We start from the raw sequence: 115,343 nt of genomic DNA on the forward strand, positions 1-115,343 counted from the left end.
GCAGTTCATCTTCCGTGGTACTGGCTTTGGACACGGACTTGGTGTTTCGCAATACGGAGCACGTGCGATGGCAGAGGAAGGGTATGACTACAAGGATATCTTGCAACACTACTACCAGGATGTGACAATCGAAAAGTAAGTCGTTTGCCACAAGATCTACCGCAAAAAGGAGTAACGATTTCGTGGACGTGCAACAATTTGATTTTGATTTACCAGAGCATTTGATCGCCCAGCACCCGCTAGAAGACCGAACTTCATCGAGATTGCTCGTGTTAGAGAAACAAACAGGCAATATCGTTCATCAGAAATTTACCAATTTAATCGATCATCTCCAAGCAGGGGACGTACTCGTCATGAATGACAGCCGCGTTTTGCCTGCCAGATTGATTGGTGAAAAGGCTGAGACTGGTGCGAAAATAGAAATCCTTTTGTTAAAATCACTTGGTGACGATCGCTGGGAGACGCTGGTGAAGCCCGGTAAGCGGATGAAGCAGGGGACAGAAGTGGTTTTTGGTAACGGTCTTTTGCGTTGTGTTTGTGAAGACGTGACAGAGACAGGTGGACGAATCGTGCGCTTTGTGTACGAGGGTATTTTTTACGAGATTCTCGACCAATTAGGCTCGATGCCTTTGCCACCGTATATTCACGCGCAACTGGAGGACAGTGAACGTTACCAGACAGTCTATGCGAAGGAGCGCGGTTCAGCAGCAGCTCCGACAGCCGGGCTTCATTTCACGAAGCCGTACTTGGAGCAAATCGCTGCCAAAGGAGTACAGCTGGCTTATGTAACACTGCATGTTGGACTTGGGACTTTTCGCCCTGTATCAGCGGATTCCGTGGAAGAGCATGTTATGCATGCGGAGTACTATCAGATTCCCGAGGACACAGTAGAGCTGGTGAACCAGGCAAAAGTAGAAGGTAGAAGAGTAATCGCTGTCGGGACGACCTCCTGCCGAACATTGGAGACAGTAGGGCGCGCGAATGGAGGAAAGCTGGTGGCAACCTCTGGTTGGACGGATATTTTCATTTATCCGGGTTACACGTTTTCCATCCTGGACGGGCTACTGACAAACTTCCACTTGCCGAAGTCTACGCTCGTTATGCTAGTGAGTGCTTTGGCTGGAAAAGAGAATGTGATGCGTGCTTACAAAACCGCTGTGGAAGAGGAGTATCGTTTCTTCAGTTTTGGCGATGCGATGCTAATTTTATAAAAATGTGAACAACCCACCTGTATAAGTGTATACTTATTAGTCAGGTGGGTTTACTTCACCCAGAAGTTTTTCTATAATAGGTAAGACTTACATACATAGCTTGAGGAGTGCAAAGATTTGGCTGTACGCTACGAGTTAATCAAAACATGCAAGCAAACTGGTGCACGTCTCGGTAAGCTACATACACCTCATGGGACGATTGACACCCCTGTCTTTATGCCTGTCGGTACACAAGCGACAGTAAAGACGATGAGCCCCGAGGAGTTAAAAGCGATTGGTGCGGGCATCATCCTCAGTAATACGTACCATTTGTTTCTTCGTCCAGGGCATGAAATTGTTCGCGAGGCAGGCGGACTGCACGGCTTTATGAATTGGGACCGTGCCATTCTGACTGATTCCGGCGGTTTTCAAGTATTTAGCCTTAGTAACCTCCGCAAGATCACGGAGGAAGGAGTATCCTTCCGTTCCCACCTAAACGGAGAGAAGCTGTTTATTGGTCCTGAAGAGGCTACACAGATTCAAAACGCGTTGGGTGCCGATATTTTCATGGCATTCGATGAGTGTGCTCCTTATCCTGCGGAGTACGATTACGTAAAAAAATCAATGGAGCGAACAACCCGCTGGGCAGAGCGTTGTCTGAAGGCGCATACTCGTCCAAACGAACAAGCGCTGTTTGGTATCGTTCAAGGTGGAATGTTCAACGATTTGCGCGCACAAAGTGCACGAGATCTCGTTTCCATGGATTTCCCAGGATACGCGATTGGCGGTTTGAGCGTGGGAGAACCGTTTCCTTTGATGTACGAAGTGCTGGAGCATACTGTTCCACTGCTTCCAACAAGCAAAGCCCGCTATTTGATGGGGGTTGGTTCACCAGATGCTCTTATCGAAGGAGCGATCCGAGGCATCGACATGTTTGATTGTGTGTTGCCGACAAGAATCGCCCGCAATGGGACATGCATGACAAGCCAGGGAAGACTGGTCATCCGCAATGCAAAATACGCGCGCGACTTTACCCCGCTTGATCCAAATTGCGATTGCTACACCTGCAAAAATTACACACGTGCTTACATCCGACACCTGGTCAAGTCGGAGGAAACCTTTGGCATCCGATTAACTACCTACCACAACCTGCACTTCTTGGTGAAGTTAATGGAGCAGGTGCGTCAGGCGATTGCCGAAGACCGCTTGCAAGATTTCCGCGACCAGTTTTTCGCTCAATATGGATTGGGTGAAGATAGATCTTTTTAATCGAGGGGGATTTTTTTCATGGATGGCTTGACTCAGTTTTTACCGATTATCATCATGTTTGCGATTTTTTACTTCTTGCTGATTCGTCCGCAACAAAAGAAGGCAAAACAACGCAACGCTATGCTTGCTGCTCTGAAAAAAGGCGACAAGATCGTAACAATCGGTGGAGTGCATGGAACGATCCAAGAACTGTCTGATGATACAGTTACGTTGCGTATTGCTCACAACGTAAACGTTACTTTTGATCGTGGAGCGATCAACAATGTAGTTTCTTCCAGCAACGAACCTGCGAAGAGTGAACCAGCGAAGAGCGAAGAGACAAAAGAAGAATCCAAATAATACATGCGAAAAGCAGGTGGGTGATCCACCTGCTTTTTTCTGTCTTGTTTTAGCGGCGAGGCTTGATAATTTTAGGTTTACTGCCTTTGTGCTTGTTGTTGGAATTGGCCGAATTCACGCCGAGAATCCCACCTAACGCGGCCACTCCAAAAGCGCCGAACAAGAACAGGAAGATCCCCCATTGCATTGGTGCGTCAAAGCCGAGGAAGCCGATCAAGAGGATGAAGAGGAAGTATGTGAGTCCGGTAAGTCCGCCGTAATACCAGCCCTTGCCGCCACAACGTCGTCCTGTAACGAATCCCCCAATCAAGAGGGCGATGGCATTGATCACGTACGTAAAATAGGGCAGCGTGCCTTCCCGTATCGAGGTAAAGCTAAGAAGCAGGGTCGCGAGCAACGCTCCAATTAAAACTAGACATGTCGTATACAAGAGACCGGTCAGTACAGATGTGGATGCACTTCGCACGGTATGTACCCCCTTATTGGAAGTGTTTGTACATCTATATGAGAGGCTTGGCTCACGTATTCATCTTCGCGTTGAACATTGATAGGAATTTTCGTATGATGGATGGGGAACGAGACGGGGGTGAGGAAGATTGATCAAAACGTACTTTTATAACCACTCTGAACAGAAGATGTTTCACGACGTTGATCTGGCAACGAAAGATCAATGGCTGAAATCACCAGAGGATTTGCTCTGGATCGATCTGTATGATGTGGGAAACAATGAACTGCCCTATATTGCCAAGATTTTCGACTTTCACCCGCTGGCAATTGAGGACTGCCTGCACGTCAGTCCACGTGCCAAGGTAGACAAGTACGATGACTACTATTTCTTCGTTTTTCACGCCCTGCGTTACAATGAAGAAAGCGATGACGAGATTACAACGGTAGAACTGAACGTTTTTCTCGGCCCTAACTACATCGTTACGATCCACAAGTCTCCGATGAATACCATCGGTCGGATCGCTGCCATGTGTCACCGCAACATTTCTTACTTGAACAGAGGTCCCGACTATTTGCTGTATGCCATAGTAGACGGGATTACCGATGAATACTTTCCCATTATTGATCGGATTAGTGTGCGGATTGACGAGCTGGAGGACGAGATTTATGAACATCAGATGGAGGAAATTACCGAAGAGTTCCTGGCGCTGAAGCGAACAATTATTTTAATCAGGCGTGTGATTATGCCGCAAAAAAGAATTTTCGCGAACGTCAATGGCCGTTACTCCTTCGATATTTCCGAGGAAAACGTTCCGTTCTACACCGACCTAACAGACCACTTGGAGCGGATTTCGGATTCAACGGAAACCTTCCGTGATCTGGTAAACGGTGCGTTGGATACGTACTACACCATCATTAGCGCCAAAACAACGGAGACGATGCGAGTTCTTACCATCATCTCCACGATCATCCTACCGTTGACATTTATCACCGGACTGTTCGGGATGAATACTTTCGCATGGCTGGGAGAAGAAGCAGAACCTTATATGCTGATCGTGGCACTCGTGATTATGCTAGCCATGACGTTTGCCATGCTTCACATTTTCCGCAAGCGAAAGTGGCTGTAATTGGTGCTAATACTTTCCCTGCCCCCTGTTGAACACTACTATCAAATGTTCTTTGGGGGGCAGCGTAAGTGGATAATATTACTATGGTGTTACTTCGCACCCTTTTCTCGTATTTTTTCCTCCTGATTTTAGTGCGGTTAATGGGAAAGCGGGAATTGGGAAAGCTGTCCGTTTTTGATGTGGTCATCTCGATCATGCTTGCAGAAATGGCTGCACTGGCGATTGAGGATGTCGATAAGCCTGCTCTTCGGTTTTATTTGCCGATGCTGTTGATTGCCTTGTTGGAAGTCGCCTTCGCTTATCTGTCATTAAAGAGCAAGAAATTCCGCGATACAGTGGACGGCTCTGCCGATTTGATTATAGAAAATGGGCAAATCAGGGAACATGCGATGCGTCGCAATCGCTTGAACATGGATGATTTGATGGTACATCTGCGGCAAAAAGACGTAAAAAACATTGCGGATGTTGAATTTGCGCTGTTGGAGCCAACTGGACAGATGAGTGTGTTTTTAAAGGAGCAAAAAGAAAAGGTCTCGAGGGAAGATCTCGCGTTGATGGAGAAGCCACAGGTCGGTCTTGTCTCGTACAAAGGTCTGCCCATCCCGCTGATTCTCGATGGAAAGGTGAGAACGGAGGCCTTGAACAAGATCGGACAAAACGAGCTTTGGCTCAAACGAGAAATCCGGAAATACGGAATCAAAGACATTCGAGAGGTGTCTTTTTGCAGCATTGACGAGCGTGGCATCATGTATTTGGACAAAAAAGACAAGCCGCAGCAATAAGTGCTAGCGGCGAGGGAAGAACACGGCGAGTTGTTCGCCAATCCACGGAATGCGACGTACGTCTTGCTTGCCCAAGACGCGCATGGCGACGAGCAGGACAATGTACAGCAAGGTGCTAATGAAGGTGCTTGCAGTCAATAGCTGTCCAATCGAAATGTCCATAAACCAGTGCCTGGCAATGTAGGAACCGGAATAACCCATGAGAAGCATGGCGATCGCAATTTTGCCGAATTCCCGAAGGTCGATCGTAAAACCGATTTTTTTGATCAGGCTAGCAAAATGCAATAACGTCCCAAGCGTAATGCCGATATTAAGAGCAATGACAGCGCCGTGAATGCCGAATGCTGGATGAGCCGTGAAAAAAAACATAGCGACAGTTTTGACAATGGCACTGATCAGCGTATTTCGAAAGACGACCTGAGCGTAATCGAGACCTTGCAAGGCGGCGGCAAGCGGTGCTTGGAAAAACAGGAAGACGGAGAACGGTGCCAGCTCTTTTAACAGCACGCCAACCTCCCGATATTCATTGCCGTAGAGCAGGACACATAAAGGTTCTGCAAAGATAGTGAGCAAGACGGTACAAGGTGCTCCGATGACGAGTGTAATCCGCATGGCTTGATAAATGCGGCGATGCACGAGTGGAGCATTTTTTTGATAGGCAGCTTCAGCAACGGCAGGAACGAGGGAAACGGACAAGGAATACGTTAAAAAAGTAGGAAAAAGCAGCAAAGGAACGGCCATCCCGGCAAACTGTCCGTACAAACCAGTAGCAGTCGAGGTGGTAAAGCCTGCAATGACCAGTGCGTATGGCACAAGCAACGGCTCTAGCACGTAAGCAATGGAGCCGATGACGCGGCTAAGCGTGACAGGGAGAGCGACATGGATGAGTTGCGACAAGCTCTTTTTGCTTGCTGAAACCGTCATCAGAAGAGGCTTATCCAAAAGCTGAGTTGCTGCTTTTTTGCTGCCTTTGCGATACTGCCAGAGAATGTACAAGAGTCCGGCGGCTTCTCCAAAAATAATGCTGGCGACAGCCCCTGCTGTGGCGTACTCAATGCCTGCCGAAAGAAACGACATCGTCATGACAACGACCAGTGCCATTCGGACGACTTGCTCCACGAGTTGGGAGACGGCAGTAGGGATCATGTTTTGCTTGCCTTGGAAGTATCCTCGCAGGACAAGGGAAATGCCGGAAATCGGGATGACCGGAATGGCTGCAAGCAGAACGATGTGTGCACGAGGGTCTGTGAATAGCATTTCGGAAATCCATTGAGAGAACAAGAGGAGCAGGACGCAAATGAACAGGCTAATCCCGCCAGCGACCGACAAGGCTAGTAACAAAAACCGGCGAGTCTGCTGCGGATTATTAGCTGCTTCCGTCTCTGCCACTTGCTTTGCAATGGCAACCGGAAGTCCGAATGTCGTCACAGTAATCAGAAAGTATAAAAGGGGCACAACCATCTGATAAAGCCCCATTCCTTCCGCTCCGATAATGCGCGACAACACGATCCTGTGAGCAAAGCCAAACACTTTGGTGATGCCACCAGCAATAATGAGGATGACCGTTCCGTAAAAGAAGGATTGTTTCATGGAAGGCTCCTTTGCAAGGATAAATTCACTCAGTAAAGAATATGGACGTGCCGCTGTCGGCATGACTACTTTGAGGGGGAAATTGGATGGACCAAGCGCAAAAACAGGAATGGTATGGGCAAGTGGCAAGCCTTTGTGTAAGCAAGGCAGAGGAATTTGCTCTTTTGGGGTACGACAACGTGGCGCCTGAAGATGTTTGGGAATGCGTCACGAACGGCTATAAAGAAATGCCACCGATCCACCAGCTTGTCAACGACATATTGTCTCTAAAGCCAAACAAGTACATGAATTACCTCATGATACAAATGTATAAAAATTCTTAGTAATTTTATAGAAACTTCTGGTCGCCCTCTTCGTATACGTACATGTCGCGAAAAACGCAAGGGGTTGGTTACCATGGTTCACCTTTCCAGCAATAATTGACACGTTTTTTTGTACTTCGTTATAATGGGCATATTGGTTTCTCGTCTAGGACGGGACCCTGTTAGGAAAGAGGGGTATTACTACTATGATTAAATGGGGAAGATTCCTCCTGTTTCTGGTCGTTGTAGGGCTTTTGGCTACGCTCGTAGCAACAACGACCAAGCAGGTGGCAGGAAACATCACACTCGGTCTGGACCTGCAGGGCGGGTTTGAGATTCTGTATGAGGTAGAGCCTCTCGAGGCTGGGCACAAAGTTGATATCGAGCTTTTGAAATCAACAGCACACATGATTGAAAGACGGATTAACATCGGTGGCGTGGCTGAGCCAGTCACCACTACCGAATTGCCAAACCGGATTCGCGTTCAAATCGCATCACAATCAGCGGATCAGGACAAGCTTCGCGAGTTGATCGGGAAGCCTGCTCATCTGACATTCCGTGATGAACATGGCAAGATTATATTGCAAGGAAGTGACTTGGCTCCAAACGGGGCAGCAGTTGGTTATGACGACCTGAAACGCCCGCTCGTAACCCTGAAATTCTCTGACCCGAAGAAGCTAGAAGACGCCACACGTGCAAACCTGCACAAGCCAATGGCGATCTTTTTGGATGAGACGATGCAAACTAATCCGACCATTCAATCGGTCATTTCTGGTGGTAGCGCGCAAATTACTGGAAATTACACACAGGAATCGGCACAGGAATTGGCTGATCTACTGAATTCCGGTGCGATGCCAGCCAAATTGATTGAGAAGCAAGTAACCTCCGTGGGTGCTTCCTTGGGAACTCTGGCTCTGGAGAAAACCTTGTATGCAGGATATATCGGGGCTGCGCTGATCTTTATTTTCATGCTAGTTGTATACCGTATGCCAGGTATGATTGCAAACATTACCTTGGCTGGATTTACTTATTTTTGTATGGTCGTACTCGACTGGATGCATGCAACGCTGACGCTGCCAGGTATTGCTGGATTTATTTTGGCGGTAGGGATTGCCGTGGATGCCAACATTATTACCTATGAGCGCATCCAGGAAGAAATTCGTTCTGGCAAGACGGTTCTCTCTGCCTTCCGTGCAGGTGAACGCCGTTCCTTGATTACGATTATCGATGCTCATGTGACGACACTGATTGCAACGGGCGTTCTGTTTTTCTTCGGGACGAGCTCCGTACAAGGCTTCGCTGTTGTATTGGCGATGACGATTATCGTAAGTATCATTACCAACGTGTTTGGGTCCCGCTTCCTCCTCTGGCTGGTTGTCCGTTCCAACATGTTTAAAAAGCCGTTTTGGTTCGGGGTAAAGGAGAGTGAGATCCGTGAGCTATGATAAAGACCATACAGTAATCAGATTTGACATCGTGAAAAATCGCAGGAAGTTTTTCATCGCTTCCTCTGTGATTATTATCATCGGCCTTCTGTTTACGCTATTTCAAGGACTTCACCTTGGCGTTGACTTCAAGGCAGGAACTCGCTTGGATCTTTACATTGGAAAACAATTCAATCCGACAGATATAGAAGCAGTGATCAAGAAAGAGGTTCCTAATGTGAATTTCAGCGCGGTCACTCCGTACGGGGAAAATCATGGTCAGGCCTATACACGTTTTGACCAAACCATTTCATCTGACACACTGATGAAAGTGGAAATGGCTCTCAAAGCAAAATATGGTGAGCAGGTCTCGAAACAGGTTTCGTCGGTTGATCCGAGTATTGCGCAAGAGATGGTGAAAAAAGCAGGGATTGCGGTTGCGATTGCTGCTGTGGGTATTGCCATCTACATCGCGATCCGATTCCAATGGCTGTTCGGTATTGCATGTGTCGTGGGGCTTGCCCATGACGTGTTTATCCCGATTGCATTGTTCTCTATCCTCGGGTTGGAGGTAGACATTACCTTTATCGCCGCGCTTCTGACGATCTTGGGTTACTCGATTAACGATAAAATCGTTATTTTCGACCGGATTCGGGAAAACTTGAGAACGATGAAATCCAAGACAATTCCTGAACTGGAACATCTGGTAAACGTGTCACTGTGGCAAACGATGCGCCGTTCTGTATACACGGTAGCGACTGTATTCTTCACAGCTCTTGCACTGGCTGTTTTGGGAAGCGAGAGCATCCAGAACTTCTCCTTGGCCCTGCTGTTCGGTCTGGTGAGTGGTACGTATTCCTCTATCTTTATTGCAGCCCAAGTATGGGTGAATTTGAAAGAACGGAATATGAAAAAGAAAAAAGAAGGAATGTAAAGGTGGATGAAACCGCAGGGAACCCTGCGGTTTTTCTATTCTCTGTTTCTGTATTTGCTGCAGTTTGAAGCCGTATGAGAGTTTTGCATAAAACGGTATGTTTTATGCAGTTGTCAGCTTCCTGCTCCATCCTCTATAATGAATGAGGATTGGAGGAAAGCCCATGCTGAAAGCGAAAACACGCTGGAAACTGGCCACCTATGATGAGCAGCTTGCTGCTAGTATTGCCGCAGATTGCCAGCTTACTCCGCTCGTATCAAAGCTACTGGTGATACGTGGCATTGACACATCACAAAAGGCTCGTGATTTTTTGCAAGCCGGTCCAGAATTGTTTCATGACCCTTTCTTGCTGGATGGAATGGAACAAAGCGTGCATCGCATTCAACAAGCCATTCAGAGGCAAGAACCGATTTGCATATACGGCGATTACGACGCCGATGGGGTTAGCTCCACATCGCTAATGGTACATCTACTGCGCCAACTCGGCGCTGTTTTTGACTACTACATTCCCAACCGTTTTACAGAAGGGTATGGGTTACATAAAGACGCCTTGGCGCATCTGCATCAAAGTGGCTATAAACTGATCATCACTGTCGATACAGGGATCAGTGCAGTCGAACAGGTAGCGTACGCGAACCAGTTGGGTCTTGACGTCATTGTAACCGACCATCACGAACCTCCGGCAATCATCCCGGAGGCATTTGCTGTGATTAACCCCAAGAAGCCTGGTTGTTCGTACCCGTTTGATATGTTGGCGGGAGTGGGGGTCGCCTTTAAAGTGGGACATGCCTTGCTGAAGGAGCCGCCTCTGCATTTGGCAGATTTGGCTGCCTTGGGGACGATAGCGGATCTGGTTCCGTTGGTAGATGAAAATCGCATTCTGGCTCGAGCAGGATTAAAGCGCTTAAATCATACAAGGAACCTTGGTCTGCAGGCCTTAATCCGAGTATGTGGGTTAGCCGATACCGAGCTGTCTGCGGGACATGTAGGCTTTGCGCTTGGACCGCGTCTGAATGCAAGTGGAAGGCTGGAGACGGCTGAATCCGCTGTGAAACTGCTGACGACTTCGGATATGGACGAAGCAGAGAAATGTGCCCAGGCGCTGGACGACTTAAACCGTGAACGTCAGGAAATCGTCGCAGCGATGACCGAGGAAGCTGTACAGATGGTGAATGAGCTGTATCCGCCAGACCAGAACAATGTTCTCGTTTTGGCTAAAGAAGGCTGGAACGTGGGCGTGGTAGGGATTGTAGCTTCCCGATTGGTTGAGCTTTTTTACCGTCCCACGATTGTGCTTGGCATCGATCCGGAAAAAGGAACAGCAAAAGGCTCGGCGAGGAGCATTGCAGGTTTTGATATGTATGAAGGTCTGACTGCTTGCAAGGATTGGCTACCGCACTATGGCGGTCATACGATGGCAGCGGGGATGACCTTGCCTGTAGAAAATCTCGACTTATTACGCCAAAAATTAAACGAGCTCGCTGGAGAGTGGTTGTCCGCTGAAGACTTCACGCCGATGACCAAAGTGGACGTTGCGATGAACATGGAAGAGATTAGTTTGACCGCAGCGGAGCAACTCGAACAGCTCGCCCCATATGGCATGGGGAATCCAACTCCGCTCGTTTTGTTAGAAGAAGTAGAGACACAAGGTATGCGCATCATTGGGCGAGATGACAATCATTTAAAGTGTACATTGAGCAAAGCGGGGACCTCTTTGGATGCAATTGGCTTCAACTGGGCACATGTAACAAAGAGAGTAACGCCCAAGGCACGTTTTCACGTATTGGGAGAATTGTCTGTAAACGAATGGAACGGAAATCGAAAGCCTCAGCTGACGATCCGTGATTTGTCTGTTGGACATCAGCAAGTATTTGACTGGCGAGGCAGCCGTGACAAGATAGAGAAATGGCAGCAAGTGATGGCGGAGTCTAATTCGGTGACTGTTCTGTTTCGCGAGGAAAGTTATGAGCCATTGGCAGCGAAAGCAACAAGCGAACAGGTGAATTCCTTGTTCGTGGTTGGTCGAGAAGGGAATATTACAGCCTCATCCAATGTGATTTTGTATGATTTGCCGACGCGCCGTTCTGACTTGGAAGTGGTTCGTGTCTTGCTCAAACAAGCGGAGCGCATTTACTGTTTGTTTGGTGATCCGGATTTAGGAATGGAGCGGCTTTCCTGTCCGGGCCGAGATCATTTTAAACAGTTGTACCAGTTTTTCGTTCAGGTGCCAACTGTTAAAAAAATCCATATCGATGCATTGGCCAGAAAGCTGCAATGGAAAAGAAATCTATTAGACGGCATGATCGCCATCTTTATGGAGCTGGAGTTTTTAGTAGAGGAGGCCGAGCAGTATACGCTGCAGGCAAACACTGCCAAAAGGCCGCTCGAGAGCTCTGTGCTCTATGCGAATTGGAAGGAAGAGGCACAGCTTGCTACGGATTTATTACTATCTTCTTCCGATGCAATGATTCAAGCGCTTCATCAATTGGTGGAACCAACCACCGTTTAGGAGGAATTTTTCATGGATTTTAAACAATACATTCGTGTTATCCCAGATTTTCCACAGCCAGGTATTCGTTTCAAGGACATCACTACTCTGTTGAAAGATGGCCCTGCTTACAAAGCTGCGATTCAAGATTTGGCGGTCTTCGCTCGTGAAGTACAAGCAGACGTGATTGCGGGTCCAGAAGCTCGTGGATTCGTAGTAGGTGCGCCATTGTCGTACGAAATGGGAATTGGCTTTGTACCAATCCGCAAGTCTGGCAAGCTGCCATATGAATCCATCAAGGCGGATTACGACCTGGAGTATGGAAAAGATGCACTGGCCGTACACGTAGATGCGATCCAACCAGGTCAGCGTGTTCTGATTGCAGACGATTTGCTGGCGACAGGTGGAACCATTGAGACAACAATCAATTTGATTGAGCAACTCGGAGGAAAAGTAGTAGGAGCTGCCTTCTTTATCGAACTGTCCTACTTGGATGGACGTAGCAAAATAGGTGAAATTCCTGTCAAATCGCTCGTTCAATATTAATTGATGCAACAAGGAAAAACGGGTCAAATGCCCGTTTTTTTCTTTTTTCTACGACTGTACATACTTTACAGGGGAATTCAGCTTTACAAGACGAACGACATACAAGATAATAGTATGAAATAGACAGACATGATACGTGCAAGTAAGCCTTCGCCTGCGCCAAAAGACTTGGCAACGCCCAAGTTTTCTAGTCGTATAGGAAAGTTCAAGTGCTTCACAGTGCGAAATGCGTCCAGGCTTAAACTTTCCGGAGCGCATCACGAAGTGCCTCAGCTTCTGCTTCCGGCAATACTTCGGTGAAACTTTCCGCTATAATGCGGTCGCTCCTCCGTGAGAAGGCCTCGATCGAGGTTATTTTACTGAGAGGATAAGGGAAGGGAACTATGATTACCGGCATTGATGAGATAGTAAAAAAAGCAAGCACCTATTTATCACAATCGGATATGGACCTGATTACACGTGCCTATCAGCTTGCCGAAAAAGCGCATGAAGGGCAAATACGCAAATCAGGCGTTCCTTACATTATGCATCCAATCGCCGTGGCGGGAATTCTCGCAAACCTGCACATGGATGCGGTTACGATTGCGGCTGGATTTTTGCATGATGTCGTAGAGGATACCGAGATTACGCTTGATCACCTCCGTGAGCAGTTCGGACCAGATGTTGCTCTTCTGGTAGATGGTGTGACCAAGCTGGAAAAAATTAAATACAAGTCCAAAGAAGAACAACTCGCCGAAAACCACCGCAAGATGCTGGTTGCCATGGCACAGGACATCCGCGTCATCATGATCAAGCTGGCAGACCGTCTGCACAACATGAGAACACTTCGGCACATGTCCGAGGAGAAGCAACGAGAGATCTCCGATGAAACGCTGGAAATCTTTGCGCCACTCGCTCATCGCTTGGGGATCGCTTCCGTCAAATGGGAACTGGAAGATACAGCGCTTCGGTATTTGAATCCGCAACAGTACTATCGGATTGTGAATTTGATGCAAAAGAAACGGGTGGAGCGAGAAGCCTACCTGAATGAAGCTTCGGATACGATCAGAGAAAAGCTGGGCGAGTTAAACATTGAGGCAGAAATTTCGGGACGTCCGAAGCATATCTACAGTATTTTTAAAAAGATGACGAGACAAAACAAGCAGTTCAACGAGATTTATGACCTGCTTGCATTGCGGATCATCGTGAATGACATCCGCGACTGTTATGCGGTTCTCGGTATCGTGCATACCCTGTGGAAGCCGATGCCAGGTCGATTCAAAGATTACATTGCCATGCCAAAGACGAACATGTACCAATCCCTTCATACGACAGTGATTGGGCCAAAAGGTGAGCCATTGGAAGTGCAAATCCGCACGTGGGATATGCACCAGACAGCAGAGATCGGGATCGCGGCTCACTGGGCGTACAAGGAAGGCAAAAGCATCGTGCAAGGCTCGTTTGCAGAGAAGCTGGGCAGCCTGCGGGAGATTATCGAAGGTGGGTCAGAAGAAGCTCCGAACGCGCAAGAATTCATGGAGAGCCTCAAGCAGGATCTTTTCTCCGATACGGTTTTCGTCTTCACGCCAAAAGGTGATGTCGTTGAGCTGCCAAAAGGCTCTGTACCGCTGGACTTCTCCTATCGGATTCACTCTGCGGTAGGAAACAGAACGATTGGCGCCAAAGTGAACGGCAAGATTGTACCGCTCGACTACGCGATGAAAACAGGCGATATCGTCGAAATCCTAACCTCCAAGCACTCGTACGGTCCTAGTCAGGACTGGCTCAAGATGGCCAAATCCGCGCATGCCCGAAATAAAATTAAACAGTGGTTTAAAAAAGAGAAGCGGGAAGAGAACGTCGCCAAAGGTCAGCAGATGGTGGAAGCGGAGATCAAATCGCGCAGCTTTGATGTAAAAGAAGCGATGACGGAAACGAACCTGAAGGAAGCGGCAGCCCGTTTTAATTTCCAAGGTGCAGAAGACATGTTTGCCGCAGTCGGCTATGGAGGCATTACGGCTTCGCAAATTGCGACTCGTCTCCTGGACAAACTCCGTCGGGAGCGCGAAGAACAAAACCCGACCATTCCTGAGGTCAAACCGAATCCAGCAAATCGTTCTGCCAAGAGTGAGTCTGGCGTCAAAGTCCGTGGCTTGGATAATTTGCTCGTCCGTATATCTCGTTGTTGTACACCTGTCCCAGGAGACCAGATTATCGGTTTCATTACGAGAGGTCGTGGGGTATCGGTGCATCGACTGGACTGTCCGAACGTACTGACTGACGAATGTACAGAGCGTCTGATTGATGTCGAATGGGATACCGATTTCAAACATAATTTCCATGTGGAGATCGAGATCACAGGCAATGATCGGAGCGGACTGTTAAACGATGTATTGCAGGTTGTCGCTGAGACAAAGACAAATATTGCGGCTGTCAGTGGCAAGTCCGATAAAAACCGAGTGGCAACGATTCATATGACCATCTCGATTAGCAATGTGGATCATTTGTTGAAAGTAGTAGAGCGCATTAAGCGCATCAAAGATATATATTCGGTTCGCCGGATACTGAGCACCTGATCCCTCGTGGATTAGGTGTTCTTGTTTAGCGAAGAGGAAGGATGAGTCAGTGTGAGAGTTGTCGTACAAAGAACGAGAGAAGCGAGTGTTACCGTAGCAGGAGAGATCGTCGGACAAATTGATTACGGCTTAATGCTGCTGGTAGGAATTACGCATGATGACACAGAAAAAGAAGTCGAATTTGTCACAGACAAAATTGCGAACTTGCGTATTTTTGAAGATGAGGAGGGCAAAATGAACTTCTCTGTTTTAGACAAGGGTGGTCAAATTTTGTCCGTATCACAATTTACGCTGTATGGGGATTGCAGAAAGGGCAGAAGACCCAACTTCATGGCTGCCGCACGACCTGAGCAGGCTGAACCGTTGTACGAGCTGTTTAACGCCAAGCTGCGGGAAAAAGGGCTCCATGTGGAAACGGGACGCTTTGGTGCAATGATGGACGTGCGTCTGTTAAATGATGGCCCTGTCACATTGATTGTGGAATCATAAACACAACCAAGGGGATGAAATCATGGCGCTAGAAGCATTGGTTATCGGTGCGAGTGGCATGCTTGCAGAGGTCTCCCGATGGCTGGCTCGCCAAGGTTATCAAGTAACTGTACTTGGTCGGGATCCAGTCAAATTAAGTCGTATCAGAGACGGTTCCATTCATCCAGAGTCGATTCATTTACTGCCACAGGACTATCATCAAACAGACAGCTTGCGTCAGGCTATGGCCGAGCTCGTAGAGAAGAGAGGGCCGATGGATGTGGTTGTCGCGTGGATTCATTCGACTGCACCGCATGCACTCTCGGTGATCGTGGAAGAACTGTCGCGTCCTGAGAAGCACTGGCAATTGCTGCATGTGTGTGGGAGCGGTGCTTGGAAAAATTCACCGAAAGAACCTACATCAGAAGTTTGCCATTATCGACGGGTCATCCTCGGGTTTACATGTTCAGGTGAGCATTCACGCTGGCTGACGAATGATGAAATTGCGGCTGGGGTGATTAACGCTCTGCAAACAAATGAACAACAGATAATCGTTGGTCAGGTCGAGCCATGGGAAAAACGCCCGGCTTATTCATCCATATAGCGAAGTCAAATACAAAAAACGATTGCCGAATGCAATCGTTTTTGTCGTTTCAGTACGAAATCGGGTCAGTGAATGTAAGTGGCTGTTGGGAGGATTAGATTTTTGCCGATCAGGTTTGCAGAAATCGGCTTTTTCCCGATTTCTCGTGCCCATATCGAAAGTTGTCCGACATGGTGGATTTCATGAGCAATCATGTGCCGCATAATTTCACCCCATGTGTACGTAGCGATGCTACCGTCTGGTTTCGTATCCTGAAAGGCTCTTGTTTCCATACTTTCATCCCAATTGCGCAAAAATTGAAGCACATCAGGACGGAAAGTCGCCTCCAGCTCACGAACCTTTTCCAACCGTTTGTAAAGGTTGAAGCTTTCTTGAAAATCAGGCCTTCCCAACATGACTTGAATCCAGCTCCACTCTACATCAATGACATGGAACAGTGTATGCAAAATACCCCCGACACCTCCGAGGCGCGGACGAAGCAATTCTTCCAGCGGAACATCCTCACACCATTTCAGCCATTCTTCACGAACCATCCAATTGTACTCAAACATGGTCTTAATAGAAATCACTCCATTTTCAAAGGTTAACTTGTGATCACCTGCGTCCATACCGTGCGATTACTGATATTGTGATTGTTTTTCATCCGTCATCACTCCTTTCGATGCCTTATGATATTCGCAAATAATTTGGGAATTCCTGCCAGTCCTGCCTTAATGCGATTGGATAGGCCATAAAAGAACCTCCATACGAGTGAGCTTGAGCCAGCTTTTTTCGCATGGAGGTTTTAGTAAGAGAGGGATCAGCCTCCCTGATTGCTTTGTGTATTAAAGTACTGGACAATCCCTTTGAACAAACCTTCTGCCGCAAGATCCTGCTGTTTCTCAGAACGTGCGCGAATCTCATCGTTGTAGTTGGATAGGAAGGAGATCTCGGCCAAAATGGATGGCACCGGGTTTTCGCGTAGAACGAAATAGTTTCCGTACCGATAATTCATGTCCTTGTAGTTCGTCGCTTTGACCAGTTCCGTTTGAACCAGGGAGGCGAGCTTGCTAGAGTTACCTTGGCTGTAGTAGAAAATAATCGAGCCATTCGTTGCAGAGTTTGGATGCGTATTATGATGGACGCTGACAAAAATATCAGCCTGATTTTGAATCGCGATGTCGACGCGCTGTTGCAGGGTCAGCTTGCGATCATCAGCCCGTGTCATGATGACTTTGGCACCTGCCGATTCCAACTTGTTGCGCAGGAGCAGAGATACTTGCAGATTGACTGTTTTCTCTAAAGTAGAGAAGCTGGAACCCGTCGAACCGCCATCTGTGCCACCATGTCCAGCATCGACGACGATGACTTTACCGGCAAGATCATTACTGCGCACCACTGCTGGCGCACCATTCGCAGAAACGAGCCAGCCTGCAATGTAGCCTGTGGAGCCGTCAGGGAAGTTTACTTGGAACCACTCGCCTGATTTATTGGCAATCCCGTATTTCTCGCCAGGCTGTACCTGTTTGATAACATCGTGATCGGTGCTCGGACCAGAACGAACATTGGTATCTGGATTCATGATCGTCACGTATGGGCCAGTGGGAGTAGGCATGCTTGGTTGGTTCACCGTAATATGCCAGCCTGCCACCCAGCCAGTTTTTCCGTCCGCCGTGTTGATGCGGTACCAATCTTCTTGTTTTTCCAAAACAGTCAGCTTGCTTCCGACTGATAGTGTAGCTTGAATGGCACTGGTTGTGTTCGGTTCACTTCGCAGATTCAATCCGTCCGTTTTTACTGTGGCGGTTTGACTGGAAGAGGATGGTTGCCCAGTCTGAGGTTGTTTGTTTCCATTTCCATTTTCGGGTAGAGTCGGTTGACCTGTATTCGGGTTGGTTTGATCGGTGGAGAGCCAAGCATTGACTCCATCGTAAGGGAATTGAATCCAACCATTTTGTTTGTTCAAGACCGTGATTTTCTCGCCCGCATGTAGTTGACCGATAGCAGGTGTACTGGCATCCGGCGTAGCGTATACGTACGGAGCGAAATCCAAGGTTAGGCTGGCTCCTTGTACAGCAGGAGGCTTCTGTTGTGAGCCTGTTCCCGCTGGATTGGTCGTTGGGGGAGTACTACCTGTAGAGGGAGGGGAAACTGCTTGTCCCGTACCTACTTCTTTTACAAGCCAGTTTGCTACCCAGCCTTTTGTTCCTGCGTTGAGTTGAATTTGGAGCCATTCGCCACTCGTTTGCACGATAGGGTAGCGCGTACCTGGATTGATCGTTTGTACGACTGCATATGTCTGACCGGGTCCAGAACGAACATTGAGATTCGTTGTGGTGCTCTCCACTTGCTTGGCAGATACAGCTGGTGGTTTCTGTTGCTGCTGCTGTGCGCTGACGAGCCAGTTCGCTACCCAACCGCTTTGACCGTTCGGAAGCTTTACTTGAATCCAGTCATTTTTGGTGGAGATGACAGGCAGCACAGTTTTGTTCGGCAGTGTAGTGACGATAGCGTCTTGGAGGCTGGGACCTGAACGGACATTGAGCTTGTCCACTGTGACCTGAACAGAACCGGCGGCCCAGGCTGCAGAAACGGGGAGGGAAATGGCACAGACGACAGTCAGGAGACTCCTCAGGATCTTTTGACGAACAAACACGATAGACATCCTTTCCGATATACGTAGCTTTTTGAATTCATAGCGTTCTTGCATGTTTTTACCAAAATAATCACTTCGCTCTTTCTCCTGCCTTTTCCTGCAAAAAACGACAAAGTTCTGCATGACTTCCCTGATTGCTTTTCTGTAGCCAAGGCAATACTAGATTTTAGTAGACGCTAGCGAACGTAGCTTATCAGGAGGAATTCATCGTGAGACAGTCAAAGAAGGAAACATTCGCGCAAGGATTGAATCGGCAGTTTTTATCTGTCGATTTTCAAGACGATTTAGAGAAAGAAACGTCACTACAAAATGCAGAAATGGCCCAAGATTTTCATCCGGGCTTGCGGGATATCCAACACCCCAGGCAAAAACGGAAATGACCGCTTTTGCCACCTTGCACATGATGCCACAACTTGTCTAGTTGACCCGAGTAATTCTCGTCGGCTATGATGAGGAGTGGCATTTTTGAAAAAAGCAGGTGAACTCCATGATACAGATCATATGTGAGGGACACGCATTCGAGCGGGAACTCTCCTTAATTCTCGCATTATTTTATGAAGATCCAGCGCTCACTTTTGTACCTGAGTGGACAGATGGGGCAGATTTGAAAATCAAGCTGGCATTGACCGTGCATGAAAATGGAGTCGTAGCATCGGGAGAGTTATACGATGGCAAGCGAAGCATCTCCCATCAGGTGGAGCGAAACTATGTAGCACGTGATGAGAAAGCGATGAAAAAGACAGCCAAGCAAGCTCTTTGTTATGCGCTGTTATTGATGCTGGAAGAATATACAGGCATGGAGCAAGGCTGGGGAATCTTGACCGGGATACGTCCGACGAAATTGCTGCATCAGTTGAACGCCGCTGGTGTAGACAGACAGGAAGCACATAAGAGATTGCAGCAGGATGTAATTTTGCGACCATACAAGCTAAAGCTTTTGCAAGAAATCGTAGACAAGCAGCTTAGCGTCGTGCCTGATTTGTATCAGATTGACCGCGAGCTATCGGTATATATCGGCATCCCATTTTGTCCGACGAAGTGTGCGTACTGTACGTTTCCAGCATACGCGATTCGCAGTCATACGGCTTCGGTTAATCCGTTTCTCGAAGGTCTCCATTACGAGATGGAGCGGATGGGAGAGTGGCTTCGCGCGAATGACCAACGGATCACGTCCATTTATTTCGGCGGTGGAACCCCAACGAGTATTACCGCAGATGACATTAACCAGCTATTTGAGACGATGCATCGTTCGTTTCCACACATGGGAGATGTGCGTGAGTTGACAGTTGAAGCGGGAAGACCCGACACGATCACTCGCGAAAAGCTCGATGTGATGAAGCAGTGGGAAGTGGATCGGATCAGCATTAATCCACAGTCGTTCACGCAGGAGACGCTACAGGCAATTGGCCGTCATCACACGGTCGAAGAGACAATTGAAAAATACCATCTGGCTATGGAGATGGGCTTGACGAACATCAATATGGATTTGATCATCGGACTGCCAAACGAAGGCGTAGCCGAGCTGGCGCACAGCCTCCAAGAGGTAGAAAAGCTGATGCCCGCCTCTTTGACGGTCCATACGCTGTCTTTCAAAAGAGCATCTGAGATGACGCAGAACAAAGACCGCTACAAGGTCGCCAGTCGCGAAGAAATTAGCAAGATGATGGAGATGGCCTCCGAGTGGACAGCAGCGAACGGTTATGATCCGTACTATTTGTATCGTCAGAAAAACATTTTGGGAAATCTGGAGAATGTCGGGTATGCCAAGCCAGGGCAGGAGAGCATCTACAATATCATGATCATGGAAGAGGTACAAACGATCCTTGGTCTCGGCTGTGGTGCGGTATCCAAGCTGATGGCCCCAGGAAGCGGCAAGCTGACGCGCTTTCCGAATCCGAAGGACCCGAAAACGTACAACGACACGTACAAGGTTCTGGTGGATAACAAGCTCCGTGATTTGGATGAAATCTATTCGGGCGCGAGAACAGCTGGACAGGTATCTGGCAAGTAAGTGATGGATATACTTGTTCTTAATAAAAAAAGTTTTATTCGAGCGCCTGTTGACGGCTGTTGGCGGGTTTGCTATGATTCACATTAAGCTTTTTTATTGAATAAGAAATGATCTGATGACGGGAACAAGTATCCAGGAACCGGATGCCCAGAGAGAAAGCGCCGTGGCTGAGAGTGCTTTCGTATAACGGCTTGGTGAATGACATCCCTGAAGACCGCAGTGAACGGCTGAAAGAAATCTCTTTCCCCAGTAACTGGCAGGCGTGTGCCGGCGTTAACGGCTAATAAGTGGGATAGCCTTTTGTAATTGTAGGCTATTCAAACAGGGTGGCACCACGGGAGTATAACCAGTCTCTCGTCCCTGACATGCGGCGATTTGCTAAATGTCAGGAGACGAGGGGCTTTTTTATTTGGTCATAAAGAAAAGTTCCTTGATCCTGAAGGTTTGGCTTTAGCCCGAGTTTTTGAAAAGACATGGAGGTTCGAGAGGAATGACAAGAATCCAGATCCCACGCGGTACGCAGGATATCATGCCTGGTACTGTAGAGCTGTGGCACTACGTGGAGGCCAAGGCCCGCGATCTGTGTCGCCGCTCCAATTACGCGGAAATTCGTACACCGCTGTTTGAGAGCACAGAGTTGTTCCAACGGGGTGTAGGCGAGACCACGGATATCGTGGAAAAAGAAATGTACAGTGTAGCCAATCCGCGCAGTACGGATGCCCTCACGCTGCGCCCAGAAGGGACAGCGGGTGTTGTGCGCTCCTACGTGGAAAACAAGCTGTACGGTGTGCCTAATCAGCCGACCAAGCTGTACTACTTAGGACCGATGTTCCGTCACGAGCGTCCGCAAGCAGGCCGCTATCGCCAATTCGTGCAGTTCGGTGCAGAAGCGATCGGTTCAAGCGATCCAGCGATCGATGCAGAAGTCATTGGCCTTGCGATACGTCTGTATCAGGAGCTCGGATTGACAGGACTTTCTGTGGAATTGAACAGCGTAGGTACAGTAGAAGACCGGGCGCGTCACCGTGAGCATTTACTCGCACATTTGAACGGTGTTCGCTCCGAGCTGTGCGAGGATTGCCAGTCTCGTATCGATCGCAATCCGTTGCGCGTGCTCGATTGCAAAAATGAAAAATGCAAAAGACTGACGATGGATGCTCCGTCCATTTTGGACTACTTGAGCGAGGAATCCGCGGCACACTTCGAAGCCGTACAAAACTATTTGACCGCGCTTGATATTCCGTTTCATGTAAATCCGCGCCTGGTGCGCGGCTTGGATTACTACACACTGACCGCATTTGAAATCAAAATGGCGGAGATCGGTGCGGTAGAAACGCTATGTGGCGGTGGGCGCTACAACGGACTGGTTGCAGAGCTGGGCGGCGACGATATGCCGGGCATCGGATTCGCACTCAGTATCGAGCGTCTGCTATTGGCTCTGGAAAAGCAAGGCGTTCAACTGCCAATCTCGGGTGGCATCGACTGCTTCGTAGTGGTGCAGACACCAGAAGCGAAAACAACAGCCTTCGTACTCGTCGACCAATTGCGCCAGGCGGGGATTGCGGCTGAGCTGGATTATCTGGATCGGAAAATGAAAGCACAGCTGAAGCAAGCAGATCGTTTACAGGCTCGCTTTACTGCGATCATCGGTGAGTCTGAATTAGCGAATGGCACGGTTGTTCTAAAGGAAATGGCAACAGGCGAGCAACAAGAAGTGAAACGCGAGGAACTCATTGCTGTACTCGCTGCAAAAGTAAATCAATAAAACAAATCATTGGGGGAAATGATCATGTCTTGGCAATATCGCACCGTACATGGTGGAGAAGTAACAAAAGCACACGTTGGACAGGAAGTCGTACTGAACGGATGGGTACAAAAGCGCCGCGACCTCGGAGGCGTCATCTTCATCGACTTCCGTGACCGCACTGGCATCGTCCAAATCGTATTCAACCCGGAGTACAACAAAGAAGCTTGGGAAGCGGCTGACAAGGTTCGCAGCGAATACGTACTGGTTGTAAAAGGGAAAGTAGTAAACCGTGCACCAGAAGCAGTCAATCCAAAGCTGAAAACAGGCGAAGTAGAAGTGCACATCTCCGAAATTGAAATCCTGAACGATGCAAAAACGCCTCCGTTCCTGATTGAAGATGAGATCGATGTAGATGAACAAGTTCGTCTGAAATACCGCTACCTCGACTTGCGCCGTCCGGAAATGCAGCGCTCCCTGCTTTTGCGTAGTAAAGCAGCAAAAGCTTTCCGTGACTACCTGGATGAGAACAACTTCCTGGAAATCGAAACACCAATTCTCCAGAAGAGCACGCCTGAGGGCGCACGTGACTACCTCGTGCCTTCCCGTGTACATCCAGGCGAGTTCTACGCCCTGCCGCAATCGCCACAGCTGTTCAAACAGCTTTTGATGGTATCCGGTTTGGAGCGCTATTACCAAATCGCACGTTGCTTCCGTGACGAAGACCTGCGTGCTGACCGTCAGCCTGAATTTACCCAGGTGGACATTGAAACCTCTTTCCTGTCTATGGAAGAAATCCTGCCAATGATGGAAAAGATGGTCGCTCACGTATTCAAGCAAACGATTGGCGTAGACGTACCGACTCCATTCCCTCGTCTCACGTATGCGGATGCCATGGCGCGTTACGGTTCTGACAAACCAGACGTACGCTTCGGCATGGAGCTGACGGACGTATCTGATCTGGTTGCGACAAGCGACTTCAAGGTGTTTGCAGCAGCAGTAGCTGGCGGCGGACAAGTAAAAGCGATCAATGCAAAAGGTTGCGGACACTACTCCCGTAAAGAAGCAGACGACTTGGGCAAATTCGCTTCCCGTTATGGCGCGAAGGGCTTGGCTTGGATCGGCTTCAAAGACGGAGAGGTCAAAGGGCCAATTGCGAAATTCTTTAAAGAAGAAGAGCTTAACGAGATGAAAGCACGCTTGGCGGTAGAAGAAGGCGACTTGCTCCTGTTCGTTGCTGACAAACCAAAAGTAGTAGCAGATGCGCTGGGTGCTCTTCGCTCCAAGCTGGGTGCTGAACTTGGTCTGATTGACCAAAGCCAGTTTGCATTCCTCTGGGTAGTAGACTTCCCGCTGGTTGAGTGGGATGAGGATGCAAAACGTTACGTTGCCCTGCACCATCCGTTCACACGTCCAAAAGACGAAGACCTGCACCTGTTCGACACCGATCCAGGTCAAATGCGCGCACAAGCGTACGACATGGTTCTCAACGGATACGAGCTCGGCGGAGGTTCCATGCGAATCTTCAAGCGCGAAGTCCAAGAAAAAATGTTTACCGCCCTTGGCTTTACACCAGAAGAGGCGCGGAAACAATTCGGCTTCCTCATGGATGCATTCGAGTACGGTACACCTCCACACGGTGGAATTGCTCTTGGATTGGACCGTCTGATCATGCTCTTGGCTGGCCGCACCAACCTGCGCGAAGTCATCGCATTCCCGAAAACAGCAAGTGCGAGCGACCTGATGGTAAACGCACCAGATGTCGTAGACGGAAAACAATTGAAAGAGCTGTCCATTGCAACAATTGTCACAGAAGAAGAAAAGGTAGAAGCGTAATCGACTTGCGCAACTGCATTGCTCTTTGATACATTGGTAATACTATGATGAAAGCCCTGCGATGCCCGTGACATCCGATAGTTTTGAGCCACAAAGTTTGTTTAGGGAGTTTTTCGTCCGTGATTGTAAAGGCATGCCTCCTTAGAGTGGACGTCTGTAACAGTTCGGCAAGACACCCACCTGCGATGAGCAGGTTCAAAACTAAGGAGCAACACGGCATAATGGGGCTCCTTTTTTCTACTTCAATCCTACTTTTCCGATTGACTATAAACTCGCTTGTGAAAGGTGACACGAAATATGCTTCATCAATTTTCTCGTTGTGAATTGGCCTTCGGTCCCGAAGGTTTGGAAAAAATGAAAAATAGTCGCGTTGCTGTATTAGGGATTGGCGGAGTCGGTTCCTTTACAGTAGAAGCACTCGCGCGTACAGGTGTAGGCAAGCTCATTTTGGTAGATAAGGATGTAGTAGACATCACAAACATCAACCGCCAAATCCACGCGACGCTGAACACAGTCGGTCAAAAAAAGGCTGAGCTCATGAAGGAACGTATTGCGACGATCAATCCAGAGTGCGAGGTCGTTACACTGAATATGTTCTACAATGAAGAAACAGCGCATGAGCTGTTTGAGCATGAACTGGATTACATCGTGGATGCGATGGATACCATGTCCGCAAAGCTACATGTAATTAAGGAAGCGAAGCGTCGCAATATCCCTATTATTTCTAGCATGGGTGCGGCGAACAAAATGGACCCGACCCGTTTTGAGGTTGCCGATATTTCCCAAACGAGTTATGATCCGATTGCAAAGGTCATTCGTCGTGAGCTGCGGAAAAGCGGTATCTACAAAGGGGTAAAAGTGGTATATTCCCGTGAGATTCCCGTAACCGTACGTGTAGATGTACGCGAACAGATCGTTTCCAACCCGGACTCACCGATTAGTAAAGTGCGGATGCCTCCAGCAAGTAATGCTTTCGTGCCTTCTGTAGCTGGTTTAATTTTGGCCAGTGTAGTGGCAAGAGATATTTTGGAGTGGCAGCCTGTAAAAGGATAGTGGAACATGGATGATTTATTCACGTTTGCCTATGACCAGCAGGGTGGCGGCAAACAGAAGCCATTGGCTGCGCGGATGCGGCCGAAAACGATTCAGGATGTAATCGGGCAATCGCATATTTTAGCTCCTGGAAAGCTGCTCCGACGCGCGATTGAAGCAGATCAAGTGTCCTCTGTCATTTTTTACGGACCTCCAGGAACAGGGAAAACAACACTGGCAAAAGTCATTGCCCGAACCACACGTACGCATTTCTCCGAGTTAAATGCCGTTACGGCTGGTGTCGCTGACATTCGCAAAGTGGTAGATGCGGCAAAGGAACGGCTCGTCATGGATAGTCAGCGGACAACCTTGTTCGTAGACGAGATACACCGCTTCAATAAATCGCAACAGGACGCCCTTCTTCCTTATGTGGAGGAAGGCACGATTATTTTGATCGGCGCTACGACGGAGAATCCTTTTTTCGAGGTGAATCCGGCGCTTTTGTCGCGTTCACAAGTATTTTCCCTTCAATCGCTTTCTCATGAGGAATTGAAGCAGGTCATGGATCGGGCCCTTACTGATGAAGAAAATGGATTGGCAGAGCTATTTGTCACCGTAGAACCGGAAGCGGCTGAGCATTTGATTCAATACGCTGAAGGGGATGCCAGGCGATTGCTCAATGCATTGGAACTGGCGGTGACAACGACGCAACCAGGAGCGGATGGAAGAATTACGGTGACATTGGACGTCGCCGTAGAATCCATTCAGCGCAGGGCTGTACGCTACGATAAGAGTGGGGACAACCATTACGATACGATCTCTGCTTTTATTAAATCCATTCGTGGATCTGATCCCGATGCAGCTCTTTACTGGTTGGCAAGGATGATTGATGCTGGAGAAGATCCGCGGTTTATTTCTCGCCGTTTGGTCATTTCGGCTTCAGAGGACATCGGAAATGCTGACCCGCAAGCGATCACAGTTGCGATTTCCTGCTTTCAGGCGGTAGAATTGGTGGGGATGCCTGAAGGGCGTATCCCTTTAGCACAAGCGACGACGTACCTGGCAACCGCCCCCAAAAGCAATGCCGCTTACAACGGAATTAATTCCGCGTTGGATCGTATCCGAACGGATGGTCACAAGCAAGTGCCGATTCATCTGCGAGATTCTGCTTACAAGGGAGCTGCGAAGCTGGGACACGGTCAGGGATATCTGTACCCTCATAACTATCCATATGGATATGTACCTCAACAGTATCTGCCTGACGGTGTAAACTACTCGTTCTACCAGCCAAAGGATCACGGCTATGAGCGTCACATTCGCCGCTTCCAGGAAGAAAGACAGAAGATGGATGAGCGTGGATTGCCAAGGAAAAACTCCCCCGAATAACGGGGGAGCTAACATGTTAAGTGCGGACATTTCCGCCTGGTTTATTGGGCAAATCACCGTTTTCATTCGGCTGTTTGCTCTGCTCACTCGCACCATAACGGGCTTTGTGAGCAATCGTGCCTGCGGGTTGGTCGTACAAGGTATCGGACGGGTGGTTGCGACCTCGTTCCGAGCGTTTGTTCGTTGTCATTTGCATATCACCCCCTAAGATGTTAGTGTGTCCCGCGATACTGAAGACATGTAGGGGGCGGGCGCGTATTACCGATACAAAGAGGAGAGTTGTTAACGTGAAGATTTCAACGAAAGGACGTTACGGGCTGACGATCATGATGGAATTGGCCAACCGTTGCGGTGAAGGGCCGACTTCCCTGCGGAGCATCGCCCAAAAACACGATTTGTCCGAGCATTATTTGGAGCAATTGATTGCACCTCTGCGTAACGCGGGTTTGGTAAAAAGCATTCGTGGCGCATATGGAGGTTACGTTCTGGCAAAGCAGCCGGATGAGATTTCTGCTGGAGATGTGATTCGCGTGCTGGAAGGACCGATCAGCCCTGTGGAATTTGCAGAGGAAGAAGATCCGGCTAAGCGTTTTTTATGGCTGCGTATTCGGGATAGTATTTCTTCTGTTCTGGATTCGACCTCTCTTCAAGACTTGATCAGCTTTGAAGACGATGGTCCTGCCGATAATTATATGTTTTACATCTAGAATATAAGAGGTTGTTCAAAAAGTCGTCTTTTGATCACGAAGTAGCTCAGAAAGCTAATTCGACATCGAATATGGCGTTCACCTCCGAAGTCCGGTGCTCGCCATCTTCTCGGTGCTAAAAAGCCGACTTTTTGAACACGTACTATAAGTTGGTAGAAGGTGACAGCAGTGTCAGATCGAATGTATTTTGACCATGCAGCTACTACGCCCGTTCATCCGCGGGTAGTTGCTGCTATGACTCCCTATTTGACGCAAGTATACGGGAATCCATCCAGTGTCCATGGTGCTGGTCGCGAAGCGCGAAAAGCGTTGGAGCATGCGAGAGATACGATTGCAGACTTTATGGATGCTGATCCGCAATCGCTTATCTTTACGAGTGGCGGGACAGAAGCCGACAATATGGCAATCATTGGCGCTGCAATGGCACAGCGCGAACGTGGTCGTCACGTCATTACTTCGCAGATCGAGCATCATGCGGTCTTGCATGCTTGTGAGTTTTTGGAGCAGGCAGGATTTGAAGTGACATACTTGCCTGTTGACCAGACAGGCATGGTTCATTTGGAAGACCTGAAACAAGCGGTTCGCCCGGATACGGTCCTAGTGTCCATTATGTACGGCAACAATGAAGTAGGAACGATCCAGCCAATCGAGGAAATCGGCACCTTTCTGCGAGAAAAAGGGATTGTTTTTCATACGGATGCCGTACAGGCTTTTGGTGTACTGCCTGTCCATGCACGAAAGCTGCCTGTAGATATGCTCTCGGTATCCGCCCATAAAATTAATGGGCCAAAAGGAGTCGGCGCTTTGTATTTAGCGCGTAAGGTTCCGTTTTCCCCGATTTTGCACGGCGGCTCACAAGAGCGTAAACGCAGAGCGGGAACGGAAAATCTGGCTGGGATTGTTGGGTTTGCCGAAGCGACAAAGGTCGCTCGCGAGGAAATGGCGGAGCGGGTTGAAAAGTATGAGCAGATGAAAGCAGCGATGATCGCAGTCTGGCAGGAAGCGGGAATTACGTTCTGCCTGAATGGACATCGCGAGCAGACTTTGCCACATATTTTAAATGTGTCATTCCCTGGCGCCCATACAGAAACCATGCTGATGAATCTGGACATCGCCAAGATTGCAGCTGCGAGCGGCTCAGCTTGTACATCCGGATCATTAGAGCTGTCACATGTGCTGAAAGCGATGCACTTGGACGATAAAATTGCTCTTTCAGCTATTCGTTTTAGCTTTGGGATTACGAATACGGTGGAAGAGGCGAAACAGGCTGCTACAGCGGTTGCTGCGATTGTAAAGCGCTTGGTTCGTGAATAGCGAAGGATGAAAGCCGTTTGGATGAAGCCAAGCGGTTTTTTCTTTGAGCTAAAGCGGTTTTTTCTTTGAGCTAAAGCGGGTTTCTTATTGGAGTTTGTGGTGAATAGTGGAAGAGGATGGTAAAATGATGCTGTAGTACTAATCCTGAAGAACTATACAATTCGGATCATCCGATAAGGAGAGGACTTTCATGTTGGCCAGACGATACTCCATTCGCTACAAACTGGTGTTTACGATACTCATCCTAACCATGCTCCCATTAATGGTCGTCGGCTATATCCAATTTGAAAATGCGCGCAGCGCGCTTTACAAGCTGGCTGTATCTGACTTGCAATACATAACGGAAATGAAGGCGCGTGAGCTGGCTGCTTACGCTCAAGATACAACGATTCGTGAGGGAAGCAGACAGAAAATTAACGAAATAACACGCGAGGTGGCCGAACAATATTACAAGCCAAATGGCATGGTTGGCTACGCCTATATCTTGGATGCGAGTGGAATCGCCGTCTTTCATCCAGATCCGAAAGTGGAGAGTACCTCTTTGGCGAATGAGGAATTCACGCAAGTCATGCTCGCTCAAAAAAACGGCTGGATCGAATATGAATTCGGAGGCTCTACCAAAGTGGCGGCGTATAAGCAGTTGCCGAACGGGTGGATTCTTGTCATTGGCAGCTACGAGAATGATTTGCTGACGACGATTGAAAGCAGTCGTCCGATGATGTTTCTCCTCAGTCTCATAAGTGCCAGCCTAGCGCTGGTCACGGGTATTTTTATTGTCAACAAGCTGGTACGACCGTTAAAAGAACTGGTATCAGCAATGAAGCGTGCCGAGACTGGAGATTTGACCACGCAAGTGACTGTTCGTTCCCGGGACGAGCTTGGGGAATTATCATCGATGTACAATGAGATGATGGGGGTATTTCGCAGCATGGTCAACGAGGTGCAGCGAGTAGCCCAACAAGTCGCGGCAGCTTCGGAAGAATTAACTGCGAGTGCGACAGAAAGTGCACGTGCTTCCGAACAGATTTCCATGGCTTCTTCGGAAATCGCGACGGGTTCCGAACAACAAAAACAAACGGTGACGGATACAGTGCGCTTTTTGTCTCGTATCGGTGGAGATATTCAACTTATTGCGGCCTCGACTTCACAAGTCAATGTCGATGCGACAGACGCGAATCAATTGGCACAGGTTGGTGAAGGCAAGCTGAAAGAGCTCGTACAAGAGATGGATCAAATCACGGATCATGCCCGTCGAACAGAGCAGGTTATCCGCGAGCTTGGCTCTCAATCCGAGCAAATCATCGGAATCATCACGACCATTCGTCAAATATCCAACCAAACGAATCTATTGGCTTTGAATGCCGCCATCGAGGCTGCCCGGGCGGGGGAACAGGGACGCGGATTTGCGGTTGTGGCCCAAGAGGTACGCAAGCTGGCTGAGCAATCGGGTGAGGCAGCAGAAGAGATAGCAGGCTTGATTCATACGATCCATACAGATATTCTCGCGGCTGTATCGGAAATGGGAACGACTGCTGTCGCTATCCAGGATGGACGCGAAGGAGTGGCCCAGGCAGGGGACAGCTTTAAGCAAATCTTGGCGGCCGTTCAAGACGTCAGCCAGCAAGTACATCGCATGAACGATGCTGCCCAAGCGATTCATCGCGATACAGTCCAATTGGTGAGTCACTCCGAAAAAATTGCTGGGCTTGCGGAAATAGCGGCAAGAGATACACAGGAAGTGGCAGGAGCGTCCGAAGAACAGTCAGCAACGTCCGAGGAAATGACAGCGGCATCCGAAACGTTGGCGAAAATGGCCGAGCAGTTGTCAGAACAAGTAAAACGATTTACAATTTAAGACGAGCATATGAGAAATCCACTTTCAAGAGAAGTGGATTTTTCCTTTCTGGAACGGTTTTTATGTAAGGAGGCGTTTAGATGGACGAGCAGCAGTCAATCTCGCTGTTTGCAGAAACCTACATTCGAGGATTTGTTTCTCAAGAAATTTTTTACAATGATGAAACCTGGTACGGAGTTATCCGTCTAAAGATAGAAGAGACTACCGAATCGACCAAAGAATCGGAGGTCATTATTGTCGGTAATTTTCCTCGTCCACATCCAGATGAGCTGTACACCTTTTACGGTGAATGGAAAACACATCCTCGATTTGGGCAGCAGTATGTAGCAAAGCGCTATGAACGTGAAACACCGAAGACATTGGCCGGGGTTGAGCGATACTTAGCCAGTGGCTTATTTCAAGGGATCGGAAAGAAGATGGCCAAACGAATTGTAGAGCAGCTCGGGGTAGATGCGCTGTCCATTATCGCGGACTTCCCGGAGCGATTGGCTGAGGTACCAGGCATTTCTGAACAACGTGCCAAAACGATCTATGATTCTGTAGTCGAGCATCGTTCTTTGGAAAGTGCCATGGTTTTCTTGTACGACTTCGGCATTGGTGTAAACATGGCGCTGCGTATTTATCAGACCTACAAGCTGGAAACGATGACAGTGCTGAAGGAAGAGCCATACCGTTTGATTGAGGATGTCGTAGGAATCGGCTTTAAGCGGGCGGATGACATTGCACGAGCAACTGGTATCGCGGCTTCCTCGGAAGAACGTGTGAAGGCAGCGGCACTCTTTGGGCTGCAAGAGGCTTCGTATTCAGAAGGACACGTTTATTTGCCTGTGGAGGAGCTTTGTGAAAAAACGCTGCGCCTTCTCGAAGAGTGCGGGGGACACGTCTTTTCTGGTGACGATATTCGACTGGCAGTGGAAGCCCTGTTTGTGTCGAGCAAAATTGCCTGGGAAGATGAGCGGGTGTATTTGCCCTCTCTGTTTTTTGCTGAGCTCGGTCTAGCCAAAAGACTGCGTCACTTCGCTGCGCGTGATGAATTCGGTACGTTCCCGACATCGGAATTTTACCGTGCGTTAGGGGCTGTCGAGGATGAACTGGGGATTACGTATGCCCAGACGCAGCGTGATGCCATTGAACAGGCGATCAAAGCAGGTCTGATGCTGTTGACAGGGGGACCTGGTACGGGGAAAACGACAGTGATTCGTGGGATATGTCGTGTCTTTTCCCAGCTTCATGGATTGTCGCTGGACTTGAAAAAATACAACGAAGAAAATCCGTTCCCGATTGTTCTTGTGGCTCCTACTGGACGTGCAGCAAAACGTATGACAGAGACTACGGGTTTACCTGCTATGACCATCCATCGTTTGCTCGGTTACAAAGGGGAGAGCTTCGAGCATGATGCGGAGCACCCAATCCGTGGTCGGCTATTAATTGTGGATGAAATGTCCATGGTCGATATCTGGCTCGCAAATCAATTGTTTCGTGCGGTCCCAGACGACATGCAGATCATCATGGTAGGTGACCCTGACCAGCTGCCTTCTGTAGGACCGGGCAACGTCCTGTTGGATATGATCCGATCTGGATTGCTACCGTTAGTGCAGCTAACAGAAATTTATCGGCAAGCGGAAGAGTCTACCATTATTCGGTTGGCCCATGATGTACGCAAGGGGAATGTACCGGCAGATTTGCTTCACACCACCCCGGATCGGCGATTCTTCACAAGTTTGCCACAAGAAGTTCCGGAAGCAGTGAAACAAATTTGTTTCGGAGCCGTAAAAAAAGGATATACGGCAAAAGATGTTCAGGTATTAGCCCCTATCTATAAAGGTAATGCCGGTGTGAACCGGTTGAATGAAGAATTGCAGGAGCTGTTTAATCCGAAAACGCCGCAAAAGCGTGAAGTTACTTTTGGAGAGACGACTTTCCGTACAGGAGACAAGGTTCTGCAATTGGTAAACAATGCTGAAGAACAGGTGTTTAACGGTGACATGGGTGAGATCGTCGCCATCTTTTTCCCGAATGAAAATGCGGAGAACCAGGAGATGCTGGTCGCTGCTTTTGATAACAGGGAAGTGGTGTACAAGCGTTCGGACTATCATCAGCTGACGCTTGCCTACTGCTGCTCGGTTCATAAGTCTCAAGGCAGCGAATTTCCGATTGTGATCATGCCGTTTGTCAAAAGTTACTACCGTATGCTCAGACGCAAGTTGGTCTATACCGGGATTACCCGGAGCAAATCATTCCTCATCATGTGTGGAGAGCCGGATGCGTTCCGTGCTGCTGTAGAGTCTGATGAGGAGGGGGTACGGTACAGTTACCTGGAGGAACGGCTAAAGCAAGAGTGAATTTGGAACCATTTGCGCCGAATGGACGTATCCATTTCGCCTGATACTAACAAGGCGGAAGGGGGATGTCCCACATGCGCAAGGCAATGGATGCAGTCGGATTACCAGTTGTTTGCCTCCAAACAGGAGAGACGATGGGAACCGTGCGTGACATTCTTTGCGACTCCACTTGGCATGTACGAGGAGTCTTGCTGAGCGAACAGGGCTGGTTCCAATCAGGTACCTATATTCCTGCCGAACATATTCATGCGGTCGGGGAGTCCTGCCTTACCGTATCGGGAAAAGACGCGATCACGCCCTTACCTCATCTCGCCGGACTAGAGCCTGTCGGCATTGTGACGGGAAAGACGAAGTTAAAAGGAAAAGCGGTGATTACCGCTTCCGGAGAGTGTTTGGGGAGGCTGGAAGATGTTTACTTTTCAGCCAACTGGGAGAAACTTGTAGGGTACGAACTATCGAATGGCTGGCTTGCAGATATTACGGAAGGTCGAAAGCGCCTCCCTGCACCAGCATCCGTGATCATCGGGGAAGAAAACCTGATCGTGCCGGACTAGTTCGTGGCCAGGCGTGAAAGGGAGGAAAAGCGTGATGCGTGTCATATGCCCGAATTGCAGTTCCAAAGACGTAGGGAAGATTGGAACCAATCAATACTATTGCTGGAACTGCTTTATAGAAATGAGCGTTTCCAATGAGCAGATCGCTTCTGTCTACCAAGTTGAGGAAGATGGATCTTTGCATTCGCTCAACGATCTGTTTATTGAGGATCAGACAGTAACCGCTCACTTGAATATGTAGTGGATTTGAGCGGCAAAACCAATGGAGGTGGCACGCTTGTTCACTCGAAGCCTGTTGCGGGTTCTGGCCACAAGCGGAATTGTGGCGATCATTGGCTATTGGTTGGCTCCGCGACGTCGCAGTCGGTTTTCATTGAATTGGAATCAGTTGCCCTTTTCCATGCGTGATGTAACACGTATGTGGAAATCAGGTCGCAAGCTGATGCGTGCCGTCACTCGTTAACACAAAATGTGAATTGGAACGTAAATAAACACCCGAACATACACTGTGTTCGGGTGCTTTTTTTCGACCGGCATGAAAAAGCTCCGTCGCAGAAACGACGGAGCCTTGCTTTGTATTAAGATTGTTCTGCCAAGCGTTTTTGCTGTTGGCTTTTCATGCGTCCGATCAACAGGACACCAACCACAACAGCTACGATGAATACCCATTTTACCCAAGGGTAAGCGGCAAAGAATGGTGTGAGGAACTTCTCGCTTGTTACCATGCTCGCAGCAGTATACGCCAATACTGCAGAACCGATATATATAACGACCGGATATTTCTCGATCAGCTTCAAGATCAATGTGCTACCCCATACCATGATCGGAACACTGATGATCAAACCGATAACTACCAGAAGAAAATCACCATGTGCTGCACCAGCAACCGCGATCACGTTATCCAAGCCCATTACCGTGTCGGCTACGATAATCGTCCAGATCGCTGCTCCAAGCGTTCCGCTTGCCTTCATATTCTCATGACCATTATCTTGAATCAGCAATTTGAGAGCGATCCAAATGAGAATCAAACCACCTACAAGCAGCAGACCAGGAATTTTCAACAACCAAACAACAGCAAGTGTCGCCAATGCACGAATGACAATTGCACCAACCGTTCCCCAGATGATGGCTTGCTTTTGCTGATGAGCAGGCAGGTTACGAGCTGCCATCCCGATGACGAGGGCATTGTCCCCGGCCAGCACGAGGTCGATGATAACGATAGAAAGTAATGCGGTCCAAAACTCAGGGCTTAACAATAAATCCATTTCTCTTCCTCCTCCTAATCCATTTTGGAAGCGAATAATCCGCTGGCCGTTTTCTTGATACCTCCCATAGTGTGTGTAAAGGGGCGAAAAAGAAAACGACCTTTCCCGATGCAGGAAAAGGTCGTTTAAAAAACAAAAATAGACCTTTTACCTGGTCGGCAAAGGTCTTGCTTACAACATTTACGAAAATGTTGCCAACATAGCCGGGGAAAAATCCCGTAATGACGACTATGTTGCGAAAAAGCTACTCCCCTTTGGAGATATCCTCTTGTAATTACATACTACTGAACACGAAATTGTGTGTCAATAGGTTACATGAAATTAATGTGAATGAGACAAGCTAAAAAAGATGTAGGCAAATAGGGAGGAGTTGGGGAACGTGGATGAACTTCGGCGAAGTCGTCTATTTGCTGCTGCTGTTTGGGTCATCACACTTTTGGTCATCGGCAATCTGCTTTGGCTGCTCCGCCCAGTCCTGTCCCAGTTGTTTTCGCTCGTAAAGGAAGTGCTCGTTCCCGTCATATTGGGACTCGTCATTGCGTACTTGCTCCATCCGATCGTGCAATTGCTGGAAAAAAGAAGGGTTCCGCGCTTGATGGCAGTCCTGCTCATTTATGGATCATTTGTATTGGTGATTACCATTGCGATTATAAACGCCATCCCAGTTTTCACGAAACAATTGGTGGAGCTGTCAGACGATATTCCCCGCCTGATGGATTGGTACCATACATGGATGAGTGAGTGGGAGGCACGAAAATATTTCTTGCCGGATAGCATCTCCAAGGGTGTGGACCGGGTGATCATCCAGTCGAATGAGGGAATGTCTCATTCTGTATCGAAAATCGTGGATAATGCCAGGCATTCGATGGGAAAGCTGTTTGCATTTGCTATCGTGCCGTTTATCGCTTTTTACTTTTTGAAGGATATGAAGCAATTGCACGAGACAGGGATGTCGATTGTTCCAAAGGCTTATCGGAAGCAAGTGCTGATCGTCCTGCGGGATATAAACGAATCCTTGGGCAAATACATACATGGACAAATGATGGTCGCCTTGATCGTAGGCGTTTTCGCATACGTGGGCTACTGGTGGATCGGCATGCCGTATCCTTTTGTACTGGCTGCATTCGTATGTCTCACCAACATTATTCCGTACATCGGACCATTGATTGGGGCGGCACCAGCAGTTGTGATCGCGATTACGATTTCCACCAAGACACTGCTACTCGTGGTCGTTGTCAATCTCATCATTCAAATCGTAGAAGGGAACATTTTGTCTCCCAACATCGTTGGTCGTTCCTTGCATTTGCATCCGCTTCTCATTATCCTGGCACTGCTTGTAGGGGAGACGGTAGGGGGGATCATCGGGTTGATCGTTGCTGTCCCGATTCTTGCCGTTTGCAAAGTGATCGTTAGCCGAATCGCTGTCATGATGCATGAAAGTTGACAGTGATCAGGTAAAATATTTATAATATGGACAAAGTGATTTATGTGAAATCAATGAGGGAACGAGTATGTTGCAGACCTTTTACAGAGAGGACGCTCCATGGTTGAGAGGGCGACCAAAAGAAGAGCAGCAGAAGGCTACTCCTAAGACCGGGCAAAACCCGGCGGCTTGGCACCGTTAGACGCCACTTAAGCGACAGGCCTTGGCTCAGAAACGTGTAGCGAGCCTGTAAGCAGGGTGGTACCGCGAGAAATCAGTTCTCGTCCCTGAGGGGATGGGGACTTTTTTTATTTTTAGATGAGGAGAATGTTAGATGAAGAAACTGACAGGCAATCAAATCCGCCAGATGTTCCTCGACTTTTTTGTAGAAAAAGGACATCGCATTGAGCCTAGCGCTCCATTGGTTCCAATCGACGATCCTTCCCTTCTGTGGATCAACAGTGGTGTGGCGACTCTCAAGAAATACTTTGACGGCCGCATCATTCCAGACAACCCGCGTATTACGAACTCGCAAAAGTCTATTCGTACGAACGATATTGAAAATGTGGGACGTACTGCTCGCCACCATACTTTCTTTGAAATGCTGGGTAACTTCTCTATTGGTGAGTACTTCAAGGAAGAAGCGATTGAATGGGCATGGGAGTTTTTGACAAGCCCAAAATGGATCGGCTTTGATCCAGAGTTGCTCTCCGTTACCATTCACCCGGAGGACGAAGAAGCATTTGAGCTGTGGAGCAAGAAAATCGGTGTTCCAGAAGAGCGAATCATCCGACTGGAGGGCAACTTCTGGGATATTGGAGAAGGCCCGAGCGGACCAAACACAGAGATTTTCTATGACCGTGGAGAAGCATTCGGAAACGACCCGAGCGACCCTGAGCTGTACCCAGGTGGAGAGAACGAGCGTTACTTGGAAGTGTGGAATCTGGTATTCTCCCAGTTCAACCACAATCCAGACGGTACCTACACGCCGTTGCCTAAGAAGAACATTGATACAGGGATGGGTCTTGAGCGCATGGCCTCTGTCATCCAAGGCGTAGACAACAACTTTGAGACGGACTTGCTGTTCCCGCTGATCGAAAAGACCACGGAAATCTCCGGTGTGAAGTATAAAACAAGCCCTGAGATGGATGTAGCCCTGAAGGTTATCGCTGACCATGCGCGTACGGTTGTGTTTGCGATCGGTGACGGTGCGCTTCCATCCAATGAAGGGCGTGGCTATGTCATTCGCCGTCTGCTTCGCCGTGCCGTACGTATGGGGAAAAAGCTGGGCGTGGAGAAGCCATTCCTGTACAGCTTGACTGAAACAGTAGGCACGATGATGGGCGAATTCTATCCAGAGGTTGTCCAAAAGCGTGCGTTTATCGAAAAAGTCATTCGTGCCGAGGAAGAGCGCTTCCACGAGACACTGAACGACGGTCTGGCGATCCTGTCCGACATGGTAAAAGCAGCAAAAGAAAGCGGAAAGACGCAACTGTCTGGGCAAGATGTGTTCAAAATGTACGATACGTATGGATTCCCTGTTGACTTGACAGAAGACTTCGCAGACGAGCAAGGGCTGACTGTCGATCGCGATGGCTTTGATCAAGCGATGGAAGAACAGCGTGAGCGCGCACGTGCAGCACGTCAAGATGTAGACAGCATGCAAATCCAAGGCGGTCCATTGTCTGATTTGACGGTTACGAGCCAATTTGTTGGTTATACTGAACTGGTAGCAACAGGTAAAGTGGAAGCGATTATTTTGGACAACCAGCTGGTAGAAGAAGCAGAAGAGGGGCAAACCGTACAAGTCGTTCTGAGCCAAACTCCTTTCTATGCAGAAAGCGGTGGTCAGATCAATGACGAAGGTTTCCTGATTTCTGATATCGTGAAAGCACGCGTGACAGATGTACAAAAAGGACCAATGGGACAAAATGTGCATTCTGTTATCGTCGATGCAGGTACCCTGCGCAAAGGTGACGAGATTCGCGCGGAAGTGAATCGTGAAGCACGTCTGGCTATCACGCAAAACCATACAGCGACTCACTTGCTGCATCAAGCACTCAAGGATGTCCTGGGAACGCATGTCAATCAGGCAGGTTCCTTGGTAGCACCAGAGCGTCTCCGCTTTGACTTCACTCACATTAGCTCCATTACTCCAGAAGAACTGGAGCGTATCGAAGCGATCGTGAATGAAAAAGTGTGGGCAAACCTGAGTGTCGAGATCTCCAACAAACCATTGGCTGAGGCAAAAGCGATGGGCGCAATGGCGTTGTTCGGTGAAAAATACGGCGACGTTGTACGCGTTGTAAAAGTGGGCGAATACAGCCTGGAGCTGTGCGGTGGATGCCATGTAAACAATACCGCGGAAATCGGTCTGTTCAAGCTGGTTAGCGAGAGCGGTATCGGCGCAGGCACACGCCGGATCGAAGCAGTAACAGGGCGCGGCGCTTATCAGTTCTTGAACCAGCAGTTCACTACGCTCAAAGAAGTGGCGCAAGCACTCAAGGCACCAGTTCTGGCAGAAGCACCTGCACGTGTAGAAGGTCTGCAACAACAATTGAAAGAAGTACAGCGCGAAAACGAGTCCCTGCGTGCAAAACTGGGGAACATCGAGGCAGCGTCGTTGACGGATAAACTCCAACAAGTAGACGGTATGAACGTACTCGCTGCACGTGTTTCCGCTGTCGATATGGACAACCTGCGCGGCATGGTAGATGAGCTGAAAAACAAACTCGGCTCCGCTGTCATTGTGTTGGGTGCGGTCGATGGCGACAAGGTGAACCTCGTTGCAGGTGTAACCAAAGATCTCATGGATCAAGGCATTCACGCTGGCAAGATCATCAAGGAAGTCGCAACTCGTTGCGGTGGCGGCGGTGGTGGACGTCCTGATATGGCACAAGCCGGTGGTAAGGACCCATCCAAGCTGCAAGAAGCTCTGGACGCTGTGGTTGACTTCGTGAAGAGTCAAGTAGTAGCGAAATAGTGCGATTGCAAGAGAAATTTGTATAATCGACAGGAGTAAACGAAATCCGAGTCGAATACAAAAAAGAGTATGTAACCAAAAGAGTCTCAAAAGGAAATCGAGGTGTTGATTGTGAGTTCGTTGGATAATACCATGAAATTCACGGTGCCCAAGGAAGCGAATGCGGCGGATGTGCAAGAAACATTGACAGAGGTGTACAAAGCCCTGCAGGAAAAAGGATACAACCCGATCACCCAGATCGTAGGTTACTTGCTTTCTGGCGACCCGGCGTTTATCCCACGCCACAACAACGCGCGGAGCCTGATCGGCAAATTGGAACGGGACAAAATTATAGAAGAGTTGGTGACCGTTTACTTGTCAGAGCGCAAGTAGACCTTAACGATGACACGATTGATGGGGTTGGATGTAGGCGACAAGACGATTGGAGTGGCTGTCAGCGATGAGCTGGGATGGACTGCGCAAGGAGTAGAGACCATCAAGCGACAATCCAAGGAAAAGGATCTTGCCCGCCTGAGCGAATTAGTTTCGCAGTATCAAATTGGGGCTTTCGTCGTTGGTTTGCCCAAAAACATGAACGGAACCATAGGCCCGCGTGCTGAAATGTGTCAAGCATTTGGCAAGCTTTTGGAGGAACGCACGTCTCTTCCTGTCCACATGTGGGACGAACGCTTGACGACAATGGCGGCAGAGCGTATGCTGATCTCTGCTGATGTTAGCCGTCAAAAGCGAAAGACAGTGATAGATAAAATGGCGGCCACTTTAATCCTCCAAGGATATTTGGACGCGAAATCGAGGTGACCACAATGAGTGAAGAGATGATGGAAGAGTTCGAAGTGGGCGATGTGATCGCGCTGACGGAAGAAGGTACCGAGGAACCGCGAGATTTTCGTATCATGTACATTTTTGACATTGAAGACCGCAGCTATTTGGTGCTCGTACCAGTAGATCAGGAAGAGGAAGAAGAGTACGAGGTTCACTTCCTGCGTTATGATGGTACAGACATGCTCCAGCCAATCGAGGATGACGAAGAGTGGGAGCAAGTAGAAGCTACCTTCGAAACATTGATTGCTGATTTGGAGAAAGACGGAATTTAATAGACGAGTGGAAAGAGAGTCCGCAACTGGCGGGCTCTTTTTTTGTCTTTTTTCGCCAAAATCACCCATGAAGTGACAGGTAGATAAGCCTCTAGTATAATGAATGGGATGGAGATAAAGAGACCCTAAAGGGAGGATTTCTAGCTTGAAACCAATGTCAGCGAAGCCTGATTTTAACCCCGGCCGCCCTGTGACGCATCGACGCAGACGCGGCGGACGAATTGTGATGTGGCTGGTTACCTTTTTGTTATTGATCATTTTGGCTGCAGGGGGAGCAGCGTGGTACGTGTACCAGCAATTGCAGCCCGTTGCAGGTGAACAGACGGTGAAGAACGTAGCGATTCCGTCCGGTTCCTCCGTACAAAAAATCGGTCGACTACTGGAAGAACAAGGTCTGATCCGAAATGCCGATGTATTTAATTACTACGTGAAGTATAAAGGCATGGCTCCTGATCTTAAGGCGGGAGAATACCAATTTACGACTGGCCAAGCCATTGACGAGATCCTAACCGCCATGGTGGAAGGAAACACGGTGATCAATGCGAACCGATTTACGATCCCGGAAGGCTGGAATGTCGAACAGATCGCAGATCATCTCGATAAAGAAGGCATTGTAGAGAAAGCGGCATTTTTAAAAGAAGTAAATGAAGGAGCATTCCCGGACTATCCTTTTGTCGCAGCCATACCGAAGCATGCAGACCGAAAACACCGTCTGGAAGGGTATTTGTTCCCGGAAACGTATGAGGTGGGCAAAGACGCTACGGCACATGATGTCGTCTCGCGTATGCTGGCTCAATTCCAAAAGGAATGGAAGCCAGAGTGGACAGAGCAGTTGAAGCAGCGCGACTTAACACTGGATGAAGCAGTGAATCTCGCATCGATTGTCGAGCGTGAAGTAACAGTAGACAAGGAGCGTCCGCTTGTAGCAGGCGTGTACTACAATCGGATTCGTGACAAGTGGCCATTGCAGGCTGATGCTACCGTCCAATTTATTCTCGGCAAACAACGAGACCGTCTGACCTTTGAGGACCTAAAAGTAAAAAGCCCGTACAACACGTACACAAATCCTGGATTGCCACCAGGGCCGATTGCCAACCCAGGTAGAGCTTCGCTTGAAGCCGTCGTCAATCCGGCGAAGCACGATTACTTTTTCTACGTGACGAAAAAAGACGGAACGTCCGAGCATTACTTTTCCAAAACACTGCAAGAGCATGAAGCAAATGATAAGAAAAGCAGGGGAAACTAACCGGGTTTCCTCTTTTTTTTTGCATACGGTCAACAGTGCTTGACGTAGCCAAGTTTTCCTAAGGTGTGCTATAATAATTCGGTTGTAACGAAAGAGGAGTGAAATCATGATTACCAATCCGGCAATTGACGACTACGTGTCAAGCCTGGTTCCCGAGCGTTCTTTGCTGCTCAAGCGACTGGAGCAGGAGGCGGCAGAGGAAAACATTCCGATTGTGCAGCTCCCGTCCGCTCAAGTCATGCGGATGTTGTTATTGCTGCATCGTCCCAAAGCGATTCTTGAAGTGGGTACGGCAATTGGCTATTCCACTATTTGGCTTGCAGAAGCTGCACCGGAAGCGCGAATTGTCACGATGGACATAGATGAAGATCGATTGGTGAGAGCACGGGAAAATATAAAAGAAGCAGGCTGTGCAGATCGTGTGGAAATACTCTCACGTGACGCTACTTTAGGGCTGTCGGAGTCGTATCAATTTGACTGCTTGTTTATCGATGCGGCCAAAGGTCAGTATCGAGTATTCCTCGATTTGTATCTACCGCTACTTCGCGAAGGCGGTTTGGTAATCAGCGACAATGTCCTGTTCCGAGGACTGGTGGCGACCCCAGAAGAAGCGGGCAAGCGCCAGCGTCCGATGGTGGACAAGCTGCTTTCTTATAATTCACATCTGATGGAGCGTCCTGATTTAGAAACGACATTTATTCCAGTGGGAGACGGGCTGGCTATCAGTATGAAAAAGAGGTAAAAACTTAGGGTCGTATAGGTGTTAAGCATCATGAGGAAGGGGACATGAAGCATGGGTAACCCCGTATTGATTGGGGTAGCGGGAGGCAGTGGTTCCGGAAAAACGACTGTAGCAAAGGAGCTGTACCGCCAGTTCCAAAATGATAGTGTAACGATGATTGAGCAGGATTCCTACTACAAGGATCAAAGCCATTTGAGCCCAGAAGAGCGGGCGTTGACAAACTACGACCATCCCTTCGCTTTTGACAATGATTTGTTGCTTGCGCATTTGCAGGAGCTGATGCAAGGAAAAGCGATCCAAAAACCGATCTACGACTTCAAGGTGCATAACCGCAAGCCGGAGCAAATCCAGGTCGACCCGAAGGATGTCATCATTCTGGAAGGAATGCTGATTCTGGAGGATGAGCGGATTCGTAATTTAATGGATATCAAGGTGTTCGTCGATACCGATGCGGATGTGCGTATTGCACGCCGAATCGTACGTGACATCGAAGAGCGCGGTCGTTCCCTCGATTCAGTGGTGACGCAATACTTAAACGTCGTTCGACCGATGCATTTGCAGTTTATTGAGCCGACGAAGCGATATGCAGACGTCATCATTCCAGAGGGCGGCTACAACCGTGTAGCATTGGATCTGTTATCCACGAAAATCAGCAATATTTTATTGGAGAAGCAACAATTCTCCAATCAATCATAAACACTTACAAGTGCACCGTGACGTACGGTGTGCTTTTTTCTTTGTTCGTTGTTTCTGTCGCGTACATTCCGGCAATACTGGTGAAAAAAGCCAGGGAGGGAATTCGATGCAGCTGGATCGACGAATCAAAAGACGTCACTTTCTTGTATTGCTATCCATGTCGTTGTTATGGCTCGGTTTGATCGTGCGCTTGTGGTGGATTCAACTCGGATCGCCCCATCGGTTTTCTCGGCATGGCGTTGATTTGGTAAAGGCAGCAGTAAAGCAAAGACAGCAAAGCATTGTACTGCATAGCGGTCGTGGCGATATCGTGGATCGGAATGGGTACGCCTTTACCGGAGAAGAGCATCTCGCCTTGATTTTGTTCCCGTTGGCGCGTGGGAGCCTGCAAGGAACAGATGGCTTGCAGCGGGTGGCACAAATAACCGGAGAATCCAAGGAACGGTTGTCGGAGACCATGGAAAAGGCGAAAGCACCGCTGCTCATGCGAGAGGCGTCCGGCAAGCTGGTGATGCTCACCGAGCGGCAGGCCGAGGAAATCAATGCCCTTGCCATCCCGGGAGTTGTGGCATTGGCGGTGACAGAGAGATACCGAGCTGATGAGGTAGCCAAGCATTTGATTGGTTTTATCCATAAAAATCCCGATATGGTGCAAAAGCTGTATCCAGATGAATGGACCAGCGGCAAAATGAATGCCGAGAGCACGCTGGGGGCATCGGGTCTGGAGCGAAGCTTTGATCGGTTCTTACAGGGGGTAGAGCCGTCTGTCTTGTCCTATTACGTAGATGGGCACGGACAACCGCTCCGAGGACTGGATATTCGCTATACAAAACAGTCGAATCAATACTATCCGCTTTCATTAACGACGACCTTGGATGCAGCAATCCAGAGAAGCATGGAAGCAGCAGCCGATCAAGTAGGTCTCAAAGAGGGCAGTATCGTCGTTTTGGACGTACAAACAGCCGACGTTCTTGCAGCTGTGAGTCGCCCTACCTATGATCAAACAAATGTCACGGGAAACACGAGCGATTGGAAGAATCGCGCGTTCAAACAACTCCCGCCTGGTTCTGTCTATAAAACAGTGGTTGCGGCAGCAGCCCTGGCGGAAGGAATCGTTTCGCCCATTGACCGTTTTACATGTACAGGGGAGTACGGGAAGTATCAATTCTCCTGCTGGAAAAAAGAAGGTCACGGCAGTGTGACATTGGAAGAAGCGTATGCCCAATCCTGCAACATTGCGATTGCCCATATCGCCAAGATGGTAGGCGGAGAAAAGTTGGAGGAATATGCAAAAAAGCTGGGCTTGACCACTCAAGTGGGGCATGTTACTCCCAATCTGTATAAACTCAAAAACTTCAAGCAGTTGGATGGTGAAGAGCCGGGTAGAGTCTTTGCAGAGGGGATATCCCGCGACGATGAAGGCGTCCTGATTCAAAGCGCCATCGGTCAGCGGGATGTACGCATTACCCCCTTGCAAGCAGCCAATATGATGGTAACGATTTTGCGTGGCGGGCAAAGCTCTCAAGTACGACTGGTAAAGGAGATCGCATACCGAAATGGTCAGTCGTTCCATACATTTCCCCAGCAGGAGCTCTCTTTGGACGGAATTGACTACGTCACAGCCAACAAATTGCGAAAAATGATGCGTAAAGTTGTCACAGAGGGAACAGGACAGATGCTCATGAATTCCGCTTGGCAGGTGGCAGGCAAAAGCGGGACTGCGCAAATCGGGGATGCGAATGGAAACAATCATCTGTGGTTTCTCGGGTATGCTCCGTTAGAAGAGCCGCGCTACGCCATTTGTGTCGTGGCAGAAAATCAGCCGAGTTGGGGAAAAAACCAGGCTATGGAGCTTTTTCACCGGGTTGTCGCTGAGCTTGCCGATCATACAGCTCAATCTTCCCAACCTCGCGAAGAGTATTTCCGAGGATGAATCCTCTTGCGTTAATTTGATTGTTTTTACCTAGTCCAACGATCAGCATGAGGGGAGAGGAGGACATGTACATGGATTGTGACGCTTTTGACCAAATGGTTCTCTTATCACCTTTGCTGGGAGATAGGCGCTTTACCGTATGGCTATGCCAATCACCAATGTATTTCCATTGTCGATGCCTGCTTAATTTGCGGACGAGCTTTTTGAGATGTATGTCATCGAAAAATATAGAATGTGGCTGGTGAATCGCATTTGGGCCTGGTTCACTTGCATACGTTACGACCCATCTATCCTCTCCAAGTGGGTATCCCATCATGATCCCTCCTGTTTCCAGCGAGGGTTTTTTTCGTACGGCCTGCTCAATTTGTTTCCACGCTTTTGGTGTGATGTACAGCGTCGTCATGAGACATTCGTCCCTCCTTGATAAAACCACTGACATTTGCTTGATATCATATGTACGCGAATAGTGAAATGTCCCGGCGCCAGCAAAGTTAGGAATTGTCGAAAAAAGGATTGTAACTCACCTTCTTCCTTTCTATAATTTGAGTAAAAGTGTGAGTTCAAAAAGTCGGCTTTTTGAACAACCTCTAAAAAGACGGAGACTGGAAAGGTTGATTGTATGCCTTTGGCACCTGTTGATCTCTCACTGATTGGGCAAGTATTAGCGGTTGATTTGTACACCGAACAAGGAATATTGCTGCTGGGACAAAACACGACGATTACGCCTGCCCATGTGATCCTATTGCAAAAGCAACGAGTCCGTGAGGTTGATATCATACAGAGTCTTACAGAGGGAACTGGTGAGGAAGTTACTTCTCAACTATTCCAACTAGAGGCAGATTCTGAGACCGTTGCAGCTTATGTACAAGCCCTCGACAAAACGAGACTACTCTTCGATGAACTGACAGTTGGCGGGGCACCAAGTCTTGATCATTTTTCCAACATCTTTTTTGATGTAGCAGAAAAATCGAGGAAGCATTTGGGGTTGTTCCGGAACTTGTACGTACTGGAAGGAGCAGACAGCTATACATACCGCCATTCATTAAATGTAGGCATTCTCTGCTCGCTCATTGCTCGCTTGATGAAATGGGATGAAGAGCGAGTAGCATTCATGGGGACAGCCGGATTTTTGCATGACATTGGGAAAATGAGGGTACCTAAGGAAATATTGCTGAAGCCAGGCAAGCTAAGTGAAGAGGAATTTGCGATCATGAAGAAGCATACCGTTTTCGGCTATGAGATGATCCGTGAGATGAAGGGTGGATCTGAGCTGTTGGCCTTGTGTGCCTTGCTGCATCACGAGCGACTCGACGGGTCTGGCTATCCGGAGCAAAGAAAAGGCGATAGCATACCAATCGAATGTCAGGTGCTCGCCGTTGCCGACATGTTTGATGCGATCTGTTCTGATCGTGTGTACAAAGGAAGGTCGTCCCCATTCGAGGCGGCACAGCTCCTCTGGAAGGAAGCATGTAACGGAACGTTGAACGTGGAGATCGTTGCGCAGTTTGTCCGCTACATTGCTTTGCTGTACGTAGGGGCAAAGGCGAGATTGAGTAGCGGGGAAGAAGTCGAAGTAATTCTTATTCATCAAGATGAACCGATGCGTCCATTGGTAAGAAGAATGGGTGAATTCCTCGATTTGCGGCATGATCGCAAGCTGACGATTGAAAAAATGATTGGATAGAAAATCGATGCGAAAAAGATGAAACCGCTCTTGAAAAATGAGAGCGGTTTCATTGTTGCTGATCTGTGAACGATCGTCGGGAAAGCTCGATCAGCCTGGCAGATTGTGACACAATGATAGAGTATCTGGTAGTCTAAGAAACGAAAAGAAACGTGTCGTGCGAATGCTCGAAACGCAAGGAGGAAACACATGATACGCAAAGCGGAACCCACAGATGCAGCTTTTGCTGCGCCCTTAATTTATGATGCCATTGGAGATATCGCGCATACGTTGACAGGTGCGACGGAGGCAGGGGAAGCGATTCGCATGATGGAGGAGTTTTTTGCGAAGGAAAATAACCGACTGAGCTACGAAAACGCGGTGATTGCCATGGATGGAGATGTACCGGTAGGCCTGGCGCTCTTTTATCATGGGAGCCAAACAGAGGTGCTTGATCGTCCCTTCGTTGAGCATGTCCAACGTTTGACTGGCGAGACGATTACGCTTGTAAAAGAAGCAAAGGATGACGAATTTTATTTGGATTCTGTCGCGGTTGATTCCTCATGCAGAGGGAAGGGGATCGGATCACTTCTATTGGATGCTTTTGAAAAAGAAGCAATTCAGCGCGGGCATGACCGAATCGCTTTGCTCGTTGACGAGGAAAAACCGCGTGCGCGCAAGCTGTATGAATCGCTCGGCTATCGTGAGGATGGGACAGTGATCGTAAGCGGCCATAAATTGAGCCATATGGTGAAGGACATTTCGGAAAAGGCGTAAGAAGACCTCTATCGAGGCTTGATACAAGAACCAAAAACGTTTCCCATTGGACATAGAGCTTAAAGTCCGAGGGAAACGTTTTTCGTAAGCTTAACTGCTAAAAGAAGGCACGCTTTGTACTTGGGGTGAGGGCAGGTAAGGTGTGAGATCAAACTTCCAGTCAAATTCACGGATGGGACTGTACTTACCCGTCAGGAGCTTCAAAATATGAGCTTCGGTTGCTTTACTCGTGTTTTTAGACGCGCCTGCTTCATCGTATAGATTGCCACATGCATAGGCAAATAAATACTCTTCCCAACTTGAATAAGCGAGTTGGATTCGCTTGGCTACGTCCAGCATGCCTTCTACGGCATCTGCCTTGGGAAGGTAGGACTGTTGGGCGCCTGCTTTGCAAATAATGAGATACCAGGCATAATCAAACGCGGCAATGCCGGCATGTGGGAGTCTGTTCATGTACGCGTACACGATCAACTGCCGGGCTGACTCCATATCCCCTTTTTTTAAGGACGCGATGTAGTTGGAGCGATTGGCAGCGCTTAGTGCAGATAATACGTGGCGATGCCGATCAAATTCAATTCTTCGCCCATGCTCTAAAAACCAAGTTAAGCGCTCTTTCGTTTTCACGGCGTCCCCCGTATCCCATCTGTTATCAATACGAAGCCGCAAAAACGTATCGCGCAGGCGGTTGTATTCGTGGATGGCCAAATAATAGGCGAGCCGCTTCTGATTTAGGCAAACAGAGGAGAGAGCATGCAAGTAGCGGCTTAACTTTGGGTCGATCTCTTTTTCGTTTTCTGCTTCTTTTGTCATGGAAGTCGTCTCTGCCTCCTTTAGTGGAATGTCAATGCTTTGCGAGTTTTGGGAATCTCACGAATGATGCGGATGTAATACAACATGGAAATCATCGCGAGAATGCCCAGAAGCCATGATCCCGTCCATCCTTTTTCCTCCAAGTCAGGCTTGGCATTGATATACATATCAGTCAAAAGAATCGACTGGTAGGGGTGCTTTCGTTTTTCCAAAGCATTCACAATGACAGGCAACATCTCCCCATCCGGTATCGCCTTCAGCGTGCCTCGTATCGTTATGGATTGCTTGTCATGAATTTCCTTGGCATGGTCGTAGTCCGTAATGACAATGATCGCTTGTTGATCCAGATAACCTATATTTACATAGCCTGTCTCAGAATTTAACAGATCTCGCTCTTCGGCTTTGGCGGCAGGAATGAACTCAGCTTTTGGCTCGGGATGCTTCTCTGTGTCATAGACGCGGAGCAAATTGATATAAGATGCTTTGGTCAATGTAAACTCCACCTGGTAGCCAAGGGGAGTTTGTTTCAACTCATCCATCGTCTTCAATTGGACAGGATTATATTTATTGACTAAGGAGTCAAACATCTGCTCTGAAGTCATCTCCAGCTTCATGGATACGACAGCAAACATAGCGTAATGGAGCAGAAGGAGAAAAATAATCGTCCAAATGTTACGTCTCGTGTAGAGGGCAAAAAATTGCTTGAACCTTGCTACCTTGCCAGGAAGCCCGAGGGCTTTCAACGTTTTTCTTCTAGCGGCTTTGGCTTGCTTGTTCACAGCCGGTTCGGACCTCTTGTTAAACGGAGAATGTATTTGCGTCAGGCATATCTTTGCGTCGATATCGGAGGGATTATGCGAAAGCATCTCCTGAAAAACCACTTGAGCCTTCTCCCATTCGCCCAGCTGAAGATAACCTTTCCCTAGCAAGCTGCGAGCGTCCCAAAGTTCTGGCATGCGAGTGAGGATTTCCTCGCAATCTTTGATCGCATCGGCGGCGTCTCCCTTTTCGAGGAAAAGTCGGGCTCGGCACAAATACGCATCGATGTTATTTGGGTCAAGACGTATCAATTGATCAAAGGTATGAAAGGCTCGATTCTTATTTCCGGTTCGCAAAAAATATTCGCCCTGTAAACGGATCAAATCGGGGTCAAGCGCGTACAGAGCATGTGCTTTTGCCAAATAGTTCTGAGCCGATTCGCAATCATTCTCCATGAGGGCAAATAACGCATCGCTGCGCCATTCTAGAAACGCTTCAATATCCAAATCATCGCGATTCTCAAAAGAGTGGTAACGCAGCGTAAAGGTCTGATTGAGCTGGCCGTTCAGGTATGCGACAAAACGTCCTGAGAGCTGACTTGCGAGCTTTTCCGATTTCTCCCGCCATTGGAAATGGGAATCAAGCAACTTCCACACCTCATGAGGCAAGTGATAGTGTTCTTCTAAAAAGTGGAGAAATCGCGTATCGATGAGTTGATGGCAGCCGACATTCCACATCGCTTCGTCATTCAGCAACTCACGCCAGTTTTCAAGCTGGATACGTTCGTGATAGTTGTCGTACAACATTTGCGTACGGCGGAAAAAACGCTCCACCATATCATAGGGGTTCATGGAGCGTTCGGAATGATCGTAGCTCTCCGTGAAATCGTACCGCTTGGGAATAGGAGTTTCTTCTACAGAGACTACTTCTTGCGTTGTTTCCTCTAAAAACCTGTCAAACAGTGTGAGCCGCTGCGGTGGATCGTAGGTAGGCTGCTCTTCTTCTGCTGGTTTCGAATGCAACAGCTCATATTGTCGTCTCGGCGGCTGGAGGTGAATCGTCTCTTCTTGCGATTCATGATTTTCCTCACTATCCAGCTGTCTTTTTTCAGGTAGGGGCGTTTCTTCGATCCTGCGATTCCGCTTGTCATTGCCCGTGAACTTCAGGGCGAGGTCGTATGCCTCTCGCAATCGCTGAAATCCTTCAGGATCAACTTCCGGATTGTGCACCTTCAACTTTTTGGCATAAGCCTTTTTTATCTGGGCAGGATTGTCCGTCGGTTCAATCCCGAGAATCTCCCAAATCCCCATTAATACTCATTCCACCCTTCAAACATGTCCAGCTGTTGCTTCAATTCTTCTGCTGCTTTGGCAATGTCTCTATCATTTTGGGTGGACAGGACACTTTCAAATCGGCGTAAGCAATTCGCAATGATCATACGGTTTTCGCCCAACGCTTCTTCATACATACGCTCGCCTTTTGCCAGAAGCAATCGATTTTCGGTTCGTTCCCTGGGGTGGATCTTAATGTTTTGGAGGGCTTGAAAACGCTCCTCAATTTCTTTTGGTGAAAGGCTGCCCGGGTTTTTTTCGATGACGGCCTTGGTTTTGACCCCTGTAGATACGACAGTCACTTCGACTTCGAGAATCCCGTTGATATCATATGTATAACGAACATCGATAGACTCCTCGCCCTTTTTGGCAGGGGGAACTTTTACATCCAGTTCGCCAAGTTTGAGGTTATGTTCGACCCGTCGGCTTTCGCCTTGATACACGTCAACGAGAATGGAGCGTTGATAATCGAGAACGGTGTATAACCGTTCTACCCGGCTGACCGGGATTGGCGTATTGCGCTCGATGATCGGAAAGAAGTAGCCATCCTCGTGTTTGCCGTTTGCCATGGTTTGTACAATACCCGTACCGAGTGTGTATGGGCAAACATCTGTTAAAACTAGCTCGTTTAACGCCTCGTTGCGTTCCTTGAGTGCTGCTTGAATCGCTGTTCCCAATGCAACAGCCTCATCGGGATTAATATGGGAATAGGGCAGTCGCCCAAATATTTTGCTTACGATGGACTTGATAAGCGGCATCCGCGTCGCACCACCAATAAGCACGATTGCGTCCAATTCCCGAGGTGAGATGGAGGCGTCTCTCAAAGCGCGCTCGATTGGCTGACGCAGTCGTTGCAGCAGGGGAAACGCGAGATCTTCCAGCTGATTCCGGCTGAGAGTCGATTCAACCAGCTCTCCCTGGATATTGACACTCATTTTCCCTTCTTGGTCCACAAACAAGGCACGCTTGCACAACTCAGCTTGTTTGTGAATGGACGAACGCGCTTTACTGTCCAGCGTGTTGATATCGAGTCGATGGGCTTCTATGAAATAAGAGGCGATCAGATCGGTAAAGTCTTCGCCGCCCAAAAAGTTGTCTCCAGCGATTGATTTTACTTCCATCACACCTTCGAACATTTCCAAAATAGAAACGTCAAACGTTCCGCCACCTAAATCGAATACGAGGAATTGTGTCTCCGATTCCTCCTGATGGAGCCCATATGAGATCGCGGCAGCAGTCGGTTCGCTGATTAAGCGCTCCACTTTTAGTCCAGCAAGCTCTGCTGCTCGCTTGGTTGCTTTGCGTTGTGTGTCGTTGAAATAGGCAGGCACACTGATAACCGCTTCGTGAACGGGATGCCCTAAATGAGCCTCTGCATCCGCCTTCAAAGATTTAATCACAAAGGAGGAAAGATCTTCGGCAGAAAAGGAATATCTCCCCAGTTGGTATCTTTTTTCTGTCCCCATAAACCGTTTGAAGGTAGAAGCTGTTCGATCTGGGTGAGTCAAGAGACGCTCTCTGGCGATTTTTCCAATCAAGATCTCGCCATTCTCATCGACGCTGACAACAGAAGGAGTCAGTGTTTCTCCGAGCGCGTTTGGAATGAGCACGGGTCCATTTTCAGTCCAGTAGGCCACCAGACTGTTCGTCGTGCCCAAATCAATTCCTATGGTGGTCATCAGCTAGGTCCTCATTTCCGAGTTTTTTCTACTAATATCGGCAAAAATAGTTACTTTGTAGATAATTTTACCATGAAAAAAATGGATATAATTGGTGCTTTAGTAGGATATGAAATCGAATTTTAGATAACGAAAATAGATATAGAATTCCTAAGATAGAAAACGACAGACGAGAGAGGTCGTTATGCCAATGCAGCAGCGAATGGAAAAGTGGTTTGAAACGTGGAAGTTACTTATGCATGATATGGAGCGACAAGGTGCTCAGGTTTGGCCGCTCACTATAGAACCACCAGCAAGGCTGGAAGAAATCGAGAGTAGAGAGGAAAGTCTCGGGATCAGATTTCCCGCGACGATCCGGACTATTTTGCTTGCGGGCAGTAGTCAGGTTCAAATAAATTGGTCGTTGCCATCTCGAGCGTTAGACCCTTTTTCGCTGAGTGGGGATTTGGGATGGTCATTGGATGCGTTTGAGTGGCCGTACTTTGGTGGGGACGAAGAGAGTGAGGACGAGAAAAGGTATCTCTGTTTTCACGTCGGCGGGAATGGCGACATGCTGCTCATCGATTTGTCGACAGGCGTGGATGACCCGCCCGTTTATTCCTGGGGGCATGAGACAGACGAATTCCTATTGCTCGGCAAAAGCTTCACAGAGTTCATAGAGCGGGTCACGGAGTTGGGCTGTATTGGGGCAGAGTGCTGGAATTATGAAGCACTCGCCGGTGCAGATGGACTCGATGTCGAGGGACAAGTCGCACAAGAGTGGAAAGAATGGCTGCAAATCTATCGGACGCTAACCTTTGAAGAGGCAGCACAAGATTTCGAAAAGCTAGTCTTGTTTGCCAAAATGCATGGTGCAGGAGATTCGCGTATCCAAGAGGCATTTACTCAGTACGATTGGGAGCCAGTTTTACAAAAATGGGTAACGCAAATCGAGCAGGAAACCTCATCAAGCAATCTGTTACTTTGGTGCCAGCTCATTGTCGAGACAGTAGGCAAGAAGGCAGAGGGCTGGGTGCGCTCGCTATGGAAGTCCGGGCCACATTATGAACGTATAGGCTCAACCTTGCGTGCATATGTAACGGCAGCTTGTTTGCCCGAAGAAGAGGGGTTACAGCGAGTTTTGGCTGAAATGGATGAAGTCGTTGCCAGAAAAGAATGTTTGGTAGGATATGCTGCCAACAGTCATTTGCATCACTTTCGCTCCCGAGAAGTCATTTTATGGATGGAACCGCATGTGGCGTACCCGATTGAAGGCTGGGATGAGCTTTTCGCGGTGTCACGTCCACAATGGGATGATCTGATTCGTTGGCTGGACGGAAATGAAGCACAGCGGCAGATTGCATTAAGTGCTTGGGGCAAAATGCTGACAAGCGGTGAATCGCCTTCCGGTGAGGCGAATTGGGAAGAAATTAATCGGTTGTTGGATGTAGCGTACGAGAAAGCCATTCTGCGCAAGGAAAAGGAGCGTGTAGATCGCATTCGCTCTTCCTTGGAAACAGTAAAGCAGTAGACGAGGGGGGAAATTACAATGAGAAATGTGGTAACGGTATGGGGAACAACCTTGCAGTCTTCTGATGAGCTAGCGGATTTTCTGACTCCGGTTTACGACGAGGACGGGGAAGTGATACCGTCTGGCTTTTTAACAGCATCGGGTCTTGAATGGGTAGACGAGGATTTTTTTGAAGTGCATGAGGTACAGGATGCAGAGGCCAGAGCGGACTTTTTGACGTATTTGGAAAACGAATATGCGATGAATGCAACACTCGACAGAAAAGAATGGCCGAAAAAGCTAACAGAGGAGATTGGCAAGTACCCACATGTCATTTTGCTGTACGGCAATGAATCGAGGTACGGTCCGATTAACGAAAAACTGTTCGAACTCACTGAGGATGGGCAAGAAAAAGACTCACCGCTGGTCCTGCTCGCCAAACTTGTCTTTGAAACAGAGGAGCGGTAAGGAACAGGGAGGAATACATAAGTTAGGGGAGGCAGACATGGCTTACAAATTCGCAGATTTATACGATGCGGCTGAACTGGGAGATATTGAGCTCGTAAAGAAGATCGTCACGCAACAGCCGGAATTGCTGCATGAAAAGGATGAGTATGAGTTTTCCGTACTGCATGGAGCTGTGATGACAGACGATGTCGACCTTATTGCGTACTTGGTGGCACAGGGAGCAGATGTTCATGCGAAAAACGATGAGGGCATTACCCCGTTGCATATTGCACTCTATCCAGAGGTTGCAGAGGCGCTCATCGCCCACGGTGCAGACATACATGCCAGCGCTCATGATGGAAGTACCCCGCTGCACACACAGGTAGCGGATGGAGAGGAGCGTGTGGATGTGGTAGAGTTGCTGCTGGCTAAAGGTGCGAATCCTAACAAAAAGGACATAGAGGGGCAAACACCATACGATATAGCGCGCGAGAGAGAAGACGAAGAGATGATGGCATTATTTGAATAGGGGAAAGGTAAGCGTCCGTTATAATTTCGGACGCTTTCTTTCTTGTTCGAGTGCTGCGACGCGTTTTTCCAGCTCGTCGAAGGCTTTTTGCTTGGTTCCTGTGCGTTTTACGATGAAAATGCAGCAAGCAATGAAAAGGGCTAAAGGCATGAGGAAGACAAAGAGCTGAATGAGTAACGTACCCCATTCGAGCGACACAGCGCCAAAATCTAGCATGGGTGACCACTCCAATAACTTTGGTTTAGATATGCCAATTCGTTTGGATCATTGTACCAAAAAATATAATTTTTAAAAAATATTGTAACGAAAACGATAGGGAGGCTCATATGCCCGACAACATAAAAAACTTAGTTGAATACACAGAGGTGTTCGCCGAAAAATGGTTACATTTTCAACTAAGCCAGAGGGAGATTTACGTCATTTATCTCCCATTGGATAGCGTTTTAATTGTCGATGGTAGACTTAATCAATATGTTAAGCAAGGCGGCTTCACGGGTACCTTGGTATTTGCTCCCAGAAAACAATTCATGTCATGGGAAGATGCCTTTGTAGGTGTTTTTAAAAAGTATGTCCATCATTGGGAGAGTTGGTCTGATTTTTATGGAGATGATTTCTCAAAAGAGGAGATCGTTCATATTTTACATACACATATTTTTCCTCAGTATATAAATCCGAATCAAATGAGACGCATGAACAGTACAGCGTACATGGAAAACTTGAATAAGGAACTGAGAGAAGATGGTGTGTCTGAGGAGTTTATTCAATTTTTACAACCGCAATTAAGTAATCTTGAAATTATTTCGATAAAAGACGATTGGGATGACCATGCGGTTTTTGGAATATCTGACTCGCTCGTGTTCATTTACCTTCGTTTAATCAGCCACTAACCGAGTACGTCTTTGTACAAAGAAGGATTCGCTTATTCACTCGGTTATTTTAGCGTACATGCACATATAGGCGACCGCCCACATAAGGATAGAAGTAAGCTATTCCAGACGTGGAGGTGGCAGCCATGTCCAGCATTATCGCGGCGCTTTCCCTTGTTTTTAAAGAACTTCTTGTTTTTGTGGCTTATGTCAAGAACAATGCCTTCCCGCAACCGCTTCAGGACACCGAAGAAGAAAAGTACCTCCGACTCATGGCCAAAGGCGACCCTTACGCCCGCAACAAGCTGATTGAGCACAATTTGCGTTTGGTGGCGCATATTGTGAAGAAATTCGAGAACACGGGTGAGGACAGTGAAGATCTGATTTCCATCGGTACCATCGGCCTGATCAAAGCAATCGAGAGTTATCAGGTGGATAAGGGCACCAAGCTGGCTACGTATGCTGCGCGTTGTATTGAGAATGAGATAGTAATGTCAAAAGGGTGCATCAAGAGCTTAGCGCAAGAAAAGGGAACCATTAAGATTCCCCAAAAATTGAAAGATATAACGAAGCCCTTCTTCCTACATAGGACGAGCCCCAGGTCCTGATACACCACCAACAACTGGCGCTACTCGAGACATTCCTGTCCAAAGCAAGGTACTGCTTAAAAACGTATTTCTCATACCGATTCTTAACTTCGTTAGACGAAAAGAGACCTATAAAAGCTTTATCAGGGGCATTCCGTTTTAGATAGGATATGAGATTGTCCATAATTCTTGTCCCTATAGGGAAATGTGCATCAGAAAACATTCAATTGAGCTTGAAATTTCACAACCTAGCAATGATTCCAGAAACGCAATTGTCGCTAATTCTTTAACATAGTCGTCACCGTTGATATGGAGCATTTCTAAAACCTCAAATATCATTGGCAACTCAGTTAACATTTGCTGTTGGTAAAGCTCATCTACATGTTGGGCGAAATCTGAGACATCAATATACGGGAGATGCTCTTCGCTATCGTCGTAAGTTTCACTAACAAAATGGAGCCATCTTTCTTTATAGGAAGGACAAGCAGATAAGAATAAATCGATAACCTCATGCTTTTGTATCATTTCAAAAAGTTCACCCCATAAAAGGTATATCGAAATTTTATCACATGGAAAAATCGTTATTTAACATTTTGTTATTAAGTAAAATGGAGGCGGTTATGATGAATTTCAAGATTTTCGGAGTTGGCGAGGACTACACGACATACATCGTTGCACAATCGAAAGAAGAGGCTTTGGAAATGCATAACTCCTACGTCGATGCGGAATGGCACGAAACTATTGATGGTGTGTCAGAGGTTCCTTTCGAAAGAGAAGGATGGTTTGAAGCGGAAGAGGGTTACCAAAACATGACTTTCGGTGAGTTCTTGGGCAAAGATTTTGTTTACACAGAACCAAAGGTCATTTGCTGGAACGAGTAATCAACACAACAGTAATTTAGTAAAAAGAGACCCCTAGGATTTCCTAAGGGTTCGTCGATGGAAACTACTCAATAACTTTAAAAATGAAGCTATAAGATACTTCACCACTTATTCCATCACTTGCTGTAATAGTACCAGTAGTTTGGCCTGCTTTTAATGCGGTGAAGTTAGCATTACCAGTTGAACTGTCAATGGATACTTGAGCAATACTACTGTCACTTAGAGTAATGGAATAAGTTAGAGGATCATCTTCGGGGTCCCTAATATAATCCGAAAACTCGAGTAGTCCATTCGGGAATCTCAAAGTTAATTGGAAAACATCTAGTTGCTTGATAATTATAGGTTTGTGATTGCTATTCTCGACTTATACCCTTCTCTTTCTGAGGGTTTTCGTTCGAGCCTACACCGTGCGGGCGACTTTCATCGCACACGGCGTTCCATCAACGGAAAAAGGTGAAAAATTACAACGGGCTTTATCAGTATATAACATTACTGAACAAAAGTTTAACAAATTTACAAAACACACGATTTGATAAAAAAGAGATTCTAAATGCCGTAGTCCCGACACAAAAAATACCCCCGGGATATCCCGAGGGCCGTTGATGGCTGTCTAAAATTCGCTACTGAATGGCGTTTCATAAGTAATATTTCCACTCATATCTTTTACAGCACCTGAAACAAATTTGACTTTATAAGTAAATCCAGTGTGCCATGTTTCAGGGTTATAACCCATGTAAATTTTAAGAACAGGGTTTTCGGGGTTGCTAGTATCCCATTCAATACTTTGATTAATCGCAGGATTTCTGAGATTCGCTCCATTTTGATTGCTAATGTGGGTGATTAACTGATTGATATCATTGATCGTTAAAGTATCATCTGATAATTCTTCATTGAAGCTAATCAGTAAAATGCTCGCATTCAAAAGAGTAATTGTCCCAACTGCTGGCGTTTCATCAATGCTATTCTCGACTTATACCCTTCTATTTTTGTGGGATTTCGTTCGAGCCTACACCGTACAGGCGCCTTTCAGCGCATACGGCGTTCCATCAACAGATAAGAAAGCGTGTTTTACAACGGGCACATATAACATACGCCATTCTATCTATATCTGTCTGCTAACTAAAGTTATAACTTTTGGTGGATTTGTTATAAACGAGCTGAGCTTAACAAAACATTAATTGTGAGAAGGACGGTCAATATGAATCCTGAGGCTTTCGCTAATGAAACAGTCAAGATGAGAAAAGAAATAACCATCTATATGCAAGCTTATAGACAGTTATTTCATAAATTGGAGGACCTTAATTTATCTGAAAGGCAGTTAGTTTAGGACGTTACATCTTATTTAATATGATGTGTATCCATTTACATTAACGTTTCTAGACTCGGAGACTGCGTTTTCAATGTATAAGAAGATGGGCTCATCTTTTGTTCCTTTTGGAACATCGGTAAATGTGATTGTATAATTCTCATCTTCATATCTTTCAGGAACATGATGCTTTGTAGACGCTTTTGTGCCACTGTGATTTCTAAATTGATAAGTGAGTTTAGGTTTATCGGAGGAAAATGGATAGTACTGGACAACAGTGAGAGGTACAGTTCCATAAGTACTAATTGGGAGAGGACCAGCGATAAGCCTAGTATGAAAAGAACCATGGTAGCTAATATTTCTGCCATCTGTATCCGATGGTTTTATTAATGCCTTATTTGCAGGCACCTCTTGGGGGGTGGCTGGAGACACTGCAGAAGCTCCACTAACAATAGAAAATGCAGATACAATTGAAGTTAAAGCCAAGCTAAAAGCGATTCGTTTAAAAGCTTTCATCAATAACACTCCTATCTTGAAATATTTGGAAATAAACACAAGGACAGCATAATGCAAGTCGAAGAAAATATCAACAAAAATTACTTATATTGGTAATTTTTAGATAAGAAACCTTTGTGTGACTCTTTTTCATCGAGGGGAAGTTTAAAAACCAAGAGGAGGGAATCGAAATATCGATACAGGCTGTTGCTACATGGGACAAGGCATCATTTAACAAAAGAGAAAAAGTGATTCCATTCAGAATCACTCGGCAAACACTAATGGGACATTCATCTGAGTAGCAAGCTGCATGAACTTCCCCAATTCAACTGGGTTACGAGAGATTCGCTCAGCACTGTGACAGATTACCTTGTTTACCACCCCAGCCTCTATGTCCGTAAGCAATTGAGACAGGCCAGGACGATCAGAGTCAATGGTTTTAACGTCGATTTCTATGTAAACCTTATGAGCTACATTTTTGACATGTGGCATGCAGGACTCCATTTGTTTTTCGGTCTTTCTATAATCGTTGAAGGCAGTGCGGATAAAAACAGCAACCATTATGATCACCTCAAAAAATAAAATCATATAGCAAATCTATCATGAGAGTGTTGGGGTTTACAAACCATTCCAAGGCGAAAGCAGGTGTGTGATGAGCAAAGGTTTTGATCTTATATCAGATGTACATCTTGATTTTTGGGTTAAAGTTGAAAATCCGCCGCACAAGATGATTCCACAAATTAAGAATTTCATAAAAGCAATTTTGCCTGAAACGAATCATAATGTGCTTGTTATTGCTGGTGACCTGGGTCATTACAATTGGCAAAACAAAATACTGATTGAAGAGTTGAAACAGATATATGAGCACATTCTGATAGTTGCAGGAAACCATGATTACTATTTGGTTAGTGCAAATCAAGAAAAGCAGTACCGAGGAAAATCTCTTAATCGTGTTATCGAGATGAAAGAAACATGCAGCTCGCTTACCAATGTGCACTTTCTTGATGGCGACATAGTAGAAATCGATGGCATTAACTATGGTGGAGTTGGAATGTGGTATGACTTCTCATATGGGATTAAAGAGCTTGGATATTCAAAGGAGGCCCTGTATTCAAAATGGTGGGAAATAATGAACGATTCCAGACTGATCAAGGGTTTGTTGGACAAGCCATTTACATTCGCTGACGAAGAGAAGAAGAAACTTGACGGTATCATTGAGTCATCAGATGTAATCATTACACATGTTGGTGGCGATTGGAGCAAGGCCGACCATGATCTGGTCAATTCATTTTATTACTTTGACGGAAGTTCTTATTTTTCTAAACTCAAAGGCAAGGTATGGTGCTTTGGGCATACTCACCAACGGTATGATTATGAATCGAATGGATGTCGTTTTGTAAATGCTGCACTTGGTTATCCCGGTGAAGGTAAAAGACGTAGCGCCGTGCATATTCAAGTGTAAAGATAGAAGTGCGTGCTATATAGAAAAATGACAAAAAAATAGCCCCCAGCAGGGAGCCCGTATATATGTTCGGCAAAAACATTATAACATGGGCTGCCACGAGGGGGAATTGGAAAGATGAACGCACAATTAGATTTGTTCGTTAATGCTGAAGACAAAGAGAAAGCACGTGAGATATTAAAAGCCTACCCATCGATGAAAGCTGCCGTGGAGATTTACACTGTTGAGAAGTATTTCCCTGAGCAATACGACTTCACGGAAATAGATATAGCAAATATCGAGGGAAATGGTACATGGTACGAGAGGGGATATTCACGGCCGTGGTGCTCGACGAGATGTTGTCGGTAACACGATAGCGTTTAGAAAGGTACCTCCAGAAAAACGAATTCAGGAGGAACTTTTAAAGGATATATCACCTCTTGGTGGCAGCATATCAACTTTTTGGGTGAATACCAATATTATACGTTGCATTATGCTACATTATGATGGAGCTGACCTTAGAGGATTTACTCTTATGGAGCGTAAAGCTGTCTTGGACCGTGCGGTTGCGGACACTCTAACCATAAGAAAATGGCGTACATTGACGGCCGAGGCAAAGACTTATGGGACGCAATTGTTGCAAAATCAATCATCACAGGCGAGGATCGGGAGAATGTTTACATTCAGCCGCAGATAAAACGAGTGTTAAAATGCGAAACTGGACAAAGAGTGGCATGCTACGAAGAGCGTCAATAAATGTAAGAGGCACCTACCTGTTATATAGGAGGTGCCTCTTCGTGTTATTTACTATATTCCATAACTTCAAAGGATTGAATTTTGCTGAATGCTACATAATCTTTGCGAGCGGTAAATGGTCCTTTGTTAAAGTCCTTATCGAACATATATGTTTCTTTGCCACGTCCATCTGCACGGCCATTGTACCAGTCGATGAAGTCCTGTACTTCGGATGCAGTTAGCTCATATTCTTTCTCAAGACCACTGATCATTTTAATTACAAGTAGTGCATTATCACCAGTTGGAGTTGGTTCTGGATCAGGATCTGGATCAGGCGTATTTTCTATTTTATCGAGTAACTCAATCTCTTGAATATCGAGTGAATTATTCTCTCGACTAGACGTTACATTCAATCTGTAGTAACGATACGATGAAGAGTTGGAAAATGCAAAACTCTTTTTTTGTGATGATGCAAATACTACGTCTGTTTGAGTGTCTAAGATAACCCAATCTGTATCATTATTACTTCCTTCAATAGTCCATGCCTTTGGAGCTGTAGTGTGACCAAAAGCAGTTATAGTGTACGCCTGAACCCGTTTCTCATTATTTTCACCAAAATCTACAGATATCCAACCAGCTCCACCAGTTCCCATGGGGCCATTTGCCCAATATGTTGTTGATCCAAATTTGGTTTGATCATCAAATACTTTATAAGGTGGCCGAAGTTCATGATCTTGAGAAGATGCATTAATTACTAACGGAGAAGGACTAGTGTTAGAAGTCATTGTTGGAACTAAATCATTGGTAAACTGATCTTCTGCTAAACTAATATTTTGCCCAGAAAATAAAATGGTGGTGATTAGACCAATACTTACAAAAAGCTTACTGTACTTCTTCTTTACAAAAATCATAAAAACCTCCTTGAACTGTTAAAAATGGATAATTCCACATAGAAATATATTACATATCGATGATTCGAGCAAAACAGTAAAAGGAATAAATTCAAATCAAAGGAACAGTAAGCAGAATTGTTCATATAGAGTTCAAAAAATAGCTAACCCGTCCCTTTTTTAAGGAGACGGGTTTTTCACGTTTCCTCACTACTTTTGACAAGCCGTTCGCGCATATCTTCTCGACAGGAGGGGATGAACGGTGCATGTAAAGATTATACCGGGAAGTTCTACTGACAGTATACGTTCCGCCTGTTACCACTATTTATTAGGAAAATACAGGAGGGAGAAGCCGTATGATCGGAATATATGCCAGGGTGAGTACAGAGGAGCAGGCCAAGAGCGGATTCAGCCTCGACGATCAGTTAAGAGAATGCAGGAAGAAGGCAGCGACGAGTGAAGTTGCCGAGTACATAGATGATGTATCAGGCGAGTTCCTAGATCGTCCGGCTCTCTCAAGGCTTAGACAAGATGTGAAGGACGGGGTCATTACAAAAATTGTCTGCCTGGACCCTGACCGTTTATCGCGTAAGCTAATGAACCAGTTGCTTATAACAGATGAATTTGATAAACGTGGTGTAGAGCTTGTGTTCGTAAATGGCGAATATGCAAAAACGCCTGAAGGTCAACTCTTTTACAGCATGCGTGGAGCGATTGCTGAATTTGAGAAGGCAAAAATTAATGAGCGTATGAGTCGTGGAAGAAGAGAAAAGGCAAGACAGGGCCGCGTTCTACGTGACTTTCAAATATATGGGTACAGTTATGATTCAGAGAAGGAACAGATAGTCATAAATGAAGCTGAGGCAGCAGTAGTGCGACTTGTATTTGATCTGTTTACTCAGCCAAATGATCTTGTTGAAGGGATAAATGGAATAGCCGTTTACTTGACCAGCAAGGGGGTTCCTACAAAGCGTGGGGCGAGTGTATGGCATCGACAAGTGGTACGTCAGATGCTCATGAATGAGGCATATGTGGGGAGATTTTATCAGAATAAATGGAATACAGAAGGGATGCTCGGCAACCAGTTTCGGCAACCGGATGAGAAAGTCCGTATGAAAATGCGTCCAAAAGAAGAATGGATATTACTGCCCTGCCCATCCATTATTGATGAAATGAAGTTTGAACATGCTCAACGACTACTAAAGGAATCCAGAAGAAGATGGGCGGGCCGGAGCTTTAACGAGTACCTCTTAAGCGGCCTAGTACGTTGCGGGACTTGTGGAAATACGATGCCAGGAAGAAAAGCGAAAAACTGGAGCCAGCATGTATTTGAGTATACCGACGTTAAGAATACAGCAGGAGCAAAAAATAAGGGATGCGGTCGCCGTGTCAGATGTGAGCAATTGGACAATCAGGTTTGGGAAACAGTTGCGTCTTGGTTGAATAATCCTGATGAGATTGCCGTGGCAGTGGAAGATAAAGTGGAAACTCCATTCGAGCAAGTGGAGATGGAACGCTTGCAAAAGGAACTCGAAAAAACAAAAGCGGGTCGCAAGAGATTGCTTAAACTGTTTGCTTCCGGCGAAGAAGATATTGGTGAAGAAGATATTCGCCAAGAGTTGAAAGAACTGAAGGAGAAAGAAGATAAACTGAATCAGCGTTTAAGTGAGTTGAAGGAACAAACGAAGCTGCAAACTAATTATGAGTATAGCCGCAACTTGATCCAGGAAGCTGCTGAATATTATTTATCGAAGGCACAGGATGAGCTAACCTTTGAGGATAAAAAAGAGCTAATCCGTCACGTGGTGAGGGAAGTACGAGTTTTTGAAGAGAGCGTGGAGATATACACGTTCTAAGTCCGTTTATGCTCCTCTTTTGACATTTAGATTGAAATCCTCATGCATCTGAGAAGTTTGAAAAAAACCAAAAAAGATGTTTCCTTGCACGACCCAATCGGGACGGATAAAGAAGGCAATGAAATCACCTTAATCGACGTCCTTGGCACAGAAACCGACGAAGTGGTCGACGCTGTGCAGCTCAAGTTAGAGTCCAGTAAAATTTATCAGCACATACACATCCTCGATGAGCGCGAAAAAGAGGTGATCATCGGCAGGTTTGGGCTGGATCAGGACAAAGAAAAGACACAGCGTGAAATTGCACGTGAGCTGGGCATATCTCGTTCGTATGTATCCCGTATCGAAAAGCGAGCGTTGATGAAGTTGTTTAATGAGTTTTATCGAACGAAACAGCCGCAGGGAAGATAAAAGGTAAGGGAATAAAGGAGAATCATTTGGGGAAATCACCCGTAAGAGAGGCATTCTTTCAGCCAGCCATCTTACGGGTGATTGCTGTGCGAATAGCTCAAGTATGATTGTATCCGCATAGAGTTTTTCAAGAGGAACGATAGCTATCCTTCCCATTTATGGTTTTTTGTCCGATGTAAAGAGCTTGATATCTAATACATTTGCATGAAGGAACGAAATGAAATAACTGTAAGGCAAGACAGCTCCCAAAATTGCCAGTAACAAATATAGGTTTTTCATTCTTTACTTCCCCCTTTTTGGGAGATACCGTCTATTCCTTATCAATGGCGTACCTGAGCAAATCTGTGACCTTAACGAGAGGGGGACATTTTGAGCCTGAAGGCACAAGTTGCGACGAGCGTAGCAGGGAACCATGCAATTATTTCTTTTTTGCATTGTCTTACAGTGGTTTTCAATTTTCGGGAATCTCTCTCGGAACTTGGAACTTGGAAAATCGCGAATTAATCTGCTGGGATTTACCGGACAAGGAACTACATGCGAGGCCTACGGCTCCGGCCACTCGCCCCTTCTTCAGTATCTCTCATATTCGTATACGTCAATTCTGTCTCAAGTGTGCCGAATTACCTGCTGCATCACCTCTACAGCCTGTGACCGCAGTAGGCGTAAGGATTATCTTGCGGCGGAGGCCTCTGCCGCAAGAGTGGAGTTTTTGATATAGACAAGCGCCTGCCATTACCTCAGAATGGAAGTATAGGGGGTGATATTTTGCCAGAAGTTTATCTTGGAATGTCAATACCTGAAATTGTTGTTAGTTCGAAAATTATTCTTCCAAGTATCGCAGGGGTTTTTGTCACAGCGATACTAATAAGAAATAGTTTAAATTAAGCACCTACGCGGTGCTTTTTCTTTTGAAAACCAAGTTCAATATGGTGGGCTTACTAGGTTGACATTTAATTACATAAGTTTACAGTGCAGTATGATTCTGCAAGCTAACAAGACTCTTTGATAAAATGGGGATAAGCAAATAAGAAATACGCCACTCGGGAACACTGGGTGGCTTTTCTTTTTGCTATCTGATCAGAAAATTCACAAATCAAAGGAGAGAAAATTTATGAAGAAAAAAATTTACTTGGTCTCTTTTAAGGAGAAACCGTTCAAGAGAACGACATTAAAAGAAGTACATGAAAGTAACATGCAAAAGTTAATTAAGCACGGAGCCAAAGTACAAAAAGAACTCAAGAATTTACCTCGTACCTTTATTATCAGTGATCCAGATGAAAGTTTACTTGTTTCGTTAAGAAATGACCCGGACATTCTCGCGGTGGAGGAGAATATTGAAGACCAGCACTTAATGGCACAGAACCCACCAGAATGGCCATCTGCATTAATTGGTTTACCAGAATTCGTTTCTAAAGGATACACGGGTGCAGGTGTAAAAGTGGGTATTATTGACTCAGGTTTCGCAAATCATGAGGACATTGTATATGCAGGCCGTTATAACGCTTATGCAGCAGTCTATGGATATACAACGCCACCAGAGTCTGATTACCTGGGTCACGGTACATCAGTTGCAGGAATTATTGGCGCGCGTAACAATGATAAAGGTTATGTGGGAATTGCTCCAGGAGCGTCTCTTTATTGTGCAAAAATTACCCACGAAACTGGAAATGGTTTGGACGTAGCAGCTCAAATCGAAGCAATAGAGTGGTTGGTTAGCCAAGGAGTAAAAATTATTAATTGCAGCTTTGGTGGAATTGTAGATGTGGAAAACCGTAAGATCGCCTTTCGAGATGCTGCATTGTTTCATGACATTCTAATAATTTGTGGTGCGGGTAATGAAGGAAATGTAGGCGGGGCAATGAATGACAATATGATTTATCCAGCAAGATACGATTTTGTATTATCTGTAGGGTGTCTAAAGGCTAATAAAGAACCTGCCGTATATTCAAGTCGTGGTCCGGAAATGGATGTGTCTGCTCCTGGTCATAATGTGATGACAACCATTCCTTCAAGCGCCAATAGAAATGGGATTAATCATTATGATATTTCTAAGGAGTACGGATTATTTCATGGTACTTCTTGTGCAACTCCTCACGTAACAGGACTAGCTGCCTTGTATTGGCAAATGAATCCTTCTTATACGGCTAGTCAAATTAAAAATTTGATTTTGTCAAATGTAGAAGAGTTGGGGAAAGATGGCATGGATGTCGTCTTTGGAAAGGGAATGGTTATTTCCCCGTGGACCTCACGAAATGCATATACAGGGAAATTAACGTCTAGCGCTACTACCATTACAGGTTCTCATACTAATAGCAATTTAGTTAATGGTGGTGTAAAACATTTTAAATATGTGGCTCCAATATCCGCCAGATACTTGTTTAAAATAACTAATCAAATGAAAACTCATATTCGTGTTTATGATGAAAGTTATAAATTGCTAGGGTTTAGTCCGTATGGAACAGTGACAGGAGTAACGAATGCAGCTGTATTTCTTGATGCTGGAAAAACTGTTTTCATTAGCGTTTCTGGAGAAGATGACTCTCAAACAGGTCCTTTTACATTAGAACTGTATAGCTCAACTCCAACTGTAGTTAAGGAGGACTTTGAAGATGCACAACATGCATTTGACTTCTCGGGCGACTGGGTACGTACCAATTTAGATCGATATGATGGCACATACAGTTTTACCAATAAAGATATTTCCGACGGACAAGAATCCAGAGTTAGTTTTAATTTAAGTATTCCTACAACTGTCTCTAGTGCAATTTTGTCTATGGATTATAAAGTTAGCTCAGAAAGTAACTACGATTTTTTTGAAATTTTGATTGGAGGAATGAAAGTTCTGAGTGTATCTGGTAACGTTTCTTGGTCAAAGTTCGAGACTCCGATTCAATTCGGACTCCATACAATTACTTTAAGGTATGTAAAAGATGGTAGTGGGAGTAGTGGATCTGATTCAGCTTTTGTCGATAATATTACACTAAAATGGTAACGTGCGAGTTTTATCATGACATTTCAAAGAAAGGGAGCTATATTTGAATCCCTAAAAGCTTCCTTATTTAATCAGAAAGGAATTTCATCTACACTCTGACCCGTCTCTGGACGGGGCTTTTTTATTGGGAGGCTTTCGACAGAATCACGACCGTGAGCTGGGTATATCTCGTTCGTATGTATCCCATATCGAAAAGCGAGCGTTGATGAAGTTGTTGAAGATAAAAGGCAAGGGAATAAAGGAAAATCACTTGGAAAAATCACCCGTGAGAGAGGCATTCTTTCAGCCAGCCGTCTTACGGGTGATTGCTGTGCGAATAACTCAAGTATGATTGTATCCGCACAGAGTTTTTCAAGAGGAACGATAACTATCCTTCCCATCTATGGTTTTTTGTCTGAAGTAAAGAAACAGAGGAAAAGCAAATGATAGCCCAATAGTTAAAGTTGCGACTATGTAAATCCACCAATGCTTAATGTGATGCTTTCGAACTTCTTGAAAAAGGAATACCCAGAAAATTAGGCATGAGATAAGAAAATCGGTTGCAAAAAACGAAGAAATGTCGTTTGCAAAAAGTTCCGATGTAAAGAGCTTGATATCTAATCCATTTGCACGAAGGAACGGAATGAAATAACTGTAAGGCAAGACAGCTCCCAAAATTGCCAGTAATAAATATAGGTTTTTCATTCTTTACCTCCCCCTTTATTTTTGGGGATATTATACAGTCAATAAAGAGTCAACTTCAATTCGTTTTAGAGTTATTTTTTGCAATTTAAAGAATGTTCGCATTGCTCAAAATACTAAATACCATGGTGAACAATTATGTAGTTAACATGAAAAGCTTGAAGGGATCCAACGAAGAGAGTATGAACAAAATGTGTACTTAGTCAATAACGAAGAAATCATCAGGGAAATAGAGAGCGGCAAAACTATCTTGCAGCCCTGGTAGAATGCGAATGCATGCTTGCTGGAGATTGGTTGGGTGTGGATTTTGATGTCCATATTTAATCTCTGAAAAAATGTTATTGGGTACAAAGGGTTCTGTATGTGGAATTCGGTTCTCAAGAACATCAATTAACCTTTGGATGTCTTCTTTCGTAGCAAGTTGCTTTTCCAATTTAAGTTGATATCCTAAGTTCCCACTAACTTCAATTGTAGCCCACTCAACATCAGAGATACGTGAGATTCCAGCTTGCCGTAGTCTCATTTCAAGCTTATCAGCTGTTAGCCTGAGTTTGCGCATGTTACTTTCAACCAATTGCCCATTTTCAATTACATGAACTGCCTTGCCCGTAATAAAAGTTTCGAATCCGTTAGACTTAATCTCCAGGTATTCCATCAACATCATGACCACGACCAAAACTGCTGCTAATAGAAAAGTTTAATACCTCCGCATTCATGATGGTATAGGTTGCCCAATTGGCAGGAAGAATTTTTAAACCACACGATTTACTAAAAGGGGGGAAGACGATGAAAGTATGTAGCAAGGAGACGAGTAGGCAACAAAACAATCGAAACGATAACGGCAGGCAATGAAAGAGGCGCTAAGCTTTTATACGCTTAGCGCCACTAGGGTTAGTTATTTCAGTACATTCAAAGCACGTCGTAGCTTCTTTGCAAACTCTATGGGGGGTTCAACGGATTCAATATGCAAATACATGAGACGTGGCTTATCAAAGAGCCAGTGATTGTGCAGGGCAGAAACGATAAACCCTTCCTTACGAACAGCGTCAATAAATTTTTGGACTTCGTTTTGCAGGAGTGTAAATTCCCCCGTATTCAAGGTATTTCCTTCTTTATCGAGGGATTCAATGGTAATTTCATGCTCAGTATCATATGGTTTGCCCAAGATTGTTGCATGGAGATTACGCTGAATCGTGATAGAACAAGTATCATTTGACATGCCTGTCCCACCCAGAATTTTGGCTATACGATCGCATAAACTTTTCGGTATCTTCAAGTGTGATCCTCCTTTTCTTGATTTAATGCATTCTATGTAGAAGAGAATAAGAGGTTCTGGACAGAGGTAAAAAAGGGTGCATGTACAAGTGAAATGATAATAGCAATGGGATTACTACATTAATTGCTATTGGAGAAAAGGAATTTGAGACGCGTAGCTGGGGAAGAAGGTATCGAGGAGAAATATCTTAGCTAATCAGGGGTAAAAGATATCAATCCTTTATCTTGAAATGGGTTTGACCAAGGACAGGTATTACGAAAGAAAAAAGATGCTATACGTCAAATTGCTCTGGCACTCGGGATGATCTGAGTGTTTTTTTTATGGCAGAAAGACCGAAAAAAACCTAGATAAAACCCTGAGAAAATCGGGGATAAAAGGCAGGGCGATTTAAAATGGTGCAATCGGTAATTTTGAGTCAAGAGCAAGCGAAAGTAGTATTTCGGAGATACCGTCTATCCCTTACAATAGCGTACCTGAGCGAATTCATGGGTGATGAAGAATGTGAACTTACGAACGGGGGACATTCTGAGCAGAGTAAGTTCTTGGCTCGAGTCGGAGACCTTTGCCGAAAAAAATCCTGGAATAATTTTAAAAAATACACTTGTACTATTTAAGGGCGCGTGTTACGATGTTTTTGTAAAAAATGGTAGGAGATGGAAAAAGAAAAAGTTCTCTGTAACATTTGAATGTCGGCAACCAAGTCCACTCCCCCGTTAACTTGCTTCTCTTCTGAGGGCGGGTAAAAATAAGAAATAGAAGGAGTGTTTTTCGATGAAAAAGTTTCTGACTAGTTTAGCAACATTGGCACTATTGACTTCAGCTGTACCTGCATTTGCACAGGAGGGACAGCAATCACCTGCACTTTCTGCAAGCGCTAAATATTCACCATCAAAAATATCTTCTAACGAAGATGAAAAGTATGAAGATATGTTTCAAGACATTGGGGTGAAGTTTAATTATATTCCAGGTGCAGATAGATATAAGTGGGTTCGGTACAATGTAACCGATGGATACGAGGATATGACTGGTACTTCTTACACTACTAGCTCAAAAATTTATAGTTTGAGAATTGGAAAACTATACAGAATACATGCTTATGCTGTAGACGAAAACAATAGAGTACTCGCAGTATCAGCTCCGGTGGAAATTAGAGGGGAAAAAGGTTGGGATACGGTTATTAATTTTTGGTTAAAATAATTGCTAACTGAATATATAGACATAAAAGCACCCACGCGGTGCTTTTTTTTTGCAAAATTAGCTCATTAGGCAAAGGTTCCAGTCCTAGCCTCTTGTTCTGTACTTCTCATATTTCGAATACGCCGATCCTGTCACAATGTGCAGATTTATCTTCTGCACCACTTCTTATAACCTGTGGCCGCAATAGGTATAAGGATTGGCTTGCGGCGGAGACTTCTGCCCGGAGGTTGGATATCTTCGGGGAATTATGGGTGCGATGTAACTTTATTCAAGAAAGGTGCGTCTAACAGATGTATTTTACAAACACCCTTGAAGCAAATTCCGATACCCTTGCCCCAATGAGGAGGAACAAATACATGAAAAAGGTTGTGTTCATCGCTGCAATCGCAGCCGTTCTGTCTGTCGGACAGATCGCCTATCCAATTCAAGAGGCAGCAGCGGCAACGGTGGCCTCTTATCGCATTGCCTACAAAATGCCAACGGTCAATACACTGGAAGAAAAAGAAGTTTTTCATTATCTCCTAAAAGGAGCGCTCAAGATCAAAAATCCGCATCCGGCCAGCATCCTGGACAAAAACAGAAGAGACCTCACGGAAATCGTCGGCGATCTAAACGGTACAGACACGCCGCGCGGTTTCATGATCGATGAATTCAGCGTCTCTAAAGATGGGTATTTACTTGCCCTGTACAATGAGATCGGGATATTGGATCCCGTCTATCCCCAAGGATATGATCCGGCCGCCATCAGCAAGCAAATATTGGACCAGCAAGCATCTGGTCAATGGGGAGGCGAGTTGCGGCAAAAGCGGGGGGAAATAGAATTAAAAGCGCGGATAAACGCACTTGTCCAGGCGGGGTACGTACAGCCTGAGGAACTGAAAGATCAGCGGCTTACGAAGCAATTTGTTGCGGAGACGTTGTACCGCATGTACAAGAAAGCGAGGCCTTATAAGGGGAGTGTAGCTCCCAAGGACAGCCAAAGTGAAGCGGTTCGCTGGGCAGTAGAGGTGGGAGTGCCGGGATTCCAGGTCGATGCAAAAGGGTATGTGTATCCGCAATCACAGCCGTACTACACAAATATGCTCGACTTCATCCATCTGTTTTTGCCTAGTAAAAAAACGGCGACTGGATGGGAGTATTTTCAATACGAAGTCAATCAAGACTTATTGCTAGAGGCTGTGCACAACTCTTCAGGCGAATTGTTGCATATAAACAACAAGCCGTTGTCTTCCCTACCCAACTATGTGATGCTATCTGATCTTCCAGAGAAGAAAAAAGCCGAAGCACAGCTCAGCGCCTCTCTTGCACCAAAAGTAATAGAGATGGTGGAACAGGTCCGGCGAGAAGTCCAAAAACCGCGCGTGTGGGACTGGCGAACAGACGTAATCCGGCATCCTTCCTTCACCAAACTTGTGAGTGAGTACCGGAAAACGAAGAGCCAAAAAGCGCTGAATCAGGTATATCAAACAGTCAAGGCCCGCTACAATTTATTCGACCGGCAGGACTCGCCGCAGGTCATGAAAAGCGTCCTGGACCATATTCGGTGAGCTTACGACGCATCTATAAACTTTATGTAAAACATTATGATCTGTACCATTATCAAACAAAAGCACCCGTGTGGTGCTTTTTTTATGTTTCCTTCCTACTTTTTACAAGCCGTATGAGCGGAGGAGGATGGACAAAAAAAGACCCACCCTATAGCACATTCACTATGGGTGGGAGTGGGAAGTGTTACCCTGCCTATGGCTCACTCTTTAGGGATTCGATCCAGTCAGCATGACAGGTATCGCATAATAGTTCATCGCGATCCTGCTTACCTTGGAAAAACGTGATTTGGCGAACGCTGTCGGTTTCACGTTCACAGTAATAACAGCGATATTTCCCCAATTCGTTCCCTCCTTGAAGAGTTTTTCAAGAGTAACGATAGTTATCTTCTCCATCTATGGTGTAATCTAACACACTTGGGATTTTTCAAATGATCACAAACTCACGGTTTAACGACGCTTTTTAATTTTCTCGGGAGTCTTGTAGAACTGAATCAATGATGAAATGTTTGGCTACTCGTTACCTGCTCAGTATGGGGTGTGATATTTTGTCTAAAAAACTATTGCAGTTACTGAATTGTATAAATAAACTAAAAATGTAATTAAATGTAAAATAGAGAGAGGGATAAGATGTTGAGAGGCAAATTTAAAAATACTCTGTTATGTGCTGTTGCTGCTTCCGCTTTAACGATTGGTACTCAAGCTGCATTTGCGAGTGATAGCACACAGAATTCGATCCAGAAACTCAATCAAGAGAAAGTCCAAGCCAATGCCCAAGGTCAGGTTCTTATTTCTTTTGATATTTCTAGAGTAGATCGTTGGCACAACTCAGAAACATTTACGGTAGACTCTACAAAATCAGTAAAGTTGAAAGTCAATACAGCTAATATCATTTGGGCTCCGGTTTATCCAGATTCAAAGGTAAGTATTATTAGACTCGGTGACAGAAAAAGTGTGTCTATGTCGATAGTGGCAAGAGATTATAAGGAGGAGGACTTTATTCTGGAGCCCGGGACATATTACCTGGAATTTGCTAATTATGCAAGTGTTCCGGTTTATATGAGGGGTTCTGTAGTTGAAAATTAATTTTGGGTGACATGGAGTATGCCAGCATGTTCACTCAGCGACAGGGGAAATTTACTACACTGATGAAGTGCTTCGTCGGTCGAGTGAGCGACTGGGCTGCATATTGGATCAATGTAGAGGACCTCGTGAGTGTAGTGAAGTAATTGCAAATAAATGAGCTTAAAAAACAAAGGAGGCATGTTGTTTGGACACGTCCCCTTTGTTTTTTAATTGTTTTGAAGTTGTTTTTTTCTAAATGTAAGTACTAAGTCAATCAATAGTCCAAACAAGAAGTAAGTAATGACATGCAGTAGATACCCAGTAGGAAGAATGGTACTATTAGCATCCTGATGCACTTCCATTATCCAATGTTTGAACGATTCCATATAAACGATTTCATTGAGGATGGGGTTTGTCACCATAAATAAGATGTGTTTCGTATCATTTGCTAAAAAATCGAATAGGCAAATCAAAATACTGACCAAAGTTAGCCAAAGACTGAACTTTTTAAGCAGGATCATTTTGTTCTCACTCCTAAATATGGATTCGGATCTTTCGGACTATGGTCATGGACATATCACTTCCGTGCGTGTACCAGCATCTTATTACACCGACATGTTAGAAAGCAGGTTTTAAACAAGTAAGTGCAGACGATGTCTTAAAAATGAACGAAATAGTTTTGGATATTTTGATACGTTCATTGATTTGTTGCCGAATACAGGAAACTGGACGAAAGGTAAAAAGCTACTTCAGACTGACTATGTGAGCCAATAACGATCTTGAATCATGAGTCGGTTTTTTAAAATTGGCACGTTCTTCTCATGTTCACAGGCTAAGACATGCTATTTAATTATCAGCAAAAAAGAAGCGACTTCCAAGAAGAAATTGGGGACTAGTCGTGAAACAAAAGAGAGAATCATTCGTCAAAGTAAGTGGGGGAATTACATATATTTACATGTAGAAATGCTGTAGTGTTCTACCTTTTTAACAAAATAGAAACGGAGGAAGTCTCCGTACGCTGGATCCAAACTCTTATTACATGGATGATATGAGTTCATGTAAAAAAGAAATGGGAAGGACGAAAAATGAAATGAAGAATAATAGACAATTTATATTATCAACACTAATAGTAGGTTTTCTTTTTGGAGGGGGCTATCTATTTTTAGATTCTTATAAAATCCAAACGATTCGTGCTTACGACCAAACATCTCATAAACCAGCAAAAAGTGATAAGCAGACTATAAAAAAAGTAGATGTATCGGGAGAGGTCGTAGAGGACTTCGACAGTATCCAAAAGCTTAATGAAAGCGCTGAAGTGATTGCCAAGGTTGAAATCAATGTATCGGAGAGCTTCCAGTATAAAAACGTCGTATTTACCCTTAGTGATGCAAAAGTCAAACAAGTGTATAAGGGTGATGTAGAGCCGGAAAATGTGATCAAAATACTAGAGACCGGTGGATATAAAGATGGAACAGAGTATACTTTTGAAGGTAATGAGGTATTCGAAACAGGTGAAAAAGCGTACGTATACTTAGAAAAATATGAAGGTCCCGTTGCCAAAGATGCGTACGTAATTAAAGGGGTTTATCAAGGGAAATTCCTCGAAGAAGAAGGTGAATTGCAGTCTCCTAATGGAGTGGCCAAAGGATTGCAGGTAAATAACGAAAGTCAATTACAACTTGATTAAAATTAATGACATTAGACACGTTCCCCCCAAAAAATCGAGAGGGAAAGTGTTTTAATCGTGCAAACCTACTTAATCTTTCCGTATATGATTGCAGCAATTGTAACAGACAATTTAACAGTCGTGCATATAGGAGGACACCGTGACCTGCACAAACATCACAACAAAGCCAGTAATGGTTGGCAGTCCAAAAACGATATGTTCAAATGAAATCTAAAAATAGCTAACCCGTCTCTGTTTTAAGGAGACGGGTATTTTACTGTGAAGTGTTTATTCGTATCAATGCAAGTTCACAAAATAGAGACCTTATTTGACCAAGATTTCAACCTTGGTTCCGTCTGGAAAATCCTCTAGTTGATTGGAAATCCACGATCCAGCACCGCGATTATCTGAGGGAGATATGTATTCGATATGTGCCCCTGTTCCACCCTCAGCACACATTGCCATCGGCCATTCGTCTCGATCGAACCCCTTTTTTGTAGGAATGCCTTTGAGCGATTCTTCGCGATTTTCATGTGCTCCACCGCGGTCAATTGTGCATACAGCTGACTTCCCAGAGGCAACCGCTTCTTTAATATGCTTTGCAGTCTGAGGGTATCGATCAGACGGAAAAACAATCGTATGGTTTACATTCCCGTTGCTGACTGTTTTGTTTTCTATTGGCACAAGTCCAAAGAAATAGGCGGCACCGATCAGTAACGCCACAATCAACACCAGCATTTTTTTCTGTGTCATGCTTTTGTCCTCCAATGTAAGTTCTTTTTCAATAATAACACCGCCAAACATTATATCGAAGCGTTGTGAATGCTTAAAACCCTCTGTTAACCTTTATCAGAGGTGGGAAGTGTTATGGTTACTTGAGTTATCGTGTGTACTTTTCATTAAGGAAAAAGCTTATTCAAAAAACAGATAAAGACGTATGGTGAATGAAATCACCTTAATCGACGTCCTTGGCACAGAAAACCACGAAGTGGTAGACGCAGTACAGCTCAAACTGGGGTCCAATAAAAGTGCGCAGAACTCCATCGTCAACGTGGAGTTATTTAAAGGGGGTCCGATCACCGTGGGGATTACAAAAACAGGAGCAGCAGATTTTACGAAAGAAGTTAACACGGGGAATCGATCAAAGAATCGATAAATACAAAAGAAGGCATAGATTACACGAAGTATATTCGCTTGTTGTATCGTTTCGAAGAGGATATGGCAGAAGATGTCGCGCGTTTTTTGGAGCGAGGAAAGTTAGCACCCGAACAATATGTGGGGATTACCGGTGAAGGATACGAAGCATCCGTAGTTGATCAGCAGGTTGTCGGATAGTCAAACGGATGCTTGAAATAAACTTTGTAATCGATCAAATCCCAAGGAACAATACTTGAAACATCTTGCTGAATAAAAGGAAATGGCGCTCCCATAAGTACATGGTCAAGTTGCTTAACGTCAGTAATGGTGACTGGAAAACTAAGTGGAGTGAAAGCGACTAAATCACAAGAAAACCTTGTGAATAGTATTTCAACAAAAAAGTTATTTTGTAGCGGTGACATAAAACATCTCTGCCAACACGAAAACCTGAAAAGCAGCTACACCAAACAGAGCAAAGGCCATCTTACGGTTTTTCTTCAGTTCAAATGATCCTAAAGAAGCCATGACAACGGCAAGGCATATCATCGTTACTATTCTTAAAAAAGCCACATGTGTAAAAATATTCACTACTGCAATAGAGAAGGCAACGACTGAAAAGATATGGAACCAAAGAGGTCTATTTTTCATAAAGGATCACCAACAATTCCCTTTTTACAACAATTTTAACAGATAGACTGATTAAGTCCACTTAACACAGGGGTAATTATAAATTTTGTCATGGTGAATGCCATTAGACCGATCCATTTAGCAGGTGGATCTGGAAACATAGAAAAATGAAAATGTCAAAGAGAATGGTGATAAGAAACACTCCCTAATAAGCAGGGAGTGGTAATAATACAACCAATGCTGGTTAGCATGGTGTTTATTGGAGCAGGCTCACATTACATCTCGCGTTCTGGACACCACCAACCGCACCCATGACGCATGCAAATCCAGATACACCCTCCAGCTTGAGCTGGATAATAAGATGAATATTGCACCAATTGACCATTTACTTTCTTGAATTTCTTAGAATTAGCTTTCTTTTTTTTCATGGGATATGTCCTCCTTTAGGATGGGTCTAAAATAAGGTATTAACATAAATTTCCTTTTGATTGTACGAGTGTTCTCAAGTGACAAAAATGGACGGAATAAACCGTTTTAAGTAATTTGGATCTTTGTAGTAACGGGCATTATGTATTCAATACAATAAGGCACCATCCTGTCTGATAGGAGGTGCCTCTTCGTGTTTTTTGGTATATTCCATCACTTCAAACCAGGCTAATTGAATCGTATACTTTCCCGCTCCTGTTTTTAGGAGACGGGTTCAAAAGTATCCTATATATCGAAAAGCGAGCGTTAAAGACGTGCTCGTAAAATACACTTTTCATTAATTGACAAGCTTACGGTTGAATTTTATTAGATAGAAGATGTTTCTCTTGTTTCACTACTTTGCGTGTGTAAGGGATACTTCAAAGGCATCTAAAATCTCTAAAAAATGCGAGGCTTCTCTAAATACATGGTCAGCGAGCAATGGGGGGATTATGCTCTTTATTTTGCATTCCTCAATGAGATCACGAGCTGTTTTTTTGAAGTCACGCAATTGGCGGACAGATACACGATTTTGATCGACAAATTGATTCAGTAACGGTTTCGTTTGAGACTGGGGACGCATGGAATCAAGATCCTGAGCTTGGAACAATAATTGATCAAAATCATGGCTGAATTCTCTAGCTTGATCCACTAGCTTTCTTTCGGAAGGATCGAGCAAATGGTTAATAAATTTCGCATGGTCAGCCATGATTCGTAGGAAAAAGACATTTTCATTAATCACCGCATCTGGTAAGGGATCAAGGTTTCCCGTATTCAATTGTTCTAATCGATTCCGAAAATAGGCAGCTTCCCTGCTCACATGATCGACCAACAGCGGAAAGTTGTTACCACCGATTTTGCAATGAATAATAAGTCCGAGTACTTTGCGTTTGAAAACCCAAATATAGGAAACGGCATTGTGAACAAGCTGATTAAAGTCATAGATTCGTTGAGGGTCGATGTCAGAAGAAAAGGCAAGTGATTGGTTTTCAATTTCTTCAAAAATACTGTAAAAGCGATTCGCTTCTTCAATCAATTTTGTGTCTTCGCAGTTAAAGCCCAATTTGAGAAACAGGGAGTGTTCTTTCATGATACGAGACCAAAAACGTATTTCCTCTAATGATCGATCAACAAAAACATTTGTCATGTAGTACCTCCGCATAGGATTTGAGCAGTTCATAGCCCATTTTCCACTTTTGATCACACATAATGTATGTCTATGCGTTTACCCAGTTTCGTGAGTGGGCAGTAGCACAGAATTAAAAAAATTCTGGTGTTTTCTGGCTTGTCCCACGAAAAAAACTCCCTGTAACGGGAGTTTTCCATGTCAAAAACGACGCATCGAATGCATTTGCGTTCTGTGGTGATGGGCCCTCATGCGATGGAAGTGTTCTCTTTCTCGAAAGGTATGATGACGCAGTCGATCATGACGATGTTCAAAAGCTAGAGAGCGAAAACGTTCTGCTTGCCGCATGTGGTGATGCATACGCTGTCTATGATGCTCAATTGGATCCATGACACTACCCCCTTAACGTTGGTACTAATAGGATATGAGGACAGCTTCCTGCTTGCTTATGCATAAGTGGATATCGTAAAGAAAGAATGAAAAAAGAGGCGTAAAGCCTTTCGCTTTCGCCTGGTGATGAACAAGGTTAATCTTTTACTCGATTCGCGGTCTGGTGGGGAAACAGTCTGGTGACGGCACGTCGGAAACCTCAGATAGCTTCATCAAATAGTAGCATTCTTCTCGAGACATATGGTCGGCCATGAGCGGGGATAAAACTCCAAGCAATTCATCACGCATCCGCATCTCTTCCAATTCATGCAAAAATACCTGAAAAAGCTTCATTTCCATTTCTGCTTGATGGTTAAAACGGCGTAATGCCGGGAAGTTATTCAAGTTTGTTCGGAGATACCCGGCTAATTCCACCGCTTTTAGGTAAAAATGCTCGAACTGTTTGGTAAATTGTTCACTTTTAAGCTGATAGTCTTTTTCCACCATGTCCAAAAGGGAAGTGATGGTGGCTGCATGCCCGACCGCATCGGATAGCCACAAAAGATGGAGCTCTACCGGGTGATTGGCAGGTGGCAAGCTTCCGGAGAGAAAAGCATGCAAAATTCGTTCATACTCTTCTAGTTCATTGACCATGTGGTTCATAAACGTTGGGGGAAGACTGATCGATATTTTACTGATGAGATGCCTTTCCAGAATGTGGAGTTTAAAATCGCGCAGTTGCTGCGTGAGTTCACTTGCCTGCTGGTTGAGTGCGTGCAGTTCATCGGAAGACAGATTCTGCCTGGCGTTATCCAGCAAGTTATCGAATGACACGATGAAGTATACGGCTCTTTCAATTTCCTGCTCTTCATTCGGAGCGAGTGATTGAAAAATAAAGCGGGCATGATCGCCCAGAATTTGTAGCCAAAAACGATGCTCAAACAACATACTTTCTCTTAAAGGTTCATTCACTGTTGTTCCCTCCTTACTCCCCATCAAGATATGTAAAAGCGCCCAGAAGTGTGTGACGGATTGACCTTGACTCCCAAATGGACATAAATGGTAAAATACTTGTAGGAGGAGCAGCGGTAAGGGGGGAGAAAATGAAGAGACCAATCAAAAATATACCAAAGACAGGCAGCGAATGGCTATGGGATGTAGTTGGTTGTTTATTTTTCGTAGGATCGCTATTCTTTTTAGTCTTTGTATGGAATAAGCTTCCTGACGAGGTGCCTGCCCATTACAATGCTTTGGGGGAAGTAGATCGCTGGGGCTCAAAATGGGAACTGCTTCTTTTACCCGGGATTGGCGTCTTTATTGTTTTCCTCATGAAGGTACTCGAAAAACATCCAGAGCTCCATAACTATCCGGCACGCTTCTCTGAATCGAATGCCGAGCAGTTTTATTTGCACAGTCGAAAAATCGTGAACCAAATAAAAAATAGTTGCTTAATCATTTTTTCCGTAATCCTGTTGGAGTCAGTTTCTATTGCTCAAGGATGGGGAGGCGGCTTTGGGAAGTGGTTTCTGCCGATCACCATCATTGGGATGATCGTTCTGCTTGTAATAGGAATCGTGAAACAAAAAAAGATTCAATGAGAAGCATGAGCGAGGGGGCCTTCTAACGGAAAGGGCCTCTTCTTGGTTTTTGAAACGAAAATGATGAGGACATATGTCCTTCCCTATCTACCTTGCCATCCTTTTTAATTAGGAACAGATTAGTGTGAGGTGAGAGGATGAAAGGAATTATTTTTGCTATTTTGGGCGGTGTTTTCATTACCTTGCAAGGTGTAGCGAACGCAAGAATCAGTCAAGATATTGGTACTTGGCAGACCGCGACACTTACGCAGTTAACGGGCTTCCTCACGGCTTTAGTACTCCTGTTGTTTTTTCGAGATGGAAAATGGCAGGCATACAGGCGAGTGAAACCGTTATATTTGACAGGTGGGGCATTCGCTGCGTTTATCATTTTTAGCAATGTTACGGCTATCCAGCATATCGGGGTAACCATGACGATTTCAGCTCTCTTGATTGCGCAGTTAAGCCTGACTTTTCTCATTGATAGCAATGGGTGGTTTGGTGTCGATCAACAAAAGATGAGGTTGCCGCATTTTATCGGGATCGGGATGATGATTCTGGGTGTGCTGATTCTGAGGGCCTGATAGCGAGAGGATGAAACAGAGGGATGAAGGAAATCGAAAATCGTGAGCTTTTGCAACAATATCTCCATGACCATCAGTTAGCGACTGTCTTTCATGAGCCTTTTCTGCCGCATTTGTCCTTGTACCAATTTGATCAAGGAGAGCTCATTTGTGCCCAGGGTGAAGCGACCTGTCACCTGTATGTTTTGGTGAAGGGCAAAGTAAAGATTTTTACGACTTCCCCTGAAGGAAAAACACTGATCCTTTCTTTTAAAAAGCCGCTTGAAGTGATCGGAGATATTGAGTATGTCAGAGGGATTTCTTATCTTAATTCGGTTGAAGCGGCCTCGTCTGTTCAGATGATCGGGATTCATTATCGCTGGTTGAAAAAATACGGGACAGACTACGCTCCACTCCTGCAATTTTTACTGCAAATCATTACGAATAAATTTTGTGTGAAGTCCAATACATTAAGCATCAACCTTCTGTACCCAGTAGAAGTACGTTTCGCTCGTTATTTGTTGTCCGTTTCGATAGAGGAGTGGAATCCTGCCAACAAAGAGCAGATCCGTACAAGCAATCTCTTGGATGCAGCGAATATGATTGGAACGAGCTACAGACATTTGAATCGGGTCATTCAACAGTTCTGCAAGGAGGGACTGATTGAGCGTGCCAATGGATTCCTTCTGATCAAGGATAGGGAAGGTTTAGCTAAAATGGCGAGCGAGACTCCGAACGAATAAGGAGACAGGAGTGTCAAAATCATGGTAGTCGGGCTATTCTTCGCGTTACTGGCTGGCTTGTTGGTCAGCCTGCAAAATATTTTCAACAGGAAAGTAAGTGAACAGGCAGGAACGTGGTCTACGACAACTCTCGTGCTTGGGATGGGATTTCTGTCGTCTTTGACGATGGGTCTTATTTTTGAAGGCAATCAGTTGTTTTCGTTTCGAGCTATGCAGACGTGGTACTGGTTCAGTGGCATGATCGGCGTTGGGGTGGTCTTTTGCCTGGTACAAGGAATGAGACTGCTTGGCCCAACGTATGCTATTTCCATTGTTCTCACTGCCCAGCTCGGTTTTGCTTTGTGGTCGGATTCAATCGGCTGGCTAGGGTTGGTTCAAGTGCCGATGACATTTACGCAATTGTTTGGAGTTTTGGTCATTGTCGGGGGTGTCATTGTATTTAAACTAGGTGGCGAATGGCAACAGAAACGCTCCATAAGTAAGATGTAAATTTATTGTTGACTTAATTTTAAACGTCATGATAAAATAAAAAATTTTAAATTCGATTTTTATGTTATAATGGATATAGATTGCTTTGAAGGAGGTGGACGTATGTTTCAAGTTGGAGACAAGGTTTTTTATCCGATGCACGGGGCAGGCGTAATCGAGGCGATGGAGGAGAAAGAGTTTCTGGGTGAAAAACACCTCTATTATGTGCTCAACATGATGCTGAAAGAGTTAAACATCATGGTCCCGGTTGAAAAGATGTCCGCTCTGGGTATTCGAAAGGTGGTTGAAGCCAACATTCTCGAGAATGTTTTGGCCGCCATGCGAGAGGGGCAACGCGACACCGCCTTGAATGCAGCGCAGCGCTACAAGCTTCATACAGAAAAAATGAAGAGTGGCGATATTTACGAGCAATCTGAGGTCATCCGCGATTTGTTTGGAATGAGTAAAGAAAAAGTATTGGGAACGAGTGACAAAGTGATGCTGGATAATGCGCAGCAGCTCTTCATTAGTGAGATTGAACTGGTAAAAGACGTAGATACGGAACAGGCAACAGAAATGCTAAAGCAAGCTATTTGCCCAGAAGAAATGTCTGAGATTGTCCCATAAATGCCATACAAGGGAAGTAAGGGGAGTGATTGTTATTGCAATCGCCCCCCTTTTTTGTATATCCGTCAGAGCAACAGGCCACGATCCAGGGTAAATTCTTGGCGACTGGCAAACTGGTGGTATCCAGCACGTAAAAAGGCTTTGGCCATTGGCGTGTTTTTTATATCGGTATCCGCGCGGATGTAAGTTTCGCCAGATTGTACAAGAACGTCTGTGGCCTGTTTCAGCAATTGATCAATATAACCGTGTCCTCTTTGCTCGGGGAGAACACCGATGTATCCAATCGTAGCAAAGGTAGGGCTGACCGTAGGCATCAAAAATCCAATGAGCTCATTTTTTGCCGTATAGGCAAGTTGCCACCATTCCGGTTCGTATTTCATATGTTGCAAATCTTGGAACATTTCCTGTGCCTGTGTTCGAGGGCCTTTTTTCAAGCGCTCCTCTGTTATTTGTTGATCATGGGTGAATTGCGAGACACGCAAGATGGCATCCACAAATGCAGCCTCGCCAACCTCAGGAAGAGTGCGGTACACAATCGGATCATGCGTTTTGTTTGACGGTATAGCAGTTGCCTCAATCGGAGCATGCCATTCGAATCGGTTTGTTTCCCGGCTAATCCGAAAGCCAAGCGCTTCCAGAACATTTCTTTGCTCTTGGTGATCCGTTTGCCATTGGGGAGAGGAGGAAGGTGAATCCAGAACATAGCCGATTTTCTCCGTGAGGTTTCCTGCCATGAGCGTGAAGACTTCGCGTAAGAAATGAGCTGCGAGCGAAGGGCATTCTGTCTCTTTCCATGGAAGCTCCCACAATACCAAATCAGTCGCCTCTTTACTGCCAGGCAATGTCCAGAAAGCAAGACGACCAGCGATCTCACCTTGTACCTCCAGAACGAAGCACCAGTCCTGACGCATGGCTCCTTGTGTGAACATTTTATCGAGGTAAGCAGCGATATCATCCCGCACGGATGCAGGGTGATCCGGGTAGGCAAGAAATGCAGGTAAATCCTCCGGGTGGATACGGCGAACGGTGGTCAAGCAGTCATCTCTCCTTTGTAACCATCTAAAGTGAAATGGTTAGTTACAAGTGGATTTTACCAAAATGTTCTGTCAATCGTCAATCGTCGCCTATGTAGAAAAGAGGAAGGGTAGGGAGCATCCTGCCGGCTCCCTCGTTTGCTCCTGTGTTATTCAATCAATACGCCCCGCGCCCTACCTATGATGCGGGTGGCGCGACTCCATAGCAACTGGAGCTTTTTTCTCTGCAGGGGGCGCACATACAGATCAGGGCTTTTCAGGTAGGAACGCATGGGGATGACGCGAAAGCATACACGTCCTTGACTTACATACCGTTGCGAAAACGTCGGAATGACCGAAATTTGCTCGAGTGAAACCTGATTCCTCTCATCTTTTTCGACGGTAAATCGCAGGATTGCTCCGCACTGGGATTGATCAAACGAGAGCATTTTCTCTGATGTAAAATTGCCCAAAGAATACGCGACTAGTGTTTGTCTCTTTGTCCCGTGAGGAGTCATGATACTCGGGGTGACAACAGGCTGCAGAACATGTGGGTGAGCCCCGAGGATGACATCAGCACCGTTGTCGAGCAGGCTTTGTACGAGCTGCCGCTGGCGCGTCGTCGGTGTATAGCGGAATTCAATCCCAAAATGAAGGGAGATGATCACAACATCGACGTGAGGACGAACTTTTCTCAGGTCGGATAATATTGTGTCAAGATGAAGCAGTCGGACGATCCATGGTGTATGAGCGGGGATCACCTGCTTGTTTGTCCCGTAGGTGTAAGCAAGCAGGGCGATGCGAATGCCGTTTACCTCCTTGATCAGGTAGGTATTTGCCTCCTCAAGGCTTCGATAGGTTCCGGTATGGGCAAGCTTGTATCGATCCAAAACATCAAGGGTTCGGCATAGTCCGGTTACTCCGCCATCCAGACAGTGATTATTCACTGTAGTCAATACGTCAAATCCAGATGCTTTCAAGTCCCGAGCCAATTCATCTGGACAGTTGAAGCGAGGGTAACCGGTTCGTGCCGAACCGATTTGATAGGGCTGTGTTTTCCCGGAAAAAGTGGTTTCTAAATTGCCTATTGTGAGATCTGCCGCTGAGAGAATCGGTGTCACGGGGTGAAACATATCTGTAAAAGTGAATTGATCTGTACCAGGCAGTCTGGCAGTTGCCACCTGCTCTTTCCACATCAGGATGTCGCCTACAGCGGCGATGGTGGCCTTCTTTTTCATGCGCTTCACCTCCCCTCCTACTCTATTCCAGAAGTCGTCCGTCTGATTTGGATAGTAGCGGAACGTTTTCATAGATAATGGTCTATACAGGCTGTCTATGTCGTTCATACAATAGGAAAGCTGATCGAGAGAAGAAGAACGAGGCAAAGGGGTGATACCCGTGAAAAAGAAGAGAAGAGCTGTAGCACCTGTAAAGACGCTGATTCTCGACAAGCCAGTTATTGCTGTGACGGGAAGCGCAGGGAAGACCACGACAAAAGAAATGATCTACACCATCCTGAATCTGCGCATGCCCACATATAAATCGATGTACAACAAGAACTTCCTGGGAAATACAAGAGCGCATACCAAAAGAATTCGGGACGAGCACAAGGCCGTTGTGCTTGAGTATGGAATTTATCGAAGCGGTCATTTGCGACAGCACTGCAAAATCATCCAGCCGTCGATGGGAGTCATCACGAATATTGGCACGGCTCATATCGGAAATTTTGGCGGAGATGCCAGACGGCTGGCATTAGCAAAAACGGAGTTAATTCGCCATATGAAACCCACGGGAACCATTTTTCTGAATTGGGATTGTCCTTATTCTCGCGAGTTTATTCAACAGCCTTACCTAGGGTCGTTCACGGGAAAAATCGTGACATTTGGCAAGGAGCAGGAGGCGGACTATAAGGCGGGGCGAACGAAAATAGAAGGCAATGGGTTTCGATTCGAATGTTCTTTGCGTGGAGAAAAGGAGTCATTTTTTGTTCCTATTCCTGGCGAGCATAATTTATACAACGCATTGGCTGCTATCGCAGTTGCACATACGATGGGGATTCCCGTCGATGACATTCGTCGCGGGTTGAGTCAGTTTCGCGGACAGCGAAAACGCCTTACCAGCTATCGGCTCGCGAATAACATTCAGGTGCTGGATGATACCTTTAGCTCGAATCCGGATGCGGCCAAGGCAGCGATTGATGTGTTAAGTCAAGTCGGGCATACCACAAAGATCGCCGTTCTCGCCAGTATGCTGGAAATGGGCAAATACGATGTGAAAGGTCACGAGGATGTCGGGAAATATTTGAGTCAAAAAAATGTAGACTACTTGTATACGCTGGGAAGTAGTGCCAGGTATATTGCAAGAGCAGCGATTCGCTCCGGATTTCCGGCAAATCGGGTGAGGCATTGCTTAAGTAAGGCAGGCCTGCATCGGCGTCTAGCAAAACAGCTGCAGCCAAATACAGCCTTTCTCGTAAAAGGATCAAATCGGTTGAAAATGGGAGAGACTGTACAATTTTTGTGCAGGGTAACTGCGAAGCAAAGCACTGGAAAAAGATAAAAAGAGTGGGGACGCCTGCGGATTTATAAACAGGCTATTGCGGAAAAAATAGGTGAATGACGGCGGGCAAACGCACATACCATCTGTGCGTTTGCTGCATTTCCTATAGGGAGACTAGTAGGAGGTGACACGTCATGTCATATCAATTTCCCCCTGGCGGCCGAGATGGTTCCCCAGGTTTTCCAGGCTCCCCCGGATCACCGGGAGGATTTCCCCCTCCACCACCAGGTCCTCCACCGAGCAGGACGCCAAGTGCACCGGGAGCAAGAGGCTATGGCGGAACACGCCGGATTGATGCTGGCGGATTCTATCCCTGTTTATATCGTTACACGTACGTGTGGTTGCGAAATGGTCGTTCTTTTTGGTTTTACCCCGTCTATGTCAGTCGTCACTCTGTAACCGGCTATCGCTGGAGAGGGTATCGATGGGAGTATTACGGGACAGACTTGGATCGAATCGCTTATTTTACATGTTAATTCCATTCACGAGCAAAAAGGCCATTCCCTGAGAGGATGGCCTTTTTATTTTGGAGGACTTATTTTATGGAGAGTGAGAAATCCTTGTGATCATGAATGTCTCCTTTTTCCACATGGACCTTCACTGTATAATCCCCCGCAGCAGGGAATTGTGCGCTGGCTTCATACTGGCCTGCCGCAGTTTCCGTTGCATCAACAAAGCTGTGCTTCTCGTCATTTCCCAGCCAGAACTCGAATTTGACTGTCGCTTTGTCCAACGCTTTGTTGTCTTTCATCAGATGAACAGTGAGAGCAGATGGTGTTGCGACTTGAATATTGTCGGCTGGAGAGAAATGATAATCAACGGTCTCAACATTCGCGTGACCTGCTGCCCCATGATCGTGTGACTGACCTGCGTCAGCTTGAGGGGAAGATGGCGTCGCCCCAGTCTTGCTGTTTACGGTAAACGGGGTCTTCTGCATGTTGTGGAAATCTCGTGCTGTTACATGGTAGTAGACAAAATAAGAGCCTGGCTCGTTAATGGTTTGTTGGGCCGTGTAGACACCGTCTCCTTGCAGAGAAGCCGGGATCGTTTCATGCTTTTCTTGCCCATCTTTCCACCATTCGAATTTTACTTCCTTGGCATCATCCACGGGTTGGCCATCGTGTGTGACTTTAACGGAGAAGGTAACTGTGTCGCCCGCTACGAGCTCCTTTGGTTCCAATGTAAAGGCAGCCTTAACGGGAGCTCCGGGTTGAAAAGCTTGTTGCTCGTTTTCTTTTCCACAAGCGGCCAAAAGGAGCATAAGCATGGATAAGAGCAAAATCATCGTACGTTTCATGTTGGATTACCCCTCCTTTTTCAATTTCAACAATTCCTGATAAATTTGTTCGGGATCGAAGTCGTCGCCCATGCCAAATTTTTGAATGACGGTATTGTTATCATCCACGAGATACGTACTCGATGTATGAGAGATAAACCCATCATCCATCTTATTGGCAAAAAAGCCGAGCGAATTTGTAACCGTTTTGATCGTTTCGTCATCACCCCGAAGCAAGGTCCAGCCTTGTTCTTGAATCCCCAACTGCTTGGCATAGTAGCGCATGACATCAGGGGTGTCGTTTTGCGGATCAATCGTGATGGTCAAAAACTCAACGTCTTGCCCCATCAGGTTTGCTTCGAGCAAACGCTTTTGCAGTTGAACCATTTTTACCGTTGTCGTGGGACAAATATCCGGGCAACGGGTATAAATCAGCTCCACCAAGCGAAATGTTTTCTTTTGCGGTGCTAGCGAATAGGATTGTCCATCGATAGTTTGCAGAGTCACATCATCAGGCAATTTCGCCTGGGCGTTTTTGGGCCCGAACCAAACCCAAGAAGCGACAAGAGCAACAAGGACAAGGACGGGTAACAACAAGAGCAACCGTCTGATTCGGATAGCGGTAGCAGGGGCGATATTCACGTGTGTGTAACGCCTCCTTTCTGATTCTTTTGGCTATGGCGTTATGAGGCCGTCCTCTTCCTGATTCTTTTCTTTTCGATACCAGGTAGAGAAAATGTAAGCCAGGACGACTCCGTACGTCAGCTCCTGCATGAGCTTCATCACGATTCCACCCAGCCGTTGATCGTCCAGAGGGAGCAGTGGAACGGCAAACATCGATTTATCGATCGGCGTGGAAAAGAATGGAGCGCAGAGCATGGAAGGACCGTCTACATATGTTGCATACAAAGGTGTTGCTGAAAAAATAATCAGTGCGCATGCAGGCGTAATCAAAACGCCGTTCGCAAAAATGTAGGCAAGCTTTTGCAGTTCCGACAGACGGTGAATTTCCGGTATCGGTGCGACAACAGGCATCCACATCAAAATTGCAGTCACCAAAAGCAGTAAATGAATCAAATTATGCAGGGCCAGGTTGTTCATTGCCAGGTCTAAAATAACAGGCATATGGTAAAACGAGAACAGGGCATTAAACATGAGAATAGCAGGTATCGGGTGACTCGCTATGCGCATGAAAAGCTTGAGCCCCCGGCGATAAAACAGGGAACGGATCAACCATGACGGGGTCCCTGCCAAGAGCAGCAAGGGCATGACAAGATAAAGCAACGATTGCTGCAACATATGGGCACTAAACAAAAAATGCCCGGCTACGTTCAAGGGACTCCCCATACTAAAGTAAAAACCAAGTAAGCCGAGCGTGAAAAAAGTCTTTTGCTTGCGTGTGACAGGTGTGGAGTCTTGAAAAGTTTGGCGTAATGGTCCGGTTAGTGAAAAATAAGCCAGACCGATCAAGAAAGTCAAAAGAATCAGCTCTGGATTCCATGTCGCCCGAAAGCCAAAGGTTTCAGTGAAATAAGTGAGGGTCATGCGATTACCTCCGTTTTCAAGGATTATCCCCAGTACTCATTATAGGCAAATAACTGGAAAAGCCTAATGACTCGTTCGGGCTATTTCTTCCACGGGAACGGAATTCTTCACATATTTGTCACGTATGTCCAATATGAAAAGAGCCTCCCGCAAATCAAGGGAGGCTGCTATCGTTATGATTTTTTCTGTTCTTCCAACCAAGCTTTCCATTCGCTTGCTTCGCGTCCACCGACGAGTCGAGCTACTTCCTTGCCGCCCTTGTAATGAACGAGGGTCGGGGTAAACTCGATCTGATAATCCTGGTAGCTGGCATTGAATTCGAGCAGGTTGTGCTTTTTCATGTCGATATCCAGGCTTTTGACAATCGGCACCAAGACAGGCGTAGTTGCTTTGCAGTGCACGCAGAGTGGACTGTAGAAGTATACAAACATGTCTTCCTGATTATCGAGCTTGGCTTTGAGCTCGTCAGGCATAATGAGATTATCGTACAGAGGGTCACTCAATTGTTCGATAGTAGCCGGGTTCAAATTGGCTTTGCCGTATGGGTTTCCTTCCGCGAGCTGACGGTTCGAAATGTCAGCGTACACGATCGCACCGATCAGGAGCGCAGCCACAAGGATGGATAGAAAGATGACTTTCTTCATGAATCATTTCTCCTTTGCATTTTTCATTACGATGACAAGCAGGATGCTGATCAAGGTGAAGGCAATGAGAGCAAGGAACGGAATCGTGATAAATCCTAGCCAGTTAATATAGTCCGTGTTGCATGGCACAATGCCGCAAGCGCTGCCCAGATCTTGCAGGGCAGGTATTTTTTGAATCGAGTAATGATACAGCGATGTGAGTCCTCCGATAATGGAGAGAATCAAGGCGTACGACGCGATCTTGTCATCTTTCTTCGCGGAGGCAACCCCGAGCAAGATGACGAGCGGGTACATCAAGATTCGCTGGTACCAACACAGGTCACACGGTATGTACTTTAACACCTCTGAAAAAAACAAACTGCCTCCTGTTGCGATGAGGGAGACTCCCCATGCGGCAAACATGGCTTGTTCCACGATTTGCTGACGTTTCATATAAACACCTCGTCCATATCTTAACATATTACAAATCGAAAGTAGATTATAAAAAGTAATAATTTATTGAACGAATAGGCTTGTCTCCTGCACCAGACTGGATGCACTACCCGATGCGCTTGCAGCAGGTAGGAACCAGTGCGAAAGCTCCCAGTTTTCCCGAGCATGATCAGTAGACCCGTACTTGTGGAGAGGATTGCCTATCCCGAATCGGTACGAACATGGTTTGAAGAGAAGGCCATTCGACGAGCATGACGCCTCGCCAGTATCCCGCGCCACCATCAATGCCGATCATATTGTCTCTGCGCCAAGGACCGTTGCCTGCGTATTGAGGCAATCCTGGAACAGGGGTATGGCCAAAGATGACAGGGAGGTCTCCATCATAATAAAGGTAGAAAGGCTCGCGAATCCATAGTAAATCTTGCGGATTTTGTTCCTGCAAGGGGATGCCGGGTCGAATGCCTGCGTGTACCAAAAGTGCGGCTGGAGCTCCTGTTCGCGGATCGGCTGGCAGCTCAATATACAAAGGAAGAGACGACAAGGCTGGCAAAATTGTTGGATAGCGAGAAAGGATGAATTGCCGGGCTTCTTCTTGCTCCTCCAAAGAAGGCATCCGATTAAGAAAAGCTCGCCGAAGCGGGTGATTTCTTAAGAAAGATCGAATGGTGGCATCACCGCCGTTGTAGCGCAGGTATAACTCCGGATTGCCGTTGCCGGATAGCCAATCTGCAAGCATTTGCTCGTGGTTGCCTTTTAAGAGATAGACTTGGTTCGGATACGCCTGCCGAAGAGCGAGTAAATCGAGCAATACTTCCTTTGATTCAGGTCCTCGATCGATCATGTCCCCCAATACGAACAGATGATCACCAGCTTGGGGGGAGAAGGAAACGTCCCGCAGCGCCTTTTGAAAAGCCTGATTCTGACCATGTATGTCCGAGACCAAATAAGTAGCCAAACAAAATCACCCTCCTCGATAACCCGTTATGCCTTTTAGTAGGATATGTTTGTGCAAAGTAGAGGGTGAAAGGGTGTGTCTCTTTCTCCGGCGTATAAATGGGTGCACATCTTTTGTGAATGGGAATAGAGATGCAGAATGAATCAAATACCCATACGGTGGGAGGATCAAACGACAGATGGCTACTTCCTATCGAGACTATACATCGCCGAATACTCAGTTCACGTACGATATGAGAAATAATCTGTTTTTTAAAAAGGACGATCGGAATTTTATCGATGCCTTGGGGATTGCACAATTAAATACATTGGGAAACAGCTCGCTGCTGGATATTTTCCTGACAACCGGAAATGTTGTCGAGCCACATATTCATCAAAATGCGGCTGAGCTGGTGTATTGCATCGCTGGTGAGGCCATTGTGTCCCTGATTAATCCTTTTACGAATCAATTGCTCAACTACCATGTTAAACCGAGACAAGTTGCCAATATCCCGCAGGGCTGGTGGCATTATGAAATGGCTTTGACAGACGATACGCATCTACTGGCTATTTTTGATGCGCCTGTTCCTGAGGTGATCTTTGGCTCCGATATTTTGCGTCTGACTCCTGCGAGTGTGTGGGCACATACGTATTGTTTAGGCGAAGCAAAGGTAAAAGAAACATTTGCGCCTATTACCAAAACAGTTGTGATTGGCCCGCCAGCAGGATGTCAGCAACAGGGGCAGATGCCAGATCGAGCTGCTACAAGCCAGTACCCGTACTATGGCTATTCGAGTCAGTTGCCTGATAGTTACGGTTATTACGATGCCAACTATGTGCAGCAGGGTGGGTATGGACAACACCCAGTCTATCAACAGCCGACTGGTTATTTGCAATATGGTACGGACACTTACCATACCGGATATCCGCCACAACCCATTTATCCATCCTATTGAAGTGAAAGATCGTATCCTGATGGGCAGGTCTCCCAAATCCGGCATTCTTCTATTACAATCAGGAGAAGTACATTTTCAAAGAAGAAGGGGAGACCATGATGGATCATCTGGCATACTGGTTGCGGACATCTTCCTTTACCGTTGTATTCACCGGAGCAGGCATGTCGACGGAGAGTGGCTTGCCTGATTTTCGCTCGCAGTCTGGACTATGGCGCGGCAAAGATCCGATGCAACTCGCGAGTACACGCGCGATGATGGAAAATCGGGAAGCATTTGTAGAGTTTTATCAGATGCGCATTCAAGGACTGTTGTCTTGCAAGCCACACGCCGGACACGAATGGTTAGCAGAGTGGGAGCGTCGTGGATTGGTTCATGGGATCATTACACAAAATGTAGATGGCTTTCATCAAGAGGCGGGAAGCTTGGCTGTAGCCGAACTCCATGGCTCTCTTGCGAAAATCCGCTGTCTAGCCTGTGGGACCGAGTATGCACATACACGTTATCTGGAGGATCAAGGGACGATTTGCGCATGCGGAGGATTTTTGCGTCCAGGTGTTGTCCTGTTTGGCGAATCATTGCCGCAATCGCAAGTCGATCAGGCCATCTCGTGGACGGAACAAGCCGATTTGTTCATCGTATTAGGCTCTTCACTTACTGTGAGTCCAGCCAATTGGTTTCCGCAGCATGCAAAAGAAAGAGGAGCCAAACTGGTCATTGTCAATCAGGAACCAACCCCATTGGATGCGTGGGCAGATGAGGTCATCCAAAAGGAGCGGATCGGCGACGTACTGCAAAGAATAGGACAGTCGTTAGGAGAATAAAAGCAGGCGTGCTCGATGGAAAGAGTACGCCTCTTCTGTTTGGGCCGGTTGACCTGCCTGATTGCTGGTGACGCTTCCTATTTTATTTTTGTACATGCGCCAATATTACTTACTATTCAATATTTTACCATTAATGAGATACTATTCCAATATTTGCTCCATCCAGTTGAATCACCCTAGAGCTTGCGCGAAAAACATGATACCATCGAGTGTAAGATTCATATGGCTTCTCGATAAGCAAATAGAAAAGTACAGGTGACGTTCATGCAAATATTATCAGTAGAAAACCTCTCCAAAGGCTATGGAGAAAAAGTATTGTTCGATAACATTTCCTTCCATATTGCAGAGCAAGAGCGCATTGGTCTGATCGGGGTAAATGGGACGGGAAAATCCTCGCTCTTAAAAATCGTGGCGGGCTTGGATACAGCGGATAGCGGGAAAATTGTTCACGCGAATCATTTTCACGTGGAGTATTTGCCGCAAAATCCCGATTTTGACGAAAACTCCACGGTACTGGAACAAGTATTTTACGGTGATTCTCCGCTCATTCAGCTTTTGCGTGATTATGAAACAGCGCTAGAGGCTGTTCAGGAATCGCCTGACGACGAGAAAAAGCAGGCGCGATTGTTTGCTGTTCAAAACAGGATGGATGCGGCTGATGCGTGGGAGAGCAACACGCAAGCCAAAATGATCCTGACCAAGCTTGGCCTACACAATTTTTCGCAAAAGGTAGGAGAGCTCTCAGGTGGACAAAAAAAGCGGGTAGCAATGGCACGTGCTTTGATCCAACCAGCAGATCTGCTCATTTTGGATGAGCCTACGAACCATATTGACAATGAGACAGTCGAGTGGCTGGAAGAGTATTTGTCCCGCTACAAGGGCGCTTTGCTGCTCGTCACCCATGATCGTTACTTCCTGGACCGCGTGACGAACCGCACGTTTGAGCTGGATCGCGGCAAACTCTACAGCTATGAAGGCAACTACGCGATGTTCCTGGAGAAAAAGGCGGATCGTGAAGAAAACGAAGCGGCTGTAGAGAGCAAGCGGCAAAATCTGCTTCGACGCGAGCTGGCATGGCTGCGTCGCGGTGCAAAAGCACGGACGACTAAACAAAAGGCACGTGTGCAACGGGCTGAGGAGTTGCGAGATAAAGTCGTAGATGGACCTGCTGCCAAGATGGAGATGGCACTCGGGGCCAGCCGTCTTGGCAAAAAGGTGATCGAGCTTACAAACATCCATAAAGCGTACGGTGAGCGAAAACTGATCAACGATTTCAGCTACATTGTCCTGCCGGGTGATCGAGTGGGGATTATCGGGCCAAACGGAAGCGGAAAAACGACGCTCTTGAACATGCTCGCAGGAAGAATTCAACCGGATAGCGGTTCATTGGAAATTGGGACGACCGTTAAAATCGCCTACTACACGCAGGATAACGTCGAGATGGACGAAAAGCTGCGCGTCATCGAATATGTAAAGGAAGCCGCAGAGGTTATTCAGACGAGCAACGGAGAGTCGATCACGGCCTCGCAAATGCTGGAGCGGTTCCTGTTCTCGCCGCATATGCAATGGACACCGATTTCCCGTCTGTCTGGGGGAGAGCGGAGACGTCTGTATCTGCTTCGTACGCTCATGGGAGAGCCAAATGTGCTGTTTTTAGATGAGCCTACGAATGATTTGGATATTCAAACGCTCAGTATTTTGGAGGATTATCTCGAGCAGTTCCCTGGCGCAGTCATCACGGTATCGCATGACCGGTATTTCCTTGATCGTACCGTAGATCATTTGTTTGCTTTTGAGGGGCAAGGAAACATCCGTCACTACTACGGCAACTACTCCGAGTACCTGGAAGAAAGACGCCAGGAAAAAGCAACACAGGTGCAAGAAGCGGATCAACAGGCAGAAAAGGCGCAAAGCAACAGCGGGGCTAATCGCGGCAACAACCGCACACGCAAACTGTCTTACAAGGATCAGAAGGAATGGGATGCGATTGAAGGCAAGATCGCGGCTTTGGAAGAGCGCAGCGTCAAGCTGAAGCAAGAGATTGCAGCGTCAGGCAGCGATTACGGCAAAATTGAAAAGCTCTACGCAGAAGAACAGCAAGTGGCGGCAGAGCTCGAAGCCACCATTGAGCGTTGGGCGGAATTATCTGCACTGGTAGAGGAATTGGAGCAAGGGAAATAATTAGTGACGTAGCCAGTAATTGAGGGCTGGGAATGCGACGCATCCACCTGTAGACTAGAGTAGATTACTAGAGTAGAGGAGTCGCTGTCGTTGCCTGCCTATAAGTTAGACCCGGAATGGGTTATGTCTTACCTAGAGCTGCAAGAACATCAGCTCTCTTCCGAAATGCATCCAGAGGATAAAGAAGTGATCATGAACAAGATCAGGGAAATGACGTTATCGATCATGTACAAGCAAGCGAGAAGATTTCTTGTATACTTGGAATCGGATGAAACGGAAGCAGATAGAACGAAAAAGACTCATCTTATGTAAAGAAGACCCGCCTTGGATAAAAAAGAGGCGGGTTTTTTCATGTTTATGTTTATTGCTGTCTGATTCGAACGGGCGTACCAATGGGCACGATTTTTGCCAGAGCATTCACGTCCTCATTGTACATGCGAATACAGCCGTGAGATACATACTTGCCGATAGAGGAAGGATTGTTCGTGCCGTGAATGCCGTAGTGTGGCTTGCTCAGTCCCATCCAGATGGTGCCGAATACACTTAAAGGACCTCCTGGATAGGAGTTCGGATAGGGGACTTTGTTGATGATGGTAAAATCCCCTCGTGGTGTCGATGTGGCAATTTTGCCCAAGGCAACAGGATAAGAGCGGATGAGTTGGTTCCCATCGAATAGATCGAGACGTAACCTCGCAATCGAGATGCGGATGTTGTAGGACGGCAGCTTCTTCACCTCCCAGCACAAACGATACGAAATGCCGCTCTTACCATCTTATGAAAACCAACGGAACCGGTACCTTTTCTCTCGTGATTAATGTAGCTTGAAATCTAACGAAAACGTATCCGGATAGCGCAGACCGTCACGATAGAACAAGGTTCGCACCCAGACGTACATCCGTAAAGGAATGGAAGGAAAGACGATGGCGAGCTTTCCTTCCTCCAAGACAGGCAAATCGAGTGGGGATTGAATTTCATAGGGGACACCTTCTTGATCAAGCAACGTTTTGTAATGTTGGGCCTCGCTCCAGCTAACAGGATAATAAAATGATTTCTCCATCCAATTCCAACACCTTTCCAGGTTTCACTGCTTCCCATTGTATGTAAAACATTTGAGATAAAAAAAGAAACAAACGCCACAGGCATTGAAAAATAGGCAGTCCAATTATGTTTGTAAAGTGTCGACTGGGCAAAAAACGTCATGATTTTCCCAGAAAATGCGTGTAAAGTGGAAGTAAGCACAAACTGGAGGGACAAGGGAATGAAGCAGACGCACTTGCACTTTAACATGCAAATAGGCAGAAAAAAGCCAGTGAGTGTAAACAACACAGAAACGGCCTGTCCCTTTTGTGATCGAAACAGTCTCACCGATGTTTTGGAGCAGCGGGGCTCCATGATTTGGCTCATGAACAAATTCCCTGTTCTGGAGGATACACATCAAACTGTTTTGATTGAGTCGGATGAATGCCAAGGGGATTGGTCTGTTTACTCCAAAGAACATGTACGTGCATTGCTGGCATTCGGGGTAGAGAAGTGGCTTGAAATGGAGCAAAGCAAGTCTTATCGTTCCGTTCTGTTTTTCAAAAACCACGGTCCGTATTCCGGAGGGAGCATCCGTCATCCGCACATGCAGATCGTCGGACTAAACGACTACAACTATCTGGATCAAGTAAAAGACAGTGATTTTATGGGCATGATTATCGATCAAGAGGCGGGGGTTGAATGCAATCTGTCTACGCATCCGCGTGCAGGTTTTTTTGAATACAATGTCATTCTATCGGACTTTGATCGATTGCCGAAAATGGCAGACTACTTACAAATTTTAGCACATTGGATACTGACTCATGTCAATCCGCGTAACCAAAGCTACAATTTTTTCTTTTACCATTGGGGAGAAAAGCTGATCGCCAAAGTGGTTCCGAGGTTTGTTACCTCGCCTCTTTACGTAGGCTATTCGATTCCGCAGGTCGCCAATAATTTGGAAGATATGGTCGCCCAATTGCAACGACGATACTTCTAATCATAGAAAGGGTGCTTACGCTATGACGTATACGATCACGGCAAAAAAAACACTCACCTCAGAGGAACTGGCACAGATTAAAGAGCTGGTTGCGATTTGCAATGAACAGGATGGGATTGATCTCAAAGTAAACCCGGGGATGCTGGAAAAGCGTTCAGGAGAGCATGAAGAAGACTTTGTCTGTTATGCGGATGGAAAGCTGGTTGGCTTTTTAGGGCTCTACGTGTTTCATGGCGGTGAGGCAGAAGTGAGCGGTATGGTCCATCCAGCCTACAGAAGAAAAGGCATATTTACAGCGTTGCAAGCACAAGCCGCTGACGCATGCAGACGAAGAGGGATTCCGGCGCAGTTGTTTATCGTTCAGCGAGATTCGGAAAACGGTAAGTCATATATGGAGCGAATCGGCGGGGAATATCAATTCTCGGAATACTGGATGGATTTAGGGGACAAGCAAAGAGCAACGGTTTCTGGAAACGTGCTGCTTCGACCTGAGATCGCCAGTGACTACGAAACATTGATTTGGCTGAACGTCCATGGTTTTCAAATGGAAGAAGAACGCGCAAGGGAAATGGCCGAGAACATGGCGGGTGATCCCAAGGCTACCACGCATTTGATGATAGTCGATGATAAGGCCATTGGCAAAATAAGCGTAAACAAGGATGAGGGCAAGGCGTTTATTTATGGATTTTGTGTCCACCCAGATTACCAAGGGAAAGGATATGGACGCCAGGCATTGGCACAAACAATCGAGATGCTGGTGAAAGAGGGATATCACCACGTATCACTGGAAGTAGCCTGTGAAAACAGCAATGCCTTGGGGTTGTATGAATCATGCGGCTTTTTTGTAAAGTCGGCCAATGATTACTACAAGCTGGCATTGTAGCGCGCAAACTGCTTTTGAACATCTCCCAGGTTGGAAAACGCAATAGCTTCCATGCTACGATAAGAGAGAAGCAAGGAGCGTTGTAAAAAGGAGTGACTCACTATGAAACTGTTGTCCATCGAACCGACGCCCAGTCCAAATGTCATGAAGCTGAATGTCGACGAGCGTTTGCCGGATGGGGTCCAACATGTTTATACAAAAAAAGATGCGAGTAAAGCACCAGAACTCATGAACAAGCTCTTGGAGATCGAAGGGGTAACCTCGATTTTTCATACGGCAGACTTTCTCGCGCTGGAGCGAAAGTCCAATGCAGATTGGCAGCGTATTTTGACTGTCGCCCGCGAGATTTTGCAAGCAGGTGGAGGAGCGGCTGTTCCTGATATGTCTGCGGAGGATGCGGGGGCATTTGGAGAGGCGCAAGTGTATATTCAAATGTTCCGCGGTGTACCGATGCAGGTCAAGGTGACCATGGGGACAGAGCAGATTCGTGCAGCGCTGCCAGAGCGTTTTGGACAGGCAGCCGTGCGGGCGGGATCTGCGTCGCCCAACCTTATCATGGAGCGAAAATGGGTCGAGCATGGCGTGCGCTATGGCGATTTGCGCGAGATTGGCGAGGAGGTCGCATTGGAAGTCGATGCCTCCTATCCAGAGAGCCGTGTGGAAGAAATCGTGCAACAGGCCATGGCGCTTGGTCCCGGGGAAACTCCAGAGCCAATCGTGCGTGAAAAGAAAGTCGTTACGCTGGAGATGCTCGATGATCCAGATTGGCAAAAAAGATATGAAGCGCTGGATCGGATGGAGCCTACCGAAGAGGATTTGCCTGTTTTGGAAAAAGCGCTTCGTGACGGCAAACCGTCGATTCGCAGGCTGGCGGTTGTGTATCTGGGCATGATTGGCGGCGATGATGTTTTCCCGCTGCTGTTTGAAGTGCTCCGAGATGATTCCGTCTCTGTACGACGTACAGCAGGCGATACCTTGTCTGACTTGGGTGACACCCGCGCAATTCTGCCGATGTGTGAGGCGTTGAAGGATAAAAACAAGCTGGTACGCTGGCGTGCTGCTCGCTACTTGTTTGAGGTGGGGGATGAAACCGCCTTGGACGCTTTGCGTGCCGCACAGAACGATCCCGAGTTCGAGGTCAGCTTGCAAGTCCAAATGGCCGTCCAGCGCATTGAAAGCGGCGAGGCGGCTAGCGGTACCGTTTGGCAGCAAATGACTCGCCGAAACGATTAGTCGCTGCTTCCAGTTGAATAAGAGCCCTCTATCAAGCAGGCTGAAGTGAAGTGCCCCCTGCTAAGAGGGCTTTTTTGTTCGTGTGTTCGTTGGTTGGATATACGGCGAATAGCGGGGCATACTGCTTCAAGAAGAGTGGTAAACAAGTTGGTTTATTAGGTAAATATTGGTATAAGTCAGTATAAAAATAGACACAGTTCAATAATAGTTGACTTCCACCTTATCCATCCCTTAGACTAGGAAAGGGTTTAGCTTATGTTATCAACATCGCTAGTGCGTAGGGGAGATTGTGTATGACAACCAATCACTATGACGTTGTTATTGTAGGTGGGGGACTTGCTGGTCTTTCCAGTGCCGCCTACCTGTCGTCGAAAGGCAAAAAAGTTGCAGTTTTGGAACGCGGTCAATTGGGTGGACGTGCCGTTACACTGAAGATCAAAGGATTTAACTTCAACTTCGGTGCCCACGCCATTTATGCTCGCGACAGCTCCGTTTTGAGAACGTTTGAAAAAGAATTGGGTCTGAGCATCGATTGGCAGGATTTCAATCCGACAAAAGCCAAGTACGATATTGGTAGCGATCTGACTGCAGTTCCGGCGAATGTACAAGGACTTTTCCAAACGAAGCTCTTAAAAGGCATGGACAAAGTATTGTTTACGTTTGAGATTTTGAAAACGATGCTAAAAATGGAGAAAGGCCATCCACATATGTCGATTCAAAAGTGGATGGAGAAAAAGCAAGTCAACGAAGAAGTGCGAGAAATGATGTTGACGCTTGCTTCTTCCAACTTTTTCACACGTGAACCTGAAAAGATTCCTTCTGACGTCTTCTTTTCTTACTACAGCCGTTTGTTTACAACGAATAAACCGGTAGCGTATATCGGTGGTGGCTGGCAAGCATTGATCAATGAATTCGTGCGTGTGATTGAAGCAAATCAGGGTACGATTCTGATCAAAACCAAAGTAGAAAAGTTCCAAGTAGAGAATGATCGTGTGGTTGGAGTGGTGACACCGGAGGGCGAATTTACGGCGGATGAATTTATTTGCTGTATTCCGCCGAAGGAGATGGCGAAAGTCTTTGCAGAGACTCGCCTGGAACATGCAATTGCACAGCATGCTGAATACGAGCCAACGGTTGTTATGGTGTATGACATTGGCTTGAAAGAGCGAATTGACGTACCGTTCTCCTACATCTACGAAAAAGCAAACAATATTTTCATTACCGATATCTCGTATTATGACCGCACTTGTGTACCTGAAGGCGGGCAGTTGCTGCAGGCGACTGCTTACATGCGTCAGGATGAAGTAGGAAACAAGGAAGCGGCCGAAATCCGCAAACAAGAGATTGAAAACCTGTATGACAAACATTTCCCGGGCTGGCGTGAACAACTGGTTGTGCCACGCGTTTCTGCTCGTGCAGTCGTACAGGAGATCAAATGGACCATGAATCAGAAGCCAATGCCGATTTTCATGCCAGATTACCGCAACCTGTTCTTCGCGGGTGACTGGTGTGAAGGACAAGGCCAGCTGTCTGAGCTGTCTTTCTCTAGCGCAATGAACGTTGCCAAGCTGATTTTGGAAAAAGAATAAGTCAATGACGAGCGGGTGTTCCTTGAAGAAGGAATGCCTGCTTGTTTTTTCTCAGTCAACGTTTCAAAAAGAAAAGCCCGCCAATGTAGATGGCAGGCCACATGGATTACGCTTTCTGACTATATACGTGATAAACGAGATTGCCGATTTGCGCCATGACGTTGGCAGCATCCTTTTGTTCGAGTCCCTTGTTTAAAATGGACAAAGTGACAGCATGAGAACCGGTGTAGAGGATGCCGACATCATGCGTGATTTTGGTCACAGAGCCAGTCTTGTTGGCGAATTCCCATTTCGGAATCATCCCGATCACATCGCCGTCTGGGTCAGGCAAAAGGAAGGGAATGCGGTCACGGTGCTGCTGAGCCTTCAAGATGGCGACCATTTTTAAACAGCTGTCGTAGGAGATGACTTTTCCTGTTGCCACGTATCGGAGGTGACTTCCCATGTCTTTTGCCGTTACCTCATTGTATCCTTCCAATTCGGCTGGGACGACCATGAGCTTGTTGTAGAAGTGACTGTTTGTCATTTCGGTTTTTTGCATCGCATTGCGGATGCTCTCTGTTCCGACGAGATCAATCATCATGTTCGTGGCTGTATTGTCGCTTTGGATGATCATCAGGGTAACCAGGTCGCGAATCGTAAATTCAGTGCCGGGGGTCATATGCTGAAGAACACCTGCACCGCCAACGAGATCCTCTGCACGCAGTTTCATTTTGTCCTCTAAGGCAAACTTGCCTGCATACGCCTCTGCAAAAACAGCTGTCATGATCGGGACTTTGATTACACTGGCTGCATAAAAGCGTTGATCTTCGTTGATGGATAATGTTTCACCGGTTTGCAAATCTTCGAAAAAGATTCCCCATTCTCCTCCAGCGTCCTTGATCAGACTGGATATTTGGGCAAAAAGACTGGATAACATGCAGACCCATCTCCTTTTGTTTCGATGTAGACAAAATTTTCTCAAGATAATATTATTTAGTCATGCTCCTAACAAGCAAGAAGAATTATTCCTAAGATGGGGGTTTTGCTGTTGCATAAGTGGAAGAAACTATCATTTTGTGCTGTTCTGTTAACCAGTTTAGCGTTCGCTGGCTGTGGAACACCGCAAGCAAGCACCACGGGGGAGACGACAGGTGCGAAGCAGGAGCAGAGTAGCGCCCCCCAAGTGATGCAGGTCAACCTGAACACTGGTGAGCCAAGCACGATCGACCCTGGACTGGCAGAAGATATCCCTTCGATGTCTGTTGCCCGTGCAGCATTTGATGGCCTCCTGCGCTTGAATGAAAAAGGCGAGCTGAAAGAGGCGGTCGCAGAGAAGTATGAGGTTTCCGCTGATGGTCTCACGTACACCTTCCATTTGCGAGAGTCCAAATGGACCAATGGAGATCCGGTTACGGCTCATGACTTCGAGTACGCATGGAAACGGGTTCTCGACCCGAAAACCGCTTCCAGTTACGCGTATCAGATGTACTATTTGAAAAATGGGCAAGCTTTTAACGCCAACAAGGCAAAAGCCGAAGATGTCGGCGTGAAGGCAACTGACGACAAGACACTGGTTGTTACACTGGAAAACCCGGCACCGTTTTTCCCGGAACTAGTTGCGTCTGTCACCTATTTCCCAGTCAACAAAAAAGCGGTTGAGGCCGACAAAGAGTGGGCTTCGAAGCCAGAGACGTACATTACAAACGGGCCATTCAGCTTGAAAAATTGGGAGCACAAATCAAAGATTGAATTCGAAAAGAGCGATTCTTACTGGGATAAGGACACTGTCAAATTGTCCAAGCTGACGTTGAACATGATCGAGGATGCCAATACAGAGCTGTCGATGTTTGAAAAAGGTGATCTGGACTGGGCGGGCTCGCCACTGGGCGATTTGCCACTGGATGCATTGGATGCTCTAAAACAATCCGGAAAGATGCAAGCTCAAGCGACAGCGGGTACGTACTGGTACATTTTTAATACGACGCAAAAGCCGTTTGACAACAAAAAGATTCGTCAGGCATTTGCTACGGCAGTCAATCGTCAGGAAATTTCCGATAATGTCGTACCATACAAGAGCACGCCAGCGACGGGTATTCTCCCGCCGACCATGGCACTCACGCCAGAGGGCTACATCAAAGACGGCGATGTAGAGACCGCGAAGAAGCTATTGGCAGAAGGTATGAAAGAAGCGGGGATCAAAGAGTTGCCACCGATTACGATTGCATACAATACGTCAGAGGTCAATTCACGTATTGCGACAGTCATTCAGGATCAATGGCGCAAAGCGTTTGGCATCGAAGTCAAACTGGTTAACAAAGAGAACAAGGTTCACCGTGAAGACATGAAGCAAGGAAACTTCACCATCGGTCGTGGTAGCTGGATTGGCGATTTCAACGATCCGATCAACTTCCTGGAGGTATTCAAGGGTGGACTGAATACATCCAAATGGGAAAACAAGGAGTTCCTCGATTTGCTCGCGCAATCTGCCAAAGAAGGGGATGCAGCGAAGCGTAAGGAAATCCTCAAGAAAGCTGAACAAATCGTCATGGATGAAATGCCTGCGTTGCCAATCTACTATTTCACCTATGCGTGGGTGAAGCAGGATAGCGTAAAAGATGTGGTAGTAGATGCACTCGGGTTCATCGACTTCAAGTATGCTTCCAATCAAAAGTAATCATGAGTCTGTGAGGGAGTGACTGGCGTGCGTCCGATCATTGGTGTGGCATGTACGAAAATGTATTTTCCAAAGAACGATCTCGACCAGTTTTTCTATGTAGGTTCAGGCTATGTGAACGGAATTGCCCGCAGTGGCGGTACTCCACTGATCTTGCCACTGCTGACGATTCAGGATGCTCCGTTTCGTGAGATGATCGAATCCCTGGACGGCTTGATTTTGTCCGGCGGTGAAGATCCTGCGCCACATTTGTACGGCGAAGACCCGCAGCAAGGGCTGGGCGATATCAATTACGAAAGAGACATCACAGAGCTTGAGATTATCAAGATTGCGCTGGAGCTGAAAAAGCCAATCCTGGGCATTTGCCGCGGAATGCAAATTTTGAATGTGGCGTGTGGCGGCACCCTCATTCAAGATATCCCGAGCCAAGTACCAGGAGCATTACAGCATGCACAGAAGGGTTCACGGCAATACGGGGTGCACAAGATTACGCTGCAACCTGGCTTTGTAGCGGATGCCCTCGGAAAGACAGAGGTGCTCGTGAACACCTCTCACCACCAAGCAGTCAAAGACATAGCACCGGGCTTTAAAGTCACAGGATGCGCGGCTGATGGTGTGATTGAGGCGATGGAAAGCCTCGACGGGCTACATGTGGGCGTACAGTGGCATCCAGAACGGATGTGGGCACACGACGACGACATGTTGAAGATTGCCGAGGCATTTGTTGCTCGGGCAAAGCAGTTGAAGCTGCAAACGACTAATTAGAATAGCAATGAGAGAAACCGTTTTGGGATTGCCCAGAGCGGTTTTTTGCATGCGGGAGGGCTTCACCGTGCGGGTTGCTCCAGCCAATGGTAGAAGTGTAGTCAAACAAGGATAAATGACAGGCAGGCAGAATCGAACTTCACGTAAGAGAATGGATTTTCGTGAGGTGAGTTTTTGAAGAAAATAATTGTAGTTATTTTGCTGAACGCGAAATGAAAATGATTTTGACATTCCGGAAGCCCTTGTATACTGAGCATAGAGGTGAGAGAAATGTTAAAGGTCGGAGACTCGGCTCCCGTCTTTACTGCGGCGAGTACAAAAGGAACCGTTGATCTTAGGGATCACATCGGCAAAGAAAATATCGTCCTCATTTTCTATCCGGGAGATGACACCCCGATTTGCACGAAGCAGCTATGTGCGGTTCAGGATCACTACACCAAAATCGAACGAGCAAACACAGTCGTTTTTGGCGTCAATCCAGGTGGCATGGACAAAAAGCGCTCATTCGCCGATAAGTTCCGCTATGAATTTCCATTGATCATGGATGAAGATGAATCCATTCGAAAAGCGTACGATGTTGGAAAAGTTCTCGGGCTGTTTTTCCAACAACGCATCGTGTACATCATCGGAAAAAACGGAACAATCTTATCTGCCAAAAAAGGAAATCCTCCAGTATCAGAGCTGCTACAGGTAATCGAAAACCAAACCTAGGACGTTCTCGCTTGCGTCAATGGAAAAAAACAGGGATAATAGAAATGAGAATGTATGTTTGGTGGGTATCCCTATGAAAAAAATTCTTCACTTGGATATTGACGCATTTTTTGCGAGTGTAGAGCAGTTAGATCGTCCAGAACTGCGGGGGAAGCCGGTCATTGTCGGGGGAACTGGCAATCGAGGTGTGGTATCGACCTGCAGCTACGAGGCACGCAAATACGGTGTTCGCTCCGCAATGCCTATCGCCATGGCGAGGAAAAAATGTCCGCAAGGCTTTTATTTGCCTGTCCGCTATAGCCGTTATATCGAAAAATCTGTTGAAGTCAGACAGATATTTACTTCTTATACAGAGCGTTATCAAACAGTAGGTTTAGACGAGGCTTATTTAGACGTGTCCCATTATGAAAATGCGGTACCCATTGCCCGTGATATCAAGAGGCGAATCAAACGAGAGACCGGACTTACTTGCAGCATCGGACTTTCCTACAATATGTCGTTGGCGAAAATCGCCAGTGATTTGAAAAAGCCGGATGCCTTTGTCATCATCCGACCAGAGCAGGCTTTGGATGTGCTGCGGTCGTTGCCAATTGGTACCTTGCATGGAGTTGGTAAAAAGTCACAAGAGCTGCTCGCGAAAAAGGGGATTGAGACGGTAGAGGATTTTTGGCGGCTTTCACTTGATGAGGCCACTACGCTATTTGGGAAGTTTGGTCGTTCTCTCTATTACCGGGCGAGAGGAGAAGACAATCGCGAAATCGAAATGGACCGCGCTCCGAAATCATTGAGCCGTGAAACGACACTGCCATTTGATTTGTTTGACAGGGATGCGATTGCTCCGATTGCCATCTCCCTCTTGCGTGAGGTCGAAGAGGACATCCGCGAAGAAGGGGTTGAACCCCAGACGATAACGCTCAAAATCAAGTACGCGGACTTTACCCAGCGGACCAAGCAGCACAAGGCTGTGGCAGGGGCTAACTGGCAGGAGCTGTTGGACGATTTGCTCGACGCTTTTGACTATACAGCGGGCGTTCGATTAGTTGGCGTAGGGTTTTCGAATTTTGCCGAGCAACAAGGGGAGCGGTACGAGCAGCTATCGATGTTTTCGTGGAAGCTCGGAAAGTAAGGGAGGGAGAACGGTGGAGACAGAGAATGCCTTTCATTGCTGTGCGACCTGTATTCATTTTCGTGTGGAAAAAGGGGCGGGAGGAGTCAGCTATCGATGCTCTCGTCTAACCTATGAGACACGTCCGGACTATCGATTCCAATGCTGGACTCCGACAGAGAAGGTCAAGCGACTGATGGAAGCACGGAAAAGTCAACGATAGCGACAAAAAGAGGCACCCCCTTCGTTCTGATCGACAAAGGAGGTGCCTTTTCTATTCATGTGTCAGGTCGAGAGGACCATCACTTCCTCCGAACCATCCATTTCGCCATTTGAAATAAAGCCGAACGACTCATACAGCTTGCGAGCGAACTCGTTTTCAGGATGAATACTCAAGTAAATGCGCGTACAGCTGTAGCGTCTGCACATTTCTTCAACGAGCATGTTCAAAAATTGTTTGGCGTAACCCTTACCCTGATGGCGAACATCAATCATAAAGCGGTCCAGCCAAATTCGGCCATTCTCTACTTCGATTCCGTGCATGGCATAACCGACAGCGATGTCTTTGTCATACAGACCGCATGATATCCATTCCGGTTCAAAACCTGATTGGGCGATGGAAAAAGCGTTGCTCTCGATGAAGGAGTGTTGACCTTCCTTTACAGTCAAGCAGGCAATTTGGCGCCAATTTTCTTTCGTAATTTCACGAATAGACAAGCTCAAAATTTCATCTCGCTTTCCTTTGTGCCAAGACTGGCGGAATTGCTTGCTTTTAATTGGACAAAAAGGAAAATGCCGAAGCCTAGGATGGATGCTGCCACAATCAGGAGGGCAGAGGATACAGGAAATAAATCCGTCAATATTCCCCCTGCCAGTGGGCCTGCCACCATTCCGATTCCGTGAAACATATTAAAGAGAGAGTACGCCGTGCCGTATGCGCCGCTTCCACCTTGGTCAATGATGGCTCCCAATGTAGCCAAGGTTGGCGATAAGGTAAAACCGATGCTCGCGCCAACCAGGGCCATTGCGAGCATTGCTTGCCAGAGGGAGTCCGCCCACGCCAAAAATGGCAGAAACACAGCCAACGTCAAGATTCCGCCAAACATGAGTTTGTACGGATTCATGCGGCTGGAAAGGGAGCCGGCAACTGGAGCGATCAATCCGTATGCGAGTGTCATGACCCCAAACAAAAGACCAATCGATGTCGGCGTCATGCTGAGCTTCTCTGTAAAAAATACGGGCAACGTCGGTTCCAGCAAACAAAGGGAAATTTCAGCCAACAGGACGATTCCAGCGATAAAAATGACTTGCGGATTGCGGATGAATCCACCGACATGAAGCTTTTCACTGACACTTCTCGTCGCGTCTTCCTTCAAGAACAAGTAAACCAGCACAATGTTGATCACGGTAAAGGCTGCTGCTGCCAGGAAAGGCATACGATGGTCACTGATTTCAAACAACCATCCGCCAATCGGCGCTCCGAGCAAGGTACCGGTCGAAATCGCCGTCAATGCAATTCCCATAACAGCTCCGCGCATTTTGGATGGGAACAAATCCGCCAGGAGGGCAAGGGCAGTTGGCCAAGTAGCCGCAGCAGCAATGCCTTGAACAAAGCGCGCGGTAATCAACAAGGCCATTGTTTCAGAGAAAGCAAACAATAACGTGGAAGCGGCGAGACCGAGCAACCCGACCAAAAGCATGGTCCGTCTGCCGATCCGATCAGATATCGGCCCGAAAATAGGGGTGGCAATGAGCATCGCGACCGCATAGCTGCTAAACAGCACGCCCATCATCGTGGAGGATGGCTGCAGCTTTTCCGTAAAATAAGGAACAATCGGAATCAACAAGCTGTACAGCAGCATGTCGATGAAAAGGATCAGGATGACAAACAGTAGTCCGATTCGTTGTTGTTTGGTCATTTGTGTAAAAATAGACATGATGGAACACCTCTTAACTATATAAACTATTTTTGTTTTATTGGTTTTCTTGCATAGAACAATATCGTGGTCTTCCAAAGGTAGCGGGATGACCACGAATCATTTGTTATCTTTTATCTGCTGGTACCAATCCAAACAAGAGGACATCTACAATAGCGGAAAGCGCCTCTGAGACAGTAATCTGGTTTTTCATGTAAAAGCGCTGGTCGAGTGTAGAATTCAGCGCATCGACAATAACCTTCAGCATGAGGGTGACGTCCATATTGACGATGAGCCCTTCTCGAATCGCTTGCTCGAGAAGAACGCGCAGGGTTTGCCAATCCTCGGATAAAGACGCCTCGACTTGGGCATATTGCTCAGGATAATATCGCTTCATCTGTTCGAGGATGCGCAAATCATAAAATTCATAGTGTGTCGGTAAAACCATCATGACGCCTTTGATTTTATCGATAAGAGAGAGACTGTCGTCTGCGAGAATTTGCTGTGTTTTTTCATCGCCCTCTTCAAAGGACTGTTGAATGATTGTTTCCAGAATTTCCACCTTGGATGAGAAGTGCTCGTACAACGTGCGTTTGCTGATCCCGAGCCGCTTCGCCAAATCATCCATGGAGAATTTCATGCCTTTATCGCGAATCTCTTCAATAAAACCTTTCATGATCCGGTTTTTAATTGCAATCAACCCCCCAGCTCAGCATAAAAGAAAACTATAAAAACAAAAATAGTTTTCTTGGTAACATTATTTTACACAGGTTGGCAGAGCAATGCAAGTGGTGATCATGCTTTTTGTTTTGCAACCAAGTGGTCGATTATGGTATAGTAGGTGCCGAAATCGCGGTTGATTGCTTCACATCATTTGGAGGTGCCCCGTGTTTTTAGAGAAGCTGATGCCTAGTCAGTTCGTCGAATCAATCCATCACATTGACATAGATCAATTGAAACGAAATAACATCCGTGCGGTGATTACAGACTTGGATAATACCTTGGTGGAATGGGACAGGCCACATGCAACCCAGGAGGTCATTAACTGGCTTGCTCGCATGCATGAGGCAGGTATACAGGTCACTGTTGTCTCCAATAACAACAAGGAGCGTGTAGACCGCTTCTGTGCCCCATTAAATCTCGGGTTTATTTATGCGGCTAAAAAGCCGACAAACCGTGCCTTTTTGCAGGCAGTGCGGCAGATGAATGTAACCATCGCTGAGACTGTTGTCATTGGCGATCAATTGTTTACCGATGTGCTGGGAGGAAATCGATTAGGATTTCATACGATCCTGGTTGTTCCTGTAGCCCAGACGGATGGTTTTTGGACGCGCTTTAATCGTCAGATGGAGCGTGTGGCCCTTATTTGGATGGAGAGGAAAGGAATGGTTTCGTGGAGGAGAAAAGCATGACGGAACAAACGCATGGCTCCTGTGCTGGATGTGGGATTGCCATTCAGACAGCAGATGCAAAAAAGCCTGGCTATGCACCTGAATCCGCGCTTGGCAGAAAGGTAGTCATTTGCCAGCGGTGTTATCGCATCAAGCATTATAATGAAGTAGCTCCTGTAGGGATGGGCGATGACGACTTCCTCAAGATTTTGGATGGTATCGGTTCTACGGAGTCGCTTGTCGTGATGGTGGTCGATATCTTTGATTTCCAGGGCTCCTGGCTCAAGGGTTTGCCACGATTTGTCGGGAAAAATCCGATTTTGCTCGTGGGTAACAAGGTCGATCTGCTGCCAAGAAACATCAACCTGAACCGCGTGCGTAACTGGATGCAGCACGAAGCAAAAGAACGCGGACTGCGCCCAGAGGATGTCGTACTGATCAGTGCGCAAAAAGGGCTTCATATCGATGAACTGTTGAATCGCATTGGAGAGCTGCGCAAAGGCCGAGATGTTTACATTGTCGGTGTGACCAACGTAGGAAAGTCGACCATGATCAACCGCATCTTGCATGACTACGGTGCGGCTGAGCTGGAGATTACGACTTCGCCATTCCCTGGTACAACACTGGACAAAATTGAGATTCCGCTTGAGGATGGCCGCTCCATTTTCGATACGCCGGGAATTATTAATCGCGACCAGATTGGACATATGGTATCCCCAACTGATCTGAGAAAGATTACCCCGACTAGCCGGATCAACTCCAAAGTGTATCAGCTCGATAATGGACAATCACTCTTTTTGGGTGGTTTGGCCCGTATCGACTTCGTACGCGGGGAGAGACAGCCGTTCATCATCTATGTGGACAACGACCTGTACATTCACCGGACGAAGCTGGAGAAAGCAGACGAAGTAATGCAAAAGCACCATGGAACCTTGCTGGTACCGCCAACAGGGGAGGAAGCTGCGAAAGCACTTCCGCCATTTGTGAAGCACACCTTTAAAATCAACAAGTCCACCACGACAACTGACATCGTAATTTCCGGCTTGGGCTGGGTCAGCATCCAAGGAAAACACGAAGCGAGTGTTGTCGTGCATGCACCTAAAGGCGTAAGTGTTGGGATGCGCAAAGGGCTGATCTAGCTTACACAAGAAAAGTCGAGATAGCCTTGCCCCTTGCCATATGCTAGAGAGAGACGTCCGGGGAGGAAGAGCTCCATGATTACAAGCAAAACACAACTGGTTGGCCTGTTTGGGCATCCAGTTTCCCACTCGCAATCACCGATGATGCACAATACAGCTTTTTCCGAGACCGGGTTGGGGTTTGCCTATGCTGCGTTCGATGTTGAACCGGAAAATCTGGAAGATGCAGTCGCGGGTATTCGCGCGTTAGGCTTGAAAGGGATTAACGTCACGATCCCCCACAAGGTTGCGATCATGCCGATGCTGGATGAAATCGATCCGCTTGCCAAGCGAATCGGTGCCGTCAATACCGTCGTTTCTCGTGATGGACGCTTGATCGGCTACAACACAGATGGTATGGGCTATGTTCGTTCGCTTGTGGAAGAGACGGGAATCGTTCTTGAAAAGCAAGTGGTAACCATGGTAGGGGCTGGTGGCGCTGCCCGTGCAGTCGCGTTTACCTTGGCTGAACAAGGAGTCAAGGAAATTCGCATCATCAATCGTTCCAGGGAAAGAGCCGCGGTATTGGCTGAGCATGTCGGAACGATTGTACCTACGAAAATCGTAGAACAGGGCGAAGGGGAAGCAGCTATCGCGGACTCATCGCTGTTGATCAATACGACATCGATCGGAATGCTGCCAAACGTACAGGAGACCCCTGTGTCAGCAGAATGGCTTCATTCTGGTTTAACTGTTAGCGATCTGATTTATAACCCGCTCGAAACACGTCTGCTCAAAGAAGCGCGTGCCATCGGAGCCACTGTTCATTCCGGAATCGGCATGTTCGTGAATCAAGGTGCACTGGCATTCGAACTGTGGACGGGCGAACGAGCACCGACTGGGGTTATGCGTGAGGTCGTCTTGCAACAATTAAAGAAAACAACCTGATTGGCAGGATGTAAAAGGAGGCATTGCCGATGTTGACTGGCAAGCAAAAGCGCTTTTTGCGCGCAGAAGCACATCATCTCACCCCTATTTTCCAAGTTGGAAAAGGCGGCGTAAATGAAAACATGATCACGCAGATCAAAGAAGCGTTAGAAGTACGTGAATTGATCAAGGTAGCGATTTTGCAAAACAATAATGACGATAAACATCAAGTGGCAGAAGATCTGGCAGCAGGTGCTGGAGCAGAGCTTGTGCAGTTGATTGGCCATACAGTTGTCTTGTACAAAGAGTCCCGGGAGAACAAGACGATCAAGCTGCCATAAGTGACCTGCATGCGATGAGACAGCCAATCAAGCAAGTAGGGATCATGGGAGGAACGTTTGACCCGATTCATTGCGGGCACTTGCTGGCGGCTGAACAAGCCAGAGAGCAAGCGGGGCTGGATGAAGTCTGGTTTATGCCTACACACGTTCCACCGCACAAAAAGAGAGAGAGTCTGACGCTGGCGCATCACCGCTTGCAAATGGTTCAGCTTGCCGTGTCTGATCACGAAGTGTTTCGTGTAACAGATGTGGAGTTCGAAAGAAAAGGCCCATCGTACACGTACGATACGATGGCTCAGCTCATCAGGCAGTTCCCGGATTGCCGGTTTTCCTTTATCATGGGGGGAGATATGGTAAAAATCTTGCCCAAATGGTACCAGTACCAAGAGCTGATTCATATGGTACGCTTTATAGGTCTGGCGAGGCCAGGAACCGAACTGGACCTGAAATCGAGCGAGGACGTCACATTTGTGGAGATGCCTGTTTGGGACATTTCCTCCACGATGATTCGCGAGAAGGTAGCTGCCAGGAAAAGCATCCGTTATCTTGTACCTGATGCCGTGGAGCGCTATATAAAGGAGAACCGAATCTATGAGACTTTTGGATAATCGGGAAGAGCTTCTCGTTCGCGTACGGCAACAAATGCATGAAAAACGCTACAAGCACACGCTAGGGGTCGCTGCGTCGGCTCGCGAACTGGCTGAGAGATTCGGGGCTGATCCCGACAAAGCCGAGCTTGCTGGACTGTTGCACGATTACTGTAAGTGCTGGCCAGTGGAAAAAATGTTTGAGATACTCGTTCGCCACGATATGCCTACAGAGCTTTTGGAAGGGGAAAAAGAGCTGTGGCACGCCTTTGCAGCAGCGATTGTGATCCAGACAGATCTAGGCGTAACGGATGCAGATATTTTACAAGCCGTTCGCTACCATACAACGGGTCGGGCTGGCATGTCCCTGTTAGAAAAAGTCGTTTGTGTGGCAGACTATATAGAACCGAACCGAGTTTACCCTGGTGTCGATTTTATTCGCGCCAAAGCCATGTATGATTTGGATGCCGCCCTGGCCCTCGCCTTGGGAGGCACGATTCAATTTTTGATAGAGAAGCAAAAGACGGTTTTCCCGTTGACATTGACGGCATATAACGATTTGGTTTCCCGCAAAGGGAGAGAAGGAGGGTTTTGATGGTTAAAACAGTAGAAGATTTGGCCCAATTGGTTGTGAAGGCAGCGGAGGACAAGAAAGCAGAGAACTTGAAGGTGCTCGATATTAAAAAGCTGTCCGTGATCGCAGACTATTTCATGATTTGCCACGGAAACAACGAGCGTCAAGTACAGGCAATTGTTCGCGAAATCCGTGACCAAGCCCACAAAAACGGCTTTGACGTCCGCGGTATCGAGGGAGCGGATGAAGGTCGCTGGGTACTGGTTGATCTGGGCGATATCGTCATTCATGTTTTCCATCGCGAAGATCGCGAGTTTTACAACCTGGAGCGCCTGTGGAAGGACGCAGAGGAAGTTTCCTTCAGCGAGCAAGGGTAAGGTCAGATGGCATACGCACACATGGCCGCTGTATATGACAGGCTGATGGCGGATACTCCTTATGACCAGTGGCTCGACTGGGTCGAGCGTCATTGGGCAAAGGGAGAGAAGCCTGTGCGGGTCATTGATCTTGGTTGTGGGACGGGCACGATTGCGATCCCACTCGCCAAGCGGGGATACCGCGTTACTGGAGTGGATCTCTCTACAGAAATGCTTGCGATTGCCTATGACAAAATGAGGCAGGAGCAAGTGGATGTAGCGTGGGTGGAGCAGGATATGCGGGAGCTGTCCTTGCCGGAAGCGGATGCGGTCATCTCCTTGTGTGATTCATTGAGCTATCTTACAGAGGAAGCGGATGTGCAGGAAACGTTCAAGCGCGTTTTCGCTCATCTCGCGCCTGGTGGGAGCTTTCTGTTTGATGTGCACAGTCCGTACAAGATGCTGCACATTTTCGGAGACGAGACGTTCACACATGTAGAAGATGAAGTTTCGTACATTTGGCAATGTTTTTGCGACCCACTGCGTCTCGAGGTAGAGCATCAGTTAACGTTTTTCATTCGTCAGCCAAACGGATTGTACGAGCGGATGGAAGAAGAGCATTGGCAACGGGCTTATCAGCCTGTCCAACTGATGCGCTGGCTGACAGATGCCGGCTTCACAGACATCGTCATCACTGCTGATTACTCGGATATGCCGCCACAAGAAGCGAGTGAGCGCCTATTTTTCTCAGCCCGCAAGCCGAAAAGTTTGACATGATTGGTTCGGATTGACTATAATGGCGTTATAACTACAGATTTCGACGCGTTTAAGAGGAATAGTAGGTATAGGATTCGAGCATTCACAGAGAGTTGACGGATGGTGCAAGTCAACCCGAATCTATCTGAACTCACCTCCCAGCACTTGCCCCCAAGGTCATTTACGCCATGATTGTGTAAGGGTGAGCGGCTTATCCCCGATACGGATGAAACAAGTGGGTGAATGCTTGTCATTTGCCAATCTGGGTGGTACCGCGGGAATGTAAACAACCTCTCGTCCCTTTCGCAAGAGCGATCTGGGATGTGAGGTTTTTTTATAATATCGGAAAGTATATTCTTCTTTGGGTTTCTTCCCGATATTACGGAAACCATTCCGCTCATACGCGATCGCTCAACCTTGAGCAATCCTCGATAGAGGTTTTCTTATTTTCACCTATTTTAAGATGGGAGTGCTTTACCATGGTATTCAGTCATCAAAATGTCGAAAAGAAGTGGCAGCAATATTGGGAGCAGAACAAGACCTTCAAAACCTCCGAGGATGAAGGCAAGAAAAAGTTTTACGCACTCGACATGTTCCCGTATCCATCTGGAGCTGGCCTGCACGTAGGACATCCAGAGGGCTATACGGCTACTGATATTTTGTCCCGCATGAAGCGGATGCAAGGATATAACGTTCTCCATCCAATGGGCTGGGATGCGTTTGGTTTGCCAGCGGAGCAATACGCGCTCGATACAGGAAACGATCCAGCGGAATTCACCGAGCACAATATTAACACCTTCCGCCGCCAAATTAAGTCGCTCGGATTTTCCTACGACTGGGATCGCGAAATCAATACGACCGATCCGAACTACTACAAGTGGACACAGTGGATTTTTACGAAGCTGTATGAGCACGGCTTGGCTTATATTGACGAAGTAGCTGTAAACTGGTGCCCTGCTTTGGGAACGGTTTTGGCAAACGAAGAAGTCATTGACGGAAAAAGTGAGCGTGGCGGACACCCAGTAGAACGCCGCCCAATGAAGCAATGGGTCCTGAAAATTACTGCATATGCGGAAAGACTGCTCGCTGACCTGGATGAACTGGATTGGCCAGAGAGCATCAAGGAAATGCAACGCAACTGGATCGGTCGTTCTGAAGGGGCAGAAGTAACCTTTGGTATCGAAGGTCATGACGAAACCTTTACCGTCTTTACGACTCGTCCAGACACTCTCTACGGAGCAACTTATGCGGTACTGGCTCCTGAGCACAAGCTGGTTGAGCAAATTACCGTACCAACTCAAAAAGAAGCAGTGGAAGCGTACCTGGATCAAGCGAAACGCAAGAGCGATCTGGAGCGTACTGATCTGGCGAAAGAAAAGACAGGAGTATTTACCGGAGCGTATGCGATCAACCCGGTTAACGGCGAGCGTCTGCCAATCTGGATTGCAGATTATGTGCTGATCAGCTACGGAACAGGCTCCATCATGGCAGTTCCAGCGCACGATGAACGCGACTATGAGTTCGCGAAAACGTTTGATCTGCCAATCAAGCAAGTAATCGCTGGTGGTGATATCTCCAAGGAAGCATATACTGGCGACGGAGAGCACATCAACTCCGGCATGCTCGATGGTTTGAACAAAGAACAGGCTATCAGCAAAATGATCGAGTGGCTGGAAGCGGAAGGCAAAGGAAATCGCAAGGTAACGTACCGACTGCGCGACTGGCTGTTCAGCCGTCAACGCTACTGGGGTGAGCCAATTCCGATTCTCCATCTGGAAGACGGCACGATGAAAGTCGTTCCGGAATCCGAACTGCCAATCATGTTGCCAAAAACAAAAGAAATCAAACCATCCGGTACAGGTGAATCGCCATTGGCAAACATCTCGGAGTGGGTTAACACTATCGATCCGGAAACAGGCATGAAAGCACGTCGTGAGACAAACACGATGCCGCAATGGGCGGGTAGCTGCTGGTACTTCCTGCGCTTCATCGATCCACACAACGACAAGGCATTGGCTGATCCAGACAAACTGAAAGAATGGCTGCCAATCGACATTTACATTGGTGGTGCAGAGCACGCGGTACTGCACTTGCTCTACTCTCGCTTCTGGCACAAGTTCCTG

The 115,343-nt window shown here is 46.7% G+C and carries 123 protein-coding genes, 1 other RNA gene and 2 pseudogenes (2 of these 126 only partly in view); 86 read left to right on the top strand and 40 right to left on the bottom strand.

What is annotated here, in order from left to right; genetic code table 11:
* The 4 genes from FO446_RS09790 to yajC all read left to right on the top strand — a co-directional run.
* A protein-coding gene (locus FO446_RS09790) for a SpoIID/LytB domain-containing protein (protein ID WP_237900520.1) crosses the window boundary here: on the top strand, positions 1–139 show its 3' end. The gene continues 1,796 nt to the left of window position 1, outside the view; only the last 139 of its 1,935 coding nucleotides appear in the window; its start codon lies beyond the left edge, outside the window; the stop codon is at positions 137–139.
* Between the two features lie 43 nt (positions 140–182).
* Positions 183–1,211, top strand: coding sequence for a tRNA preQ1(34) S-adenosylmethionine ribosyltransferase-isomerase QueA (queA, locus tag FO446_RS09795; RefSeq protein ID WP_237900522.1), 1,029 nt, complete (start codon positions 183–185; stop codon positions 1,209–1,211).
* 117 nt (positions 1,212–1,328) lie between these two features.
* Positions 1,329–2,459 (top strand): tRNA guanosine(34) transglycosylase Tgt, encoded by a 1,131-nt coding sequence (gene tgt / locus FO446_RS09800; protein ID WP_012685587.1) that lies wholly within the window; start codon positions 1,329–1,331, stop codon positions 2,457–2,459.
* Positions 2,460–2,477: 18 nt separating this feature from the next.
* A complete protein-coding gene (gene yajC / locus FO446_RS09805) occupies positions 2,478–2,798 on the top strand; it encodes a preprotein translocase subunit YajC (RefSeq protein ID WP_173608455.1) in 321 nt (106 codons plus the stop codon).
* Positions 2,799–2,847: 49 nt separating this feature from the next.
* On the opposite strand, the gene FO446_RS09810 is transcribed toward yajC, so the two are convergent.
* A complete protein-coding gene (locus tag FO446_RS09810; RefSeq protein WP_173608454.1) occupies positions 2,848–3,264 on the bottom strand; it encodes a TIGR04086 family membrane protein in 417 nt (138 codons plus the stop codon).
* Positions 3,265–3,394: 130 nt separating this feature from the next.
* Here FO446_RS09810 and corA point away from each other — a divergent pair, with 130 nt between their 5' ends.
* Positions 3,395–4,372, top strand: a complete 978-nt coding sequence (gene corA, locus FO446_RS09815) for a magnesium/cobalt transporter CorA (protein ID WP_007717563.1) — start codon at positions 3,395–3,397, stop codon at positions 4,370–4,372.
* A 68-nt stretch (positions 4,373–4,440) separates the two neighbouring features.
* Positions 4,441–5,154, top strand: coding sequence for a DUF421 domain-containing protein (locus FO446_RS09820; protein WP_173608453.1), 714 nt, complete (start codon positions 4,441–4,443; stop codon positions 5,152–5,154).
* Positions 5,155–5,157: 3 nt separating this feature from the next.
* Here the strand turns inward: FO446_RS09820 and spoVB are convergent, their stop codons facing one another.
* Positions 5,158–6,744 (bottom strand): stage V sporulation protein B, encoded by a 1,587-nt coding sequence (gene spoVB / locus FO446_RS09825; protein WP_173608452.1) that lies wholly within the window; start codon positions 6,742–6,744, stop codon positions 5,158–5,160.
* Between the two features lie 86 nt (positions 6,745–6,830).
* Here spoVB and FO446_RS09830 point away from each other — a divergent pair, with 86 nt between their 5' ends.
* The 8 genes from FO446_RS09830 to FO446_RS09865 all read left to right on the top strand — a co-directional run bounded on the left by FO446_RS09830 (position 6,831) and on the right by FO446_RS09865 (position 16,065).
* On the top strand, positions 6,831–7,067 hold the full coding sequence (locus FO446_RS09830; RefSeq protein WP_173608451.1) for a post-transcriptional regulator: 237 nt from the start codon (positions 6,831–6,833) through the stop codon (positions 7,065–7,067).
* Between the two features lie 185 nt (positions 7,068–7,252).
* A complete protein-coding gene (secD, locus tag FO446_RS09835) occupies positions 7,253–8,491 on the top strand; it encodes a protein translocase subunit SecD (protein ID WP_173608450.1) in 1,239 nt (412 codons plus the stop codon).
* A complete protein-coding gene (gene secF, locus FO446_RS09840) occupies positions 8,481–9,404 on the top strand; it encodes a protein translocase subunit SecF (protein ID WP_173608449.1) in 924 nt (307 codons plus the stop codon). The genes secD and secF overlap by 11 nt, the downstream gene beginning before the upstream one ends.
* Positions 9,405–9,567: 163 nt before the next feature.
* Positions 9,568–11,913, top strand: a complete 2,346-nt coding sequence (recJ, locus tag FO446_RS09845) for a single-stranded-DNA-specific exonuclease RecJ (protein WP_237900524.1) — start codon at positions 9,568–9,570, stop codon at positions 11,911–11,913.
* Between the two features lie 12 nt (positions 11,914–11,925).
* Positions 11,926–12,438 carry an adenine phosphoribosyltransferase gene (locus tag FO446_RS09850; protein WP_173608447.1) on the top strand — a complete coding sequence of 171 codons (513 nt, stop codon included), beginning with the start codon at positions 11,926–11,928 and terminating at the stop codon, positions 12,436–12,438.
* 383 nt (positions 12,439–12,821) lie between these two features.
* Positions 12,822–14,993, top strand: a complete 2,172-nt coding sequence (locus FO446_RS09855) for a RelA/SpoT family protein (RefSeq protein WP_017247578.1) — start codon at positions 12,822–12,824, stop codon at positions 14,991–14,993.
* Positions 14,994–15,044: 51 nt separating this feature from the next.
* Positions 15,045–15,482 (top strand): D-aminoacyl-tRNA deacylase, encoded by a 438-nt coding sequence (gene dtd, locus FO446_RS09860; protein ID WP_232774102.1) that lies wholly within the window; start codon positions 15,045–15,047, stop codon positions 15,480–15,482.
* A 22-nt stretch (positions 15,483–15,504) separates the two neighbouring features.
* Positions 15,505–16,065, top strand: a complete 561-nt coding sequence (locus tag FO446_RS09865; protein WP_221868865.1) for a short-chain dehydrogenase — start codon at positions 15,505–15,507, stop codon at positions 16,063–16,065.
* Between the two features lie 65 nt (positions 16,066–16,130).
* Here the strand turns inward: FO446_RS09865 and FO446_RS09870 are convergent, their stop codons facing one another.
* Positions 16,131–16,625, bottom strand: a complete 495-nt coding sequence (locus FO446_RS09870; RefSeq protein ID WP_173609119.1) for a DinB family protein — start codon at positions 16,623–16,625, stop codon at positions 16,131–16,133.
* A 239-nt stretch (positions 16,626–16,864) separates the two neighbouring features.
* Positions 16,865–18,754, bottom strand: coding sequence for an N-acetylmuramoyl-L-alanine amidase family protein (locus tag FO446_RS09875; RefSeq protein ID WP_221868892.1), 1,890 nt, complete (start codon positions 18,752–18,754; stop codon positions 16,865–16,867).
* A gap of 155 nt (positions 18,755–18,909) precedes the next feature.
* Between FO446_RS09875 and FO446_RS09880 the strand changes: the two genes are divergently transcribed.
* The 7 genes from FO446_RS09880 to FO446_RS09910 all read left to right on the top strand — a co-directional run bounded on the left by FO446_RS09880 (position 18,910) and on the right by FO446_RS09910 (position 26,709).
* On the top strand, positions 18,910–19,080 hold the full coding sequence (locus tag FO446_RS09880; RefSeq protein WP_012685602.1) for a hypothetical protein: 171 nt from the start codon (positions 18,910–18,912) through the stop codon (positions 19,078–19,080).
* A 107-nt stretch (positions 19,081–19,187) separates the two neighbouring features.
* Positions 19,188–20,711, top strand: a complete 1,524-nt coding sequence (locus tag FO446_RS09885) for a coproporphyrinogen III oxidase (protein WP_237900526.1) — start codon at positions 19,188–19,190, stop codon at positions 20,709–20,711.
* 490 nt (positions 20,712–21,201) lie between these two features.
* A complete protein-coding gene (gene hisS, locus FO446_RS09890) occupies positions 21,202–22,476 on the top strand; it encodes a histidine--tRNA ligase (RefSeq protein ID WP_173608443.1) in 1,275 nt (424 codons plus the stop codon).
* Between the two features lie 24 nt (positions 22,477–22,500).
* Positions 22,501–24,291 carry an aspartate--tRNA ligase gene (aspS, locus tag FO446_RS09895; protein WP_232774100.1) on the top strand — a complete coding sequence of 597 codons (1,791 nt, stop codon included), beginning with the start codon at positions 22,501–22,503 and terminating at the stop codon, positions 24,289–24,291.
* A gap of 50 nt (positions 24,292–24,341) precedes the next feature.
* Positions 24,342–24,523: non-coding RNA, 6S RNA (gene ssrS / locus FO446_RS09900), on the top strand.
* A gap of 65 nt (positions 24,524–24,588) precedes the next feature.
* Complete coding sequence (locus tag FO446_RS09905) at positions 24,589–25,344, top strand: tRNA threonylcarbamoyladenosine dehydratase (protein WP_173608441.1); 756 nt, start codon at positions 24,589–24,591, stop codon at positions 25,342–25,344.
* Positions 25,345–25,350: 6 nt separating this feature from the next.
* Positions 25,351–26,709, top strand: coding sequence for an AAA family ATPase (locus FO446_RS09910; protein ID WP_173608440.1), 1,359 nt, complete (start codon positions 25,351–25,353; stop codon positions 26,707–26,709).
* 16 nt (positions 26,710–26,725) lie between these two features.
* On the opposite strand, the gene FO446_RS09915 is transcribed toward FO446_RS09910, so the two are convergent.
* Positions 26,726–26,899: a hypothetical protein gene (locus FO446_RS09915; protein WP_162837766.1), complete on the bottom strand. Its 174-nt coding sequence runs from the start codon at positions 26,897–26,899 to the stop codon at positions 26,726–26,728.
* A 97-nt stretch (positions 26,900–26,996) separates the two neighbouring features.
* Here FO446_RS09915 and cymR point away from each other — a divergent pair, with 97 nt between their 5' ends.
* The 7 genes from cymR (at position 26,997) to FO446_RS09950 (ending at position 33,944) form a co-directional block, all read left to right on the top strand.
* Complete coding sequence (gene cymR, locus FO446_RS09920) at positions 26,997–27,416, top strand: cysteine metabolism transcriptional regulator CymR (protein WP_012685608.1); 420 nt, start codon at positions 26,997–26,999, stop codon at positions 27,414–27,416.
* 168 nt (positions 27,417–27,584) lie between these two features.
* Complete coding sequence (locus FO446_RS09925) at positions 27,585–28,730, top strand: cysteine desulfurase family protein (protein ID WP_221868867.1); 1,146 nt, start codon at positions 27,585–27,587, stop codon at positions 28,728–28,730.
* A 190-nt stretch (positions 28,731–28,920) separates the two neighbouring features.
* A complete protein-coding gene (locus FO446_RS09930) occupies positions 28,921–30,585 on the top strand; it encodes a methyl-accepting chemotaxis protein (RefSeq protein ID WP_237900528.1) in 1,665 nt (554 codons plus the stop codon).
* 80 nt (positions 30,586–30,665) lie between these two features.
* Positions 30,666–32,927: an SF1B family DNA helicase RecD2 gene (locus FO446_RS09935; protein WP_173608437.1), complete on the top strand. Its 2,262-nt coding sequence runs from the start codon at positions 30,666–30,668 to the stop codon at positions 32,925–32,927.
* 74 nt (positions 32,928–33,001) lie between these two features.
* Positions 33,002–33,481, top strand: a complete 480-nt coding sequence (locus tag FO446_RS09940; protein ID WP_173608436.1) for a PRC-barrel domain-containing protein — start codon at positions 33,002–33,004, stop codon at positions 33,479–33,481.
* A 34-nt stretch (positions 33,482–33,515) separates the two neighbouring features.
* Positions 33,516–33,722 (top strand): hypothetical protein, encoded by a 207-nt coding sequence (locus FO446_RS09945; protein ID WP_007717618.1) that lies wholly within the window; start codon positions 33,516–33,518, stop codon positions 33,720–33,722.
* A gap of 27 nt (positions 33,723–33,749) precedes the next feature.
* Complete coding sequence (locus FO446_RS09950) at positions 33,750–33,944, top strand: hypothetical protein (RefSeq protein WP_229088206.1); 195 nt, start codon at positions 33,750–33,752, stop codon at positions 33,942–33,944.
* 115 nt (positions 33,945–34,059) lie between these two features.
* Here the strand turns inward: FO446_RS09950 and FO446_RS09955 are convergent, their stop codons facing one another.
* Positions 34,060–34,746, bottom strand: coding sequence for a TerC family protein (locus FO446_RS09955; RefSeq protein ID WP_173608435.1), 687 nt, complete (start codon positions 34,744–34,746; stop codon positions 34,060–34,062).
* 379 nt (positions 34,747–35,125) lie between these two features.
* Here FO446_RS09955 and FO446_RS09960 point away from each other — a divergent pair, with 379 nt between their 5' ends.
* The 9 genes from FO446_RS09960 (at position 35,126) to FO446_RS10000 (ending at position 44,863) form a co-directional block, all read left to right on the top strand.
* Positions 35,126–36,190 carry an AI-2E family transporter gene (locus FO446_RS09960; protein WP_173608434.1) on the top strand — a complete coding sequence of 355 codons (1,065 nt, stop codon included), beginning with the start codon at positions 35,126–35,128 and terminating at the stop codon, positions 36,188–36,190.
* A 313-nt stretch (positions 36,191–36,503) separates the two neighbouring features.
* Positions 36,504–39,152, top strand: coding sequence for an alanine--tRNA ligase (alaS, locus tag FO446_RS09965; RefSeq protein ID WP_237900530.1), 2,649 nt, complete (start codon positions 36,504–36,506; stop codon positions 39,150–39,152).
* A 111-nt stretch (positions 39,153–39,263) separates the two neighbouring features.
* Positions 39,264–39,524: an IreB family regulatory phosphoprotein gene (locus FO446_RS09970; protein ID WP_007727936.1), complete on the top strand. Its 261-nt coding sequence runs from the start codon at positions 39,264–39,266 to the stop codon at positions 39,522–39,524.
* A gap of 9 nt (positions 39,525–39,533) precedes the next feature.
* A complete protein-coding gene (ruvX, locus tag FO446_RS09975; protein WP_142063197.1) occupies positions 39,534–39,950 on the top strand; it encodes a Holliday junction resolvase RuvX in 417 nt (138 codons plus the stop codon).
* Between the two features lie 5 nt (positions 39,951–39,955).
* Entirely contained in the window at positions 39,956–40,246 is a 291-nt protein-coding gene (locus FO446_RS09980) for a DUF1292 domain-containing protein (protein ID WP_005832492.1), read from the top strand.
* Positions 40,247–40,391: 145 nt separating this feature from the next.
* Entirely contained in the window at positions 40,392–41,492 is a 1,101-nt protein-coding gene (gene mltG, locus FO446_RS09985; RefSeq protein WP_173608432.1) for an endolytic transglycosylase MltG, read from the top strand.
* A 106-nt stretch (positions 41,493–41,598) separates the two neighbouring features.
* Entirely contained in the window at positions 41,599–42,234 is a 636-nt protein-coding gene (locus FO446_RS09990) for an O-methyltransferase (protein ID WP_237900532.1), read from the top strand.
* Positions 42,235–42,285: 51 nt separating this feature from the next.
* The gene (gene udk / locus FO446_RS09995; RefSeq protein ID WP_173608430.1) at positions 42,286–42,930 is read left to right on the top strand and encodes a uridine kinase; all 645 of its coding nucleotides are present in this window, start codon (positions 42,286–42,288) and stop codon (positions 42,928–42,930) included.
* Between the two features lie 106 nt (positions 42,931–43,036).
* The gene (locus tag FO446_RS10000; protein ID WP_173608429.1) at positions 43,037–44,863 is read left to right on the top strand and encodes a peptidoglycan D,D-transpeptidase FtsI family protein; all 1,827 of its coding nucleotides are present in this window, start codon (positions 43,037–43,039) and stop codon (positions 44,861–44,863) included.
* Here FO446_RS10000 and FO446_RS10005 read toward each other — a convergent pair.
* Positions 44,775–45,266, bottom strand: a complete 492-nt coding sequence (locus FO446_RS10005) for a Mov34/MPN/PAD-1 family protein (protein ID WP_173608428.1) — start codon at positions 45,264–45,266, stop codon at positions 44,775–44,777. The two genes, FO446_RS10000 and FO446_RS10005, sit on opposite strands and share 89 nt — an antisense overlap.
* Before the next feature lie 216 nt (positions 45,267–45,482).
* Between FO446_RS10005 and FO446_RS10010 the strand changes: the two genes are divergently transcribed.
* Both FO446_RS10010 and FO446_RS10015 read left to right on the top strand, forming a co-directional pair.
* A complete protein-coding gene (locus FO446_RS10010) occupies positions 45,483–46,547 on the top strand; it encodes an HD-GYP domain-containing protein (RefSeq protein WP_173608427.1) in 1,065 nt (354 codons plus the stop codon).
* A gap of 189 nt (positions 46,548–46,736) precedes the next feature.
* Positions 46,737–47,303, top strand: a complete 567-nt coding sequence (locus tag FO446_RS10015) for a GNAT family N-acetyltransferase (protein ID WP_173608426.1) — start codon at positions 46,737–46,739, stop codon at positions 47,301–47,303.
* A 90-nt stretch (positions 47,304–47,393) separates the two neighbouring features.
* Here FO446_RS10015 and FO446_RS10020 read toward each other — a convergent pair whose 3' ends face one another.
* The 3 genes from FO446_RS10020 to FO446_RS10030 are packed head-to-tail and all read right to left on the bottom strand — an operon-like array spanning position 47,394 to position 51,882.
* A complete protein-coding gene (locus FO446_RS10020; protein ID WP_173608425.1) occupies positions 47,394–48,113 on the bottom strand; it encodes a DUF1266 domain-containing protein in 720 nt (239 codons plus the stop codon).
* 20 nt (positions 48,114–48,133) lie between these two features.
* Positions 48,134–50,182: a J domain-containing protein gene (locus FO446_RS10025; protein WP_237900534.1), complete on the bottom strand. Its 2,049-nt coding sequence runs from the start codon at positions 50,180–50,182 to the stop codon at positions 48,134–48,136.
* Positions 50,182–51,882 carry a molecular chaperone HscC gene (locus tag FO446_RS10030; RefSeq protein ID WP_173608423.1) on the bottom strand — a complete coding sequence of 567 codons (1,701 nt, stop codon included), beginning with the start codon at positions 51,880–51,882 and terminating at the stop codon, positions 50,182–50,184. Before FO446_RS10030 ends, FO446_RS10025 begins: the two co-directional genes overlap by 1 nt.
* 184 nt (positions 51,883–52,066) lie before the next feature.
* Between FO446_RS10030 and FO446_RS10035 the strand changes: the two genes are divergently transcribed.
* The 3 genes from FO446_RS10035 to FO446_RS10045 are packed head-to-tail and all read left to right on the top strand — an operon-like array spanning position 52,067 to position 54,347.
* Complete coding sequence (locus tag FO446_RS10035; protein ID WP_173608422.1) at positions 52,067–53,392, top strand: SMI1/KNR4 family protein; 1,326 nt, start codon at positions 52,067–52,069, stop codon at positions 53,390–53,392.
* An 18-nt stretch (positions 53,393–53,410) separates the two neighbouring features.
* Positions 53,411–53,839, top strand: coding sequence for an immunity 22 family protein (locus FO446_RS10040; protein WP_173608421.1), 429 nt, complete (start codon positions 53,411–53,413; stop codon positions 53,837–53,839).
* 37 nt (positions 53,840–53,876) lie between these two features.
* A complete protein-coding gene (locus FO446_RS10045) occupies positions 53,877–54,347 on the top strand; it encodes an ankyrin repeat domain-containing protein (protein WP_173608420.1) in 471 nt (156 codons plus the stop codon).
* Positions 54,348–54,365: 18 nt separating this feature from the next.
* Here FO446_RS10045 and FO446_RS10050 read toward each other — a convergent pair whose 3' ends face one another.
* Entirely contained in the window at positions 54,366–54,563 is a 198-nt protein-coding gene (locus tag FO446_RS10050; protein ID WP_232774090.1) for a hypothetical protein, read from the bottom strand.
* 110 nt (positions 54,564–54,673) lie between these two features.
* On the opposite strand from FO446_RS10050, the gene FO446_RS10055 reads away from it, so the two are divergent.
* Together FO446_RS10055 and FO446_RS10060 are read left to right on the top strand one after the other, a co-directional pair.
* Positions 54,674–55,234 (top strand): hypothetical protein, encoded by a 561-nt coding sequence (locus tag FO446_RS10055; RefSeq protein ID WP_237900536.1) that lies wholly within the window; start codon positions 54,674–54,676, stop codon positions 55,232–55,234.
* A 125-nt stretch (positions 55,235–55,359) separates the two neighbouring features.
* On the top strand, positions 55,360–55,821 hold the full coding sequence (locus FO446_RS10060; RefSeq protein WP_229088001.1) for a sigma-70 family RNA polymerase sigma factor: 462 nt from the start codon (positions 55,360–55,362) through the stop codon (positions 55,819–55,821).
* A 174-nt stretch (positions 55,822–55,995) separates the two neighbouring features.
* Here FO446_RS10060 and FO446_RS10065 read toward each other — a convergent pair whose 3' ends face one another.
* Positions 55,996–56,325, bottom strand: a complete 330-nt coding sequence (locus FO446_RS10065) for a DUF7674 family protein (protein WP_237900537.1) — start codon at positions 56,323–56,325, stop codon at positions 55,996–55,998.
* A 95-nt stretch (positions 56,326–56,420) separates the two neighbouring features.
* Here FO446_RS10065 and FO446_RS10070 point away from each other — a divergent pair, with 95 nt between their 5' ends.
* Entirely contained in the window at positions 56,421–56,681 is a 261-nt protein-coding gene (locus FO446_RS10070; protein ID WP_232774842.1) for a hypothetical protein, read from the top strand.
* Positions 56,682–57,291: 610 nt separating this feature from the next.
* Here the strand turns inward: FO446_RS10070 and FO446_RS10075 are convergent.
* The 3 genes from FO446_RS10075 to FO446_RS10085 form a co-directional block, all read right to left on the bottom strand.
* The gene (locus FO446_RS10075; RefSeq protein ID WP_237900539.1) at positions 57,292–57,603 is read right to left on the bottom strand and encodes a hypothetical protein; all 312 of its coding nucleotides are present in this window, start codon (positions 57,601–57,603) and stop codon (positions 57,292–57,294) included.
* Between the two features lie 420 nt (positions 57,604–58,023).
* The gene (locus tag FO446_RS10080; protein ID WP_232774840.1) at positions 58,024–58,503 is read right to left on the bottom strand and encodes a hypothetical protein; all 480 of its coding nucleotides are present in this window, start codon (positions 58,501–58,503) and stop codon (positions 58,024–58,026) included.
* Between the two features lie 243 nt (positions 58,504–58,746).
* On the bottom strand, positions 58,747–59,070 hold the full coding sequence (locus FO446_RS10085) for a recombinase family protein (protein ID WP_330873247.1): 324 nt from the start codon (positions 59,068–59,070) through the stop codon (positions 58,747–58,749).
* Positions 59,071–59,134: 64 nt separating this feature from the next.
* On the opposite strand from FO446_RS10085, the gene FO446_RS10090 reads away from it, so the two are divergent.
* Positions 59,135–59,944 carry a metallophosphoesterase family protein gene (locus FO446_RS10090; protein WP_237900541.1) on the top strand — a complete coding sequence of 270 codons (810 nt, stop codon included), beginning with the start codon at positions 59,135–59,137 and terminating at the stop codon, positions 59,942–59,944.
* A gap of 117 nt (positions 59,945–60,061) precedes the next feature.
* Entirely contained in the window at positions 60,062–60,292 is a 231-nt protein-coding gene (locus FO446_RS10095) for a hypothetical protein (protein ID WP_237900543.1), read from the top strand.
* A 431-nt stretch (positions 60,293–60,723) separates the two neighbouring features.
* Here the strand turns inward: FO446_RS10095 and FO446_RS10100 are convergent, their stop codons facing one another.
* Positions 60,724–61,569 (bottom strand): discoidin domain-containing protein, encoded by an 846-nt coding sequence (locus FO446_RS10100; protein ID WP_232774835.1) that lies wholly within the window; start codon positions 61,567–61,569, stop codon positions 60,724–60,726.
* 335 nt (positions 61,570–61,904) lie between these two features.
* Between FO446_RS10100 and FO446_RS10105 the strand changes: the two genes are divergently transcribed.
* Positions 61,905–63,404, top strand: coding sequence for a recombinase family protein (locus FO446_RS10105; RefSeq protein WP_237900545.1), 1,500 nt, complete (start codon positions 61,905–61,907; stop codon positions 63,402–63,404).
* A gap of 33 nt (positions 63,405–63,437) precedes the next feature.
* Positions 63,438–63,812, top strand: a pseudogene (locus tag FO446_RS10110) (sigma-70 family RNA polymerase sigma factor); the annotation flags it as partial.
* 156 nt (positions 63,813–63,968) lie between these two features.
* Here the strand turns inward: FO446_RS10110 and FO446_RS10115 are convergent.
* Complete coding sequence (locus FO446_RS10115; protein ID WP_232774189.1) at positions 63,969–64,091, bottom strand: DUF2834 domain-containing protein; 123 nt, start codon at positions 64,089–64,091, stop codon at positions 63,969–63,971.
* Between the two features lie 832 nt (positions 64,092–64,923).
* Between FO446_RS10115 and FO446_RS10120 the strand changes: the two genes are divergently transcribed.
* On the top strand, positions 64,924–66,804 hold the full coding sequence (locus FO446_RS10120; RefSeq protein WP_232774190.1) for a S8 family peptidase: 1,881 nt from the start codon (positions 64,924–64,926) through the stop codon (positions 66,802–66,804).
* A 151-nt stretch (positions 66,805–66,955) separates the two neighbouring features.
* Positions 66,956–67,018: pseudogene (locus FO446_RS29020) on the top strand (sigma factor-like helix-turn-helix DNA-binding protein); the annotation flags it as partial.
* Between the two features lie 137 nt (positions 67,019–67,155).
* Here FO446_RS29020 and FO446_RS10125 read toward each other — a convergent pair.
* From FO446_RS10125 to FO446_RS10135, 3 genes are all read right to left on the bottom strand, one after another.
* Positions 67,156–67,488 (bottom strand): DUF2834 domain-containing protein, encoded by a 333-nt coding sequence (locus FO446_RS10125; RefSeq protein ID WP_173611551.1) that lies wholly within the window; start codon positions 67,486–67,488, stop codon positions 67,156–67,158.
* Positions 67,489–67,684: 196 nt separating this feature from the next.
* A complete protein-coding gene (locus FO446_RS10130; RefSeq protein WP_237901055.1) occupies positions 67,685–68,149 on the bottom strand; it encodes a DUF421 domain-containing protein in 465 nt (154 codons plus the stop codon).
* Positions 68,150–68,380: 231 nt separating this feature from the next.
* A complete protein-coding gene (locus FO446_RS10135; protein ID WP_221868889.1) occupies positions 68,381–68,761 on the bottom strand; it encodes a DUF1259 domain-containing protein in 381 nt (126 codons plus the stop codon).
* A 771-nt stretch (positions 68,762–69,532) separates the two neighbouring features.
* Here FO446_RS10135 and FO446_RS10140 point away from each other — a divergent pair.
* Together FO446_RS10140 and FO446_RS10145 are read left to right on the top strand one after the other, a co-directional pair.
* Positions 69,533–69,958: a hypothetical protein gene (locus tag FO446_RS10140; RefSeq protein ID WP_173611549.1), complete on the top strand. Its 426-nt coding sequence runs from the start codon at positions 69,533–69,535 to the stop codon at positions 69,956–69,958.
* A gap of 356 nt (positions 69,959–70,314) precedes the next feature.
* Positions 70,315–71,505: a hypothetical protein gene (locus FO446_RS10145; RefSeq protein WP_237900547.1), complete on the top strand. Its 1,191-nt coding sequence runs from the start codon at positions 70,315–70,317 to the stop codon at positions 71,503–71,505.
* 207 nt (positions 71,506–71,712) lie between these two features.
* Here FO446_RS10145 and FO446_RS10150 read toward each other — a convergent pair whose 3' ends face one another.
* Positions 71,713–71,898: a hypothetical protein gene (locus tag FO446_RS10150; protein ID WP_173611547.1), complete on the bottom strand. Its 186-nt coding sequence runs from the start codon at positions 71,896–71,898 to the stop codon at positions 71,713–71,715.
* Positions 71,899–72,132: 234 nt separating this feature from the next.
* On the opposite strand from FO446_RS10150, the gene FO446_RS10155 reads away from it, so the two are divergent.
* Both FO446_RS10155 and FO446_RS10160 read left to right on the top strand, forming a co-directional pair.
* The gene (locus FO446_RS10155) at positions 72,133–72,588 is read left to right on the top strand and encodes a hypothetical protein (protein WP_173611546.1); all 456 of its coding nucleotides are present in this window, start codon (positions 72,133–72,135) and stop codon (positions 72,586–72,588) included.
* Positions 72,589–73,606: 1,018 nt separating this feature from the next.
* Positions 73,607–74,254, top strand: a complete 648-nt coding sequence (locus FO446_RS10160; RefSeq protein WP_237900549.1) for a hypothetical protein — start codon at positions 73,607–73,609, stop codon at positions 74,252–74,254.
* Positions 74,255–74,557: 303 nt separating this feature from the next.
* Here the strand turns inward: FO446_RS10160 and FO446_RS10165 are convergent, their stop codons facing one another.
* Positions 74,558–74,986, bottom strand: a complete 429-nt coding sequence (locus tag FO446_RS10165; protein WP_237900551.1) for a NucA/NucB deoxyribonuclease domain-containing protein — start codon at positions 74,984–74,986, stop codon at positions 74,558–74,560.
* Between the two features lie 441 nt (positions 74,987–75,427).
* Here FO446_RS10165 and FO446_RS10175 point away from each other — a divergent pair, with 441 nt between their 5' ends.
* On the top strand, positions 75,428–75,568 hold the full coding sequence (locus FO446_RS10175) for a hypothetical protein (protein WP_237900553.1): 141 nt from the start codon (positions 75,428–75,430) through the stop codon (positions 75,566–75,568).
* Positions 75,569–75,772: 204 nt separating this feature from the next.
* On the opposite strand, the gene FO446_RS10180 is transcribed toward FO446_RS10175, so the two are convergent.
* The 3 genes from FO446_RS10180 to FO446_RS10190 all read right to left on the bottom strand — a co-directional run bounded on the left by FO446_RS10180 (position 75,773) and on the right by FO446_RS10190 (position 77,609).
* Positions 75,773–76,018 carry a hypothetical protein gene (locus FO446_RS10180; protein ID WP_173611542.1) on the bottom strand — a complete coding sequence of 82 codons (246 nt, stop codon included), beginning with the start codon at positions 76,016–76,018 and terminating at the stop codon, positions 75,773–75,775.
* A gap of 254 nt (positions 76,019–76,272) precedes the next feature.
* A complete protein-coding gene (locus FO446_RS10185; protein ID WP_237900555.1) occupies positions 76,273–76,425 on the bottom strand; it encodes a hypothetical protein in 153 nt (50 codons plus the stop codon).
* Between the two features lie 392 nt (positions 76,426–76,817).
* On the bottom strand, positions 76,818–77,609 hold the full coding sequence (locus tag FO446_RS10190) for a DUF2935 domain-containing protein (RefSeq protein WP_237900557.1): 792 nt from the start codon (positions 77,607–77,609) through the stop codon (positions 76,818–76,820).
* Positions 77,610–77,786: 177 nt separating this feature from the next.
* Here FO446_RS10190 and FO446_RS28925 point away from each other — a divergent pair, with 177 nt between their 5' ends.
* Entirely contained in the window at positions 77,787–77,909 is a 123-nt protein-coding gene (locus tag FO446_RS28925) for a hypothetical protein (protein WP_255675679.1), read from the top strand.
* A gap of 213 nt (positions 77,910–78,122) precedes the next feature.
* Here FO446_RS28925 and FO446_RS10195 read toward each other — a convergent pair whose 3' ends face one another.
* Complete coding sequence (locus FO446_RS10195) at positions 78,123–78,929, bottom strand: DUF2935 domain-containing protein (protein WP_237900559.1); 807 nt, start codon at positions 78,927–78,929, stop codon at positions 78,123–78,125.
* A gap of 131 nt (positions 78,930–79,060) precedes the next feature.
* On the opposite strand from FO446_RS10195, the gene FO446_RS10200 reads away from it, so the two are divergent.
* The 5 genes from FO446_RS10200 to FO446_RS10220 all read left to right on the top strand — a co-directional run bounded on the left by FO446_RS10200 (position 79,061) and on the right by FO446_RS10220 (position 81,935).
* Complete coding sequence (locus FO446_RS10200) at positions 79,061–79,555, top strand: DUF1648 domain-containing protein (RefSeq protein WP_237900561.1); 495 nt, start codon at positions 79,061–79,063, stop codon at positions 79,553–79,555.
* Between the two features lie 137 nt (positions 79,556–79,692).
* Positions 79,693–80,118 (top strand): DMT family transporter, encoded by a 426-nt coding sequence (locus FO446_RS10205; protein WP_237900563.1) that lies wholly within the window; start codon positions 79,693–79,695, stop codon positions 80,116–80,118.
* A gap of 23 nt (positions 80,119–80,141) precedes the next feature.
* Positions 80,142–80,840 carry a Crp/Fnr family transcriptional regulator gene (locus tag FO446_RS10210; RefSeq protein ID WP_173611536.1) on the top strand — a complete coding sequence of 233 codons (699 nt, stop codon included), beginning with the start codon at positions 80,142–80,144 and terminating at the stop codon, positions 80,838–80,840.
* A 21-nt stretch (positions 80,841–80,861) separates the two neighbouring features.
* A complete protein-coding gene (locus tag FO446_RS10215) occupies positions 80,862–81,329 on the top strand; it encodes a DMT family transporter (RefSeq protein ID WP_237900565.1) in 468 nt (155 codons plus the stop codon).
* A gap of 102 nt (positions 81,330–81,431) precedes the next feature.
* A complete protein-coding gene (locus tag FO446_RS10220) occupies positions 81,432–81,935 on the top strand; it encodes a CarD family transcriptional regulator (protein WP_221868918.1) in 504 nt (167 codons plus the stop codon).
* Between the two features lie 65 nt (positions 81,936–82,000).
* Here FO446_RS10220 and FO446_RS10225 read toward each other — a convergent pair whose 3' ends face one another.
* Entirely contained in the window at positions 82,001–82,969 is a 969-nt protein-coding gene (locus FO446_RS10225) for a GNAT family N-acetyltransferase (RefSeq protein ID WP_237900567.1), read from the bottom strand.
* A gap of 149 nt (positions 82,970–83,118) precedes the next feature.
* Positions 83,119–84,186: a CapA family protein gene (locus FO446_RS10230; protein ID WP_229088012.1), complete on the bottom strand. Its 1,068-nt coding sequence runs from the start codon at positions 84,184–84,186 to the stop codon at positions 83,119–83,121.
* 262 nt (positions 84,187–84,448) lie between these two features.
* Between FO446_RS10230 and FO446_RS10235 the strand changes: the two genes are divergently transcribed.
* The gene (locus FO446_RS10235) at positions 84,449–85,507 is read left to right on the top strand and encodes a UDP-N-acetylmuramoyl-tripeptide--D-alanyl-D-alanine ligase (protein WP_237901056.1); all 1,059 of its coding nucleotides are present in this window, start codon (positions 84,449–84,451) and stop codon (positions 85,505–85,507) included.
* Between the two features lie 134 nt (positions 85,508–85,641).
* Positions 85,642–85,983, top strand: coding sequence for a transporter (locus FO446_RS10240; RefSeq protein ID WP_221868921.1), 342 nt, complete (start codon positions 85,642–85,644; stop codon positions 85,981–85,983).
* A gap of 59 nt (positions 85,984–86,042) precedes the next feature.
* On the opposite strand, the gene FO446_RS10245 is transcribed toward FO446_RS10240, so the two are convergent.
* The 6 genes from FO446_RS10245 to FO446_RS10270 all read right to left on the bottom strand — a co-directional run bounded on the left by FO446_RS10245 (position 86,043) and on the right by FO446_RS10270 (position 90,359).
* On the bottom strand, positions 86,043–86,804 hold the full coding sequence (locus tag FO446_RS10245; protein WP_237900569.1) for a FixH family protein: 762 nt from the start codon (positions 86,802–86,804) through the stop codon (positions 86,043–86,045).
* Positions 86,805–86,810: 6 nt separating this feature from the next.
* Positions 86,811–87,425 carry an SCO family protein gene (locus tag FO446_RS10250; protein ID WP_173611528.1) on the bottom strand — a complete coding sequence of 205 codons (615 nt, stop codon included), beginning with the start codon at positions 87,423–87,425 and terminating at the stop codon, positions 86,811–86,813.
* Between the two features lie 33 nt (positions 87,426–87,458).
* Entirely contained in the window at positions 87,459–88,328 is an 870-nt protein-coding gene (gene ctaG / locus FO446_RS10255) for a cytochrome c oxidase assembly factor CtaG (RefSeq protein WP_173611527.1), read from the bottom strand.
* A 173-nt stretch (positions 88,329–88,501) separates the two neighbouring features.
* Positions 88,502–88,972, bottom strand: coding sequence for a thioredoxin family protein (locus FO446_RS10260; RefSeq protein ID WP_173611526.1), 471 nt, complete (start codon positions 88,970–88,972; stop codon positions 88,502–88,504).
* Between the two features lie 3 nt (positions 88,973–88,975).
* Positions 88,976–89,404 carry a disulfide oxidoreductase gene (locus FO446_RS10265; protein WP_047072664.1) on the bottom strand — a complete coding sequence of 143 codons (429 nt, stop codon included), beginning with the start codon at positions 89,402–89,404 and terminating at the stop codon, positions 88,976–88,978.
* Positions 89,405–89,573: 169 nt separating this feature from the next.
* Positions 89,574–90,359 (bottom strand): metallophosphoesterase family protein, encoded by a 786-nt coding sequence (locus FO446_RS10270; RefSeq protein WP_221868923.1) that lies wholly within the window; start codon positions 90,357–90,359, stop codon positions 89,574–89,576.
* A 178-nt stretch (positions 90,360–90,537) separates the two neighbouring features.
* On the opposite strand from FO446_RS10270, the gene FO446_RS10275 reads away from it, so the two are divergent.
* The 4 genes from FO446_RS10275 (at position 90,538) to FO446_RS10290 (ending at position 94,607) form a co-directional block, all read left to right on the top strand.
* Positions 90,538–91,293 (top strand): cupin domain-containing protein, encoded by a 756-nt coding sequence (locus FO446_RS10275; protein ID WP_221868924.1) that lies wholly within the window; start codon positions 90,538–90,540, stop codon positions 91,291–91,293.
* Positions 91,294–91,391: 98 nt separating this feature from the next.
* Complete coding sequence (locus FO446_RS10280) at positions 91,392–92,114, top strand: NAD-dependent deacylase (protein ID WP_173611645.1); 723 nt, start codon at positions 91,392–91,394, stop codon at positions 92,112–92,114.
* Between the two features lie 264 nt (positions 92,115–92,378).
* Positions 92,379–94,295: an ABC transporter ATP-binding protein gene (locus FO446_RS10285; protein WP_221868925.1), complete on the top strand. Its 1,917-nt coding sequence runs from the start codon at positions 92,379–92,381 to the stop codon at positions 94,293–94,295.
* 90 nt (positions 94,296–94,385) lie between these two features.
* Entirely contained in the window at positions 94,386–94,607 is a 222-nt protein-coding gene (locus tag FO446_RS10290) for a hypothetical protein (RefSeq protein WP_056490961.1), read from the top strand.
* A gap of 49 nt (positions 94,608–94,656) precedes the next feature.
* On the opposite strand, the gene FO446_RS10295 is transcribed toward FO446_RS10290, so the two are convergent.
* Positions 94,657–95,028, bottom strand: a complete 372-nt coding sequence (locus FO446_RS10295; RefSeq protein ID WP_056491162.1) for a L,D-transpeptidase — start codon at positions 95,026–95,028, stop codon at positions 94,657–94,659.
* A 78-nt stretch (positions 95,029–95,106) separates the two neighbouring features.
* Entirely contained in the window at positions 95,107–95,352 is a 246-nt protein-coding gene (locus FO446_RS10300; RefSeq protein WP_007727802.1) for a hypothetical protein, read from the bottom strand.
* Between the two features lie 201 nt (positions 95,353–95,553).
* On the opposite strand from FO446_RS10300, the gene FO446_RS10305 reads away from it, so the two are divergent.
* From FO446_RS10305 to FO446_RS10320, 4 genes are all read left to right on the top strand, one after another.
* Positions 95,554–96,312, top strand: a complete 759-nt coding sequence (locus tag FO446_RS10305; RefSeq protein ID WP_173611522.1) for a DUF4931 domain-containing protein — start codon at positions 95,554–95,556, stop codon at positions 96,310–96,312.
* Between the two features lie 22 nt (positions 96,313–96,334).
* Positions 96,335–97,195, top strand: coding sequence for a GNAT family N-acetyltransferase (locus FO446_RS10310; RefSeq protein ID WP_237900571.1), 861 nt, complete (start codon positions 96,335–96,337; stop codon positions 97,193–97,195).
* A 102-nt stretch (positions 97,196–97,297) separates the two neighbouring features.
* Positions 97,298–98,428 carry a virulence factor gene (locus tag FO446_RS10315; protein ID WP_237900573.1) on the top strand — a complete coding sequence of 377 codons (1,131 nt, stop codon included), beginning with the start codon at positions 97,298–97,300 and terminating at the stop codon, positions 98,426–98,428.
* A 293-nt stretch (positions 98,429–98,721) separates the two neighbouring features.
* On the top strand, positions 98,722–100,017 hold the full coding sequence (locus FO446_RS10320) for a phytoene desaturase family protein (RefSeq protein WP_221868927.1): 1,296 nt from the start codon (positions 98,722–98,724) through the stop codon (positions 100,015–100,017).
* A gap of 106 nt (positions 100,018–100,123) precedes the next feature.
* Here FO446_RS10320 and FO446_RS10325 read toward each other — a convergent pair whose 3' ends face one another.
* Positions 100,124–100,936 (bottom strand): serine hydrolase, encoded by an 813-nt coding sequence (locus FO446_RS10325; protein ID WP_173611518.1) that lies wholly within the window; start codon positions 100,934–100,936, stop codon positions 100,124–100,126.
* A gap of 111 nt (positions 100,937–101,047) precedes the next feature.
* Between FO446_RS10325 and FO446_RS10330 the strand changes: the two genes are divergently transcribed.
* The 5 genes from FO446_RS10330 (at position 101,048) to FO446_RS10350 (ending at position 105,477) form a co-directional block, all read left to right on the top strand.
* The gene (locus FO446_RS10330) at positions 101,048–102,673 is read left to right on the top strand and encodes a peptide ABC transporter substrate-binding protein (protein WP_221868928.1); all 1,626 of its coding nucleotides are present in this window, start codon (positions 101,048–101,050) and stop codon (positions 102,671–102,673) included.
* A gap of 27 nt (positions 102,674–102,700) precedes the next feature.
* Positions 102,701–103,438 (top strand): gamma-glutamyl-gamma-aminobutyrate hydrolase family protein, encoded by a 738-nt coding sequence (locus FO446_RS10335; RefSeq protein ID WP_173611516.1) that lies wholly within the window; start codon positions 102,701–102,703, stop codon positions 103,436–103,438.
* 270 nt (positions 103,439–103,708) lie between these two features.
* Positions 103,709–104,149: a peroxiredoxin gene (locus FO446_RS10340; protein WP_173611515.1), complete on the top strand. Its 441-nt coding sequence runs from the start codon at positions 103,709–103,711 to the stop codon at positions 104,147–104,149.
* A 73-nt stretch (positions 104,150–104,222) separates the two neighbouring features.
* Positions 104,223–105,275, top strand: coding sequence for a DNA polymerase IV (locus FO446_RS10345; RefSeq protein WP_173611514.1), 1,053 nt, complete (start codon positions 104,223–104,225; stop codon positions 105,273–105,275).
* 13 nt (positions 105,276–105,288) lie between these two features.
* A complete protein-coding gene (locus FO446_RS10350) occupies positions 105,289–105,477 on the top strand; it encodes a hypothetical protein (RefSeq protein WP_173611513.1) in 189 nt (62 codons plus the stop codon).
* Between the two features lie 62 nt (positions 105,478–105,539).
* Here FO446_RS10350 and FO446_RS10355 read toward each other — a convergent pair whose 3' ends face one another.
* The 3 genes from FO446_RS10355 to FO446_RS10365 form a co-directional block, all read right to left on the bottom strand.
* Positions 105,540–105,977, bottom strand: a complete 438-nt coding sequence (locus tag FO446_RS10355; RefSeq protein WP_237900575.1) for a GNAT family N-acetyltransferase — start codon at positions 105,975–105,977, stop codon at positions 105,540–105,542.
* Positions 105,974–107,191: an MFS transporter gene (locus FO446_RS10360; RefSeq protein WP_237900577.1), complete on the bottom strand. Its 1,218-nt coding sequence runs from the start codon at positions 107,189–107,191 to the stop codon at positions 105,974–105,976. The genes FO446_RS10355 and FO446_RS10360 overlap by 4 nt, the downstream gene beginning before the upstream one ends.
* A 106-nt stretch (positions 107,192–107,297) precedes the next feature.
* Positions 107,298–107,861, bottom strand: coding sequence for a TetR/AcrR family transcriptional regulator (locus FO446_RS10365; RefSeq protein WP_142064592.1), 564 nt, complete (start codon positions 107,859–107,861; stop codon positions 107,298–107,300).
* A 196-nt stretch (positions 107,862–108,057) separates the two neighbouring features.
* Here FO446_RS10365 and FO446_RS10370 point away from each other — a divergent pair, with 196 nt between their 5' ends.
* The 9 genes from FO446_RS10370 to leuS form a co-directional block, all read left to right on the top strand.
* Positions 108,058–108,582 carry a YqeG family HAD IIIA-type phosphatase gene (locus FO446_RS10370; protein ID WP_088906841.1) on the top strand — a complete coding sequence of 175 codons (525 nt, stop codon included), beginning with the start codon at positions 108,058–108,060 and terminating at the stop codon, positions 108,580–108,582.
* Positions 108,579–109,700, top strand: a complete 1,122-nt coding sequence (gene yqeH, locus FO446_RS10375) for a ribosome biogenesis GTPase YqeH (protein WP_237900579.1) — start codon at positions 108,579–108,581, stop codon at positions 109,698–109,700. Before FO446_RS10370 ends, yqeH begins: the two co-directional genes overlap by 4 nt.
* A 75-nt stretch (positions 109,701–109,775) precedes the next feature.
* A complete protein-coding gene (locus tag FO446_RS10380; RefSeq protein WP_237900581.1) occupies positions 109,776–110,627 on the top strand; it encodes a shikimate dehydrogenase in 852 nt (283 codons plus the stop codon).
* A 29-nt stretch (positions 110,628–110,656) separates the two neighbouring features.
* Positions 110,657–110,947: a ribosome assembly RNA-binding protein YhbY gene (gene yhbY / locus FO446_RS10385; protein WP_007727776.1), complete on the top strand. Its 291-nt coding sequence runs from the start codon at positions 110,657–110,659 to the stop codon at positions 110,945–110,947.
* A 14-nt stretch (positions 110,948–110,961) separates the two neighbouring features.
* Complete coding sequence (locus FO446_RS10390) at positions 110,962–111,555, top strand: nicotinate-nucleotide adenylyltransferase (RefSeq protein WP_221868933.1); 594 nt, start codon at positions 110,962–110,964, stop codon at positions 111,553–111,555.
* On the top strand, positions 111,539–112,129 hold the full coding sequence (yqeK, locus tag FO446_RS10395) for a bis(5'-nucleosyl)-tetraphosphatase (symmetrical) YqeK (RefSeq protein WP_088906844.1): 591 nt from the start codon (positions 111,539–111,541) through the stop codon (positions 112,127–112,129). The genes FO446_RS10390 and yqeK overlap by 17 nt, the downstream gene beginning before the upstream one ends.
* Positions 112,129–112,485: a ribosome silencing factor gene (gene rsfS / locus FO446_RS10400; RefSeq protein ID WP_173611506.1), complete on the top strand. Its 357-nt coding sequence runs from the start codon at positions 112,129–112,131 to the stop codon at positions 112,483–112,485. The genes yqeK and rsfS overlap by 1 nt, the downstream gene beginning before the upstream one ends.
* Before the next feature lie 6 nt (positions 112,486–112,491).
* A complete protein-coding gene (locus FO446_RS10405; RefSeq protein WP_221868935.1) occupies positions 112,492–113,241 on the top strand; it encodes a class I SAM-dependent DNA methyltransferase in 750 nt (249 codons plus the stop codon).
* 458 nt (positions 113,242–113,699) lie between these two features.
* On the top strand, positions 113,700–115,343 hold the 5' portion of the coding sequence (leuS, locus tag FO446_RS10410) for a leucine--tRNA ligase (protein WP_173611504.1). The gene runs 774 nt beyond the window's last position; the window shows 1,644 of its 2,418 coding nt (coding positions 1–1,644); it begins with the start codon at positions 113,700–113,702; its stop codon lies beyond the right edge, outside the window.

Origin of the sequence: Brevibacillus brevis, assembly GCF_022026395.1 — a bacterium.
In the GTDB taxonomy this organism is placed as follows: domain Bacteria; phylum Bacillota; class Bacilli; order Brevibacillales; family Brevibacillaceae; genus Brevibacillus.

Excerpts from the sequence above, each read along its gene's own strand:
- FO446_RS10080 (WP_232774840.1), bottom strand. The coding sequence starts at position 58,503 with ATGAAAGCTTTTAAACGAATCGCTTTTAGCTTGGCTTTAACTTCAATT.
- FO446_RS10125 (WP_173611551.1), bottom strand. The coding sequence starts at position 67,488 with ATGAAAAACCTATATTTATTACTGGCAATTTTGGGAGCTGTCTTGCCT.
- FO446_RS10285 (WP_221868925.1), top strand. The coding sequence starts at position 92,379 with ATGCAAATATTATCAGTAGAAAACCTCTCCAAAGGCTATGGAGAAAAA.
- FO446_RS09850 (WP_173608447.1), top strand. The coding sequence starts at position 11,926 with ATGGATTTTAAACAATACATTCGTGTTATCCCAGATTTTCCACAGCCA.
- FO446_RS10165 (WP_237900551.1), bottom strand. The coding sequence starts at position 74,986 with ATGACACAGAAAAAAATGCTGGTGTTGATTGTGGCGTTACTGATCGGT.
- FO446_RS10145 (WP_237900547.1), top strand. The coding sequence starts at position 70,315 with ATGAAAAAGGTTGTGTTCATCGCTGCAATCGCAGCCGTTCTGTCTGTC.
- FO446_RS10105 (WP_237900545.1), top strand. The coding sequence starts at position 61,905 with ATGATCGGAATATATGCCAGGGTGAGTACAGAGGAGCAGGCCAAGAGC.
- FO446_RS10210 (WP_173611536.1), top strand. The coding sequence starts at position 80,142 with ATGAAGGAAATCGAAAATCGTGAGCTTTTGCAACAATATCTCCATGAC.
- FO446_RS10085 (WP_330873247.1), bottom strand. The coding sequence starts at position 59,070 with ATGATTTTATTTTTTGAGGTGATCATAATGGTTGCTGTTTTTATCCGC.
- FO446_RS10025 (WP_237900534.1), bottom strand. The coding sequence starts at position 50,182 with ATGGGGATTTGGGAGATTCTCGGGATTGAACCGACGGACAATCCTGCC.
- FO446_RS10095 (WP_237900543.1), top strand. The coding sequence starts at position 60,062 with ATGAACGCACAATTAGATTTGTTCGTTAATGCTGAAGACAAAGAGAAA.
- FO446_RS10070 (WP_232774842.1), top strand. The coding sequence starts at position 56,421 with ATGATGAATTTCAAGATTTTCGGAGTTGGCGAGGACTACACGACATAC.
- yajC (WP_173608455.1), top strand. The coding sequence starts at position 2,478 with ATGGATGGCTTGACTCAGTTTTTACCGATTATCATCATGTTTGCGATT.
- FO446_RS09855 (WP_017247578.1), top strand. The coding sequence starts at position 12,822 with ATGATTACCGGCATTGATGAGATAGTAAAAAAAGCAAGCACCTATTTA.
- FO446_RS09875 (WP_221868892.1), bottom strand. The coding sequence starts at position 18,754 with ATGCAAGAACGCTATGAATTCAAAAAGCTACGTATATCGGAAAGGATG.
- FO446_RS10390 (WP_221868933.1), top strand. The coding sequence starts at position 110,962 with ATGAGACAGCCAATCAAGCAAGTAGGGATCATGGGAGGAACGTTTGAC.
- yhbY (WP_007727776.1), top strand. The coding sequence starts at position 110,657 with ATGTTGACTGGCAAGCAAAAGCGCTTTTTGCGCGCAGAAGCACATCAT.
- recJ (WP_237900524.1), top strand. The coding sequence starts at position 9,568 with ATGCTGAAAGCGAAAACACGCTGGAAACTGGCCACCTATGATGAGCAG.
- FO446_RS09915 (WP_162837766.1), bottom strand. The coding sequence starts at position 26,899 with ATGACAACGAACAAACGCTCGGAACGAGGTCGCAACCACCCGTCCGAT.
- FO446_RS10180 (WP_173611542.1), bottom strand. The coding sequence starts at position 76,018 with ATGAAAAATAGACCTCTTTGGTTCCATATCTTTTCAGTCGTTGCCTTC.
- FO446_RS10160 (WP_237900549.1), top strand. The coding sequence starts at position 73,607 with ATGGATGATATGAGTTCATGTAAAAAAGAAATGGGAAGGACGAAAAAT.
- FO446_RS10000 (WP_173608429.1), top strand. The coding sequence starts at position 43,037 with ATGCAGCTGGATCGACGAATCAAAAGACGTCACTTTCTTGTATTGCTA.
- FO446_RS10280 (WP_173611645.1), top strand. The coding sequence starts at position 91,392 with ATGGATCATCTGGCATACTGGTTGCGGACATCTTCCTTTACCGTTGTA.
- FO446_RS10200 (WP_237900561.1), top strand. The coding sequence starts at position 79,061 with ATGAAGAGACCAATCAAAAATATACCAAAGACAGGCAGCGAATGGCTA.
- FO446_RS10055 (WP_237900536.1), top strand. The coding sequence starts at position 54,674 with ATGCCCGACAACATAAAAAACTTAGTTGAATACACAGAGGTGTTCGCC.
- FO446_RS10405 (WP_221868935.1), top strand. The coding sequence starts at position 112,492 with ATGGCATACGCACACATGGCCGCTGTATATGACAGGCTGATGGCGGAT.
- FO446_RS10050 (WP_232774090.1), bottom strand. The coding sequence starts at position 54,563 with ATGCTAGATTTTGGCGCTGTGTCGCTCGAATGGGGTACGTTACTCATT.
- FO446_RS10215 (WP_237900565.1), top strand. The coding sequence starts at position 80,862 with ATGGTAGTCGGGCTATTCTTCGCGTTACTGGCTGGCTTGTTGGTCAGC.
- FO446_RS10220 (WP_221868918.1), top strand. The coding sequence starts at position 81,432 with ATGTTTCAAGTTGGAGACAAGGTTTTTTATCCGATGCACGGGGCAGGC.
- FO446_RS10065 (WP_237900537.1), bottom strand. The coding sequence starts at position 56,325 with ATGATACAAAAGCATGAGGTTATCGATTTATTCTTATCTGCTTGTCCT.
- FO446_RS10245 (WP_237900569.1), bottom strand. The coding sequence starts at position 86,804 with ATGAAACGTACGATGATTTTGCTCTTATCCATGCTTATGCTCCTTTTG.
- FO446_RS10030 (WP_173608423.1), bottom strand. The coding sequence starts at position 51,882 with ATGACCACCATAGGAATTGATTTGGGCACGACGAACAGTCTGGTGGCC.
- FO446_RS10190 (WP_237900557.1), bottom strand. The coding sequence starts at position 77,609 with ATGACAAATGTTTTTGTTGATCGATCATTAGAGGAAATACGTTTTTGG.
- rsfS (WP_173611506.1), top strand. The coding sequence starts at position 112,129 with ATGGTTAAAACAGTAGAAGATTTGGCCCAATTGGTTGTGAAGGCAGCG.
- FO446_RS10325 (WP_173611518.1), bottom strand. The coding sequence starts at position 100,936 with ATGTTATCCAGTCTTTTTGCCCAAATATCCAGTCTGATCAAGGACGCT.
- secD (WP_173608450.1), top strand. The coding sequence starts at position 7,253 with ATGATTAAATGGGGAAGATTCCTCCTGTTTCTGGTCGTTGTAGGGCTT.
- FO446_RS09905 (WP_173608441.1), top strand. The coding sequence starts at position 24,589 with ATGCTTCATCAATTTTCTCGTTGTGAATTGGCCTTCGGTCCCGAAGGT.
- FO446_RS10230 (WP_229088012.1), bottom strand. The coding sequence starts at position 84,186 with ATGAAAAAGAAGGCCACCATCGCCGCTGTAGGCGACATCCTGATGTGG.
- FO446_RS10140 (WP_173611549.1), top strand. The coding sequence starts at position 69,533 with ATGAAAAAGTTTCTGACTAGTTTAGCAACATTGGCACTATTGACTTCA.
- FO446_RS10260 (WP_173611526.1), bottom strand. The coding sequence starts at position 88,972 with ATGAAGAAAGTCATCTTTCTATCCATCCTTGTGGCTGCGCTCCTGATC.
- yqeK (WP_088906844.1), top strand. The coding sequence starts at position 111,539 with ATGAGACTTTTGGATAATCGGGAAGAGCTTCTCGTTCGCGTACGGCAA.
- ctaG (WP_173611527.1), bottom strand. The coding sequence starts at position 88,328 with ATGACCCTCACTTATTTCACTGAAACCTTTGGCTTTCGGGCGACATGG.
- FO446_RS09955 (WP_173608435.1), bottom strand. The coding sequence starts at position 34,746 with ATGGATTTATTGTTAAGCCCTGAGTTTTGGACCGCATTACTTTCTATC.
- FO446_RS09980 (WP_005832492.1), top strand. The coding sequence starts at position 39,956 with ATGAGTGAAGAGATGATGGAAGAGTTCGAAGTGGGCGATGTGATCGCG.
- FO446_RS10380 (WP_237900581.1), top strand. The coding sequence starts at position 109,776 with ATGATTACAAGCAAAACACAACTGGTTGGCCTGTTTGGGCATCCAGTT.
- FO446_RS10015 (WP_173608426.1), top strand. The coding sequence starts at position 46,737 with ATGATACGCAAAGCGGAACCCACAGATGCAGCTTTTGCTGCGCCCTTA.
- FO446_RS10240 (WP_221868921.1), top strand. The coding sequence starts at position 85,642 with ATGTCATATCAATTTCCCCCTGGCGGCCGAGATGGTTCCCCAGGTTTT.
- hisS (WP_173608443.1), top strand. The coding sequence starts at position 21,202 with ATGACAAGAATCCAGATCCCACGCGGTACGCAGGATATCATGCCTGGT.
- FO446_RS10345 (WP_173611514.1), top strand. The coding sequence starts at position 104,223 with ATGAAAAAAATTCTTCACTTGGATATTGACGCATTTTTTGCGAGTGTA.
- FO446_RS10320 (WP_221868927.1), top strand. The coding sequence starts at position 98,722 with ATGACAACCAATCACTATGACGTTGTTATTGTAGGTGGGGGACTTGCT.
- FO446_RS10315 (WP_237900573.1), top strand. The coding sequence starts at position 97,298 with ATGAAACTGTTGTCCATCGAACCGACGCCCAGTCCAAATGTCATGAAG.
- FO446_RS10060 (WP_229088001.1), top strand. The coding sequence starts at position 55,360 with ATGTCCAGCATTATCGCGGCGCTTTCCCTTGTTTTTAAAGAACTTCTT.
- FO446_RS10340 (WP_173611515.1), top strand. The coding sequence starts at position 103,709 with ATGTTAAAGGTCGGAGACTCGGCTCCCGTCTTTACTGCGGCGAGTACA.
- FO446_RS10275 (WP_221868924.1), top strand. The coding sequence starts at position 90,538 with ATGGCTACTTCCTATCGAGACTATACATCGCCGAATACTCAGTTCACG.
- FO446_RS09940 (WP_173608436.1), top strand. The coding sequence starts at position 33,002 with ATGCGCAAGGCAATGGATGCAGTCGGATTACCAGTTGTTTGCCTCCAA.
- FO446_RS10265 (WP_047072664.1), bottom strand. The coding sequence starts at position 89,404 with ATGAAACGTCAGCAAATCGTGGAACAAGCCATGTTTGCCGCATGGGGA.
- FO446_RS09945 (WP_007717618.1), top strand. The coding sequence starts at position 33,516 with ATGCGTGTCATATGCCCGAATTGCAGTTCCAAAGACGTAGGGAAGATT.
- FO446_RS09910 (WP_173608440.1), top strand. The coding sequence starts at position 25,351 with ATGGATGATTTATTCACGTTTGCCTATGACCAGCAGGGTGGCGGCAAA.
- FO446_RS09935 (WP_173608437.1), top strand. The coding sequence starts at position 30,666 with ATGGACGAGCAGCAGTCAATCTCGCTGTTTGCAGAAACCTACATTCGA.
- FO446_RS09930 (WP_237900528.1), top strand. The coding sequence starts at position 28,921 with ATGTTGGCCAGACGATACTCCATTCGCTACAAACTGGTGTTTACGATA.
- FO446_RS09865 (WP_221868865.1), top strand. The coding sequence starts at position 15,505 with ATGGCGCTAGAAGCATTGGTTATCGGTGCGAGTGGCATGCTTGCAGAG.
- FO446_RS10150 (WP_173611547.1), bottom strand. The coding sequence starts at position 71,898 with ATGGAGAAGATAACTATCGTTACTCTTGAAAAACTCTTCAAGGAGGGA.
- FO446_RS09990 (WP_237900532.1), top strand. The coding sequence starts at position 41,599 with ATGATTACCAATCCGGCAATTGACGACTACGTGTCAAGCCTGGTTCCC.
- FO446_RS10045 (WP_173608420.1), top strand. The coding sequence starts at position 53,877 with ATGGCTTACAAATTCGCAGATTTATACGATGCGGCTGAACTGGGAGAT.
- FO446_RS10305 (WP_173611522.1), top strand. The coding sequence starts at position 95,554 with ATGAAGCAGACGCACTTGCACTTTAACATGCAAATAGGCAGAAAAAAG.
- FO446_RS10035 (WP_173608422.1), top strand. The coding sequence starts at position 52,067 with ATGCCAATGCAGCAGCGAATGGAAAAGTGGTTTGAAACGTGGAAGTTA.
- spoVB (WP_173608452.1), bottom strand. The coding sequence starts at position 6,744 with ATGAAACAATCCTTCTTTTACGGAACGGTCATCCTCATTATTGCTGGT.
- FO446_RS10185 (WP_237900555.1), bottom strand. The coding sequence starts at position 76,425 with ATGAAAAAAAAGAAAGCTAATTCTAAGAAATTCAAGAAAGTAAATGGT.
- FO446_RS10155 (WP_173611546.1), top strand. The coding sequence starts at position 72,133 with ATGTTGAGAGGCAAATTTAAAAATACTCTGTTATGTGCTGTTGCTGCT.
- FO446_RS10100 (WP_232774835.1), bottom strand. The coding sequence starts at position 61,569 with ATGATTTTTGTAAAGAAGAAGTACAGTAAGCTTTTTGTAAGTATTGGT.
- FO446_RS10360 (WP_237900577.1), bottom strand. The coding sequence starts at position 107,191 with ATGTCTATTTTTACACAAATGACCAAACAACAACGAATCGGACTACTG.
- FO446_RS10090 (WP_237900541.1), top strand. The coding sequence starts at position 59,135 with ATGAGCAAAGGTTTTGATCTTATATCAGATGTACATCTTGATTTTTGG.
- FO446_RS10020 (WP_173608425.1), bottom strand. The coding sequence starts at position 48,113 with ATGACAAAAGAAGCAGAAAACGAAAAAGAGATCGACCCAAAGTTAAGC.
- FO446_RS10115 (WP_232774189.1), bottom strand. The coding sequence starts at position 64,091 with ATGAAAAACCTATATTTGTTACTGGCAATTTTGGGAGCTGTCTTGCCT.
- udk (WP_173608430.1), top strand. The coding sequence starts at position 42,286 with ATGGGTAACCCCGTATTGATTGGGGTAGCGGGAGGCAGTGGTTCCGGA.
- FO446_RS10010 (WP_173608427.1), top strand. The coding sequence starts at position 45,483 with ATGCCTTTGGCACCTGTTGATCTCTCACTGATTGGGCAAGTATTAGCG.
- FO446_RS09885 (WP_237900526.1), top strand. The coding sequence starts at position 19,188 with ATGATACAGATCATATGTGAGGGACACGCATTCGAGCGGGAACTCTCC.
- aspS (WP_232774100.1), top strand. The coding sequence starts at position 22,501 with ATGTCTTGGCAATATCGCACCGTACATGGTGGAGAAGTAACAAAAGCA.
- FO446_RS10040 (WP_173608421.1), top strand. The coding sequence starts at position 53,411 with ATGAGAAATGTGGTAACGGTATGGGGAACAACCTTGCAGTCTTCTGAT.
- alaS (WP_237900530.1), top strand. The coding sequence starts at position 36,504 with ATGAAGAAACTGACAGGCAATCAAATCCGCCAGATGTTCCTCGACTTT.
- FO446_RS10235 (WP_237901056.1), top strand. The coding sequence starts at position 84,449 with ATGATCTACACCATCCTGAATCTGCGCATGCCCACATATAAATCGATG.
- FO446_RS10120 (WP_232774190.1), top strand. The coding sequence starts at position 64,924 with ATGAAGAAAAAAATTTACTTGGTCTCTTTTAAGGAGAAACCGTTCAAG.
- ruvX (WP_142063197.1), top strand. The coding sequence starts at position 39,534 with ATGACACGATTGATGGGGTTGGATGTAGGCGACAAGACGATTGGAGTG.
- FO446_RS10205 (WP_237900563.1), top strand. The coding sequence starts at position 79,693 with ATGAAAGGAATTATTTTTGCTATTTTGGGCGGTGTTTTCATTACCTTG.
- FO446_RS10310 (WP_237900571.1), top strand. The coding sequence starts at position 96,335 with ATGACGTATACGATCACGGCAAAAAAAACACTCACCTCAGAGGAACTG.
- FO446_RS09830 (WP_173608451.1), top strand. The coding sequence starts at position 6,831 with ATGGACCAAGCGCAAAAACAGGAATGGTATGGGCAAGTGGCAAGCCTT.
- FO446_RS10005 (WP_173608428.1), bottom strand. The coding sequence starts at position 45,266 with ATGACGACGCTGTACATCACACCAAAAGCGTGGAAACAAATTGAGCAG.
- FO446_RS28925 (WP_255675679.1), top strand. The coding sequence starts at position 77,787 with ATGTCAAAAACGACGCATCGAATGCATTTGCGTTCTGTGGTGATGGGC.
- yqeH (WP_237900579.1), top strand. The coding sequence starts at position 108,579 with ATGACGGAACAAACGCATGGCTCCTGTGCTGGATGTGGGATTGCCATT.
- FO446_RS10130 (WP_237901055.1), bottom strand. The coding sequence starts at position 68,149 with ATGATGTTGATGGAATACCTGGAGATTAAGTCTAACGGATTCGAAACT.
- FO446_RS10300 (WP_007727802.1), bottom strand. The coding sequence starts at position 95,352 with ATGGAGAAATCATTTTATTATCCTGTTAGCTGGAGCGAGGCCCAACAT.